Origin of the sequence: Methylobacillus methanolivorans, assembly GCF_044751345.1 — a bacterium.
GTDB classification, from domain to species: Bacteria; Pseudomonadota; Gammaproteobacteria; order Burkholderiales; family Methylophilaceae; genus Methylobacillus; species Methylobacillus methanolivorans.
In genome coordinates this window covers 401,250-516,592 of record NZ_JBIWXY010000002.1, presented here as the reverse complement: position 1 = coordinate 516,592, position 115,343 = coordinate 401,250, and the positions used below count along the sequence as shown (strand labels likewise).

Annotated in this window: 87 protein-coding genes (2 of these 87 cut by a window edge); 27 read left to right on the top strand and 60 right to left on the bottom strand. The window is 54.0% G+C overall.

Going from position 1 to position 115,343, the window contains the following annotated elements; all coding sequences use genetic code 11:
* The 3 genes in view from aspS to ACIKP9_RS11850 are tightly spaced (at most 38 nt apart) and all read right to left on the bottom strand, a layout consistent with a single transcriptional unit that may run on beyond the window.
* Positions 1-1,452, bottom strand: the 5' portion of a protein-coding gene (aspS, locus tag ACIKP9_RS11860; RefSeq protein ID WP_400883113.1) for an aspartate--tRNA ligase. It extends 333 nt beyond the left edge of the window; only the first 1,452 of its 1,785 coding nucleotides appear in the window; it begins with the start codon at positions 1,450-1,452; the stop codon falls past the left edge of the window.
* Positions 1,453-1,490: 38 nt separating this feature from the next.
* The gene (locus ACIKP9_RS11855) at positions 1,491-2,093 is read right to left on the bottom strand and encodes a DUF502 domain-containing protein (protein ID WP_400883110.1); all 603 of its coding nucleotides are present in this window, start codon (positions 2,091-2,093) and stop codon (positions 1,491-1,493) included.
* Between the two features lie 32 nt (positions 2,094-2,125).
* The gene (locus ACIKP9_RS11850) at positions 2,126-2,374 is read right to left on the bottom strand and encodes an FmdB family zinc ribbon protein (RefSeq protein ID WP_400883108.1); all 249 of its coding nucleotides are present in this window, start codon (positions 2,372-2,374) and stop codon (positions 2,126-2,128) included.
* 250 nt (positions 2,375-2,624) lie between these two features.
* Here ACIKP9_RS11850 and ACIKP9_RS11845 point away from each other — a divergent pair, with 250 nt between their 5' ends.
* Genes ACIKP9_RS11845 through ACIKP9_RS11825 form a run of 5 tightly spaced genes read left to right on the top strand, consistent with a single transcriptional unit; the run spans position 2,625 to position 9,604 of the window.
* On the top strand, positions 2,625-4,829 hold the full coding sequence (locus ACIKP9_RS11845) for a TonB-dependent siderophore receptor (protein WP_400883105.1): 2,205 nt from the start codon (positions 2,625-2,627) through the stop codon (positions 4,827-4,829).
* 8 nt (positions 4,830-4,837) lie between these two features.
* A complete protein-coding gene (locus ACIKP9_RS11840) occupies positions 4,838-6,427 on the top strand; it encodes an ABC transporter substrate-binding protein (RefSeq protein WP_400883102.1) in 1,590 nt (529 codons plus the stop codon).
* Complete coding sequence (locus tag ACIKP9_RS11835; RefSeq protein WP_400883100.1) at positions 6,424-7,395, top strand: ABC transporter permease; 972 nt, start codon at positions 6,424-6,426, stop codon at positions 7,393-7,395. Before ACIKP9_RS11840 ends, ACIKP9_RS11835 begins: the two co-directional genes overlap by 4 nt.
* The gene (locus ACIKP9_RS11830) at positions 7,392-8,192 is read left to right on the top strand and encodes an ABC transporter permease (protein ID WP_400883097.1); all 801 of its coding nucleotides are present in this window, start codon (positions 7,392-7,394) and stop codon (positions 8,190-8,192) included. Before ACIKP9_RS11835 ends, ACIKP9_RS11830 begins: the two co-directional genes overlap by 4 nt.
* A complete protein-coding gene (locus ACIKP9_RS11825) occupies positions 8,189-9,604 on the top strand; it encodes an ABC transporter ATP-binding protein (RefSeq protein ID WP_400883094.1) in 1,416 nt (471 codons plus the stop codon). Before ACIKP9_RS11830 ends, ACIKP9_RS11825 begins: the two co-directional genes overlap by 4 nt.
* Positions 9,605-9,667: 63 nt before the next feature.
* Here ACIKP9_RS11825 and ACIKP9_RS11820 read toward each other — a convergent pair whose 3' ends face one another.
* From ACIKP9_RS11820 to ACIKP9_RS11795, 6 genes are all read right to left on the bottom strand, one after another.
* Positions 9,668-10,630, bottom strand: coding sequence for an electron transfer flavoprotein subunit alpha/FixB family protein (locus ACIKP9_RS11820; RefSeq protein WP_400883091.1), 963 nt, complete (start codon positions 10,628-10,630; stop codon positions 9,668-9,670).
* Positions 10,627-11,427, bottom strand: a complete 801-nt coding sequence (locus tag ACIKP9_RS11815; protein WP_400883088.1) for an electron transfer flavoprotein subunit beta/FixA family protein — start codon at positions 11,425-11,427, stop codon at positions 10,627-10,629. Before ACIKP9_RS11815 ends, ACIKP9_RS11820 begins: the two co-directional genes overlap by 4 nt.
* Positions 11,427-12,872 (bottom strand): hypothetical protein, encoded by a 1,446-nt coding sequence (locus tag ACIKP9_RS11810; protein WP_400883085.1) that lies wholly within the window; start codon positions 12,870-12,872, stop codon positions 11,427-11,429. Before ACIKP9_RS11810 ends, ACIKP9_RS11815 begins: the two co-directional genes overlap by 1 nt.
* Positions 12,841-14,964, bottom strand: coding sequence for a heterodisulfide reductase-related iron-sulfur binding cluster (locus tag ACIKP9_RS11805; protein ID WP_400883082.1), 2,124 nt, complete (start codon positions 14,962-14,964; stop codon positions 12,841-12,843). Before ACIKP9_RS11805 ends, ACIKP9_RS11810 begins: the two co-directional genes overlap by 32 nt.
* Positions 14,965-15,031: 67 nt before the next feature.
* Positions 15,032-17,224 (bottom strand): oxidoreductase, encoded by a 2,193-nt coding sequence (locus ACIKP9_RS11800; protein WP_400883079.1) that lies wholly within the window; start codon positions 17,222-17,224, stop codon positions 15,032-15,034.
* Positions 17,225-17,417: 193 nt separating this feature from the next.
* Positions 17,418-19,115, bottom strand: coding sequence for an APC family permease (locus ACIKP9_RS11795; RefSeq protein ID WP_400883076.1), 1,698 nt, complete (start codon positions 19,113-19,115; stop codon positions 17,418-17,420).
* 292 nt (positions 19,116-19,407) lie between these two features.
* On the opposite strand from ACIKP9_RS11795, the gene ACIKP9_RS11790 reads away from it, so the two are divergent.
* Genes ACIKP9_RS11790 through ACIKP9_RS11780 form a run of 3 tightly spaced genes read left to right on the top strand, consistent with a single transcriptional unit; the run spans position 19,408 to position 20,915 of the window.
* Positions 19,408-20,460, top strand: a complete 1,053-nt coding sequence (locus ACIKP9_RS11790) for a DMT family transporter (protein WP_400883074.1) — start codon at positions 19,408-19,410, stop codon at positions 20,458-20,460.
* A gap of 30 nt (positions 20,461-20,490) precedes the next feature.
* A complete protein-coding gene (locus ACIKP9_RS11785) occupies positions 20,491-20,778 on the top strand; it encodes a hypothetical protein (protein WP_400883071.1) in 288 nt (95 codons plus the stop codon).
* 14 nt (positions 20,779-20,792) lie between these two features.
* The gene (locus tag ACIKP9_RS11780) at positions 20,793-20,915 is read left to right on the top strand and encodes a hypothetical protein (RefSeq protein ID WP_400883068.1); all 123 of its coding nucleotides are present in this window, start codon (positions 20,793-20,795) and stop codon (positions 20,913-20,915) included.
* Between the two features lie 54 nt (positions 20,916-20,969).
* Here the strand turns inward: ACIKP9_RS11780 and ACIKP9_RS11775 are convergent, their stop codons facing one another.
* From ACIKP9_RS11775 to ACIKP9_RS11760, 4 genes are all read right to left on the bottom strand, one after another.
* Positions 20,970-21,353 (bottom strand): hypothetical protein, encoded by a 384-nt coding sequence (locus ACIKP9_RS11775; RefSeq protein ID WP_400883065.1) that lies wholly within the window; start codon positions 21,351-21,353, stop codon positions 20,970-20,972.
* 9 nt (positions 21,354-21,362) lie between these two features.
* Complete coding sequence (locus tag ACIKP9_RS11770; RefSeq protein WP_400883062.1) at positions 21,363-25,574, bottom strand: OmpA family protein; 4,212 nt, start codon at positions 25,572-25,574, stop codon at positions 21,363-21,365.
* A complete protein-coding gene (locus tag ACIKP9_RS11765; protein ID WP_400883060.1) occupies positions 25,571-31,114 on the bottom strand; it encodes an SdrD B-like domain-containing protein in 5,544 nt (1,847 codons plus the stop codon). The genes ACIKP9_RS11770 and ACIKP9_RS11765 overlap by 4 nt, the downstream gene beginning before the upstream one ends.
* 372 nt (positions 31,115-31,486) lie before the next feature.
* Entirely contained in the window at positions 31,487-32,236 is a 750-nt protein-coding gene (locus ACIKP9_RS11760; RefSeq protein WP_400883057.1) for a response regulator transcription factor, read from the bottom strand.
* Positions 32,237-32,373: 137 nt separating this feature from the next.
* Here ACIKP9_RS11760 and ACIKP9_RS11755 point away from each other — a divergent pair, with 137 nt between their 5' ends.
* The gene (locus tag ACIKP9_RS11755) at positions 32,374-34,353 is read left to right on the top strand and encodes a sensor histidine kinase (protein WP_400883054.1); all 1,980 of its coding nucleotides are present in this window, start codon (positions 32,374-32,376) and stop codon (positions 34,351-34,353) included.
* Positions 34,354-34,419: 66 nt separating this feature from the next.
* Here ACIKP9_RS11755 and ACIKP9_RS11750 read toward each other — a convergent pair whose 3' ends face one another.
* The 15 genes from ACIKP9_RS11750 to epsA all read right to left on the bottom strand — a co-directional run bounded on the left by ACIKP9_RS11750 (position 34,420) and on the right by epsA (position 59,220).
* Positions 34,420-34,917, bottom strand: coding sequence for an FxDxF family PEP-CTERM protein (locus ACIKP9_RS11750; protein ID WP_400883051.1), 498 nt, complete (start codon positions 34,915-34,917; stop codon positions 34,420-34,422).
* Positions 34,918-35,101: 184 nt separating this feature from the next.
* Positions 35,102-35,626, bottom strand: a complete 525-nt coding sequence (locus ACIKP9_RS11745; RefSeq protein WP_400883048.1) for an FxDxF family PEP-CTERM protein — start codon at positions 35,624-35,626, stop codon at positions 35,102-35,104.
* A gap of 193 nt (positions 35,627-35,819) precedes the next feature.
* A complete protein-coding gene (locus ACIKP9_RS11740; RefSeq protein ID WP_400883045.1) occupies positions 35,820-36,308 on the bottom strand; it encodes an FxDxF family PEP-CTERM protein in 489 nt (162 codons plus the stop codon).
* 139 nt (positions 36,309-36,447) lie between these two features.
* On the bottom strand, positions 36,448-37,935 hold the full coding sequence (locus ACIKP9_RS11735; RefSeq protein ID WP_400883042.1) for a choice-of-anchor I family protein: 1,488 nt from the start codon (positions 37,933-37,935) through the stop codon (positions 36,448-36,450).
* 210 nt (positions 37,936-38,145) lie between these two features.
* On the bottom strand, positions 38,146-38,805 hold the full coding sequence (locus ACIKP9_RS11730; RefSeq protein ID WP_400883039.1) for a hypothetical protein: 660 nt from the start codon (positions 38,803-38,805) through the stop codon (positions 38,146-38,148).
* Positions 38,806-38,807: 2 nt separating this feature from the next.
* Positions 38,808-40,439 (bottom strand): putative porin, encoded by a 1,632-nt coding sequence (locus ACIKP9_RS11725; RefSeq protein WP_400883036.1) that lies wholly within the window; start codon positions 40,437-40,439, stop codon positions 38,808-38,810.
* 53 nt (positions 40,440-40,492) lie between these two features.
* Entirely contained in the window at positions 40,493-41,164 is a 672-nt protein-coding gene (locus ACIKP9_RS11720; RefSeq protein ID WP_400883033.1) for a TonB family protein, read from the bottom strand.
* The gene (locus tag ACIKP9_RS11715) at positions 41,164-41,568 is read right to left on the bottom strand and encodes an ExbD/TolR family protein (protein WP_230348680.1); all 405 of its coding nucleotides are present in this window, start codon (positions 41,566-41,568) and stop codon (positions 41,164-41,166) included. The genes ACIKP9_RS11720 and ACIKP9_RS11715 overlap by 1 nt, the downstream gene beginning before the upstream one ends.
* Before the next feature lie 2 nt (positions 41,569-41,570).
* Positions 41,571-41,978 carry an ExbD/TolR family protein gene (locus ACIKP9_RS11710; RefSeq protein ID WP_025870063.1) on the bottom strand — a complete coding sequence of 136 codons (408 nt, stop codon included), beginning with the start codon at positions 41,976-41,978 and terminating at the stop codon, positions 41,571-41,573.
* A gap of 11 nt (positions 41,979-41,989) precedes the next feature.
* Positions 41,990-43,660, bottom strand: coding sequence for a DUF2341 domain-containing protein (locus ACIKP9_RS11705; protein ID WP_400883028.1), 1,671 nt, complete (start codon positions 43,658-43,660; stop codon positions 41,990-41,992).
* 139 nt (positions 43,661-43,799) lie between these two features.
* Positions 43,800-53,825: a filamentous haemagglutinin family protein gene (locus tag ACIKP9_RS11700; protein WP_400883025.1), complete on the bottom strand. Its 10,026-nt coding sequence runs from the start codon at positions 53,823-53,825 to the stop codon at positions 43,800-43,802.
* Positions 53,826-53,841: 16 nt separating this feature from the next.
* Entirely contained in the window at positions 53,842-55,563 is a 1,722-nt protein-coding gene (locus ACIKP9_RS11695; protein ID WP_400883022.1) for a ShlB/FhaC/HecB family hemolysin secretion/activation protein, read from the bottom strand.
* Positions 55,564-55,805: 242 nt separating this feature from the next.
* Positions 55,806-57,221: a hypothetical protein gene (locus ACIKP9_RS11690; RefSeq protein ID WP_400883020.1), complete on the bottom strand. Its 1,416-nt coding sequence runs from the start codon at positions 57,219-57,221 to the stop codon at positions 55,806-55,808.
* A gap of 80 nt (positions 57,222-57,301) precedes the next feature.
* On the bottom strand, positions 57,302-58,084 hold the full coding sequence (locus ACIKP9_RS11685) for a PEPxxWA-CTERM sorting domain-containing protein (RefSeq protein WP_400883017.1): 783 nt from the start codon (positions 58,082-58,084) through the stop codon (positions 57,302-57,304).
* Between the two features lie 266 nt (positions 58,085-58,350).
* Positions 58,351-59,220, bottom strand: a complete 870-nt coding sequence (epsA, locus tag ACIKP9_RS11680; RefSeq protein ID WP_400883014.1) for an XrtB/PEP-CTERM-associated transcriptional regulator EpsA — start codon at positions 59,218-59,220, stop codon at positions 58,351-58,353.
* A gap of 186 nt (positions 59,221-59,406) precedes the next feature.
* Here epsA and ACIKP9_RS11675 point away from each other — a divergent pair, with 186 nt between their 5' ends.
* A complete protein-coding gene (locus ACIKP9_RS11675; protein WP_400883011.1) occupies positions 59,407-59,994 on the top strand; it encodes a lytic transglycosylase domain-containing protein in 588 nt (195 codons plus the stop codon).
* 354 nt (positions 59,995-60,348) lie between these two features.
* Here ACIKP9_RS11675 and ACIKP9_RS11670 read toward each other — a convergent pair whose 3' ends face one another.
* From ACIKP9_RS11670 to gspG, 11 genes are read right to left on the bottom strand one after another with little or no spacing between them, the layout of a single operon-like run.
* Positions 60,349-61,074: a type II secretion system protein gene (locus ACIKP9_RS11670; protein WP_400883008.1), complete on the bottom strand. Its 726-nt coding sequence runs from the start codon at positions 61,072-61,074 to the stop codon at positions 60,349-60,351.
* A complete protein-coding gene (locus tag ACIKP9_RS11665) occupies positions 61,061-61,441 on the bottom strand; it encodes a type II secretion system protein (RefSeq protein WP_400883005.1) in 381 nt (126 codons plus the stop codon). The genes ACIKP9_RS11670 and ACIKP9_RS11665 overlap by 14 nt, the downstream gene beginning before the upstream one ends.
* Complete coding sequence (locus tag ACIKP9_RS11660; RefSeq protein ID WP_400883002.1) at positions 61,441-61,917, bottom strand: type II secretion system protein; 477 nt, start codon at positions 61,915-61,917, stop codon at positions 61,441-61,443. The genes ACIKP9_RS11665 and ACIKP9_RS11660 overlap by 1 nt, the downstream gene beginning before the upstream one ends.
* 1 nt (position 61,918) lies before the next feature.
* Positions 61,919-63,868, bottom strand: coding sequence for a secretin N-terminal domain-containing protein (locus tag ACIKP9_RS11655; protein ID WP_400882999.1), 1,950 nt, complete (start codon positions 63,866-63,868; stop codon positions 61,919-61,921).
* On the bottom strand, positions 63,869-64,489 hold the full coding sequence (locus tag ACIKP9_RS11650; protein ID WP_400882996.1) for a hypothetical protein: 621 nt from the start codon (positions 64,487-64,489) through the stop codon (positions 63,869-63,871).
* A complete protein-coding gene (locus ACIKP9_RS11645; RefSeq protein WP_400882993.1) occupies positions 64,486-65,070 on the bottom strand; it encodes a hypothetical protein in 585 nt (194 codons plus the stop codon). Before ACIKP9_RS11645 ends, ACIKP9_RS11650 begins: the two co-directional genes overlap by 4 nt.
* 11 nt (positions 65,071-65,081) lie before the next feature.
* Complete coding sequence (locus ACIKP9_RS11640; protein ID WP_400882991.1) at positions 65,082-65,621, bottom strand: PilN domain-containing protein; 540 nt, start codon at positions 65,619-65,621, stop codon at positions 65,082-65,084.
* Positions 65,618-66,412, bottom strand: coding sequence for a hypothetical protein (locus ACIKP9_RS11635; RefSeq protein WP_400882988.1), 795 nt, complete (start codon positions 66,410-66,412; stop codon positions 65,618-65,620). The genes ACIKP9_RS11640 and ACIKP9_RS11635 overlap by 4 nt, the downstream gene beginning before the upstream one ends.
* Positions 66,393-68,069, bottom strand: coding sequence for a GspE/PulE family protein (locus ACIKP9_RS11630; RefSeq protein WP_400882985.1), 1,677 nt, complete (start codon positions 68,067-68,069; stop codon positions 66,393-66,395). The genes ACIKP9_RS11635 and ACIKP9_RS11630 overlap by 20 nt, the downstream gene beginning before the upstream one ends.
* The gene (locus tag ACIKP9_RS11625; protein ID WP_400882982.1) at positions 68,066-69,250 is read right to left on the bottom strand and encodes a type II secretion system F family protein; all 1,185 of its coding nucleotides are present in this window, start codon (positions 69,248-69,250) and stop codon (positions 68,066-68,068) included. Before ACIKP9_RS11625 ends, ACIKP9_RS11630 begins: the two co-directional genes overlap by 4 nt.
* A 1-nt stretch (position 69,251) precedes the next feature.
* Positions 69,252-69,680 carry a type II secretion system major pseudopilin GspG gene (gspG, locus tag ACIKP9_RS11620; protein ID WP_400882979.1) on the bottom strand — a complete coding sequence of 143 codons (429 nt, stop codon included), beginning with the start codon at positions 69,678-69,680 and terminating at the stop codon, positions 69,252-69,254.
* A gap of 228 nt (positions 69,681-69,908) precedes the next feature.
* On the opposite strand from gspG, the gene ACIKP9_RS11615 reads away from it, so the two are divergent.
* Complete coding sequence (locus tag ACIKP9_RS11615; RefSeq protein WP_400882976.1) at positions 69,909-71,687, top strand: EAL domain-containing protein; 1,779 nt, start codon at positions 69,909-69,911, stop codon at positions 71,685-71,687.
* Between the two features lie 16 nt (positions 71,688-71,703).
* Here ACIKP9_RS11615 and ACIKP9_RS11610 read toward each other — a convergent pair whose 3' ends face one another.
* The 9 genes from ACIKP9_RS11610 to ACIKP9_RS11570 all read right to left on the bottom strand — a co-directional run bounded on the left by ACIKP9_RS11610 (position 71,704) and on the right by ACIKP9_RS11570 (position 83,825).
* Complete coding sequence (locus ACIKP9_RS11610) at positions 71,704-72,681, bottom strand: PEP-CTERM sorting domain-containing protein (RefSeq protein ID WP_400882973.1); 978 nt, start codon at positions 72,679-72,681, stop codon at positions 71,704-71,706.
* A 103-nt stretch (positions 72,682-72,784) separates the two neighbouring features.
* Complete coding sequence (locus ACIKP9_RS11605) at positions 72,785-73,423, bottom strand: response regulator transcription factor (protein WP_400882971.1); 639 nt, start codon at positions 73,421-73,423, stop codon at positions 72,785-72,787.
* Positions 73,420-74,484 (bottom strand): sensor histidine kinase, encoded by a 1,065-nt coding sequence (locus ACIKP9_RS11600; RefSeq protein WP_400882968.1) that lies wholly within the window; start codon positions 74,482-74,484, stop codon positions 73,420-73,422. The genes ACIKP9_RS11605 and ACIKP9_RS11600 overlap by 4 nt, the downstream gene beginning before the upstream one ends.
* Positions 74,485-74,548: 64 nt before the next feature.
* A complete protein-coding gene (locus ACIKP9_RS11595) occupies positions 74,549-76,114 on the bottom strand; it encodes an efflux transporter outer membrane subunit (protein ID WP_400882965.1) in 1,566 nt (521 codons plus the stop codon).
* Entirely contained in the window at positions 76,107-79,226 is a 3,120-nt protein-coding gene (locus ACIKP9_RS11590) for an efflux RND transporter permease subunit (protein ID WP_400882962.1), read from the bottom strand. Before ACIKP9_RS11590 ends, ACIKP9_RS11595 begins: the two co-directional genes overlap by 8 nt.
* Positions 79,219-80,337, bottom strand: a complete 1,119-nt coding sequence (locus ACIKP9_RS11585) for an efflux RND transporter periplasmic adaptor subunit (protein ID WP_400882960.1) — start codon at positions 80,335-80,337, stop codon at positions 79,219-79,221. The genes ACIKP9_RS11590 and ACIKP9_RS11585 overlap by 8 nt, the downstream gene beginning before the upstream one ends.
* A 425-nt stretch (positions 80,338-80,762) precedes the next feature.
* On the bottom strand, positions 80,763-81,605 hold the full coding sequence (locus ACIKP9_RS11580) for a TorF family putative porin (protein ID WP_400882957.1): 843 nt from the start codon (positions 81,603-81,605) through the stop codon (positions 80,763-80,765).
* 325 nt (positions 81,606-81,930) lie between these two features.
* A complete protein-coding gene (gene ssb / locus ACIKP9_RS11575; RefSeq protein WP_400882954.1) occupies positions 81,931-82,443 on the bottom strand; it encodes a single-stranded DNA-binding protein in 513 nt (170 codons plus the stop codon).
* 5 nt (positions 82,444-82,448) lie between these two features.
* Entirely contained in the window at positions 82,449-83,825 is a 1,377-nt protein-coding gene (locus ACIKP9_RS11570; RefSeq protein WP_400882951.1) for an MFS transporter, read from the bottom strand.
* Positions 83,826-83,902: 77 nt separating this feature from the next.
* On the opposite strand from ACIKP9_RS11570, the gene uvrA reads away from it, so the two are divergent.
* A complete protein-coding gene (uvrA, locus tag ACIKP9_RS11565; protein ID WP_400882949.1) occupies positions 83,903-86,722 on the top strand; it encodes an excinuclease ABC subunit UvrA in 2,820 nt (939 codons plus the stop codon).
* 109 nt (positions 86,723-86,831) lie between these two features.
* Here uvrA and ACIKP9_RS11560 read toward each other — a convergent pair whose 3' ends face one another.
* Complete coding sequence (locus tag ACIKP9_RS11560; RefSeq protein ID WP_400882947.1) at positions 86,832-87,527, bottom strand: lamin tail domain-containing protein; 696 nt, start codon at positions 87,525-87,527, stop codon at positions 86,832-86,834.
* Between the two features lie 190 nt (positions 87,528-87,717).
* Positions 87,718-88,146, bottom strand: coding sequence for a GNAT family N-acetyltransferase (locus ACIKP9_RS11555; protein WP_400882944.1), 429 nt, complete (start codon positions 88,144-88,146; stop codon positions 87,718-87,720).
* Positions 88,147-88,326: 180 nt separating this feature from the next.
* Between ACIKP9_RS11555 and ACIKP9_RS11550 the strand changes: the two genes are divergently transcribed.
* Positions 88,327-88,716 carry a DoxX family protein gene (locus ACIKP9_RS11550; RefSeq protein WP_400882941.1) on the top strand — a complete coding sequence of 130 codons (390 nt, stop codon included), beginning with the start codon at positions 88,327-88,329 and terminating at the stop codon, positions 88,714-88,716.
* 67 nt (positions 88,717-88,783) lie between these two features.
* On the opposite strand, the gene ispH is transcribed toward ACIKP9_RS11550, so the two are convergent.
* The 3 genes from ispH to ACIKP9_RS11535 are packed head-to-tail and all read right to left on the bottom strand — an operon-like array spanning position 88,784 to position 91,203.
* Positions 88,784-89,710 carry a 4-hydroxy-3-methylbut-2-enyl diphosphate reductase gene (gene ispH / locus ACIKP9_RS11545; RefSeq protein ID WP_400882938.1) on the bottom strand — a complete coding sequence of 309 codons (927 nt, stop codon included), beginning with the start codon at positions 89,708-89,710 and terminating at the stop codon, positions 88,784-88,786.
* 33 nt (positions 89,711-89,743) lie between these two features.
* Positions 89,744-90,658, bottom strand: coding sequence for a CobD/CbiB family protein (locus ACIKP9_RS11540; protein ID WP_400882935.1), 915 nt, complete (start codon positions 90,656-90,658; stop codon positions 89,744-89,746).
* Positions 90,655-91,203 carry a GyrI-like domain-containing protein gene (locus tag ACIKP9_RS11535; protein WP_400882932.1) on the bottom strand — a complete coding sequence of 183 codons (549 nt, stop codon included), beginning with the start codon at positions 91,201-91,203 and terminating at the stop codon, positions 90,655-90,657. The genes ACIKP9_RS11540 and ACIKP9_RS11535 overlap by 4 nt, the downstream gene beginning before the upstream one ends.
* 212 nt (positions 91,204-91,415) lie before the next feature.
* Here ACIKP9_RS11535 and purU point away from each other — a divergent pair, with 212 nt between their 5' ends.
* The 10 genes from purU (at position 91,416) to ACIKP9_RS11485 (ending at position 106,116) form a co-directional block, all read left to right on the top strand.
* On the top strand, positions 91,416-92,270 hold the full coding sequence (gene purU / locus ACIKP9_RS11530; protein ID WP_400882930.1) for a formyltetrahydrofolate deformylase: 855 nt from the start codon (positions 91,416-91,418) through the stop codon (positions 92,268-92,270).
* Between the two features lie 402 nt (positions 92,271-92,672).
* Positions 92,673-94,559 carry a TolC family protein gene (locus ACIKP9_RS11525; RefSeq protein ID WP_400882928.1) on the top strand — a complete coding sequence of 629 codons (1,887 nt, stop codon included), beginning with the start codon at positions 92,673-92,675 and terminating at the stop codon, positions 94,557-94,559.
* 12 nt (positions 94,560-94,571) lie between these two features.
* Positions 94,572-95,333, top strand: a complete 762-nt coding sequence (locus ACIKP9_RS11520; RefSeq protein ID WP_400882925.1) for a hypothetical protein — start codon at positions 94,572-94,574, stop codon at positions 95,331-95,333.
* Between the two features lie 15 nt (positions 95,334-95,348).
* On the top strand, positions 95,349-96,635 hold the full coding sequence (locus ACIKP9_RS11515; protein ID WP_400882923.1) for an HlyD family type I secretion periplasmic adaptor subunit: 1,287 nt from the start codon (positions 95,349-95,351) through the stop codon (positions 96,633-96,635).
* A 27-nt stretch (positions 96,636-96,662) separates the two neighbouring features.
* Positions 96,663-98,000: a hypothetical protein gene (locus ACIKP9_RS11510; RefSeq protein ID WP_400882921.1), complete on the top strand. Its 1,338-nt coding sequence runs from the start codon at positions 96,663-96,665 to the stop codon at positions 97,998-98,000.
* A 66-nt stretch (positions 98,001-98,066) separates the two neighbouring features.
* On the top strand, positions 98,067-101,945 hold the full coding sequence (locus ACIKP9_RS11505; protein ID WP_400882918.1) for a beta strand repeat-containing protein: 3,879 nt from the start codon (positions 98,067-98,069) through the stop codon (positions 101,943-101,945).
* On the top strand, positions 101,945-103,660 hold the full coding sequence (locus tag ACIKP9_RS11500) for a peptidase domain-containing ABC transporter (protein WP_400882916.1): 1,716 nt from the start codon (positions 101,945-101,947) through the stop codon (positions 103,658-103,660). The genes ACIKP9_RS11505 and ACIKP9_RS11500 overlap by 1 nt, the downstream gene beginning before the upstream one ends.
* 72 nt (positions 103,661-103,732) lie before the next feature.
* A complete protein-coding gene (locus ACIKP9_RS11495; protein WP_400882913.1) occupies positions 103,733-104,332 on the top strand; it encodes a hypothetical protein in 600 nt (199 codons plus the stop codon).
* Between the two features lie 178 nt (positions 104,333-104,510).
* A complete protein-coding gene (locus tag ACIKP9_RS11490; protein ID WP_400882910.1) occupies positions 104,511-104,849 on the top strand; it encodes a helix-turn-helix domain-containing protein in 339 nt (112 codons plus the stop codon).
* Positions 104,839-106,116: a type II toxin-antitoxin system HipA family toxin gene (locus ACIKP9_RS11485; protein WP_400882907.1), complete on the top strand. Its 1,278-nt coding sequence runs from the start codon at positions 104,839-104,841 to the stop codon at positions 106,114-106,116. The genes ACIKP9_RS11490 and ACIKP9_RS11485 overlap by 11 nt, the downstream gene beginning before the upstream one ends.
* An 83-nt stretch (positions 106,117-106,199) precedes the next feature.
* On the opposite strand, the gene ACIKP9_RS11480 is transcribed toward ACIKP9_RS11485, so the two are convergent.
* From ACIKP9_RS11480 to ACIKP9_RS11455, 6 genes are read right to left on the bottom strand one after another with little or no spacing between them, the layout of a single operon-like run.
* Positions 106,200-106,388: a YqaE/Pmp3 family membrane protein gene (locus tag ACIKP9_RS11480; protein ID WP_230348638.1), complete on the bottom strand. Its 189-nt coding sequence runs from the start codon at positions 106,386-106,388 to the stop codon at positions 106,200-106,202.
* Positions 106,389-106,427: 39 nt separating this feature from the next.
* A complete protein-coding gene (gene lysA, locus ACIKP9_RS11475) occupies positions 106,428-107,678 on the bottom strand; it encodes a diaminopimelate decarboxylase (protein ID WP_400882904.1) in 1,251 nt (416 codons plus the stop codon).
* Positions 107,679-107,685: 7 nt separating this feature from the next.
* Positions 107,686-107,814 carry an LPS translocon maturation chaperone LptM gene (gene lptM, locus ACIKP9_RS11470; protein WP_230348636.1) on the bottom strand — a complete coding sequence of 43 codons (129 nt, stop codon included), beginning with the start codon at positions 107,812-107,814 and terminating at the stop codon, positions 107,686-107,688.
* A gap of 57 nt (positions 107,815-107,871) precedes the next feature.
* Positions 107,872-108,561 carry a monofunctional biosynthetic peptidoglycan transglycosylase gene (gene mtgA, locus ACIKP9_RS11465; RefSeq protein ID WP_400882900.1) on the bottom strand — a complete coding sequence of 230 codons (690 nt, stop codon included), beginning with the start codon at positions 108,559-108,561 and terminating at the stop codon, positions 107,872-107,874.
* A complete protein-coding gene (gene aroE, locus ACIKP9_RS11460; protein WP_400882898.1) occupies positions 108,558-109,370 on the bottom strand; it encodes a shikimate dehydrogenase in 813 nt (270 codons plus the stop codon). The genes mtgA and aroE overlap by 4 nt, the downstream gene beginning before the upstream one ends.
* An 8-nt stretch (positions 109,371-109,378) precedes the next feature.
* Positions 109,379-109,834, bottom strand: a complete 456-nt coding sequence (locus ACIKP9_RS11455; RefSeq protein WP_400882895.1) for a rhodanese-like domain-containing protein — start codon at positions 109,832-109,834, stop codon at positions 109,379-109,381.
* A 250-nt stretch (positions 109,835-110,084) separates the two neighbouring features.
* On the opposite strand from ACIKP9_RS11455, the gene glnA reads away from it, so the two are divergent.
* The 4 genes from glnA to ntrC all read left to right on the top strand — a co-directional run bounded on the left by glnA (position 110,085) and on the right by ntrC (position 114,663).
* Complete coding sequence (gene glnA / locus ACIKP9_RS11450; protein ID WP_400882893.1) at positions 110,085-111,494, top strand: type I glutamate--ammonia ligase; 1,410 nt, start codon at positions 110,085-110,087, stop codon at positions 111,492-111,494.
* A 104-nt stretch (positions 111,495-111,598) separates the two neighbouring features.
* On the top strand, positions 111,599-112,084 hold the full coding sequence (locus ACIKP9_RS11445) for a DUF4124 domain-containing protein (protein ID WP_400883387.1): 486 nt from the start codon (positions 111,599-111,601) through the stop codon (positions 112,082-112,084).
* A 39-nt stretch (positions 112,085-112,123) separates the two neighbouring features.
* Positions 112,124-113,221 carry a nitrogen regulation protein NR(II) gene (glnL, locus tag ACIKP9_RS11440; RefSeq protein WP_400882890.1) on the top strand — a complete coding sequence of 366 codons (1,098 nt, stop codon included), beginning with the start codon at positions 112,124-112,126 and terminating at the stop codon, positions 113,219-113,221.
* A 53-nt stretch (positions 113,222-113,274) separates the two neighbouring features.
* Complete coding sequence (gene ntrC / locus ACIKP9_RS11435) at positions 113,275-114,663, top strand: nitrogen regulation protein NR(I) (RefSeq protein ID WP_400882887.1); 1,389 nt, start codon at positions 113,275-113,277, stop codon at positions 114,661-114,663.
* 144 nt (positions 114,664-114,807) lie between these two features.
* Here the strand turns inward: ntrC and ACIKP9_RS11430 are convergent, their stop codons facing one another.
* A protein-coding gene (locus ACIKP9_RS11430; RefSeq protein ID WP_400882884.1) for a porin crosses the window boundary here: on the bottom strand, positions 114,808-115,343 show its end. It continues 637 nt past the right edge of the window; the window shows 536 of its 1,173 coding nt (coding positions 638-1,173); its start codon lies off the right edge, out of view; it ends in the stop codon at positions 114,808-114,810.

Genomic DNA, 115,343 nt, shown 5'->3' with positions numbered 1-115,343 from the left:
ACCGTTGAGCACCATGTCATAAGCCTTGGACAAGGCTGCGCCAGGGTTGCTGGTGAGCAGGTCTTCGTGGCCATCCTTGGGGCTGGTGAAGGGGTGATGCAAGGCGACCCAGCGGTCATTTTCCTCATCATGCTCAAACATGGGGAAATCCACCACCCACAATGGTGCCCAGGCGCGGCCATCGACATGGCCTTTCTCGTGGCCAACCTTGGTGCGCAATGCACCCAGCGCTTCGTTCACCACCTTGGCCTTGTCGGCACCAAAGAAAACGATATCGCCGTTTTGCGCACCAGTGCGCTCAATGACGGCCTTCAATGCATTTTCATGAATGTTCTTGACGATGGGGCTTTGCAGGCCTTCTTCATTCAGTTTGGTAATGTCGTTGATCTTGATGTACGCCAGGCCCTTGGCACCGTAAATCTTGACGAACTCGGTGTAAGTATCAATCTCGCTACGTGACAATGCCGCACCATTAGGCACGCGCATGGCGGCCACGCGACCACCGACAGCATTGGCTGCACCAGCAAACACCTTGAAATCGACATCCTTCATGACGTCGGTCAGCTCGGTGATTTCCAGGGTCACGCGCATATCCGGCTTGTCAGAGCCATATTTATTCATGGCCTCGGAGAATGGCATGCGTGGGAACTGTGCTGGCAAGTCAATGTCCTGCACACCCTTGAACATCTTGCGGATCATATCTTCCACAATGCTCATGATTTCTTCTTCGCCCAGGAAGGAAGTCTCGATATCAACCTGGGTAAATTCTGGCTGGCGGTCAGCACGCAAGTCTTCATCGCGGAAGCACTTGGTGATCTGGAAATAACGATCAAAGCCCGACACCATCAGCAACTGCTTGAACAACTGTGGCGACTGCGGCAATGCAAAAAACTGACCATGGTGCACACGCGATGGCACCAGATAATCACGCGCACCTTCAGGCGTGGAACGGGTCAGCATTGGGGTTTCCACCTCAATGAAGCCATTGCTATCCAGATGATCACGCAAGGTCTTGGCTACGCGATAGCGCAACATCATGTTCTTTTGCATGGCAGGACGGCGCAGGTCGATGTAGCGATGCTCTAGGCGCACCATCTCGCTCAAGTTGTCGTCATCCAGCATGAATGGAGGCGTCAGCGATGGATTGAGAATCTCAATCTCAGTCGCCAACATTTCCACTTCCCCAGTCGGGATGTTGGTATTCACAGTACCTTCAGGACGCGCACGCACCTTACAGACCACTTTCAGCACGAACTCACTGCGCACGGTTTCAGCCAAGGCAAATGCCGCAGGCGTATCAGGATCGATCACGATCTGAGCCATGCCTTCACGATCACGCAGGTCAATGAAAATCACGCCACCATGGTCGCGACGGCGATGTGCCCAGCCACAGAGGGTAACGGTCTGGCCAATATGTTCACGGTTCAGGTGACCGCAGTAATGAGTACGCATAACTATTTTCTTGTAGGCTATAACTTAAGGTTAAAAGGTCAAGGCTTGGCTTTGCCGGCTGGCGCAACCACTCCCATGGAAATAATGTATTTCAAGGCTTCATCCACACTCATATCCAGCTCCACCACATCAGCCCTGGGCATCATGAGGAAAAAACCGGAAGTTGGGTTAGGTGTGGTCGGGATATAGACGCTCACGTATTCACCCTGAAGGTAATTCGCCACATCGCCACCTGGCTGTCCTGTCAGGAAGCCGATCGTCCAGCTACCTTGACGTGGATACTGCACCAGCAATGCCTTGCGGAAGGCTTGGCCAGAATCAGAGAACAGGGTATCCGACACTTGCTTGACGCTGTAGTAAATAGACTTAACCACCGGCACACGTGCCAGCAATGCTTCCCAGAACTGGATAATGCGCTTGCCAAAGAAGTTGGTCGCGATGACACCAGTGCCAAACACGATCAGCAGGGTCAAGATTGCGCCGATACCGGGGATCGCGCGGCCAAACTGGGCCTCAGGGCGCCAAGCAACGGGTAGCAACAACAGGCTCTGGTCCATCAGCCCAATCAATGTGCTTAACACCCAGATGGTGATGCACAACGGCACCAGTACCAGTAGTCCAGTAATAAAGTAACTTTTCATGGCAGCTCTAACGTCAAGGCAAATGGACTACATTAATGGCAGGCACATCCTGTGCCACAGGCAGCAGGAGCTGTTTCCTCGGATTTCTTCGCTGGGCTTCCACCCTTGAAGTCGGTTGCATACCAGCCCGAGCCACTTAGTTGGAAATTCGGTGCAGAGACCTGCTTCTCGAAGGTTTCTTTTGCACATGCCGGACATACGGTCGTGCCAGCCTCGCTGACCTTACGCATCAGCTCCGCTTTATGACCACAACTGCTACATTGATAATCGTAAATAGGCATCGTCACACCCCCGAAAAAACGAAATTATACCCGAATGCATGCTGGCTAAGATATGGGGCCAACCATGCCTGATTAAAACCATGCTCAGCTAATTAAATGAATTCGCAATAGAAACCCCTGGCAAAGGGTGTGCCCGAACCAAATCGCAACACTGTTGCAAATATACAATTCAGAACATTATAATGCTGCAAAAAATAATCGTTCTTACGTTGCGACCCAACCCATTCTACTTAAAGAAAAATCTGCGGCCATGCCCACCAAACCACGTCTCCACTACTTATTGCCCGTACTGATGTCTGCTGCTTATCCCAGCTATGCCGCAGAGCCTGCCGAGAACCCCGGCGTGCTGGAAGAAGTCACCGTCAAAGCATCAAGCACGAGCAAGACAAACAACTACTACCAAAGAGATGCTGGTGCTTCGACCAGAACTGACACACCACTGCAAGAAACCTCGCAGGCAGTCAAAATCATTTCGCGCCAGGCGCTGGATGACATCCAGGCAACACGTGTCGCCGACACATACGACTTGGTGAGTGGTGTCAGCCGTCAAAACAATTTTGGTGGCTTATGGGATAACTTTGCCATCCGTGGCTTTGCCGGGCATGAAAACACCGGCCCCGCCATGCTGCGCAATGGCTTCTCAGGCAACCGTGGCTACAATCCGCCGCGCGATACCGCCAATACAGAACGTGTGGAATTTCTCAAGGGGCCTGCGGCTGCGCTGTATGGTAACAGTGAGCCTGGAGGCACGCTCAACGTGGTCACCAAGAAACCGCAATTCAAAGCCAGCAATGTGGCAGAAATCTATGCAGGCAGCTATGACAGCTACCGTAGCTCCATCGACTCCACTGGGCCTATCACGGAAAACCTGGCTTATCGCATGATCGTCGCAGCAGAAGACAATGGCGGTTTTCGTGATTATGTCGATAGCAAGCGCCTGCTGATTGCCCCGTCATTCACCTGGTTGCTCGGCCCTACCACCTCGCTCACCTATGAGCTGGAATACCTGAAGCACCAACTGCCCATGGATCGCGGCATTCCATTGCGCGACATCAATGGCAACCGCCTGCATAACATCAAGCGCGAGCGCTTCCTGGGGGAGCCGAATGCAGGCGACTTCAAGATGGAGGCCTATACCCACCAATTAACCCTGGATCATGAATTTTCCGACCAGTGGCGTGGTCGTGCTGGTATCGTTTACAAAGATAACTCTACCGATGGCGGATCGCTGGAAACCATCCCGGCACTCAACCGCATCAGCACGAATGGTGACGTGCAGCGTCAATGGCGCATCCGCGACTATCAATCCACCGATTTATCTGTCCAGGCCGACCTGAATGGCAAATTTAACACGGGCAGCATCGGGCACGACTTCCTGGTGGGCATGGAAGCCTATCGTTTCCACAATGATCAATATATGCTTTCACGCCGACAAACACCTGAGAGCGCATGGAACACCAATGTCTATGCACCTGTGTATGGCTTCACCCAACCAGCATTGAACCAGTTCGGCATCGCCACCAACTTTTACGAGAAACAAACTGACGTTGCGCTGTTTGTACAAGACCAACTCAGCCTGACAGAGAAATGGAAGCTGATGGGTGGTTTGCGCTTTGAATCTTATCGGCAAAACCTCAACGACAAGCGCACCGACAGTATCTCCAAACAGGATCACTTCGTTACCTCGCCACGTGCTGGCCTTACCTACATCGTCAATCCAGAAATCTCGCTCTATACCTCATGGAGCCGCTCATTCCGCCCCAATGCGGGTGTGGCAGGTGGAAGCAGTTTTGGTGTTGATGCCGCAGGCAATGGTTTTGATCCAGAACGTGGCCGTGCGTTTGAAGTTGGCATGAAATACCAATCCGCTGACCAGCGCCTGGGCGGAAGCATTGCCGCTTTTGATATAACAAAGCAGAACGTACTGACGACAGACCCAGGTGACCAACTAGGCAGGTCAATTGCCGCAGGGGAAGTGCGTAGCCGTGGCCTGGAAATTGACCTGAGCGGTCAAATTACTGATCACCTGCGTGCAATTGCCAGCTATGCTTACATCGATGCCTATCTTGGCAAAGACCTCAAAGTCACCCCGATTACCACATTACTGCCAGATGGTATTGTGCAGGCAGGCTCCCGCCTATCCAACATTCCCAAACACTCCGCCAATGCCTTGCTCATGCATGAGCAAACCCTGGCCAATGGCAGCAAGCTAGGCCTGGGTGGCGGCTTAACTTATGTTGGCAAGCGTGCCGATAGTACCGAAGACATCTTTGAATTACCTTCCTACGTGACAGTACGGCTAACAACGTATTGGCAAATCGACCCAAAACTACGACTATCGTTTGACGTCACCAACTTGTTTGACCGTGAATACTATGCCAGCTCCTACAACAGCACCTGGGTATTACCCGGGGCACCACGCATGATGACACTTGGCCTGCAAGCCAAGTTTTAAGCCCGACGATGAAGTTATCTATTTTCCGCGCCTTGCTGCGCAAAACGTGGTTGCCTGGCGCATTGATCCTGGCCAGCGTGACTATCCACAACACAGCTTGGTCAGCAGGCACCACTCCTGCCAAGACCAGCCTCAGCATGGTAGGGCCATGGGAGCTCAGTTCACTGGAGCCTTCGCGCACAGGCTATATGTTCCAGCGCATGCAAGTGGCTGAAACGCTCGTGGGTGTGAATGTGAACGGTCGCGCTGTTTCTGGGCTTGCCCAGCAATGGGAAGTATCTGCTGACCAGCTACGCTGGCGCTTTGTTCTGCGCCCAGACGCAAAGTTTCATGATGGCACCATGGTCACACCAGCCAGCGTAGCGCAGAATATGCAACGTGCCTGGAAGCAGGCCGGTGGTGTGCTTTACATGGCTCCGATTACAGCCATCAGCGAAACAGCCGATGGCATCAGCATCACGCTGGCAAAGCCTTATGCCCGGCTGCCCATGTTGCTGGCGCATAGCACCACCATTATCCTGGCGCCTGCTGCCTATGGCAGCAATGGCAGGGTCGCGCACATGATAGGCAGCGGCCCCTATCAGTTGGTGCACCATGTCTTGCCACAGCAACTGGATTTCGCGCTTTCGCCTTATTGGAATGGCAAGCAACCTCATATCCGCACGGTGCGCTATCTTTCTGTCAGCAGATCAGAAACGCGTGCCCTCATGGCGGAATCACACCAGGCAGACCTGGTGTTTGGCTTTGACCCTGCCAGCCTGCAACGCCTACGCCATAACCCAAAAGTAGTTTTGCAAGAGGCCGATGTCGCCCGCACCATCGTACTCAAGCTCAATAGTGGCCATCGCTGGCTCAACACGCCAGCCTCCAGGCAGGCACTAAGCCTTGCCATCAATCGCACCGGGATCGCCAAGGGCATCTTGCGCACGCCTGGATTAGCGGCAGAGCAGTTCATGCCGCCCAGCATGCATGGCTGGTATCAGGCTGATGCGGATTTCCCCAAGCTGGGCACCGATCTTGAAAAAGCCCGCGGATTACTCACGGCACAAGGCTGGAAACCAGGGAAAGACGGTATTCTGCAAAAAGATGGCGAGCGCTTTGCGCTGACATTGACTGCCTTCCCAGACCGCCCGGAGCTGCCGATTGTTGCCACGGCCTTGCAGGATCAATTCCGCCAGCTCGGCATAGACGTCAAGGTCGTGGTGACCAACTCCAGCGAGATTCCCCTCGGGCATCGCCGCGGTACGCTGGACATGGGGCTATTGGCACTGAATTTCACAGTGGTACCAGACCCATTCATTGCCATGAACCAGAACTTCAACCTGCATGGCGGCGACTGGGGCGCGATGCAGTGGGAAAACACCACCGTGCCAGCCCTGCTGGATAAGCTAGCCACCAGCACCGACGAGCAGGCCAACCAACGCTATCAGCACGATATTATGCTCACCTTGCAGCAAGAGCTACCCGCCATTCCTATCACATGGTATCGCCTGCCTGTTGCCGTGCACCCCGAGTTGCGTGGTGTCAAGGTGGACCCACTCGAACAATCCTATTACCTCACCGATATGTACTGGCCTGCCAGCGCTCCCCAGCCATGATCCATACCATTAGCCTATTATTACTGCGCCGCTCCATGCAGGCCTTATTGGTCGCCCTGCTGGTCAGCACGCTATCGTTTTTCCTGATGCATCACCTATCAGGTGATCTCGCCTTCCGCATTGCCGCCGGTCGGTATGGTTACGACATGGTCACGGCTGCCGCTGCTGATGCCGTGCGTATCGAACTAGGATTGGACAAGCCGATATGGCAAGGCCTGCTCATGCACTGGCAAGCATTGCTGCACCTTGATCTGGGCAATTCCTACATCACCAGTGCACCAGTCATCGAGGAAATCCGCGTGCAATTTGGTCATACGCTAGTCCTGGCCCTTGCTGCGCTGGTGCTCTCAGTGCTGATTGCATTACCCATCGGGCTGTTGTCCGGCCTCCATCCAGGTGGTTGGCTAGACAGGATCACCATGGGATGCTCACTCGCCCTGCGCGCATTGCCGCCTTTCCTGCTTGGTATTCTGCTGATCTTGCTGATGTCCAGCCAGCTTGGGCTCACCAACGCCGCCAGTGCCAGCCATGAACATGGCGGGCTGCTATTACCGGCCCTGACGCTAGCGCTGAGCCTGGCCGCCGTTTCCTCCCGTGTGGCACGCGATGCCATGGCCGCCGTGCGCGGCTCGGCCTATTTCCAGTTTGCACGCAGCAAAGGGCTCACCGACCTGCAAGCCCTGCTACGCCACGGCATCCGCAATGCTGCCGTGCCGGTGATTGCCTATCTTGGCGTACAGCTGATCTTCCTGATGGAAGGCGTAATCGTGATTGAAAGCCTGTTTGCCTGGCCTGGTATCGGCCATGCCCTCGCCCACGCCGTCTTCGGGCGCGATATTCCCATGATCCAGGGCACAGCGATTGTGATGGGCTTGCTGTTTGTGCTCTGCAACACCCTGGTGGATATGGCCTGCATGCTGGCAGACCCACGTCAGCGTTACCTGGCAAAGCACAAGGTGGCTGCATGATGCACAATTGGCAATCTCTCCCACTCTCTCGGCGCGCAGGCATCAGCTTGCTATCCCTGATCATACTGGCTGCCATCCTGGGCCCTTTACTCATGCCGGACGCCATCTCGCAAAACCTGGACCAGGTGCTGCTAGCACCCAGTTGGCAGCAATGGCTGGGTACAGATCACCTGGGGCGCAGCATGCTGGCACGCCTGCTGCATGCTCTGCAGCTCTCATTTGGCCTGGCACTGGTTTCCGTGATTTCCGCTGCACTCATCGGCATCAGCCTGGGTCTGCTCGCAGCCTGGCGTGGCGGGCTGGTGGAAGCAGCTCTCACCAGTATTGCAGATGCAGTCATGACCCTGCCTGTGCTTCTGGTCGTATTGTTGTTTGCCGCGTTTGCCCAGGGAGAATTCTGGTCGCTTTATCTCGGGCTTTCATTTGCTCTGTGGGTGGAATATTTCCGTGTCAGCCGAGCCAGCATCAAAACCACGCTGCTGAGCGGCCCGGTGGAATCTGCCCGCATGCTGGGATTTGGCAATGGCTATATCGTGCGCAAGCACTTGCTGCCTGAATTGGCACCGATGATTGCCACCCTCATGCTATTCGGCATTTCCAGCGCCATTCTCGCGCTGGCAGCGCTGGGATTTGTTGGCGTTGGCCTGCGCCCGCCGACGCCTGAACTCGGTGTCATGATGATAGAACTATTCCCATATTACCAAGAGGCACCATGGCTGATTGCTGCACCAGTCATCACACTCGCGCTCATTATGCTGTCACTGGCACTGCTATCCGGCAAGAAGGAGGCGATATGAGCCAGTATGAATTACAGGTGACAGACCTCGCCGTCACAGACCGCCATGGCAATAGCCTGGTTCAGCCATGCAGCTTTAGGTTAGCACCGGGCACCGCACTCACGATCATTGGTGAAAGCGGTTCAGGCAAGTCGCTGCTGGTGCAGGCCATCATGGGCACACTAGCCCCAGCACTCATCTCCACAGGCACAATCAAGCTGGGTGATACATCCACGGCAGCCGCCAACGGCGAGCTACGACGCCCTTGGTGGGGACACTCCCTGGCGCTACTGCCGCAGGAACCCTGGCTGGCGCTCGACCCCACCATGCCTGCAGACCGGCAAGTGGCTGAATCCTATCAATTGATCGCCCGGCCTGGCCTAAGTCGTACCCAAGCCATGACCAATGCTCGTGCAGACTTGCAGGCGCTGGGCGTCAATACCGGTGCGCAGCGTTATCCCTTTATGTTGTCTGGCGGCATGGCGCAACGCGTTGCCTTTGCCGCTACGAGGGCAGGCGGTGCTCCCGTGGTGATACTGGATGAGCCAACCAAAGGCCTGGACGAAGAGGCACGTGCCAGCCTGCTTGATATCCTGCACACCTTCATTGCCCAAGGCGGCAGCGTGCTCACCATCACGCATGATCTGCACGTAGCCCGCAGCCTGGGCGGCGAAGTGATGGTGATGAAGGAAAGTGCGGTACTGGAGCAGGGCGCTGCCACTAACGTGCTGCAAACACCACAACATGCCTACACACAGGCATTGCTGGCGGCAGACCCAGAACACTGGCAGTTACCGCATTCCGTCCCTATCACCGGCCCGGCCATCCTCTCAGCACAAGGTTTGAGTAAACGCTTTGGCGATCACACGTTGTTCAAAGGACTAGACATCACCATCCATGCTGGTGAGCGTATTGCCATCAATGGCCCGAGTGGAGCTGGTAAAACCACGCTGGGCAATATGCTGCTGGGATTGGTCAAACCGGATAGCGGCCTGGTGAAGCGCGCCAGCGGCCTAGCACCGCTCAAGCTGCAAAAATTGTATCAAGACCCGGTATCGGCCTTTGCCCCACGGCTACCACTCAAGCAGGCTTTTGCCGACCTGATCAAGCGGCAACAATTGAACCCGGCCGAATTACCTGTACTGCTTGAACGCCTTGGTCTCGATAGCGCATTGCTGGAGCGCCTGCCTAGCCAGGTATCGGGCGGCGAGCTGCAACGACTGGCGCTGACACGTGTGCTGTTGTTGTCACCCGCGCTGATCTTTGCTGATGAACCGACCTCCAGGCTAGACCCGATCAGCCAGCAAATCACCATGGAGTTGCTGCTTGAATCAGCTGCTGAACGTGATTGCGCCATTTTGCTGGTGACGCATGACCACGCCCTGGCTCAACACACCATGCAGCGCCAATTGCAGATTGCACCCGCGGTATAAAATCTGTGACATAAAGGCACACTTGAGTCGTTGCGATGATCGCCGCCACGACTCATCCCTGCATTAGGCCAGTTGTTCCATCAGCGCCTCGTGAATATCGAAAATATCACCCACAATGCCGTACTTGGCGATGGTGAAAATCGAAGCGCCAGGGTCGGTATTCACCGCAACGATGCTACCGACATGCTTCATGCCTGCCATATGCTGAATGGAACCAGAAATCCCCATTGCCACATACAGTTTGCAAGCACTTACCACCTTGCCTGATTGCCCGACTTGACGTGATTTTGGCAACCAGCCAGCATCAGCGATAGGCCTTGAACAACAAAGGGTGGCATCTAATTCCTCTGCCAATTCGCGGAAATCTTCCACGTTGACCTCTTCGCCAATACCGCGGCCGATCGAGACGATGAAATCGGAAGTAGTGATATCTACATCCCCATCATTGGCAGGCTCGATAAAGCCCAATGGACGGCTGCGTGCTGTCAAGGCAGTGCAATTTTCTACGCTCAACTTGGGAGCCGCAGCATCTTCCACTGGCTTGAACACACCGCTGCGCAGTGTAAGCAACACACAGACCTTGCCAGGGAAATCTACCTCTACATTCACTTTCTGGTTATAGCCGCCACGCGTTGCCAGCAAGGCACCATTGTCATACGCCAACTTGAACACATCGGTGGCATAGCCAAAGCCTCCTTTCACGGCCAATGCAGTGGCATAACCAAGTGAGTCCACACTATGCGGCAATAAGATCACAGCAGGCTGATGGGCCTGCATCACCTGACTGATGGCTTGCTCGGCAAGCTCAGGCTCGAATTCCTCGGCACTGGTCTGGCAAGCGATGATTTCATCTACCCCAGCCCACTGCAACTGAGCAGCCAGTGACTCGGCCTTGGCACCCACCACAGCGACCAGCACACGATCATCTGCCGAGGTTTTCAATTGCTGTGCCGCAGTGATCAATTCCAGCGTCACCGCTCGTACTTCCCCGCGCCTATGTTCCGCCACTACCAATATCGTGCTCATGCTGCCACCCCTTTGTACTCATTGATGATCTCAATCAACCTGGCTGCCTGTTCGGCCACCGTGCCTTCTATCATTTGCGCCCGGCCCTTGATAGGTACTTCCATTCGCAGCACGCGTGACAAGGCTGCGCCCTCACCTACCGCATCGCTAGTCAAGCCCACATCGCTCAGCGATAGCGTTTCGATCGGCTTGGCTGCCGCCTGCTTGATACCACGCAAGGAAGCATAGCGTGGCTTGTTGATGCCCAATTGCAAGGTCATGACCGCTGGCAAATCGATTTCCACTTCTTGCAACATCCCGGCTTCCAGCTCGCGCTTGACGCGCGCCACGCTGGCACCCGGCTGGTATGCCAAGTCAGCCACCACGGCTGCATGCGGCCAATCCAGCGCTGCTGCCAGCGCCATGCCTGTGGCAGCGTGGGATTGATCTGATGACTGCACCCCGGCAAACACCAGGGCTGGCGACTCCTGCTTCACCACCTGCGCCAGCAAGCGGCCTATGGCCATCGAGTCTGATCCCTCAATCGCTTCATCCCAGATACGGATAGCACGATCCGCACCCTTGGCCAGGCATTTACGCAGGCTTTCATCGACTCGCTCGGGGCCAACGGAAACTGCAATCACCTCGACGGGCTCACTGGAGGCCTCCTTGATTTTCATGGCCTCTTCCAGTGTGTAATCGTCCCACTCATTGAGGTCATAGGTCAGGAAATCCTCATCAACATCCAGGCCATCGTCACGGATTTCAAAATCATCCTCCAGAGCGGCCACTTGCTTCACTGCTACTACGATCTTCATTACAACCTCCTGTCAAAATAGGATGGATGGGTGGCACTGCTTAACCTTGTAGCCAGCCATTGATACAACGTAAACCGCACCCGGTAATCCGGGTCATCACGCAAGCCCCATTTGTCCTGAGCGCTGAGTTGCGGGCAGGACACCAGCATCAAGCGGTGCAGGTAATAGGGGTCTTCCAGCAAAGGCAACAAGGTGTTGCGGGTTGCCTGGGAGTTAAGGATCACGCCACGCCGGATATCCATGTCGTCTGCATGCGCCAGCTTGCGTAATATGGGCTGCGGGGTGTGCATATTGACGGCAACGCCTGCCAGCACATCCACCGCACTATCGTGTGCTAGCCTGGCCAGCATGGTACTGGTAGCAGCAGCCTGATAAGCCACGGCTGATCGCACCCAACTGCGCGCGTCATGCGCCAGCTTTTTCAATAGCATCAGCGGACATCGCGGATTACGCGCCACCGCACGGCGCACGTCTTCATCAATATCCAATGCCAGCTTGTTCAGCAGGTCATGGCTGCTTGCCGGGTTACGTGCCAGCCATTGCCTGACCCAAGGGTCTTGATCCTGCGCCAGTTGCCACATGCAATCCGCGCTGAGATCGGGGCGGCTGGCAATGGTACGGCGCACAGCATCCGAGGCATCTTGCGCCAACTTCATTGTCAGCATGGGTGGCAAGGATGGATGAGCAGCAATCGCTGCACGCACAGCATTGTCTGGATAGCTTGCCAGCTTGCGTATACGGGCCACAGATAACGCCGGATGCTTGGCCACCGCACGCAACAGCGCTCGCTCATGGGCATGTTCCGCCTGCTGCACACAAGCCTGTGGGCAATGGGGGTTGGCAATAATCGCCGCACGTATCAGTGCGCCACCCGCAGTATCGCTATGGGCGGCATAAATCGCCGCCAACATCTCGGGAGAAGTGGCTGGGTGCATCGCCAGCTCCTTATCGAAGCTGCCAGGAAAGCGCTGGTGCAATAATTCCAGCGCCGCAGTTGGTGCCTGCTGGTTACGCACTAGGCACTTGAGCACCACATGGTCCTGCTCCTCGCTTGCCATGCGCAGTAATAATGCCTGCGGCGCATGCGGATGCTGGGCAAGCAAGCTGGGTAAGGCTGGGTCTTGATGCGATGCGTAATGCTGGGACAGGGTTTCACCTGCCGTATTGCGATGCCTGACCACACGCCGTGCCATGGGCATATGCGGTAATTGCGACAAAACCTCCAGCACTGCGGCTGGCGTATGCTCCCAACGTGCCAGCATCAATACATCGCGCCGGGTAGAGAAGATACGTGTCCCTAGGCTGGCCCTGTCGGCCGAATTGACCACGGGATACAGTGCCACCGCCGCATGAAAATCATCACCCGCCAGCACATGCTGCACCAGCTCCGGCAACGTGGCAGGCACCATGGCCTCAGGCTTGCAAAGATAATGCAGCTGGCTCATCGTACTCCACACATTCTTCAATCAACTCGATCAGCTCACGCACAACAAACTTGCCTTCATACCCAGCGGTTTTCAGCGCATCCTCGTACATCGTGAGATCCTTGGGGCAAGACACCACAAACACTTGTAAGCCCTCAATGCGTGCTGCCTCATGCATGCGGTTCTGCGAAGGCTTTTCCGTACCTGGCGGATCAGGAATCCAGATCCGGCCACCGCCAGCACCACAACAGAAGGAGTTGTCACGATTGCGCTCCATCTCCACCAATTCGCAGCCCAGCATCTGCAAGATATCGCGCGGGGCATCAAAACCACGGTTGTAACGCCCAAGGTGACAAGGGTCGTGGAAGGTAACTCGGCAATCCAGCGTCTTGCGCAAACGCAAGCGGCCTTGTTGCAATAGCTCGCGTACCAGCGTGGTGTAATGCTGGATCTCAAACTCGCCACCAAAATCCGGGTATTCATTGCGGATAGTGTTGTAAGAATGCGGGTCGGTCGTCACTACGGAGTTAAATGCGCAATCAGAGAGCGAGGTGATATTGGCCGTGGCAAGAAACTCATACAACCCTTCCTCGCCAACACGGCGCACATCATTGCCTGCATTAAGTTCACCCTCGAACAGCAGGCCAAAATCAACACCAGCTTGATTCATCAGCTTGGCAAAGCCGCGCGTGACTTTCTGGTTACGCGGGTCAAACGAGGCGTAATCACCGACGAACCACAACAGGTCAACCGGCTCCTTGCGCGCATCCTTGATGGTGAAAGGCAAATCCTTGGCCCAGGAGGCGCGCTTACGCTTGGATTCGCCAAATGAGTTGCCGGTCTTATGAATGGTTTGCAGGGTTTTCTCCAGCAACGGCTCCATATTGCCGTCTTCCACCAGCTTGCGGCGCATCTGCACGATGATAGGCACATGCTCCACCGCCACTGGGCAGATTTCGACGCAAGCCAGGCAGGTGCGGCATGACCATAATGTTTCCATGAACACCTGGCCCGGCCCCTTGCCATGCACGTCCAGCTCAGCCTCCGCAGGCAAGGTCTTGGCTTCTAAGGCATGATTGGCAAACTCACGCAGCGACAAAATCACGTCGCGTGGTGAAAGCGGTGCGCCCACAGCATTGGCCGGGCAAGCCTCATGACATCGACCACACTTGGTACAGGCATCGAGGTGCAGCAGCTCCTTCCACTTGAAATCGGTGATGTATTGGTAGCCCGCGCTCTTTTGCTCCTCCGGTACCTTGGGTAGGCGGCGACCAGCCAGCGGGTCACGCAACATCAGCGAAGTCGGCGCAGTGAAGATATGCTTGACCTTGCTGTAGGGGATCAAGGCGATAAAGGTCAGTGCCAACAGGCCATGAAACCACCATAAGCCGCTGCGCAGCATGGCGGCAGCATCAGCATCCAAGCCCAACCCTTGCATGCCATGGGCCAGCACGGCCCCCACGGGCGACCAGAAACGCACTGACCAGACCTCAGGCTGATCCCCCAGCCACACCAGCCGCGCGGCTTCCAGCACATAGCCGGTGATGCCTATGATGATCAGGGTCCAGAGAAAGGCCCAATCCTCGCGCTTATAGTCGCTTCGATTGTAATCCGGGTCTTCCGGGCTGCGGTCGGGGCGGGCATAGTCCAGCTTGGGTGGCTTGATCCAGCCACGGCGCACCATCATGTAAAGCAGGCCCGCAATCAGGCCAACACCAGCCACATCCAGCACCAGCGAAAACCAGAGGTAAAAATCACCACGCCAGAAGCGCCAGCCGAACAAAGGCTCCAGGATGTCGTACTCTAGGGTGATGGTGGCAGTGCCAATGAACAACAGCACAAAACCAAAGAAAATCAGGGCATGAGCGCGCCCGGCAGAGCGATCACGGCGCACCAGGGTGCGATGGCTCGCGAGGTCTTGCAGCATGCGTTGTATGCCAGCCTTGAGGCCAGCAATCGCAAATGGCTTGCCGCGCCTGTATTTGCGCACCTGCACATAAACACCGTGAATGAACACGCCGATGGCGGTATAGCCCAAGAGGTAAAACAGCGTAATCGACCAGGAGGCAAAGTCCTGAAACAAAATACGGGTGACGAGAGAAGAATCCAGCATAGCAGTCTCGATAAAGAAAAAGGTGATGTGGCAAGTGCCGGGGAGGGTGACCTCCCCGGCGTGCTTATCAGACCTTGTACTCGATCTTGAACTCACCGCCCGGCATGTGGGCAGTGCCCCACACCGCTACCTCACGCTTGTAAGGCAATGGATATTGCGGATTGGCTTCTTCAATTTCACGCGCCAGGCGGTGGCCTGTGAACGTGGCATCCGCGATCAGGCGTGGTGCTTCGGCATCACCAATCAGGTAAACAGATTTGACACCGTTTTCCTCCCACTCGGATTCGCGTGCTTTCAGCTCATTGAACAACGTGCAATCCGAATGACGGCCAGTCACCAAAATCAGTGAATCAAACTCCAGCCAGCGATGGGTTTTGTTGGCATCCCGTGGGGAAACACCAGGGCCGCGATAGGTGCGGCGTGATCCATCACCCCAGATGTTGTAGATTTCCAGGCGGCCCGGCTCGATGCGTGAGCAGAAGTGGTCTCCCAACTCTTCCACACCCAGCTCATGCAGGCGACGCATCATGTTGGGATATTCCAGCGTGAAGTGCATGTAGTTAGCCAAGTGCACACCTGAAACGAGAGTTACTTCATGCCCGGCCACTGCGAGCTTTTCTGCCAGACTGGGGGCCATGAAGTAAGTATCTGCATTCAAGATCACCACGCGCTTGCCAATAGGCTTTTTACCTTCCATCACCTGCTCTGGCGTCAATTGATCAGCACGCGAGGCATCTGCACCAGGAATCGGCTCGTGGCTCAGGCAATTGGTGCCATCGGTGTTCCAGGAAGCGCCCGTGGCAATCACTACCTTGTCTGCGCCATATTGCAGAATGTCATCGGCAGTCAGGCGTTTCTGCCCCAGGGCAATCACCGAGTCCTTGTTTTTCTTCACCAGTTTGTTGAGCTGGGTTTCGCGATAATCCCGGTGGTAGCTCCACTCGCCCAGGCCTGGCAAGGTGGCAATAGTGTTCAAGTGCCCGCCTATTTTCTCGGCACTGTCGTACAAGTGCACGGTATAACCGCTTTCCATCAGCACGCGTGCGCACTCTGAGCCAGAAGGCCCAGCGCCCACTACCAGCACAGCATCGCTGGATTTGGTCTTGCGGAATTTCTCCGGGTGCCAGCCACGACGGTATTCTTCACCCGCCGTCGCGTTCTGGGTGCAAATCATGGGCGGCCCACCGATTTCCCAACGTGAAATACAGACGTTGCAGCCTATGCAAACGCGAATATCGTCGTAGCGACCTTCTTCAATCTTTTGTGGCAGGAAGGGGTCGGCAATTGAGGGACGTGCTGCGCCGATAATGTCGGCATAGCCCTTGGTGACAATTTCGGTCATTTTTTCCGGGTCGGTAAAGCGGCCCACACCGAGCACAGGCTTCTTCGACACTTGCTTGACGAACTTGGTCCATGGCACCTGGTGGCCCTGCTGGTAAAAGCGTGATGGGCCAGCATCCTCACCCCACTCGGCAATATCGCCGACATCCACGTCCCACAGATCCACCAGTGGGTCAGCCAGTTCGATGAATTTCATGCCATCGACTTCCACCTCGATCTGGCCCGGGCCATACACGGTATCCACGGCAAAACGGGTGGCAATCGCACAATCCTGACCAACAGCACGGCGGACTTTTTCCAGGGTTTCCAACCAGAAACGTGCGCGGTTTTCCAGGGAGCCACCGTATTTATCGGTGCGCTTGTTGTAGTAAGGGTTGAGGAATTGCAGCGGCAGGTAAGAGTGGGCGCCATAGACGTAGACAATATCAAAGCCCGCATCACGGGCGCGCTGGGCAGCTTCTACATAATATTGCTGCACCATGTTGATGTCGGCCTGATCCATTTCCTTGCAGTAACTCAGGGTTTCAAACTCGGAGGCATATTGGCTGGGGCCGCGCGGCGTCGCTCGGGACTCCATACACGGCGCATGTGCACCGCCGTACCACATCTCGATACCAGCCAAGGCACCATATTTATGCACCTCGTCGGTCATCGCGCGCAGGTTGCGTACATCGCCTTCATCCCAGATACGGGCAGATAAGCGGTGCGTATCATCGGATTCAGGGTGGATGGAACAGTATTCGGTATTCATCGCCGCCCAGCCACCTTCCGCCTTCACGGAACGATGGGCAGCCTGGAACCCGGGTTTGTCAGAACCAGCACCTATACAGTGTGGCACTTGATAAAAACGGTTACGCAGGGTTTTAGGGCCGATCTGGATCGGCTCAAACAGGATATTGTGTTTAGGATCTCGTGCCATTCTGACTTCCTCTCTTTAAACATGGGTTATGTCTTGTTGTAGGTTGAATTCTTCATGAGCGGCAGGATGGCTACAATTCTCCTTAGGGCTTACCACCTACGGAGTACCAAAACAAATTAAGCTATTGAATTAAATAAAAAACGGGCCGCAATGTTGCGGCCCGCACTGGTCAAGTAATCAGTAAGATTGTGGTTTAGAGGCTATGGAAGAATGCCACCACCAGCACACCAGCAATCAATGCCAGGTAAGGCAGCACACCTGCACGCTTACCACCACCATCGTCATTGGCGATATACATATCCTCCAACATGGCTTTGGGGAACTGTCCCTTATCCTGGAAGTAATGCCGGAAGATAAAGACCGGGATAATGAGTGAGGCAAAGAACAAGCCTGTCTTCAATGTGCCATCACCCCAGATATCAGCCCCCAGGCCCATCAACGCCAGGTTGACGAAACTCAGCACGGTGCCCAGCGCTAACAGGATGGTCGGTGCCTTGTAGGGGCGCAGCCAGTCTGGGCGATCCAGGCGGTGTATCCAGCCAGCGTTGAGGTTGAGGAAGTTGAACATGATATAACCCACATTGGATGCCGCCAGCACGAACACATAGTCTGACATCAGCAGTAATACCAGGTTAAAGCACAGGTCTGTCCACATGGCTGGCGTTGGTGCGCCATGCTCGTTAACCCGGGACAGATACTTGGGTAACCAGCCATCGACAGAAGCCTGATACAAGGTACGTGAAGAGCCCGCCATGGACGTCATGATGGAAAGCATCAGCGCCAGCACCAGCATGATCATGAGGATATTGCCGATGATCTTGCCGCCACCGATCATGTCAGACAGCGCAGCGGCAACACCCATGCCGCTGTAGATTTCCGGGGCCAGCATGCCATCATAGACAGCGGGCGTCACCACATTACCTGCTGCATCCAACACAGCGGGCGTCACTAGGTGGCCCAACCCAAGATGAGCCTGGAAGGCGATCGGCACCAGCGTGAAGACGGCGATACAGAGCAAACCAGAATAAAAGATAGCTTTGAAGGTATCGCTCTTGGGGTTCTTGAATTCGCGGGTATAGCACACCGAAGTCTCAAAGCCGTAAGTGGACCAGGCTGCAATGAACAAGCCACCGGCCATCAGCTTCCAGCCTTCTATACCCCACAAGCCATCTATCACATTGCCTGCATCGTCATAGGACAAGGGTGCGATAGGCAGGAAATTCAGCTGGGCCACATCGCCAGTGATGATGGGGATCAAGCCGATCAACATCAACGGGATCAGCGCGGTAATACCCAAGACCATGGTCACACGCGCCGAACGCAGAATGCCACCGTGCTGTATCCCAAACACTGACAGCAACACCGCGGCCCCCACAATGAAAGTCGCATTGATGCGCAAGGCCAGGTCAGACTTGATAAAGCTGAGATCAAGCAGCGTGATTTGCCAGGTATTGATCACGGCATCTGGTGGGAACATGGCATTGAGGATATAACCCGCCGCCAGCCCCGAGCCTATCGCCAGCACCGGAGACCAGGCAAACCAGTTACACCACACTGATACCGGTGCAATAAACTTGCTGTAACGTACCCAGGCCACGGCACCATACACCGATGCACCACCAGACTTGTGCGGAAACAGACCGGCAATCTCCGCATAGGTAAACGCCTGGATAAAGCCAAAGCTGATCGACAACATCCACACCAGCCATGATGGCTTGCCCACAGTGGCCGCAATCGCCCCGATGGAAAACAACACCAGGGCAGGCACCCCACTCGCCACCCAGAACGCACCTTGCCAGCCGATCTTGCGCAGCAGGGTGGAATTCTGGGCGGCTACCACATCGCCGGATAGATCGGCGGAAATAGCATCTACAGACGGATTACTGTTCACTTGGATTCCCCTTAGTCAAATGTCCTGTCGCTTGCCCATGCGATTCCAGCATGGCATACCAAGCCACAATGGAATGCATTTCATCCTGTTGAGTCATTGCCCACAATTCTCCCTACGGATTACTCCATAGTGGGTAGTCACTCACCCTTGCCTGCTTCCACCTGATTTACCGGTATCTTCCTGATACATCAGCAACTTGGAGTACTCCACAAGGAGTATGGAAATTCACCCACATGGCTGATTACCATGGGCAATATCTGTCATCGCCACCCTGGATACTGGACATCCACTCATGCAATACACCGCATCACGCCTGCCCGCTGCCCTGCACCGGCATTACGCGCGCAACCAGCGCTGGGGATTTATGTGGGCCTTGTGGACAGCCATCCTCTGGGGCGCATGGTATGTGCCGGGCACTGCGCTATGGTATGAAACTCCATATGCCGACATTGGTGAACATCAGCTTGCCCTCAGGCTGGCAGCCACATCGGTCATGACCTGGATACACGCTATCGCCGTCTTCATCTTCCTGCTTGTGTGGAATCTGGTGTTGGGCAAGGTGCGTGATTATGGACGCACCATCGTGCGCTTTCGCAAGATTTCCAAATGGTATGCGTTGGCTTCGCTGTGCGGCGGCCCCATGGCCATTTTTGGGTCTTATATGGCGATGGGCTTTGTCGGGCCAGTATTTGCCGCTGTCAGCTCTTTGTTTTACCCCGTCATTGGCGCCGTAGTCGCACGCTTGTGGTACCGCGAAAAGATTTCTGGTCGCACGGCACTGGGCATGGCCATCATTATGATGGGTGGCCTGGTGGTCTACGGCCCTGGTTTGTTCACTGAAGTGGGAGCGGATAACAGCCAACTGTGGTTGGGCTATCTGGGGGGCGTGATGTCGGCCATAGGCTGGGGCACGGAAGGCGCAGTCGCCGCCAGGGCGATGGACGTCACCGACCCGGACGTAGGCATACACTGCCGTTTCACCTTTGAAATCCTGTTCTGGGGAGCGTTGATATTGCCAGCGCTGGCGCTTTTTACCTCGTTGCCCATCATGGGCCTGTTGCACGATACGCTCACCAACCCAGCAGCCCTATTGTGGATTACCCTGGCCTCGGCCTGCCATGCTTATTGCTACACGGCGTTTTATAAGAGTTTTAGCCTGATTGGCGTTGGGCGAGGCGAGGCCGTTGGCAACCTCTATGCCGTGTTTGCGCTGATATTCATTGCCATGTTTACCTTGCAGATGCCGCCCTGGTATTTCCTGCTGGGGCTAGTGCTCACGGTTGGAGGCAGCTTTGTGATGTTCAGCGAATCGGCAGAAAGCGTGGCAAAACTGCGTGATCATTAAACAAATCTCCATACCCAGCAGAACCAAGCCATGAAACTACATCTCAAGGGATTTCTCCTCACGCAACTGCATCAACTCGGCGGCATGCGTGATACCCACTTGCTGGCACTCACCATGCAAAGCTATTCGCTCAGCGACCAGTTCGCCCGCAATAGCCTGCGTATTGCTCTGGATGAACTATCATCGGCAGGCTTGGTACAACGCCAAGACCCCGAGTTAATGAGCGAACACGGGCAGGAGATATTATCGTTTCACTATCAGCTCAGCCATTTTGGGCTGGAACGCATGCACGATACCGGCTTGATCACCACGGCTTGAAACAAGGACAAGCAATGCAGATTTTTTGGGGATACGCAGGCGCAGACCTATTAGCGGTGGTGATTATCGGGTTGGCTAGCCTGGCATGCCTGGTGTCTGCCAGGATATTTGTCAGCCATATGTTCAAGCAACGCTGAATACCTGACCAGCACACACCTCGCGGCTCATGAGGCATCAAGACATTAACCTACCTAGTAAAGCTCGCGATCAATAAACCAGAGCAAAGCTGCCGGATAGCGTGTAAACAGCTTATGGTCATAGCCACGGTGTGCCGCCAAGATTTCATATAGCCGCACACCATTGACTTTGGGATTGGCCTCCGTGATCACGATAGCTACCTTGTACTCCAGAGAAACTCCCAGTGCCTGATTAATCTCCGGCAGACTGGCCGTCTCTTGCATACTCATGCCAAGGCTGGCATGACGCAGATCCATCACCAGACAAGAAGTATGGTGAGCTTGCATATCGGCCAATGTCGCCACGATCATGGGCCGATATGCCTCTAAACGCAAAACACCATACACCTGTAGCCGGGTAACACCATGCTCCTGGAGATACTCCAGTTCAAACCGCATGCATCACCCTTACATCGTGCCAATCACGTTGATGAAGAACCCACGGCTGCGGTAAGACAGGTTGGTCAGGTCATCAGAGTAGTTGGTGAAGTTGTAACCTACACCCGCCTTGACACCTTCTGCCATGTGCCGATACACCGCCAGTAATGCACCAGCTCGCGAATCCTTGGCCTCGGTCGCACGCAGGTTGCGCAGCTCGACCACCGCATCCCACTCTTTGACGAAGTGCCAATCGGCACGCAAGATCATGAGGTCAGCACGACTGGAGAACCATTGGCCATCTACCTTGCTATCCTTCAACTCACCAATGCGGAACGCATACTTGGCACCCAGGGATAACCATGGCTTGACGTCGTAGATAGTATCCACCGACAACACCTGGCTACGCTGCGCGTAATCTGCAGTAAAACCAGAAGGCGACACTTGACCAGGAGACGGCAGGTTGTAGAAGTTGGTGTACTTGAACAAGGTGTTCCAGCGGTCATTGTCGATCGGACGATAGGCCGCGCCTGTCACGACTTCATGGTAATCGCCGTCATAGAATGCCCCACGGCTGTTATTGGACACCGACCAGTTAAGCTTACCCAGCAAACGCCACTCTGGCGTGGCCTGGTGGCCAAAGGTATTGCGGATCAGCCAGGTATCGCGATCACCTGTAATGTTGCTGGTTTCATCGCGGAACTCCAAGTTACCGCTGTACTTGGTGTTGTCGCGCTTGTAGGCCACCGAGAAACTCACCGCCTTGCGCTTGATGTCGCCTGATAATGGATGTGACACCTTGCCAGCCTCGCCCTTGACACCAAAGTTCCAGAAATCATTCGCGGCATAATCCAGGCCAAAGGCATTGACCAGGCTTTGCACGCCGGAACCATCCATGGTGCGGGTTTCGCCAAACACGCGCATTTCATCGGTCACACGGTACGAAGTCCCCGTGACCCAGCTGCCCTGGCGACCACGCCAGGCATTGTCTGGACGCTCGTTTTCCACCAGGTAATTGCTATAGGCGTTGCTGCGATCAGACAAGCGGTAATCAGCGCCTATCTTCACGCCCGGCCCGAGGTTACCCTGCGAGCCTTCGGCGATCAGCTTGAGGCGGTCATTCACGCGCCAGCTCATGCCCATCCCGGCACGGTTGTTGTCTTCTCGCTCACCATCCCGCGCTACAGTGCCCTGCACATAGCCATAGGCCGCCCAATCCTTCTTCGGCAATGGCTGACCGTCTTCCACCTCGGCATCGCGATCCACCGGGGTGTAATCCATACGCACTTGCACATCGGTACGGTTGCCATTGCGCGAGAGCAGGCTGCTGGCATTGGTCACATGCACATTGCGGTCATCCTGGCGCACAGCAACACCGGCTTGCCATTCGAGGTCGATTTGCTGGCGCACACCCACTTCAACCGCGGTGCTATCAATCGTGTCAGCCTTGCGCACATCGCCCTTGGCATCAACAAAAGTCGTGTCTGTGACTTGCACATTGGCCTTGAAACCATGCTGCTTTACTGCCTCACCTGTGGTCGTGATCTGGCCGGGGCCAGAGAAACCACGCTCACGGTTTTGCACATACGCAGTCACTTTGCCCTTGGCCTTATCGGTTACATCGGCAAGATCCACCGAGCCTTCGACACGATACGCCTTGGCGGGCGCACCGCTGGTCGTGAGACCATTGAAGGCAAAACCACCATCGAGCGAGGTATTAGAACCAGCGCCCGCACCTTCAGAATGCGCAGCTTCCAGCTTGATGAAAGTGCCTGGGGTGTAGCGCACGGTTGCATCCAGGCCATTGAGCTTCTGTTCCAGCAGGCCCTGGCCTTGCTTAAAGCCAGTAATGCCGATTTGCAGGTAATCATTCACCCAGTGCGAGACACGGCCACCCGTGGAGAAATTGTCCACACGGGTGAGGCCAGGCACATATTCATAATTGGCGACCAGGTAAATCTCGCTACCGTTGATCGACGAGGTGCTGATCATGCTAGGCGCAGCGCCAGTGGAGTTCAGCGCCTCGCGCAGCGTGACGCGGCCTTGCAGGTAGTTGATTTCATAATCCTGCGCTGGCGTCAGCAATTTACGCTCGATCACCAGGCCGGAATCACGGTCACGCACTTCCACCCAGAGACGCTCCGAGCCCATGGTCAGGGCCTGGTTACGCAAGTAGTACAGCGAACCGCCCGTGCCGCGGAACTCGTCACGCGCGCCCAGTGTGCCTGGGTCAGCCGCGAACGCATCTACCGTGGTGGCCTTCTCGCCATATTTGGTGGTGCTGTCAGAACGATACTTGGCATTAGCACCATAGAGGCCACGCGAGTATTGCAGCAGCTCGGTGCCGCTCCAGCTGGTCTTGAAGTTACCCCACATCACGTGCGAGTCACCACGTGCCAGCTTGACGTAGAACTTGCCTTGCGTTGGCGCATCATCCACCGTCGTGCTGTCATCACCATACACCGGGTAATACAGATCAGGGTTGATGTTGCGCAACAGGTAGCGCGGATCCTTGGACGAGAAGTTGGAGAACAAGTGCTCCAGTGGCTGCTCGCGCGTATCCGCTGCTGCGGTCAGCAGGTATTCGCCCTTGACCTTACCCTTGACGTAAAACGCACCGCGGCCATCCACATGGCTGGAGCCATCGTAATGCTGGGTATCGCCAGTCACCAGTTGCGCTGGGCCACGCACGTTGTTCTTACCTGCGGTGATGTCACCCACAGCAATATAGAACCAGTCGTCATCGGCAATATTGAGGTTGCGGCGGAAGCTGGTGAACTCGCCATCCGCTTCTACCAGCTTGACCTCGACGCTGTTCGGGCCAGGCGGCATGATCTGCTTGATGGCAAAGCGGCCATTGGCATCCACCGGCACATTCAGGCCCAAGGTTTCGATACGTTGCCCTGGCTGAATGAAGCGACCATTGACTGTCACCGTGCCACCCTTGACCGGGATATTACGCAAGCTCAGGCTGTTTTCGCCGTAGCCGATCAACTCTTCCTTGCCGGGTTGCAGATCGTTCTCGATGCGCGGCGTAGCATGGGAAAGAATTTCCAGCGGCTTGAGTACGGTTTCATCGTATCTATCCTGCGCATCATAAACGCGCAGCAGATACATGACCTGATCGGTATTCTCAACCTTGGCCTGCCATTTGGTCACGCCATTCCAATCCACCGGCAACACTGCCAGCGGTTTTTCCTGAGGCTGCTGGCCCGGCATGAACACGCGGATTTCTGCATGCTTGATCCATGGCAAGTAATTGGCCCAGGTACGGAATTGCGCTTCGTCTCCGCGTACCACGCCACGGGTGGTGTTCCACACATTCATCTGCGGCAGGGTAGCCAGGTTGTCGTAGCGCACCTGGATATCGGCCTTTTCCAGCGCCACATCGGTACAACGCTGGCGATCAGCCTCCAGCGCGCCATCTTCCAGGCTCACTGGCTCGCCATCAATGCTGATGCGGAACGGTGCACCTGGCTTGGCAACAGTGGTCGCCTCACACGCACTGCGCACCGGCGGCGCAACAGCGACTGGCGCAGCCGGGATGATCTCCTGCTCGTCAAACCAGACGCGGATAATCACGCGGCGGTTTTGTGCCATGCCTGCCAGATTGTCATTGCTGGCAATCGGTTGGCTTTCGCCATAGCCGCGAATACTGAACTGGCTATCATCCAGCCCGAGTTTTTGCTTGAGGAATGCCGCAACTGCCAACGAGCGCGCCTCAGACAAACCCTGGTTATCAACAAAAATCTTCTTGGCATTGGGCGATAAACGCTGGCTGTCGGTATGCCCGGCAATGTCGATGCGCACATTCTGCTTGCCTTGCAATTGTCCGGCCAATTGCTCCAACTCGCTCACCGAGCTGCTGGTGAGATCTGCCTTGCCGGATTCAAACCGCGCGGCACCATTATCTTCCACCAGGCGGCTAAACACTTGTGGCTCGGCCTGCGGCACATTGGCCGCCGCAGCCCGCATGCGCTCCAGCGCACTGCTGCTAATGCCAGAAGGTAACGGGTAAGACGTTGGCCCCTGACGCTCGCCTGGTGCAGGCATACCATGAACATCCACACGGCTGTTATCGACACGCTTGCCGGTTTCCTGCTCAAAGTCAGGCGTAGGCCTATCCTTGGTTGCCAGCATACTGGCAGCATAGCCGCGATCACTGATCAATAAAGACTCTGCATACGACCCACCGCTCATCATCACGCTTACAGCGATAGCAATTGCTCGCTTCTTCATCATGGCTGACCCTCCACTGCTGTCTCGATGATCAGCGGGAAGGCTGCTTCATCCTTATTGTTGTTATGTGTGTCTTTCCACAGCTTGCGTGCAGCCTTGGCAACACTATCCAAGCGCTTCTTGGCAAGGTCTGCCCCACCGCCGCCCGGGTCATATGCCACCCTCAGCACAGAAGGTCGACCATCCAGCTGCTTGACCATGTCGGCGAATGCCTGCTGCCATTGCGCTTGCAGGTCAGTAGCGCCGGGCACGAATGCCTCGTCATTCAGGTCCAGCCGCACGACGCGATGCACGGTGGCGCCGAAGTTGAGCTTGACCATCTTGCCTCGCGTGACACGCACATCGCGCGGGTTTTCAGTGGTAACGCGATAACCGGATGGCAGGGTGCGCTCGTCCAGCTTCATGACGAAGTTGGCACCTCTATCCATATTGGGAATATCCGCACACGTCACGTGGAAGCGACCTTCGGCATCGGTGGTGACCAGCAAGCCACGCGCTGTTACTACACGTACATTGGCAATGCCCGGCTCGCCTTGATCCTGGTAGCCATTGGCGTTCTTGTCGTCAAACACCTTGCCGATGATGTCGGAGCAATCAAAGGTTGGGTCTGGCGTCACCTTGACGGTGGCAGAGCCGATGTTGGAAAGAATCCCACCACTGTTCTGCGCCCAGGCCTGGTTAACGTACTGCCCTTCGCCCACACCGGTACCCACGACCAGGATCAGCTTGTAAGTTTTGGTTTCATTTGCCGTAAACGCTTGCGACCTCCAGGTAATGTCGCGTCCATTAACTTCTGGCTCGATACGCACACCATTGGATGATGCAGAACCGCTGCGGTACTTGAAGCCAGGTGGCAGACGATCCGTGACATCGACGCTATTAATATCCACGGTACTGGTCGCAGTAATGGTGTAAGGCACCAGGTCGCCACGCACTACATTCACCAGTGGTGTCACCTTAACGATACGGATCAGGCCACTGGTGCCGGGATCCAATGGGATATGGTTGTTAATAACATTGGCTGAACCACCATTCAGGTTAAAACTGAAGTAATAGCGCGTCGCTGCCGCAGCCAGGGTTCCGCTGCCATTGGCAAATGAGCCATCGGCTGACGTCGTGGCACAACTTGCCGGGTCGTGCGGCTGGATAGCAACACCAGGCGCCAGGTCATTCTGCTGTACCAGGGCCGGGTCTGGCGTGCCAGCGACCAGCAAGGTGGCATTACATACCGGAATGATATTGGACGGCTGTGGCAGGTATCCGCTCGGATAGCTGCTGATCGCCAGGGTATAAATGCCAGCCGGGAAACCTGGGTTGAGCAGGAACTGATAGCCACCATCGCTGCCTGTGGTTTGCGATGCATTGCCACTCACCAGATGCGTTGTCGGGTTAAAGCCGGCCGGGCCGCTGATCGTGACTACGGCACCCGCAACAGGCTGGCGTGTTACCGCGTCATAGACCACACCTGCTGGGTCGAGCGGCAAGCTATGCTCGGTGACGTTATCGCCTGCGACAAGTGTGATACTACCCAAGCCACCTTCGGTGCGTGTTGCACCCTTGGGGTTGGCACTCGCATCAACAATTTCATCGCTAAATGTCAGACCACGCTCATTAGGACGAGCCTGGCCCCACAACAGCCCACTTGCTGGATCGCGAAAACGTACTTGGTAACCAGACCCTGGCTGCAAGCCCGTAAAGCTGTAGGCACCATTATTACCGGTGGTGATTTCTGCCACTTTATCGCCATTGCGTAATAGCTCGACTGTCCAGCCAGCTTTAGGCACATCTGCGGAAGCAGGGCTGGCGCTATTGAATTGCCGATCATGGTCGCCATCAAGCCAGACGTGCCCACTGATGCTGGCAGTGCCTGAGCTAGTCGCAATTTCACCGAAGTTGTAGCCAGTGCCACTTGAAGTCAATATGACATTAAAGCTATCAGTACCTGGATTTAGTATAAAGCCTGAATTCAGGTTAATACCTGGATTCGAGATAGTGCCTGGATTCAGGTTAGCGTCTATAACACTTGCAATCGCTCCCTGGCTACCAACCTGATCCTTGCCATCGTTATAGCCAGCCGGCTGGGTTTCAGTAATGGTATAACCGGCCCCGTTTGAAGGCGGCAGGCTACTGAAGAAATAGCGGCCATCAGCATCCGTTGTGACTACACAGCTTGGCAAGTCACCACCACCATTTTGGGTGCGGATATTCGCAAATACCGTACACACATCTTCACCAGCCGCTGTCGTGCCTGATAAGGTAATGGTCACACCACCGATGCCTGTCTCAACATTGCCTGCACTACGATCAAATCGACCATCATCATTACGGTCAACAAATACGTTGCCAGACAATGAGAGGTTATTCGGTGCAGAGAGGTTGACCGTCGTGGTTTCACTCTCACTATTATTACTGCTGTTGTTGTCGTTCTCATTCGCAATCACCCGCGCGACGCTGTCGTACACATCTCCAGAGGATGGAGGCGCAGTCAACATACGCACGGTCAAGTAGCGGTTACGACTTTCAGCATTGTCAAACGTCGCCTCAGTATCAGTAAACCTGCATGTCACGGTCAGCGTGCTAGGGCCAGTGACCGTGTTGCCGATGTTGTTACAAATGCTGTTAGTCAGGCTGCCACCCATGACGGCACTATCACCGAGGAAACGAATCGTCTTGCCCGATGGCGGCGTGATGGAATAAGTGAAATGCACACCTGTTGCCACTGACGGACCATTGTTCACCGTATTGATGGTGTAGATCACGTCATTCTGCGGATTATCTCCACCATTGGAACTGTCGTAACCCAGCGGATCGACGTTGTCGATGTTGTTCACCAGCAAATCCACCGATGCTGCCTGGATAGTCAGTGTGACATTCCGGCTGTTATTGCCATTATCAGTACCACTCGTACTCTCAGGGGTGGAAGTGCTAATGCGCGCAGTGTTATTGATTTGCCAGGCTTGCCCCTCTGCTTGACCGGTCTTCCAGTTCGGGCGTACCAGCACCTCAATCGTGCGCTGCTCATCATCATTTAAGTTTCCGCCCTGGCACGACAACACGGGGTTGGATCCAGCGCCATAACTTTCCCCAACAACCAGGCCACTACATATCGGTGTACCCGAAGACCAACCAGTTGGCTTGATGCGCAACACGGTAAAGCCAGGGTCGCCAGCAGCGATCGTGAAACTATCTGTCACCAATACATTGGCCGCCGTGGAAGGGCCATTGTTCTTGAAGGTCAACACATAGCTGACCTCTGTACCCGCACGCGCATCATCGGGCGTCACGATCTTGGAGGTCATCTCCACATCGGCAATCGGATCAATCACCACATCGACACTTGCCGTATTGTTGCTGGTGTTCGTGTCACCCTGAGTAGAAGAAGACACAGTAGCAATATTCGTAAAACTACCCGCATCCAACGGACGGCTAACCGGAATGACAAACCTGGCCACATCACCTTGCTTGAGCACACCACCATTCTGTGTACATTTCACACCAGGCTTATTCACTTGCGCCTGTACCAGTTGTACCTGCACACAACTGAATGTTGCGTTCGAGCCATTGGGGCCGCTGATGGTCGCCATCGACGCAAGAGAGGCAGCTGTGTCCGCACCCAACGTGGTACCTGAACGCCATCCAGGAATGATATCCTCGACCACAATGTCGACTGCATCCACTGCATTGTTGTTGCGCACCTCCAAGGTGTAAGTCAACGTGGACTCATCAAACTCCAGTCTGGTATTGGCATTTGTAGTATTTGCAGCCTTGGTAATGGCCAAGTCCACGGAGTTGCCTGGTGCTGTTACAGTGACATCCACAGGTAGCAATACAGTAGGAAAACACTTGCTTCCAGGCGTACAAGCAACCTCAGCCTGGTTAGTAGTGGTGCCACTAGCCTTAGCCCGCGTGATGATCACCAAAGGCTGGCTCGTCGCATTCACGGCCAACCCGGGCGCATAAGTACAAGATACCGAAGTCACTGCACTATTCAGTGCTGGGCTAGAGGCCGTACCACCTGCAGTTGTGTTGTCACAGCTCCAGGCGCCATTGTTTGTTTCATAGCGCACAAACTCTTCATTCGCGGGAGTCTGTAGTGTGTCGGTTGCCAGTATCGTGCCAGCGGCGGCGGCCAACGGCCCATCATTCATGACACGAATCAGGTTCCTGATCTCCATTCCTTGCGCCACAGGCCTAGGAGATCTTTCCTTGCTAATACGGAGTACAGAACCATCTGGCCCGACACGGACATTCACGACAGATTGATTGTTACTGGTATCAGGATCGTTAGGCATGCCACCAATGGCAGCTACTGTAGCAGTCGATGGCAGATCACCACTAATCGCGGCGTTCTCTACTGGCGCCTTTGCGACAATCGCCAAAGTACTGGATGCACCTGATGCATAGCTGCCGGCATAATTACATGTCACCGTGCCAGAGGCTTGGCTGCAACTCCAACCTGCGGGCACTGTCTCTGACACATAAATGAACCCAGTAGGTAATTGATGTGTCACTGTCACCCCGCCACTAGCGGGGCTAGGACCTGCATTACGCACCTGTAGGTTAAAGGTCACATCCTGTTGAGAACTGGCGAGTATGGTATTGGCCAGCTGGGTAATTTGCAGATCAGCACCCGCACTGATCGTAATCGGAGGAATAACAGATTGTTGGTTGTTGTTCGGATTGGGATCAGCAGTAGACGATGAAATACGTGGCGTGATCTGCACGTTACCCAATGAAACGTCCACTACCTTGGTCACAAGGTTCAAGTCGCTGAATGTGGTGCCAGCCGCCATATTGGGGGGATAACGACAAGTCACTACCTGGCCACTGATGGTACACGGATTGAAACCGCCCCCCCCTCCGGAAACAAACTGTAACGAAGGTGGCAAAGTCACGGTCACAACTGGGTTGGACGCATCATTCGGCCCGTTGTTATCGCCCGCGATGCTCCATGTCAGGTTACCGCCACCGACCACAGGATTGGGGGCACCTGTCACCGAAGTGATCCTGACATCAGCCCCGTTATTGATCGTAGTATTTTGGGTAGAAATGTTATTGCTTGTACTGCTCGCTGCACTTTCGTTGCTTGCAGTAATATTGGCCGTCAGTTCGATCGTATTGGGTGTTGCTGCACCTGTTTCAACGAACAACTCCACATCTGAGGAGCCACCTGCGGGGAAATTGCCACTATTACTTGTGTAGCGACATTCCATGTCGCTTCCACTCAATGCACAACTACCGCCGACCATCGTGGCGCTCGACATCACTACACCATTGGCGGACGGGAAGCTCATCCTCACCATCACATCCGTCGCAGGATCGCTGCCGTTATTGCTCACCTGGATTTTGTATCGCACTTGTGCGCCGCGAGGTGACGGGTCGTATGCCGAATCATCAATACTGGATACGAGCACATCAACATTAGCCAATGCTGGTAGCGCCATCATGGCTAGTGCAATAAACAGCACTTTACGAAATAAAGAGGTATGCACTACAGGCTGCTGTCTCCCCATCCGACTATTCAAGCCGAACTTGGTTGACATACTTATCCACCACGAAACGATCACTCGCAGTGGAGCCAATAGCCATTGATGATTGCTTTGCACAGATTTCTCCCAAACTCTTGCAGTTTCTGTTTTTTTGCAGGTGTCTTTGCGACACCTTTTAAGGCTGGGAGAATTTATCCCTAATTGAATTAGGGTTCATTGACATTTACTCACAAAAATTCACATACGCTCGCTTTTTAAGGCATGGCTAAAAAACATAGCCTTCAGCCGAACTGAGTAGTGACAAGGCAAATGAGCAAAGAGAGGTATTACTAGTACAGGGCGAGGAGAGATTGTCAACAATAGTCAACTCACCAAATGGGCGTAATTATCCGCCTGGACTGGCGGATGGCAGGCAATAGAAAAGGATTAGGTCAGCGTGCAGTCTGCGGTAAAAGAAAAACCGAACCCGGGCAAAGCCTTGATAGGCAACAACTCACCGGTAATAGCCTTGCCTTTGCGGCGCAGGCGCGAAATCATGACCTCAACTCGATGAAAGTCAAAGTCATCTAGGTCACCGCCAAATGCATGAATGATATGCGCCTTGGGCACCGGTTGACCGCATTTTTCTACCAACCTACTTAAAAAAGCATATTCCTTTGGGGTGAGCGGAATAGAAGCATTGTCAGGAGACACCAGTGTCCAATGAGTTTTACACAACTTCCACGTAGATAAAGGTGCTTGCTGTGCTGTTGCGTCTACAGTTGATGGTTGTGGTTGCCTTCTACGCTCCACCATCCTGGCCTGCATACGTCGAGCCAAAGAATTCACGACAGAAGCCAACTCTTTCAGGTTTACAGGCTTCACCATATAGGCATCCGCGCCATCGTTCAGACCTTGCACCCTGTCATCCACAGCACCACGTGCCGTCACCATCACAATGCCAATCTGCACTGAACTACGTAAATGCTTGAGGATAGAAAAACCATCCTCACCAGGCAAACCGACATCCAGAATCACAATATCGTATTTTTTATTAATTAATTCACGATAAAGCGCTGTCGCATCTGCGACGCCGGTGACATCTATACCGAGAGAACGTAATCCTAGCTCTGTCTCCTCCCGGAGATCAAGATCATCTTCTACAATAATGACGCGTAAATGGCTAGAGTAAGTCAATTGCGTATAAAATCCATCAATATGCCTGTGGGCAAACCAGAGTATCTAGACTCTTGATCAAGCTGTTATTACGACTGTTCATCACCCTAATACTGATGCACTCATCAGTAAGCCTTGCCCTTCAGGTGCCATACCCCATGCAAAAAGGTATCAACCTGGATACAGCGGGAACGATATCTTATTTCAGTGACGCCTCTGGCAATGATACGTTGCAGGACATCATTGTCAAAGACAAAGCGGGCGCCTTCAGGCCTTTACCTCAGCATTGGAATGCAGGGTATACCTCAGACACCATCTGGATGAAGTTTACCCTGGATTTTCCTGCCGCCGATAATAAATACTGGCTGGAGATTTCCCCTGCTACCCTTGATGACGTTGTGCTATATATCCCACAGCAGAATCAAAGCTACTCCCGCATCCAAATGGGTGATCACCACCCAGCAACTGAACGACCCATTCTGCACCACAATTTCATTTTTCCACTGTCGCCAGATACTGCACATCCATCTCACACCTATTACGTACGGCTTCAATCCACCAACACCATGACGTTTCAAGCCACATTGTGGCAACCGCACATTTTCATTAGCGATCATAGTCGACCTGACAGCCTAGTCGGTGCCTATTACGGCGTTCGCCTTTTCTTGGCACTTTTTGCTTTCATTTTGTGGCTCTGGCTGCGGCACAATAATATTTTCATACTCTATGCGCTGTATCAATGCATTGTCTGCTCTGCACAAGCATTTATTGGAGGGATGGCACAAATCACGCTACCAATAGCGCCTTTAACCATTGATGCGTTACAGAAATCCATGAACTTCCTGCTCATGGCCACTGTATTGTTTTTTTATGCTTCGTTGTTTCAGCTTAAACAGTTGCTCCCGGGCATATTTCGCTTGATACAAGGGCTCACGATTCTAGAGCTACTGATCTTTACAGGCGTCGCGACACAAATCCTACCCTTCAGTGGGCTCATGACTAATGTCCTCGCGCTGCTCAATATCTTCGTTCTTATGTATTGCAGTATATGGCTGATCTACCATAAACACTTCGACCTGCTCATGTATGTCCTGGCCTTATGGGCAGGATTTGGTGGCTATATTTTCATCATATTGCAAAATCTCGGCATCGACATCGGCCCTCCCACCACGATGGTCAATCTGCCAATTCTTTGGTCTCTCCTATCACTGATATTGCTTACACTCGGTATTGTTAACATCGCAAAAAAAGAGGCCGAGAAAAAGCTAAAAGCAAAAGAACTGGCATTGGAACTATCGCAAGAAAGCGAACGCTTACTTGATCAGCGCGTACATGAAAGAACCCAGGAATTAGCGCTGATCAACAGCAAGCTGAACGAAGAGATCACGGAAAGACAAGCCTTGCAAACGATGCTCGAAGACTCCTTACAGAAAAAAAAGGAGTTGATGCAAGCACAACGCGATTTTTTTGCCATGGCATCTCATGAATTCCGCACGCCCCTGGCAATTATTGACACCACATCGCAGCGACTTGCACTACTGCAATCTCAACCTAACTTAGATACATCAAGCATGTTGACACCAGCATTGCGAAAAATCCGGCGCTCCAGTCAACGCATGAGCCGTATCATTGATAACTTTCTCAGCGTAGATAAAATTGAAGCAATCCAGACCAATCTTAGTTTTAGCCAGAAAATACTTAACCTGGCGCAGCTGGCTAAAAGCTCAGTAGATCATTATCAAGACTTTAGTGACCGTGATATCACGTTGGAACTCATCTCAGACCCTGCTAATGTGCTGGGTGATCAATACCTGATCAATCTAGTCATTTCTAACCTAATTGATAATGCGCTTAAATACTCCCCCAACAATAGCAATGTGATTGTGCGAGTGTTTCAAGGCCAACATTACTGCCACCTTGAAGTGCAAGATTTTGGCGATGGCATTGCGCCAGAATTACAAAACAAGATTTTTGAAAAATATGTCAGGATTAATGACAATACAACCGTTCATGGTACAGGCCTAGGCTTGCACGTTGCACGCAATATTGCAGAACATCATCGCGGACAACTGATAGTACGCAGCACAATCGGACAAGGCTCCTGCTTCCGATTGACATTGCCACGCCACAACGACTGAAGCAATCATTGAAAGAAAAACGGCGCTCAATGAGCGCCGTTTAAAACCACTTCAAACTACTAGCAATTACAGCTTAGTCTTGCGACGACGTGCCACAGCACCCAACGCAGCAAAACCAATCATCAGCATAGCAACGCTGCTTGGCTCAGGTACTGCAGCCACAGCGATAGAACCACTATAAAGACCGCCGACAGCACCATTAGCGACACCACTGACAGTCAGGTAGTAATTACCAGCGGCCAAGCTCGCAAAAGAGAACTCGCCACCAGCAACAGCTCCAGCCAACCAATTGTTCGATGCATCATACAACTGATAATTCAGATTGCTGATATTGAACACGGAAACACCACTGTTGCTGAGTGGAGAATTGGTCAACGAGAAATTCGCGCTGCTCAAATCAGCCAAAGAGAAAGTGTAGGTGTTGGAGAAAGAACCAACAACAACACTGTCTACATAGGTGTTAAGGCCATTGTTCAACTCACCAAGGTCGACCGTTGCTGCATAAGAACTAGAAGCCGCAACTAAGAACGCTGCAGGAACCAGGACGTTTTTGAGAATATTCATACAAACTCCTTTTTATGATTCATGTTGATGATATTCCCCCCAAGGCCAATTATACATTGATTAAGCTAATTCGAAAGAATTTATAGTTATTTCCATATGTACTATACATATGATTCATAAAATAAAAATGGCGCCAATGGCGCCATTTTTACTATTCAGAACTGTAAGGAACTGATCTATAGAATTACAGAGTCTTGCGACGACGTGCAACAGCACCCAGAGCAGCAAAACCGATCAGCAACATTGCAGCACTGCTTGGTTCTGGTACTGGAGTAACATTAACAGCAAAACTGTAGCTTCCGCCAAAATTACCAGCAGTAGTTCCAGTAACTTTCAAGCTATAAGAACCAGCAGCTAACGCAGCCAAAGAGAAAGTTTCACCAGCATTAGCACTAGCCAACTCACCTGAAGTATTCCAAAGGCTAAACTTTGCATCTTTGATATCCAATACAACAGCGTAAGGGAATGCCAAGAAAATATTATTGAGTGTTACATCGGTATCACTCAGACTTGGTAATGTGAAATTGAAAACGTGATTAAACACACCAACATCATTCACACCAACATTGTACAGATTGACACCTTCTGTAATGATAATATCTGTAGCGTTGTTAGCACCTACGCCCTGAAAATTACCCGTAGCAGCATTTGCACTGGAAGCCGCAACTATGAGCGCTACGGAAGCCAGAAAGGTTTTGATAAACTTCATGGTAAATCCCCTAAAGTGGATAAATAAAATTATTGTTCTACAACGTGCTCGAATTATAACAAGCTGGATTTTTTTGTCTTGGGTCCGAATGGACTAATGCAAGCAACTTTATAGAGTAACTGATGCAGTCCAAAACACATGCCAAACAAAAACGGCACCCAATAGGTGCCGTTTTGTATTCATGAAGAGTGAATTACAGGCTCTTGCGGCGACGTGCAGCAACGCCCAGAGCAGCAAAACCAACCAGCAGCATGGCTACGCTGCTTGGCTCTGGTACCGCAGCAATGGTGATACCGCCTGCATACTGACCACCAAAGTCACCATCAACAACACCAGAAATACGAATTTGATAAGTACCGGCAGTCAGTGAGCTGAAATTGAACTTATTTCCAGAACCGATCACAGTACCTTCTTGCAACAACTCGTGCTTGAACTCACTGATATGCAGGAAGTTATCAACATCCACGCTGTAATTCAGCACGCCAGCACCCAAAGCAGCGCGGTAGTCGCCATCAAGGGTAAATGTCACGATATCAGTGAAGAAACCTGAAGTTTCAATAATACCCGAGTGGTACGCTGTCTTGCCTACGGCCAGAGTGCCGAGATCTTGATCAGCAGCATTTGCACTGGAAGCCGCAACTATGAGCGCCACGGAAGCCAGTAAAGTCTTAATGAACTTCATAAAATCCCCTAAAGAGTGAAGAATTAAATTATTGCTTTAAAACTATGATCATTATAAGTGATCAACATACGCAAAAGCACCGTGTAACGGTGCTTTTGCGATAGTCCGTTAGGACTAATCCTGTCACTTTCCTGACAGCTTAGAGCTTGAACTTATCCCGACGACGGCGATAACTGACAAAGCCCATCAGGATAAAGCCTGCCATGAGCATGGCATAAGTGGATGGCTCAGGCACGGCCGCAGCAATCGCCAAACGATACAGTGACGTTGTCGCAGTACCTTCATTCGCAATTGCCAAGTAATAATGCCCATCGTGGAAATATCCCTTGAGCCCTTCTGGTGCACGATCACCATCGGTGACAATCATGTCGATATAGCTGACATTGAGTGGGTCGGTAATGTCATAGACAGCGACCGCTGATTTGAGTGTGCGCTCCAATCCAATAAAGGCGATGGTACGGCCATTGATCTCGAGCAATTCTACGCCTTCGGGTTCTACCCCTTTGTCATCGCTACGCCCATCGTCATACAAGCCAAGCTCAATTGCCTTGGCATCCAACTGGTTACCACTATCAAATACCAAATTGCCATATTGGTCACGAATCGAGAACGAACGGGCACCAAAGGTAACAACATCACCTGACTTGGTATCGGGAACCGCGATGTTCAGGCGGCTAGCATCTGTTGCTCCCCCTAGACGTTTTTTATCGGCTTCATCCTCGCGCGTATCGCCTTCATTGGCGAGCACCACAAAAGTTTTCCCACTTACATCGTAGGTAGCAATGCCATCAGGCTGATATAAGCCACGTGCATTGACTGGACGTAATTCAATCCGTCCATCACGATCTGATGGATCAATGTAATTTCCGGGCGCGCTAAAATCTTTGGTTCCCAGGCCAATCACATGCTCAGCCTGATTGGTATTGAGGTTAATCACGCCCAGGCCATTCGCCTCCTGCAGGGAGACAAATGCCTTGCTACCATCACGACTCACCGCAATATACTCAGGCTCATAATCCATACCGGCGATGGACTTGGGCCGCAAATCGCTGCCTGACACTGGGGCGGTATTAAAATTAACCGTCGCGGTGACACTGCGACTTCCCACATCAATAATGCTGACACTGCCAACAGGATCATAACCAGCATAATTAGTTGGCGTGCCCTCGTTTGCGACTAGCAGGCGACGACCATCAGGGGTGAAGGTCAGCATGTCGGGCAATGCACCGACCGTAATGGAATTCACACCACTGCTCAATGCAAGTGTGGTGGTATCAAACAGCTTCACCGTGCCTGGCTGGGTACGGTCACTGGTGTTTTCAATGGCAAAGGCAGCAAGACCATTGTGGATTGCCACACTATTGATACCGCCGTAAATGCTGGTATTGATGTGTTGCAACAGGCTACCTGTACTCGCGTTGAGCACATCCACACCCTGCACGCCTGCCACCCATAGCGAATTGGTCAAATGATCAAAGGCGACAATTTCGGACGACTGCCCAGTGACACCAGTAGCGGCATGATTGTATGTCCAGAGCTTTTCCAGTCCACTCAATGGACTCGCGGCGCTGCTAATGGATGGCAACAATGCCAGCGCAATCGCAACGGATATCATGTTTTTTTTCATGTTGGTTCCCTGTCATTGACGTGAATAGCTGCACAGGCAGCACCGATTTCTCATCAAGCATTCTAGAAACTCAATATGACAGTTGAATGTGATCACATAGTCCGATTGGCAGGATAGATCATCATTGTTCAGACAACCCTCCATGCTGACGACCCATAAAAAAGTCCCGGTCAATGCCGGGACAACGCGCTTGCTCTAAAGTCGTGCTGATTATGGCGCTAAATCAGTCTTGCCCAATTTGGCTTCATCAATTTTATCTTTGTAGTCTTGCAGGATATTTTCAATTTCCACGCGCTTTAGCTGGGTAAAAGGCTCATCGCGCATCACTTTTTGGTAGAGGCTGGGCTTTTCATAAATCTTGATTAATTGCAGCCCAAAGTCATATAGCTTGTCGTTTTTCTCACGGCTAGCATTCAATTGCTGCTGCTTTTTCACAATCACGCCCTGCATATTGCTACGCTCGGCTTCTCCCTTGCGGATCATGTCCTGCGCATTGGCAAGTTGCTGCTGCATATCCTCAAGTTTTGCCTGCAAAGCCTGGTTGTGTGATTGTGCATCCGCCTTTTCCTTGCGCAGCGTCTCGAGTTCGCTCGTCAATTGTGAATTGCGTCGGTTGGCACTCGCCACACTGCTTTTCAACTCATTGCTTTTAGCTTGCTCAGCTTCAGCTTCTTGCTTAAGCGTGGCCTTTTCCTGCTCAAACTGAGTTTGCAATTGCTCTTTTTCCGCCTGTACCTGCTGCATCATCTGCCGCATGCGACGCTCTTGCTGCTTAGCAGCCTTATCCTTGTCGGCTGCCATCACAGGTAAAGCCATAAGCGCCAATAGGAACAAGGCAAGCCAGCGGGTATATGGGATTAAACTAAGCATGATCAGAACCTAGCTGTCAGGTCAAAGAGGAACACATCAATGGACAGCGGCAAACCGCTTACCTCACGGGTGCTGTACCAGCGCGCTGTAAACGAAGTGTTCTTGTCCAGGCCATAGCTGCCACCCAGAATAGTACCCTTGGCATTGGTACCGCCCAGGTTAAAGTCGGAGTCGTTGAAGGAGTCCATCACTGCATCAGCCTCGATGCGCTTATACGCACCAAACACTTGCCAATCGTGACGGTTAGCCACATCTGGCATACCCACCGTCAGCTTGACTTGGTAAGCATCGGTTTCCTTGTCATACAGCCTGCCGGTACGGTTGTAGATCTCCTGACGGTCAAACGCGATGTTGCGAGCATAGTCACCCTGCAGGATGACATGCACAGGATCAAAGGTTGCAAGGTCAACCTGACCAGTCAGGTTAAGCACCTTGAACTTGGATGCCAGGCCGCAACCACTACCACTGTAGCCTTGACCGCCATTGGCAAGATCTACCAGGCCGCAACTGGCATCGCCATTCTGCAGCACATCAAAGGTATTGTTACCCTTCTGGCGCCACGGCATCACGCTAGCGTTGTAGCGCGTATCCACACCATCCTGGTTATTGCGTATGCCCTGTACCTCCTTAAAGTCATACAGTGCCAAGCCAGCCTTGACGCTGGACTTGTTAGGGCTGATCCACTCCAGACCAGCCTGGGCACCCATGAACCATTTATCCTTGGCCTTATTGAAGGAATTCTTGTGCACCTGGTCAATCGGGAAAGCACCAATAGTACCGAAGCCTGTCACACTGTCATTCAGCTTGGGCGTAAAAGTCACGGCCGCACCATCAAACGCCAGCGAGCGATCCCACACCATATCGGTTGAGAAGAAAGGATTGGCAAAACGGCCAGCGGTAGCCGTCAACCAGGAATATGGCTTGGCCGTGACGAATACCCGATCCAGGCCCCAATCGAGCTTGGCCTGACGAATCTCGATGGACTGGTTGGGAGATAGCGGGTTATCCATGTGACCAGTCGTCATGCGGATACCGGCCGTAAACGTATCACTTAGCTTGGCATTGATGCCAAAACGCGCACGCACACGGTAGCGGTTCTGGTCGTCCGTACTGTTGGCAATCATGGCCTGGCGACCCGTATTAAGGCCATACTGAAACTCCGGCAGGTTACGTTCAGAGAACCTGTCAGGCTCGTAACGCAGGCGCACATCACCCTCGAAAGAAATACGATCAAGCCAGCTTGGCAGTGCCAGGCGCTCGCTTTCTACATGATAGTTGAGCTTGGCCATCACATCCTTCTCAATATCGGCGCGCAACTGCTGTTTTACAAACTCCGGCACATACTGCACACGCACTACGCTGCCATCCTGCGCCGTGGCATCAGCCACCCCTGCCACGACTGGCTGAGCGTTCGACTCTGCCGGAGCCTGCTTGGCTGCCTCAGCCTTGCGGATTAGCTCATTCGCTTTTTCCTTGGAAAGTATACCTTCCTGTACCAACGCCTCAATCAGCCCTACCGTGGTACTACGCAACTGCTCCAGCGATTCGCGCTCCCCCGCGCCTGCATTCGATACCAGTAGCATCAAGCTCAAGGCCATCGCTACCGGCTTCATCATACGTACTTCAGTTTTCATTTTGTTTGCCTCAATCTAAGCCTGTAAGGCTTGTCAATTCCCTAGTTGCTGCCTCAACCCATGTTCTTGGCAGTAATCCGCAACTTCACTGGCTGCGGCATATCTTCCGGCGGTGCCTCTGGCATGCGCTTGATCGACTGCAAGGCTTTGCGCAACAATCCATCCTTCTTTTCCTCGCCACTGCCGTTCAGCAACTCGATCTTTTCCACGCGACCATCCTTGGCCAGCCATAGCTCGACCACAATGCGGTACTGCTCCTTGGCCAGCTCAGGCTGTTCGGCAATGGCATTCTCGATGCTCGACTTGATCTGGTTGGTATACCAGGCATAGGCCGACAATCCCTTGCTGCCGCCGATCTTCACACCCACATCGCCACCGCTGTAATCACTGGTGACCTTGCCCGCACCGAAGGCGCTGGGCGCATCACCCGCCTCCCCCTCCATCTTCAAATTTTGCGGCTCAGGTGGTGCTTCCACTGGCTTGGGCTGCTCCACCTTGATTTCCTTAGGCTCCTCCTTGGGTTGCTCCTTCGGTGGTTCCTTGGGCGGTGGTGGCGGTGGCGGAGGGGTATCCGGCAATAACTTCACCGTGGTAACAGGTGGCTTCTTCGGGCCAGGCTTGCTCGATAACAGGCTGTAAATCCCGTAACCCAAGGCCGACACCACCATCACCCCAACAACGATCCACACCCAATTGGCCTTGCCCTGCTTTTTCATCTCAGCCATCAGGTACCTATCCTCGAGGTCACCAGGCCTACATTCTGGATTTCCATACGCGTCACCAAATCCACCACCGAGACAATGCCGGCATAAGGTGCACGTGCATCGCCCTTGATCATCACCGAGAACTTGGGGTCACGGGCACGTGCAGCATTGAGCTGGCTTTCCAGCTCAGTCAGGTTGACACCTATGCCATTAAGCAACAGCGTGCCACCCTCCTGCACTTGCACTATCTTGACCTCGTGCTGCTCGGTACTCGGCTTGTTCGAGGGCTTGGGCAGGTTCATGGTCAGGCCCTGCACCGAGGCCGTGGTCATCAAAATAAAGATCACCAGCAGTACATAAGCCAAGTCCAGCATCGGCGTGATATTGATGGAGTCGTAGGGTTTGCTGTCGTCTTGAACCTGCATGACTAACCCTCGGCTTTCTTGGTCACCAGGCCCACTTCCGTGATACCCAGCTTCTTGCATATTTCCAGCACTGCAGACACCTTTTCGTAATGTGCGGCGGCATCGCCCTTGAGTACAACGGGCAATTCCGGGTTATTGGCCTTGTACTCACCCAGGCGCTGCTCCAGCGTGGCGAGATCTACCGGATAAGCATCCAGATAGACATCACCCTCGCCAGTGATGGTAATGCCGCGTATATCCGGCTTGGCCAGGTTGCCAGTGGCGCTGGTCTGCGGAATTTCCACCTTGACGCCCTGTACCGAAGCTGTAGTCATGATGATGAAGATCACCAGCAGCACATAGGCGAGATCAAGCATGGGCGTGATGTTGATCTCGTCATAGGGCTGGTTGTCTTCCTTGATATCGGCCATGTGCGCTCCGCTTATTTGCCGTAGAGCTCAGCCACGCGGGTGATGTACTCATCCACGAAAATCTGCATGTCGGTATTGATATTCTTGATGCGGCTGGAGAGATAGTTGTAGCCAAACAGCGCTGGAATCGCCACGGCCAGACCAGCAACCGTTGCCATCAACGCTGCAGCAATACCCGGGGCAATGGCGTTGACGTTCACGTCACCCGCTGCTGCAATCTCCGCAAAGGTGATCATGACGCCGATTACGGTACCGAGCAGGCCCAAGAAAGGACCGCCGGAAATCGCGATGGTCAGCAGCACGATATTGCTGTTGAGTTTTTTGTTCTCGCGGATCAGGTCAGCATCCACCGCAGCCTTGATCGCATCGAGCGAAGCACCGCTCAGGGACAACTGACCGGCTGCATCATAACGCTTGCGGATCTCACGCAGGCCAGCTAGATAGAGCCGCACTACCGTAGAATTTTGTGTATCGGCGCCCTGATCAAGCTGCAGCAATTCAGCATGGCTCGCATCATTGAAACGCTCAATAAAGGCACGGTTGGCTTTGTCATTGCGCGTAACCTGGCGTGCCTTGGCTACCATAACCGCAGCACTAATCGCAAACATGACCGCAAGGATAATGATCACCACCCATGCATCGACAGTGAGGCTGTGGAACAGCACCATGAAGTGGGAGCTGCCACCCTCTTCTTCCTCATCACCTTCGGCGGCACTGACCTTGATCAGCTGACCATCCATGCTCTGGCCGCTGGCAGCCGCTTTGATCCAGGCGGCGCTACGTGCAGCCGAGGCCAGCTCCAACTCGTCCAGCTCACCCTGATAGCCATTGCCTATCTGCACAGCATCCTGCACTGCTGGCAGGGCAGCCGCACCATTGGCAACTTCAGTACCATCGATATACAGGACAACCTTGCCACCAGCCACCGTCACGGCAACATGCTGCCAGACCGCAGTCTTGAGTTCGCCACCCGCCACCACCGCGCTACCGTTGTTGAACTGCAGCTTGCCAGCCACCAGGCTGATGGTCACAGCACCTTGTTGATACAACGTGCCTTCAGCCTCACCAGGCTTGAGCCAGGCGCTAAAGGTAAATCCTTGTGCATCATTGAGTGCCAGCGCGGGATTGGCAGCCAGCACCAGCGGCTCGCCATTCAATACGGCTGCTTCACCGATCAGGGCAGCCTTCTGCACCGTCACATTGCCTGTCGCCAACAGCGCATGCTTGCTATCCTGCAGCAAAGCGCTTTCGGCAAAATGGAATACGGCAGCGGTCGCAGCATCGAAACTACCCGCCGCATCAGCAGCCGAAGTTGCAGTTTCGTTACCGGAGTAAAGCCAGATATGCGCATCCTTGGCGGCTGGATCAAGCTTGGGCAGTAAGACCCAGATCACGGCCAGTTCATTCACTGAATCGAACTTCTCGATATGGAATTTCAGTTCGGTTTTGTCATCACCTGCCACTACACGCAGGTCGGAACCATCAAGATTGGCACTGGAAAAGTCAAAATTGCCCGAGTGCAGGCGCAAAACCACAGGTACTTCGGATTCGGCCGTAGGGATGCCTGTAGCATTGATCGTAACTTTGGCGCGGCTACTCCATGCTTCATTCCCGCCTTCATTCCAGGCGGCATAGACCATGCCGGGCAGCAACATCAGCAGAACTACTAACTTTCTCAACATCGAACCGCGCTCCAGGACAAAGCGCGTAATATAAATTTCATGTGTGACTTGCTAGTGACTTGTACGTTAAATTGTTGTGTCACAAGAATGTCAAAAGGACTAGGAAAACCTAGTCCTTTTGACTTGCTCCATCGCTTAACTACTTTACGATATTGCCAAGGCCGAGCACTTCAACCGATACAAAGGATGGCAATATATTCTTTGGCGAGAAGTCCTGGTTTTGCGGCAGATTTACCATATCTCCCAAGGAGGCGGTTGTAGCAGAGGCCACATTAGAAGTACCAGTCAGCGAGCCTGCCAGCGTTCCCATCGAAGCCAACGGCACACCTACAGTCGTGGTACCGACGATATTGCCGGCATTCAGCACACGATCAGCCACCGCTAGGATACGACCGCCGGCAATACCCGCTTCACCGGCATCCAGCGTACCGCGCGGTGTAATCAGCGCAGTGGTGACATTCTCAAGGCTAGGCGCTTCCAGCGGGCCGCTTGGGCCATCCGGGTCATAAGATTGCACCTGGATACCGCTACCGGCAGACGCCCCCTTCATGCGGCGCGTCATGTTGCCCCAGGCATCGGTGAAGATTTCCTGCTCCGGCACCGCCACCGCACTACGTGAGCCCTTCCCGGCATCGATATTGCCGTTGTTGACCCATATCGTCATGTCGTTGGCAAACTGGGTGACCACGCGCGACTGGTTGACCTGGAAATTGGTCTCGGCGAAGGCGCGTATCTCGCCACCATTCTCGGTGACAATACCGTTGCCCGCACGCACGGCGCGACCCGGGATACCCACGTTGACCATGCCACCCGGCACCAGGATGTCGATGCTGCCATCGCGCAGGGTGTTGATCTTGCTATCGAACAGCGTGAGGTCACCCTGGTATTCAATATCGCGCGGGAACAGCATGGCCACCGCATCGTCCCCACGCTTGTGGCGCACCAAGCCAGCCAGGCTCTCGCCTGATGCCTTCAGTGCCGCATCGGCCTCACCGGATGCCAGCAATTCCGAGGAGTAATGGCGGTAGGCAAAGATGGCCTGCTTGTCGTGATCTAGCGCCAGGTATTTCGTCATGGCCTGCTCATCGGTCATGCCAGGGGCATTGTCACCCAGATCGCGTACATACTTGGCCACGGCCTTCAATGTGGCTTCACGATAGGCTGCCATGCCTTCAGCATTACCTGCCAGCACCGCAGGGCCATCCCCATTCGGGTTAATGTAGGCATTGATATAGTCTGCCAGTTTCGGCCCACTGCCCACGCCAGCCAATACAGTGATAGAAGCACCAGTGTCAGGCAGATAGCTATTGATGGTATTAGCCACACTATTGAGACCACCACTTGCACCCAGATTGAAATGACGCCCGGCCTGGAACAGGAAGTTACCCGGCCCAGCCAGGTTGTAGCTGGAATCTACCGCCGAGGTTTGCAATATGTCACGCCCTGCCTTGACGATCGTCAGGTTATTCGCTGACAGATTCTGCAGTTGCCCCTGGTAAGTCAGGCTGGCACCAGTATTCGTCGTAATCTCACCAGCGTTAAGGTTGAGTATATCCAGCCCAGCAATGATGGAAGCTGCCTTGGGCAGGCTGATGTGGGTAGCCACATCCTCCTTGCCGATGGTGCCATCCCTGGCCACGATGACAACTTCCTGCGGATTATTGATATGCAAGGGTGTGGTCGCGTGGTTGAGTTGCACATAATCAGCCAGCTTGCCGAAACTGTTGCTCGCTTCATTCAACGACCTGACAGGGCTGAACACGCCAGGCAACTTCGCAGGGTCGGCATCCGACATGATGATCCAGGGGGACTGGATATCAGCGCCTGCAAGCAGGCTAAGATTGCCCAGGCTAGAAGGCATGAGGATCAAGCCAGCATCAGAATGCGCCGTAATACTGCCGTTGTAGGCAGTGACTTCAAGGGTACCCGGCATCAGGCCGAGTGAAGCGCGCGTGATCGCAATACTCTGGGTACTCAGCAGACCCTGGGCTGCGGTCGCCATTTTGTTGGTGATCGCATTCCTGTAAAAATCACCAAACGACACGTTACCGGTCAAAGAAGACACTTCCAGCCCCGCACGCTCGGAATAGGTATTGAACGAGGAGTGCAGGCCGTTAGCCGTTAGCGACTGTGCGCCTGGTGCATTGACGTTCGATTGCGCAAACAGCGTCGGATTGATGACAGCCTCAATTAACACATCGCCAACGGCTGACAGGCTCGCGGTTGCATCCTGCAAGGCAATCACGGTACCGAAGGTGTTGCCGGCATTGGCAATATCACCACCAGCAGACAAGGCAATGTCGCCACGCCCGGCATAATAGACACCATTATTGATGTCACCCGCGGCCTGCACTTTGATGTTGCCTCCTCCATCCGTGCGGTTGCTGCTGGTGCTGACGAAACGCCCGGTAGTCGGTACAGACACTGACAGGTTAGTGACACTGCCGCCTGAAGTGACATTCACGTCGCCACCGCCAAACGCGGCTACACCTTGCCTGAACTGGTCGGTACGTAACCACCAGCTCACTGGCAAATTGCTGTTGCCGCCACCCTGGCGGAACAACCAGTTATTGATGAGTTGCTGCCTGCCGGTTGTATCAAGTAACGCACCCGTAATATCACTACCGGTCTCAATGGTGATATCACCACCATTGGTCAGATAGGCTGTGCCGACAGAGCCTATACCCGTGGCACCCGTAGGGCTGGTGTAGCCAGCGAGGTCATCGGCCTTCCGGCCTGCGGTATAGATAACCGAGTTGCCATTCCCCAGAGTGAACTTGCCTGCCGCTGCGAGATGAATATCACCAGTCCCGGTGCGTATCATCTTGTCGTTGGCGAGCGTCATGTTGCCTATGGTGTTGTCGGAAAGTGTTGCCATGTAATTGGCGGCACTCATGTCGGCACCCGCCACCAGATTGATACTCCAGGATTGCCCGGTTCCCAGTGTGCTGGTTGTTGCCACACCATTGAAGCCATCGCTGATGGTGCCATTCACGTTCAAGTCACCAGTACTGCGTATGGTTAGGCTGCCATCGCGCCCTTGCGACAATGTAGCCAGGTTCAGGTCACTGCCTATCGTCGTGGTGCCCGTGGTACGAATCTCGGTATGCGGCGCGACAATGACCGCCAGCCCATCGCTGGTCGCCTGGTAGGTATCTGCGATAGTGCCTGCCCCACTGTAGAATGCCGTGGTGTCCGCATTCACTGTAGCCAACGTGGCAGCATTGATAGTGCTGCCGCTATTGATAACCTTGAATGACTCCAGCACCACCTTGCTGGCACCAGTAATGGCCGCAGGAGCGTCAGTCGCCACCTTGAGGCCTGATGCCCCAACCCGCTCGGCGCGCATGGTGACTTCACCCTTGGTATTGCCGCTGACATCAATCACGGCAGCATCCGCCAGGCGCTGGCCGCCGGAGAAGACTTCAGCATTGATGGTGCCGGTATCGGATGAGAGCAGCACATCGCCGCCCTTGCCATCACTGGCTTCAGCCTTCGCCAGTAACTTGCTGCCTGCTTTCAGGTTGAGGTCATCGCGCGCAAACACCTTGACCTTGCCACCCTGCTGTCCGCTGGCATCCAGTGTGCCGTGCAGGTTGAAGCTGCCATTGTCGGCGCTGAGGATAATGTTCTGCGCTTTCACCACATCAGCGGCGGCAATATTGAAATCACCATCGCGCAGGCGCAGGTTGCGGGTGGCATCAAAGCCACCAGCATTCAGTGCTGCATTGAGGGTGGAGAAATCGGTCATGGTCTTGCTATCCAGCAGGAAGCTGCCGCCGGTATTGCCTTCGGCCGCCTGGCCCTTGAGGCTGTTGGCTGCCACTTCCACGCTGCCATTCCTGGCAGTCATGGAGATCGTGCCCGCATTGCCGCCGCTACCACCGCCCACATTCACGACCGCACCATCCATGACACGAATATTGCCCTGGTCGGATTGCAGTGCCACCAGCCCGCCCGGTGTATGCGCAGTGTACTTGTCAAAGGCCACGGCCTTGGAACCGGCATTGATATTGGCACCTGCCACTACATCCAGGTTACCCTGCGTGGCCTTGGCCTTCAGCTGGCCTGCCAGCAGCTCGATATTGCCGCCCAGTTCCATCTCGCGCGCCGTGAGGTCCAGCTTGGCACCTATGCCGTTGCTGGTCTGGGTAGGCTGGCTGCCGTTACCCGTAAGGCTGAGGCTACCCTGGCTGGCATTGACAGCATAGTTCGCTCCGGTTGCCGCTGTTACACGCTGGCTGGACAGGCTGACTTGTTGTGCCGAGATCGCCAGTGCGCCGTTACCGGAAAACACGGTATCGCCCCCGCTATTCATCGCCACCTGCTCGAAGCCACCGATATTGAAGTTACCTGCCCCGGCTGGCGAGGCTGCACCCTTGCCCTCGATGGCAATGCTCTCTGCATTGATGTTGAGCTTGCTACCCGCGACATCGCTGACTGGCGTATAGACCGCACCCGTGGAGTTTTTCAGGGTCAGCTGACCGGTGGTCAGGGTGACATCGGCGTTGCCTGCCACTGCATGGCCGCTGATGCCGGCGGCATTGATGGTGATATCCAGGTCTGCGTTACCCAGGCTGACATCACCATAGAAGTTGAGGTTCTGGCGGCTGTTGAGCGTCACGCGCCTGAGGTTGCCGAAGCTGGACAGTAGGCTGTCATCCACACGCAAACCATCGAGGGCGGGATCAGCATCCCCTAACAGGATATTGTTGGCACCCAGTGTCAGGCTGCCATGCGGCACTGGCTGGCCATTCACTTCCTGTGCGAAGAAGCCCAGGTTGCCGTCCACATGGGCAATGCCTGTGGCATCCAGCACCAGCGATTCATGCGCAGTGATCTGGCTGCCTGCGGCAATGTCCAGCGTACCGCCCAGCGTAGAGCCGGAAGTCGCTACGCGGTCATACACGAGGTTATGCTTGCCCGAGATGCCCAGCAAGGCACCATCGCCATTCACGCGTACCACGCTATCGGTCACCTGCCCCGAGGACTTGGTGCTGAGGCGTACATCACTGGCAACACTGACCTTGTCGGTGGCGGTTGCCAGCAGTTCTTCCACCTTGAGTTCGTGCTCTGCACCCGTGTTGGCAAAATTCACCTCACTCGCCACAGTGGTGATCTCCAGGCCTTCCTGGCCCTGGTTGCGTCGGCCACCGAGCAGCAGGCTTTCGGCATTGAGCTTGTTCAGTGCATCCGCAGTCACCTGCAGGGTACCGTTATCCGGCCCCACGCTGGAGACCACATTGATACGGCTGGAGACAATATCCACCAGTGCACCGCGTCCATTCAGGCCTACATCGGTCTTCACCGTGCTGCCCAGGCTCAGGCGCTCACTGGCCGCCAGCACCAGTTGCCCTGCATCCACTGCCAGGCGCGGTACTGCGGTGCCATTTTTCTTGGCCTCATTTGTAAAGAATTCATTACCGCTGGACAGTAGGTATTCAGCGGGAACCTTGATGCCGGAGTTTTCCGGATCGCGGAATACTGCGCCACTGGTCAGGCGGAAGGTGCTCCAGTTGGTAGCGCGGCTGCTCTGGTTGACGTTGCTGAAGAAGCCGCTGCTGAGGATGGAACCATCAAACGTGGTGGTCGATACCCCAGGCAACAGGCCCTTGCCGGATTGCAGTTCCACCATGTATGCCCCTTCCAGCAGGGCATAACGTGCTGGCATCAGGGTGTAGTAACCAGCAGCAATACCATTGCCGCCAGAGATATAGATGCTGGAACCAACAGCCGGGGCTGCTCCACCGCGCTCCACGTAGTTGTAGTAATTGTAGTCATACGGGGCATAGTCGCCCTGCAATGACGGCAGGATGGCATAGGTATTCGGGTTATCAATCAGGATATCCTTGGAGCCACCTAGACCATTGATGAATTCATAGGCGAAGGTATCGCCGCTGCCGGAAATATCCACCACGGCATTCGAGGCCGACATATCCACATTCGGTGCACTCAGGGTAATGCGCTTCTCCATGGGCTTGCCGCCTATGGTGGCACCACCCGGCAAGTCCCACAGCGAACCGCCATCGCGTGTCACGCCATAGGGGATCAGCAAGCCTGCTGCCGAGGTGGACGTCAGGCTGCCTGCACCCAGGGTCAGGGTATCAGTGGCTTCCAGCGCCAGTTCACCCAGTGGGGCCAGCACCACGCCATCCTGCTCGATATCCTCAGCCTGGATGGTGAGCTTGCCACCTGCACTGAATACCGGCTTGTACTTCTCGCCACTGGATTTCACCGTGACGGTGCTGCCTGCACCATCGGCCTTGATCGTGTATTCACTGTTGGTGACGGGATACAGCTGCCTGCCGGTCATCACCAGCGAACCGGGGGTAACCAGTGAGCCCTTGTTATCATCAACCTGTCCGCGCATGCGGATATCCAGGCGGCTGGTCAGCTCGGCACGGTTGATACCGGAGAAATTGAGGTGGCCGCTGAGGTCTATCCAATCAGCTGTCGCGCGCAGCAGGCCATTGCCAGCCACGATATCGTTACTGATGCTGGGCGAACTCATCATGATGTGCGAGGCCTGCAGGTCAACAGTGCCATCGTTCATCACGCTGAGACGCGGGGTTTCCAGATGCAGGGTTTCGCCAGCCTTGAGCCTGACACCATCCTCGAACTGGATGCGGTCATGCTGTGAGGAGCTGGGGTCGCGGCTCTCACTCTTGCTGGCCAGGCTGACATGGTCAAACTGCGCCTTGTCGATCTGCTCAGTGGAAATCTGTGCCTTGCCCTCGAACGCAGCCAGGCTGTCGCCCGCATTGAGGCTGCCAGCCTGTACCTGTTTCTGGCTGGTCACCGTCAGTACACGTTCGCCAGTCGGTGGTGCAGGGTTGATCGCGATGGGAGTAGCATTGGATTCCAGGCTGAGGCTAAACGAGCCACGCTGGCCCGTGCCCTGTACATCGGCAATGAAGTCACCATCCAGCAGCGCACCTTCGCGCGCCTTGATGATGATGTCACCTGCCGCGCCGTATAGCGTGGAGCTGATATAGCGACCCTGTGCATTGGCACCCAGATCAACCTGGCCGGAAGTGCCGGAGACATTGATCTTGCTACCCTCCTTGGCCACCACGAAACCGAGGTTGGCATTGAGGGTGACGGTGCCCGCATCATAGACACGCGCCATCAGCAGGTTATTGGTTTGCAACGGTGGGCGCAGGTAATAGCCGGAAACATCAATCACCGAGCGTTCACCCAGCCAGATGGCCTGGGTGTTGTCGTAACCCACTGCACCCGGGTTGCCGTTGAGGTTGAACGCCACATCACCTGCCGGGGTGATGATGCTGCCCAGCATGTGCAGGCCCTTGCCTGCGGTCAGCGTCACCTTGCCCACATTGCCAACCACATCAGGAATGTCGGTGCGTATCGTCGTGTTCTCCAGCACCGTTAGGGTGCCGAAGCTGAATTCATTGTTGTAGGCCGCGAATGCCAGGGTAGCCGGGGCGCGCAGGCCCGCGGCCTTCATGACCGGGGCCGCGACCGTACCAGTCAGGTTATTGGCAGAAGCCTGTGCGGCATAACCCGGCGTAATCTGCAGTGTCTGCATCTTGGGATGAATCACGCTGGCCTTGCCCGAGGTATCACCCACCACGAACTCGCTATTGCTGCCCGTCGAGGTAATGGCATAGTGCGAGAAGCCGCCCTGCTCAAAGAAATCGGCACCCAGCCAGAAGCCGGTACCGCTATCCTGCCCACCGATATGGACATTCTTCAGGGTACTGATCGCGAGTTGGCCACCCTTGTTGAAGCCATACGCCTGCATCTGCGTCGGCAATACAATCTCGGTACCACTATGTAGGGTGATATTGCCGCCATCCCCGGTAGCCAGTTCACCCTTGCTGTTGAGCCATGCGCCTGCACTGGTATCCAGCTTCGTGTTCTGGCCAAAGGTCAGCTGATTGCCGTCCAGGGTGATATTGCCGCCATCGAGGGCAACCGGCATCTGCTGTGCGCCCTGCATGCCACGCGTGTCATTGGCCCAGGTTCCTGCGGTGCTGAGTGTCACGTTATCTGCTACGTGCACGTTCCCGTTGGCAGTCTGTGTGGTTGCGGTGATGTCACCACCCGGTGTGGTGATGTTCTTGTTGATGCTGACATTATCGCCCTTGAGGCCCACAGAGCCATTGGCCGCGGTGGAGATGGCCTTGTCGACAATGACATCGCCCATGCTGGTGAGCTGGATATGGTTGAAACCATTGTCCAGCATCTTCGTATCAACCACTGCCTCGGTAGCGGCATTGTTGCTGCCGAGCTGGAAGCTGGCATCCAGGGTATTGGCACGATCTGCCACACGCAGTGTCTGGGAACCTACCTTCAGGTTGAACTTGCCACCGTCCGGCAACTGGCTGCGCTGGGTAATGTCATGGCGCGTATTCGCCACCATGCTGCCTTCCAGCACGGGTGCGCCACCATTGCTGGTGATGTTGACGGTGCCGGCATCCTTGCCCTGGCGATAAGCCTGCTGGTACTTGCCGCCCATGCCCAGGTCGAAGCTCTCGCTCATGCCCGTCTTGGGGTCGGTAATGGTGAGTACATCAGCGATGGAGTGATACGGTGTATTACGGTCTGCCTTGGAGATCGCCACGATCTTGTTGTTGTAGACCAGGTTGCTCTCGCGGATCACGCCTGCGGCATAGTCGATCACGCCACCGGAGACATCAATCACCGAGCCACTCTTGGTAATGACATCACCAGCCGAGGTAATGTTTACTGTGCCACCCGCGCTCATGCGCTGGGCAATGGTCTGGGTCTGGCCTTTCAGGTAAGGGGTAATATCAAACAGGCTGGTACCCTTGCGTGCATCCACATACAGGGTCTGGCCCAACAACGGCGAACCCTTGAGCAGCGGGGTATCCTTGGCTTCCTCGGAATAGAAGCGGATCACCAACTGGTTCTGGTCCATGGTGCCTGTGGTGTCCACGCCGGAGACATCAATACGCGCGGTATCGCCCAGCAGCACGCGGATAGGCTGGCCGCCACCCACCGGCTTGCCATCGTCCAGTGCGTTGATGTTCACTACGCCGCCCTTGGCCAGCAGTTTGCCCTGCACGTCTATGCTACGGCCCTGCACCGTGATATTAGAGGCGGGCAAGGTCACCTTGTTGCTGATTTTTTCGGGGTTGTCGGTTTCCACCGCCACCTCGGTCACGCTGTTGGCACCGATGTTAACCGTGCCGAAACGTTCTGCCTGGAACACGGCGCGAGTACCACCGCCCTCAAGCGATTCCTGGCTGGTACGCACGGAATCACGCGCCAGCAGGTGGATGGAGCCATTGGCCCGTACCGAGGTAGTCGCCTTGATAGTGCCCATCTGGTTCACTGCCAGGCCGATCAGGGTGACATTGCCGCGCTGGGCCAGGATCTCGCCAAGGTTGGTTGCAGTGCCACCGCCATCCACTTCCACCAGCATGTTCGCCTGGTTGTCCTGCGATTTCAGATAAACCTTCTCGCCAGCAGCGAGAATGGTCTGGCCTTCGGGCGTGACGATAATGCCGTGGTTTTCCACATCCTTGGCCAGCAACACTACCTTGCCACCCGTGGCAGCCGTGAGCTTGGCACCAGCTTCCACCTTGATGAAACCACCAGTATTGCTGAAGGTCTCGCCTGCAAGGTTATTGATGAAACCCTGCGTGAACAGGGTATCGGTCATGCTGCTGGAGGTCATCGCCCAGACTGAGCCCAGGTTGACCTGGGCCGTGCCGGCAAAAATGATGCCGTTATTGTTCAGGAAGTAATTGTTACCCTTGCCTGTAATCGTACCGGCAATGATGCTGGGATCATTGTCATGAATGCGGTGCAGCATGCTCCAGCCAGCCTGCTGGTTGATATCCAGCGTATGGCCTGCCGCCAGGTTGAACTTGAGCCAGTTGGCAATCGCCTGTGGTGCGTTCTGCTGGATGGTGGTCAGGACCGGGGTTGCGCCGACAATCTCGGCGCCAACCCAGTTACCGCCGCCAACTACCAGGCCGGAAGATGGCAGGGGAATGATCTCGGCCATCACCTCGCCCGAGACCAGCATCGCCATGATCACGGCCAGTAGCGCCCGGCGCCGGCTGCGTGCGCTTGAGGCGCTACCTGCGGTTTGCGCAGTCGCCACTTCCGGTGCTGGCACGAACATGCCCAGATGCTTGCTGAAAACCAGACGGAACAGACCTTGATTCATTTTGATACCCCTTCAACTACCAGTCATAACCCAGGCGGAAATGCACCAGCGAATCGCCCTTGTCGATAAAGCCAGCCGAGCCTTCCTTGCCCTTGGTTTCCTTCAGTGCCCAGGCCAGGTCGAGGTTGGCATATACACCGCGCCATTTCTTCAATTGCAGCCCCATGCCCACCGAGGCGAGATCTAGTCGCTCGCGCTCACTCGGGCCGGGGTAATACACAGAGGTATAGCCCGCGCTGTAGAACAGCGAGGCATACAGTTCACCCGTGCTCATGCCCAGCCACGGTGCCAGTGAGGGAGTACGCACTTCGGCCACGCCATACAGGCCCTTGTCGCCCACTGCGGTGGCTTCGTAGTAGCCACGGACAGAATCGGCACCACCGAGGAAAAACTGCTCGTTCGAGATCAGCTGCCCCGTGGCAGCCTGTCCTGCCAGCTTGCCGAAGAGTTGCCAATCCTTGGGCAGGCGATAGGTATGCTTCAGCTCGCCGCGCAGGTAGGCAAAGCTACTTTCGGTATGCAGGCGATTCTTCTTGTTGAAGAAATCCTCTTCATCCGACATGACGCCGCGAATGGCAAAGGTCAGCCCCAGGTTCATCTGCGTAGTGGTTTTGGTGGTTTGCAGCGTGCTGTCATAGGCCACGCTGAATGGCATATAGCTGATCGGCATGCTGTCGACGTTGCTGCCATTGAGGCCAATCACCTCGTCGAAATCCTTGTAGTCGGCACCGACGCTGATATTGTGGAAGTAGCCGGAGAGCAAAGGGGCAGGCAGGGGATGGATATAGCGCACACCGAAGATATTGCCGTTACCCACCACATTGACACCACCCACACCGCTGACCACATTCACGTCACTGCGGGAAATCACTCCATACATGGCCCAGTAATCGCCTTCCTGCGTGGGGATCAGGTAATTGGCGGACAGCACGCGGGTTTCGTCCGTACTTTCCGGAGTGACCTGGAAACTTAGCGACAGACTATGGTCAAGCTGCCACAGGTTGTCATAGCGCACCGATCCCACCAGCCGTGACTTGGTGGTATTGGCCATGTAGCGGTTATTCACTTCGAGGTTGGCATGCAGTGGCAGCTTGTCCTCCACCTTGAGATCAATTTCCACCATGCCTGGCGTCTTGCCCGCGCGCATGACCGGGGCCACCTGCCTGTCCTGCTGTCCATTCAGGCTGGCCAGCTGGCGTTGCACATTAGGGAAGTAAGGCACCTTGCCCTCGGCCAGCTCGGGTGTGCGAGACTTGATGACGCCCAGCGAGTAGTACTTGGCACCCACCACACGCAGTTTCTCGATGCGGCCTTCCAGCACTTCCAGGCGCACAGTCTTGTTGAGGATTTCCTGTTCTGGCGTATTGACGAATACCGTGGGGTAACCCAGATCATGGAAGGCCTTTTCCAGTGCAGCACGTGCACCTTCTACATCATCCACGGTCTTGCCTTCGCCAAGGAAGGGATAGATCGCCTGCTCAATGCTGGCAGGTGGCAATACAGTATTCCCCGTTACCTGGAATTCCATGATGTCGAAGGCTTCGCCAGGCCCGGCATCCGCACCAGGCTCCGTCGCTGCATCTGCAGGCATGGCTGTTCCAGATTTGGCTGTCTCCGGTGTGGCATCGTCAGCAACGGTGCCTGCCTGTGGTTCAGCCGCCAGCAAAGGTGACAGGCAACTCACCGCCAGCCAGGTGAAAATCAGTAAAGAGGTTACACGCACGCTTGATACTTTCATGAACTCGAAATGCACATAAAAAAATGGCAAATAAAACAAGCGGAGCATCATTGATGACTTCCCCATGTTTTACTGGCCACTCTCGGTGAGGGTTCTTGGTGTTTAATTACCCCAACCGTAGTGGGGCATATCATAGAAATGACTTATGACATGTCCATGACGAATGAGAGTAAAAAGCACTTTCCTGCTTGAGCAGGAAAGTGCGAGTGCATCACAGGGTATTCACCCTTGTTATTGCTGTATTAGTTGAACAGTTGCTGTGCAGCGCAGTTGTTACCGAAGCGTGTACCCTTAGCAACAACAGCCAGCTCGCTAGAGCTACCTGTGCTGCAGCTGGAGCCGCCCAGTGGGTTCAGTGTCAGACCACGTGGTACGTCAGCGCAGTTATTAGGGTTACCCAGTGCGGAAGTGATCGCTGGGATCAGGTTGCGACCGAAGGTATCGGCAGTGTTAGCCACGAAAGAACGCATTTCGATGTGGAAACCGTAGTTGCCGTTGATGGCGGATTCGCGAGCGAATTCCAGGCCATCAGCAGTACCGTTGGCGTTAACGTCAACTGTACCGGCTTCTGGGTGAACACCATCCAGCTTCAGGTAACGGTAACCAGCGTTAGCAGCAGACTCAGAGCGCCAGTTGTTTTCCATGGACAGAACACCGATAGCGAACTGGTTGTTGGTACCACGAGTTGTCAAAGCAGTCTTCACGTTACCGGAACCGCTGTGCTCAGTGACGAAGAAGCTACCGCCGCTATCAACCGCTGCAGCTGGCTCCAGACCTGCTGTGGAGCATGGGTTCTTCAGGAAGTAAGCGTTGGAGCTAGCTTGTGTACCGGAGCTGGCAACACGACGCTCCAGGTAAACAGCCTTGCCTGCACCTGCATCACCAACCAGTGGGGACCAGTCGGACTGGTAGCCAGAGAACTGAGCCACGATGGATGTGTACTGAGAGGAAGAGATGTTAGGAGCATTAGCTGGGCTAAAAGCAGCATCAGCAGCGTTGGCAGCAGCTGTAGAAGCGTAGATGCCTTGTGCAACCTGCAGGGCACGGTACAGAGGAATAGTCACGGCCACACCGAAGGTTTGACCTACGTTGGCTTCAACTTCAGTACCAGCTGTAGAAACGTCAAAACCGAACAGGGAAGCTTCAACGTCGGAGAAACCACCAGCTGGCTTGGCAACAGCACCGTCAGGAGTAGCAGCTGGGTTTACCAGTGTGCAGCTCTTGTAGTTAACGTGACCAGGGAAAGCGCTGGTTGCAATTGCGCAGCTGGCGTTTTCCAGGCGGCGTAGACGTTGCAGTTGAGTGCCATTGATGTGTGGAGCGTAGGCATTCAGGGAACCGTCGAATACCGTGTGGTAAACCACGGAAACGCGGCCGCCACGTGTACAGGCGTAAGCAGCGTAGTTACCCAGGGAACCAGGGCGAACGCTGGTGTCGGAGCTGGAGTTAGAGAACAGGGATACGGAGTTAGCGTCGCAACCCAGTTCAAAACCACGGAAGATGTTGAAAGTAGGAGCAGAAGCCCCAGAGATCCATGTCTCTTGCAGGGTACCAGCTGTACGAGCAGCACCGATCTGCGCAGGGGTTACAGGGGCAGCCAGTACGGAACCAGCAGCCAGGGTGGCCGCAACAGCCAGAATCATTTGTTTTACTTGCATTTGAAACTCCCAGTGATCAATCTTTATTGGATATTTCCAAGGAATGGTTCCCACCCTTGTGGGATGGGAACCGACTGCTATTAAGCAGCCTTGCGACGACGTGCAGCGGCACCTACCAAGCCAAGACCTGCCAACAACAAGGCATAAGTTTCTGGCTCAGGTACAGCAGCAACGGCATAAGTTAGAACACCATTGGCATCCAGCTTGAATGAAGCATCGTATTCAGCGAATGTCAGCTTACCCAGGGAACCAACTGCGCTGTAGTACTGAACAACACCCAGTTCGTCACCGATAGCGCCAGTTACCAGAGGGCCAATGCCGTAGAACTTGTTACCAACGTAGAACTGACCACCGTAGGCATTGCCAGTGTTACCTGTGCTGGCACCATTCTCGACAGAGCCGTGGTTACCCAGAGCGTTGTTAGCGTTAACGTAACGGTCGAATTGAGCTTGAGGAGCGCCGAATTGAGCCATGCGCAGGCTATCAGGCAGTGTCTGACCTGCACGGAAAGTCGTAATAAAACCCATGGAACCAGCTTCATTGATGCTACCTACATAGTCAGTTGCAGCAACAGCCCAGGACAGTGTGCTACCAGCACCAGTGATAGCGCTCCATGCATCAGCGTAGTCACCGGTAGCTAGGTTCCAGCTAAAGCTGGAAGCGGAGGAAGCACCACCCACAGAGAAACCTGCGTAATCAAAGCCTAGGTCAAAAGTGGCTGAAACATTGTTAGTAGCATCAATAATGGTCAATACCAAACTACTGCTATTCGTCTTACCATCAGTCATCGCAGCGCTAGCCACACCAGAAACACTCATTGCAGCAACAGCAGCGGCAACCAAAGCCTTCATCTTGAAATTCATGGTTATTACTCCCGAAAAAATTTAAAAGCAGAACACTTACGAAACATCTTTGAGCCGCTACATTCGTCACGCTGCACACTACCGAACGTACCCAACTGCGCCTTCTCAAAATTCGCGACTGGGAGCATCTTAAAAATGGAATATGAAGTAGGTATGGTCTCGCTCTAGTTCTTTAGGACTAGGTTGAACTGGTATTGAATGAGCAAGGCTCACAGAGAGACAAGCAGGCAGGTACGCCGCTTGTCTAAGGTAAGGAAAACGCAGGCTTAGTGGCGAATCAGGCCGAGACGAGAAGCCTTGGCTGCCGCATGGCTGCGGTTTTGAACATCCAACTTGCGCAGGATGTTTTGCATGTGGTTTTTTACCGTCAATGGGCTGATTTCAAGGATAGTGGCAATTTCCCAATTACTCTTGCCGGTGTGCACCCATTGCAGGATTTCTTTCTCGCGAGCGGTGATCAAGCCTGCTGTCGCACCATCGCCCAGCACCTCATTGATATTGGTCACCCCTTCACTCACACGCATGAGCACGGAATGCAAATAAGGCACCAGTAACTCCAGCATGTAGGCATGATTGGCACCAAGCTCACCAGCCACGCGTGAAAAACAGAAGAAAGAGGAAATACTGCCATCGGCGGAAGATAAGCCGTAGGCCGCAAGATTACGCAACTCACTTTCCTGCAGGTTGCCAGCATCGATTTTCGGCACGGTAAAACTGCCAAAATGACCATCTTTAAGATAAGGATCAACTAACACTGGCTGCGAAGTATGCTGCCAAGACTGAATCGCCTTCATCAGCACGCCTGACTCTTCATCCATCGCGATGGTCACATGCGCATCGGTCACATAGCGCGTGCTACTGAATGTCTCCAGCGAAAATACGCGACCCGCGCCAATGGCAAAACCGCAGAGTAATACTTCATGCGGTAGCAAAAACTGAAAATGACCCTGCAACCAAGAAAAAAACTGTGCCTTTTTCTTGATCCGCAAGGATGCATCAACCACCTCCAGAAAAGCGCTAGCCTGATCTGGCGTGAGATCCTTGTTATAGTTATCCATAACCCCGAATGATTGTTGTAGCAGCAAATGACCGTCCTCCCCTATGCGCATTGTCTGGCACTCAGGTTTCAATCCCATGAAAACGGCGTGGCATTATCATTGCAATATCGAGCGATATCCTCTCTCATCGCAAGCCTCGTTTGTACCCATGGGGTTATAGCAACAACACATGACAAAAGATCGCCTTACCCTAGTCACAAAGAACTAGTCCTGCACTTTTCAGCCTTCATGCGCACGTCATACCCATGCGTCACGCTAATGGTCATGACGAAACTTGGTTTGATCTTCATCCTGGCCTTCTGGACCTGGCTTTCACTAATCCCGGAATCGCGTGCCGATATTTGCCTGCACGATGACGGCGAAGAAGTGCTGCATATTTCCAATACCAGCACAGCACCTGATTGCGCCTGGCGCATCACTGAAGCCGGGGGATCACCATCGTCTCCAGGCACCCGCACCTTGCCTTTCCATGAGGTCATCACCACCGCGGCACAAGCCAACCAGCTAGACCCCGCACTACTGCATGCCGTCATCAAGGCTGAATCTGGCTACCAAGTGCATGCGGTTTCCCCACGCGGTGCTGCCGGGTTGATGCAACTCATGCCTGCTACCGCACGCCAGCTAGGTGTGAGTGACGCTTACGACCCAGTGCAAAACATCATGGCGGGCGCACGTTACCTCGGCCAACTGCAACGCACTTTCGATGGCAACCTCAGCCTGACCCTCGCCGCCTATAACGCCGGGCCAGGTGCGGTAAAGCGTCATGGCAATGTTATCCCGCCATTTGCGGAAACCCAGGCTTACGTTCCCAAGGTATTACAGACATACCAACGCATCACTAGCACGAATTAACACACAATCAAGGGCGAGCGTAGCAATGCCCAGTTGCTGTGGCTGTTGACGTTATCTTCCCCGTCTGGCTGCGCCGAGTAGCGGAAATCTGTCTGGACAAAGAGCTTGCGTCTGTCTGAGCGCAGCGAGTTCAGCAAGCTCCCAGACAGATTGAGCAACGCAGGGTACCGGGAGCTTGCTCCCGGCGTAGACTCCGGGGTCGCCTTTTGTTTGGTTCCTTTATTTTGGCGAAACAAAATAAAGGAACTCGCTGGCAAGCGAAAGGCAACGGTGCAATAGTTTTCAATCATGGCAAGACCAACAATTTCAATTGAAAACTACAAGGCAGCATCGATCATCCTGCCTTGTGCCTTTTTAACGCAAGCACTGCCGATAACTATTGAATGCCGTCCCCAAACAACTCTGGCACGCTGGCGATGTCAACGCGCCACACCCGCTATGACAAGCCAGATTGGCAGCATCCAGCGTAGCACCACAACTGGCGTATTTCTCAGGACTACCTGCACTGCCATTGCCCGCAACAGCAGCCATGGTCGCTGACGAAGGAGATGCCGGTGATGCTGTTGCTGACTGGGAGTTGGCTGGGGTGCGAGCATTGGCGCTGCTGGCAGCGCTATCTGCCCCCTGCTTGGCTGAGAATTGCCAATCCTGATAGCTCTTAGCGCCTGCAAATCCCTGATAAGCTTCGCTGAAACCCTCCTGCTTGAATGGCCTAGCAGTAGAGCGGCTATACACACCGACAATACGTTCCTGCTCCTTGATCAAGCCCCACTCCTTGCTCTCCGTCATTGGGTCGATATAGATCCTGCGCAGGTGATGTTGTGGCTTGGGGCCGCGTTTATCTAGCAACAGGGCTTGCAGGGTAGCGGGGTATTCCTTGATCGGGCTGGGTGTCTGCTGGTAATACTGCTTGATGGCAGCCTGCATCTGCGCGCCAACGAAAAGTAGCTCTTGCTCTTTGTCGCGCTGCGAAGCCGTATGCCAGGCCTCCCCCAACGCCGCGAGGCCAATGCCGCTGATAGCCATCATCATCAACAAGCCTATGTAGGTAAAGCCGGCTTGTGCCTTACCACTCAGCATAGAGCGAACCATCCGCTGCCTGACCCTCTGCGCCACTATGCAGGTCATATAGCTCGCCTGGCATATCTTCCTCAGGCGCCACAATCTGCCAGCTATCACTACTTTCTGTGATCGGGTCCTGCGGCACAGTGCGGATATACTTGCGCTCGGCCAGCTCCTCCAACGATTCAGGATAGCGCGCGTTGTCGGCGTGGAATTTGTCGATGGCATCACGCACCACCGCCAGCGTCTGCTTCAGGGCCGATTCCTTGGCTCGCTCAACACCATTGAAATAACGTGGCGCAGCAACAGTGATCAGCAGCATGAGAATCGCCATGACCACCAGCAACTCCACCAGCGTGAATCCTCGCATCCATTTCCGCTGCATCACCACTCCCGGTAGGCAATGCCATTGAGGCCAGTGCCGTTGCTGAGGGAATACACATCAAATACATCTGCGCCTGCCTGCGGCGCATCGGGCGGGCTGGCATAGCTGCGCTTGCCCCAGGTATCCTGCGCGGCTACGTCTTTTTCCGGGAACATCGGGTCGCGTGGCAAGCGACGCATGAAGCGGATCAGGCGCTTCTTGTCACTGCTGGCATCCGGCACACCATTCGCCAGCACGCCAAGGTTAGGCGGGTAGCCCGACGCTTCAGCACTGACGATCACCTTGCCGTCTTCCACCGCTTTTTTGTAAGCATCAATCGCAGTGCGAATATCGCGCAAGGCCTGGCGTAACTCGGCTTCTTGCTGACGCTTGACGCTCCACTGCCCAAGTGGGATCAAGGCGCTGGCGAGGATGCTGACTATAGTCAACGTCACCACCAGTTCAATCAGCGTAAATCCGGCCTGGGATTGCCTCACGTTACTGACCTTGTTGCGTGCTGGTCTTAGGCACCACGACGGCTGGCGTCACCAATGGCACTACCGGCTTGGGCTGTGTGGACATGAAGTTATCCTGGGCAGGCTGGCTATCTTCGCTAGGCGCTACCGTAGGTTCTGGCTCGGGCGTGATCGCCTCAGCAGGCCGCAAACGCTGCATCATCATCTCGCGCATATTCATATTGCCTGCCACCCCAGTGCCTGGCACATTGATCTGCGGATGATCACTAATGCCGCTTTCGGTACCTGACCAATATTCCATGACTTCGGATTCAGGACGGCTGATGTTATTCACCACGCGCGGCGTAATCGCCAGCACGATTTCAGTTTTCTTGCGGTTATCAACCTGGTTGGAGAACAAGCGGCCCAGCAATGGAATATCGCCCAAGCCTGGCAAGCGGCTTGTGTTTTTGCGCTCTTCATCGTTGATCAAGCCCGCCAGTATTTGTGTCTCACCGTTCCGCAGCCGCAGCAGGGTACTCGCATTGCGGGTGCCGATCTGGTACACCACGCCACCGCCTTGCAATGTCGTGGAGGTGCCGAGCGAAGAAACTTCCAGCGCAATCTTGATATTGACGTAATCATCCAATGTAATGCGCGGTTCGGCTTCGAGCTTGAGGCCCACATCCAGATACTGCACTGTCTGCGAAGAGCCAACGCCAGCGGTGGCCACTGTCGTAATCACTGGCACCTTGTCGCCCACCAGCACTTGCGCCTTGTCGTTGTTGCGCACGCGTATGCGTGGATTGGCAAGGATATTAATGTCACCCGTTGTCTTCTTGAAATTCAGGCTGGGGTTGGCATCAAACAAATAAGTACTGGAATTGTTGCTCCTCATTGCGTCTATCGACAACCCTGCCGATGCCGTCAATGAAGTTGGATATTCAATCCCCAGCTCTTGCAGTCGCTCGCGCGTGACTTCCATCACTTCAATTTCCAGCATCACTTCCGGGTCGGCCAGGTCATTGGCCGCCACCAGTTTCTCAGCGATACGCACCACTTCCGGCGTATCGCGGATCACGATCATGTTGAGTCGCTCATCGGTGTGAATGTCCTTGGTCTTGAGCATGGTCTTCACCATCGCAGAGACATCCTTGGCCTTTGCATTCGTCAGGTAGAAGTTGCGGATCACCAAATCCTGGTAATCCTTGAGCTTGGCTGCCGTATTGGGGAACACCAGTGCGGTGTTCTCGGACAACACCTTTTTCTGCAAACCATTGGTCGCCAGCACCATTTCGATCGCTTCATCGATAGGCGATTTCTTGATAAATACCGTCGCCTTGGTCTCAGGCTTGATGTCTTTATCGAGGATAAAATTAATGCCGGTGGCACGCGACAAAGCCTCAAATACCATCTTGATATTGGCATCGCGCAACTCCAGGCTCACGGGTTTGCTAAACGCAGGCTTCAGCTTGGGCGGCTCCATACGCACATGACTGCGCTGCTGGCGAATTTCGCGTTGCAACCTGAGCGCATCCTCGTCCTGCGGTGCTTCCAGCAGCACTTGGTGCAATACATCGCGTGCAGCATCCGCATCGCCCTTTTCCAGCAACTGCCGGGCATACTCCACCTGCTCTGCATGTTTGCGTAGACTATCAATCAGCAATTGCCCGGATTGTGCCCGCGGATTATCAGGCTCGATCACCAATACGCGGCGAAACAGCTCGCCCGCATCCGCCATGCGCCTGTCGCGCAATGCGGCCTCGGCTTCGGTCAATAATTGGCTGACGCCCTGCTCGGTCGCGACGCGTGCACGCTGGCGTTCCTTCACGCCCTCAGGCTTGTTGGCGCGCTCCACCTGCGTATTGGCAATCTTTTCCTCCGGCGTATCGCCTGGAAATCCAGGCTTGGGCCAAGGAGTCAGTGCACATGAAGACAGCACCAGTAACGTCACAAGCAGGCTGCTCATGCGCCATGCAGAACTCAACAACATTTAGAGATTCCCCTGTAAATCATCCGGGTCTACCGGCAAATGGCTGGCAGGATTCACGGTCGCCGCCAGCTTGCTTTTCTTGAGCAAGGTTTTGGGCAAGTTAAGCGGTAAATAGGTCAGGTAGAGGTTTTGCTCATCTTCCTTATCCAGGCGCCAGGTGCGGTCCACATTGTCGCCAACGGCAATGGAATAAACCTGGCTGGCACTGGCAAGCAAGATCACGGTGCCCTGCGGCCCATCTTCCAGCTTGCCGATATAGGCAAAGCCAGGCGCTGGTGCCACTGGCGGCGGCGGTGCCAACTCTGCCGCGGTTTTCACGGGCGGCACGTACCAATGCTGTGGCTTGAACAGATCAGCTTGCGCAAGCTGAGCCTGGGCATCGACATGGCGGCCTTGTAGCAAGGCCCAATCCAGATAGTGTTGTCTTGCTTCCGCATCAGTAACAACATCCGTCACGGGTTTGCTGGCAGCAAGGGGGCGAGTACGTGCTGGATGTGAGGTGGCCAATAGCTCACCGTCCTCCTCATCCTCCATGCTGAATACCAGCGCCAGTGTCAGCAATAACCCCAGCACCAGCAACCATGGCCGTGTTTTCGCCGTAGATGTAGTGGACGCACTCATACAGCACGCTTCCTGATGAAGAACACCAAGCGCAAACGCGTCTTGATTTCTGCCTCCACGGCCTCGCCACGCTCAAAACCCAGCTCGGCCAGTGCTACGTTGGGCAAGGCATCCAGGATATCCAGCACCAATGCCTTTACCTCCTGGTAACTGCCGTTCACCGGCACACTGGCCTCAAAACGGCGTAAATTGCCTTGTCGCTTTTCAGTGAGTGAATACTCGCCTTTAACCACCGGCAAGCCATGCCCCTCTGCCAAGCGGAACAAAACGCCCAGCTCATCTGGCAAGCGCTGAATATCAGGAAAACGTGTATCAAATTCCGCCAACTCCTGCGCCAGTGTTTGTTCGGGTGAACTCTCAGGCTGCCGTTGCGGCTGCGGATTGAGGCTGAATGTAGCTTCCTGTGCTGCTACGTTCTGCCGCAGTTGCATCAGCTCATTTTGCAAGGGTAGTAGCCCAGCCACCAGCAGGTAAACCGTCGTCAACAACACAGCCACCAGGGCGATCCCTTGCCAACCCAAGCGGTATTGCACACGGCGCACAAGCCATTGCAGGTGCTGAAGATCAAGCGAGCGTTTCATTAGTGCCTGCATCAGCTAGCTCCCCAGCGGGTAGTGATGCCAAAGCGGATGAAATGCGCCATGCCGCCATCCTGCGGCTTTTCCATCATTTCGTGCTCATCCAGGGTGACATCCTGCATTTCTGGCACAGCTTCCAACCGCTGCATATACGCCAGCAGGGAAGGCATATCCTTGGCTTCTCCCTTGAGGCGTAGCCTGCCCTTGGCAGCATCTGGCCGTATCGCCAGCAAGGCGATTTCTGGCTGGGCGACTTGTTCCAGCCGATTGAGCAAGGCAGGCCAGGGGCGACCCAGCTCACCTAATATGGTGTTGGCCTCCTTGATCGCGGATTTTTGTGTGGCAGATAGTGCTTGCGGCTGGATAGCAGTGACTTGCACCGGCTTGCGGGCATCTTGCGCCTGTTGTAAGCGTTGCTCCAGGCTACTGCGCTCAGTGCGCATTTGCATAAGTTGCCAACCACACAGCGACGCCAGTGCTGCCGCTAACACCAAGCCAATCAGGAAACGGGCCCCCTGATCAGGCGCAGCCACATGATTGAGTGTTAGCTTCATGCCCCCGCTCCCGCCATTGTCCAGTGCGCTTGTGGTTGCCAGGACATCATGCGCGGCTGCATGGCATCGCCTGCCAGCTCACACACCTGTAATGGCGTGGCATCGGCCATGTCGAGTTGCAGGCGCAAACTACGCACGCCAGCTTCCAGCGCCGATTGCCAATCATCGGTGATAGGTTGCAACCTGACAGCCACCCAGCTATGGTTTTTCCAGGCCAACAGGCTTAGCCGCCCAGATTCTCGTAGCGCAAAAATGCCATCAGCGGACGACTTGGCAGCATACTGAAACGCATGAGCCAGCGCCGGCTGCACGCTGACCAGCTTGCCCTTTACCTCCGCCACCTCTTGCATCAAAGCCGTCAGCAATGCCTGATCTACTGCACTGGCCAGCCCATTACCACCCAGCCCAGCCAAGCTAAGCTGGATATCCCATTCTGTGACAATGTCGCCGTGCACACGCTGAAAAGCATGGCGGCACAACATGCCCAGTTCTTCACGATTAGTCGCACCATCCGGGTTGGGCACGATGGCATAACGCATGAAATCGCTGGACAACACCACTTCAAGCCTTGTTCGGGCCACACCGGCCTCCTGCATTGCTTGCGGTAATCGTGCAAGCAATGGGGCCAAGTCACGGCCCTCGTGTTCGATGTTTAGCCTGCCGTGGTCAAGCTGCGTGCGCTTGAACCCGGCACCCTGGCGCGACCAGCTGATATGCTGTGGATGAAGATACATCATGACGCGAGGCTGCCATGCTGCGGGCAGCAAGCGATCAAGCCACGAACGTGACACGATTGATCTCCTCTAATGTCGTCTCGCCACGCGCAACCGCTTCCAGGGCAGCTTCACGCAGACTCTTCATGCCACGGGCGCGGCCTGCTTCCTTGAGTTTGCGCAAAGGTTCACGCGCAATAATCATCTCGCGCAACTCATCGTCCAGCGCCAACAGTTCGGCAATCGCCTTGCGGCCTTTGTAGCCACTTCCGCGGCAATGGCCACAACCCTTGCCTTGCCTGAATTGGTAATGCGTTACCTCTGCGCGACTCAGGCGCGATTGTGCCAACAGCTCATCATCCACCTGCACGGCCTCGGCACAGTGCGGGCATACCAGGCGCACCAGGCGCTGCGCCATCACGCCATTCAGGGCTGCCACCAGGCTATAGGCCTCGACATTCATATGCAGGAAGCGGCTAATCACATCAAACACATTGTTTGCATGCAGTGTAGTGAACACCAAGTGACCCGTCAGCGCTGACTGCACGGCAATCTGCGCGGTTTCCGGGTCGCGGATTTCACCGACCATGATCTTGTCAGGATCGTGGCGCAAAATGGAACGCAGGCCACGCGCAAAGGTCAGGCCTTTCTTCTCGTTCACCGGGATTTGCAGCACGCCGGGCAATTGGTATTCCACCGGGTCTTCAATGGTGATGATCTTGTCGTGGCCATGATTGACCTCGGTGATTGCGGCATAGAGCGAGGTGGTCTTGCCGGAACCTGTCGGCCCGGTCACCAGCACCATGCCATAGGGCTCGCGCACCAGGCGGCGAAAATCCTCGATGATGTAATCGTCAAAACCGAGCTGCTTGAGCGACAAGCCCTTGGCCTGGTCGGAGAGTGACTTCCTGTCCAGCACCCGCAACACGGCGTCTTCACCATAAATGCTAGGCATGATGGAGACGCGGAAATCGACATCGCGCCCCTGCATCATCACCTTGAAGCGGCCATCCTGTGGCACACGGCGCTCAGCAATGTCGAGCTCTGCCAGAATCTTGACGCGCGAAACAGCCTGCTCGGCCATGTCTGCGCCCTGCATGCTACCCACATGCACCAGCACGCCATCGATGCGGTACTTGATCACCAGCCCGGCAGCTACGCTTTCCATATGAATGTCGCTCACTCCGGATTTCAAGGCATCGTACAAGGTAGAGTTCACCATCCGAATCACCGGGCTGCTATCGGCATGGATGCTTTGCAGGCTTAAGTGTTCAACATCGGCCTGATGGATGTCGCTCACTTCCCCGATATTGGCGAGGTTGCCATCCATGGCACGCAGGTCTTCCTCGTGCCGGCTTAAATAGGCCTGAATATCGCGGAAATGCGCCAAGCCAGTAGAAAAGCTGCCGGGCAGCCACTCTGCCGCCCAATCCAGCGCAGCCTGATCAAATGGGTTAGATAACACCAGCCAGAGCACATTGCCTTCGCGCAAAGGCAGGCATTGCCAGCGACTCGCCATGGTAAAACTCATGAGCTCGAATGCGGGCTGCATGGCATGCAGGGATTCCATGCTGAACAGGCGTAATTGCGTGGCAGCAGCCAACGCTTGCGCGTAGGCATCATCTTCCACACCAGCCATGCCCTGCAAGGCATCCATGATGCCGTGATTGCTACTGGCCGCAAGACGGCGCGCTTCCGTGATATGCGCCTGGCTGAACATCTCTGCCACGCTCATTGCAGGCTACCCGCAAGTTCAAAGATCGGCATGTACAACATCACCACGACAGCACCAATGATCAGGCCAATAAAAATCATGAGCAGCGGCTCGAACAAGCGCGTGAACCACTCCAGCCAACGGGCGATTTCCTCGTCATGCAGCGTGGCAATATGTTCCATCATCTTGCCCATCTCGCCGCTTTTTTCGCCTACACGCAGCATGCGCAACGATACTGGCGTCACCAGCCCAGCAACTTCCATCGCCTCAGAAATGGAGCGTCCCTCACGGATCAAGTTCGAGGCCTGGTCCAGACTTTGGTGCATGGAAGCAGTGAGCAGGCCGCGCGCCATTTCCAGCGCCTGCTTGATGGTGATACCCCCTTCCAGCAGCATGCCCAATGTGCGGTAAAAGCGCGCCAACTGAAACACACGCATCTGCTCGCCTATGGTCGGCAAGCGCCAGAGCATGGTCATGATGCGTCCTCGCACCTTGGGGCGCATCAATGCCGCGACAAGCAGGCCTAGTAACACGACACTGCCGAGCAACAGGCTCTGACCATGGGTTTCCATGATATTGGCCCAGCCCAGCACCAGGCTGAGCATCCACGCCTGATTCTCACCGGCATCGGCATAAATCTGCGAAAAACGCGGCACGACATATCCCAGCAGGAACAGCACCACCAGACCACCCACAGTGATGAGCAGGAAAGGATAAATAGATGAAGCAATCAGCTTCTTGCGCAATACCTCGACTTGTTGCTCATAGCCGATATAGCGCAACAGTGCCTCAGGCAAATCGCCGGTGCGCTCGCTAGCCTTGACCATCGAGGTATACAACCCAGGAAATGCAGTAGGATAAGCTGCCAGTGCCGCCGAGAATGTCTGGCCGCGATACAGTGCTTCCAGCACGCCTTTGAGCACCTGGGCAATGTCCGGGCGCTGCTCTTTTTCAGCAATGCCTTCGAGCGACTCTACCAGCCCCAGGCCGGCCTTGAGTAGCGAGAGCAACTCCTGACTGAACAACAGCAAAGGGAAACGTGTGCGCTTACTTCCAGCTAAGCGCTTAGACTCAGAAGATTTAGTCGCCAGGACTTCATACCCTTGGCTGCGCGCCTTGGCTACGGCCTCCTCGGCATGTTGCGCCTCAAGCTCTAGCGAGACCAGGCGGCCTGCACTGATTGCCCGTACCTGATAGCGCATATCACCAGTTCACGATATCGACATTGTCATCGCTACCGCCAGGCTGGCCATCCTTGCCCAGTGAATAGAGATCAACGTCGCCATGCTCGCCTGGCGACTTGAATTGATATGGCCGCCCCCAGGGATCGTTCGGTACACTTTTCTGCAAGTAAGGCCCCGCCCACTTGCTTTCGCCCGCAGGGGCGCTATTCAAGGCAGGCAAACCCTGCTCGGTGGTGGGGTAGTGCCCGACATCCAACCGATATTGATCGAGCGCCTTTTCCAGCGACGCAATCTGGGCACGCGCTGTCTTGACTTCAGATTTGCCAAGCTGGGCAAAATACTTGGGCGCAACATATCCCACCAGCAAGCCCAGGATAACGAGAACCACCAGCAACTCCAGCAGGGTAAAGCCTGCCTGAACGCGGTGTGTGGAATAAGGATTATTCATAGCGGCATGCCAGGCTGTCCCTGGCTTTCATACATAAGATTTGCCGCCCAGCATAGCCATGCTTTATGACGTTTTCATTAAACTCAACCCAGCCAACAAGCCTTGCTATCCCGGCCTTGCAACAAGGCTAGATGTCATCATTTTGCAATGTAGACATGCATAATCAGCGCGACATGTAGCGCTCAACGCAGCGCTTTATTTCACTCTAGAAGGCCTCGAATCTGCCTCATGAATACTGCTACTCACTTTCGCTTCATCCACAGCGACGACAATCCAACGGTCAAACGCTTATTGCGCACAGTTGCCCCCGTGTTCGACGATATGCCTTGCCTGCCAGTGCTGAATATTTTCCAGGAAAACCAGCATATTTTTGCCCTACCCGTCGTCAATGCACAGCACAAACCAGTAGGCATCGTCGAACGCCATGCCTTCATGGAAACCTTTATCAAGCCTTATACCCATGAAATTTATGGCAAGAAGCCTGTTGCCGAATTCATGAATCAGCATCCATTGATCGTGCCTAGCCATACCTCCATCGACGACATTTCACGCATCATTATTGATGCCGGCATGCAGCACATGGTGAGCGGCTTTATCGTCACAGAGCATGAGCGCTATGTCGGGATTGCCAATGGGCATGATCTGCTGGATGAAATCACGCAGCGCAAGCAAGCCAACCTGTTTTATCTTGCGCATTTTGACCAGCTGACCAAGCTACCCAACCGCGTGTTATTCATGGACAGGCTATCCATGGCCCTGGCAGAAGCTTGTCGCACCAACTCACAAATCGGCCTGCTATTTATTGACCTCGACAAGTTCAAGCACTTTAACGACTCCATGGGACACGCCTTTGGCGACCAGTTACTGATCGCGCTTGCGGGGATTCTCACTCGTTGCTCCCGTGAAATGGACACCGTGGCCCGCCTTTCAGGCGATGAATTCACCATCATCGTTGAGAATATTGGCAGCCAGAAAGACCTTGATACCTTGTGCTGGCGCATACTCGACACATTGAAACTGCCCCAGCAGATCATGGGACGCGAGGTATTCATTTCGGCCAGTATCGGCACGGCCATCTATCCGCGTGATGACGAGGATGCCAACAACCTGTTGGTGAAAGCCGATGCCGCCATGTATGAAGCCAAGCGTGGTGGCCGCAACACTTACCGGCATTACACTGCCGGCATGCAGCTCTACTCGCTGGATCGCATGTCACTAGAAACAGACTTGCGCCTCGCCATTGAACGCAACGAATTTGAACTGTATTACCAGCCGCAGATCGCGCTCGACAGCGGCAAGGTCGTCGGCAAGGAAGCCCTGATCCGCTGGCACCACCCACATCGCGGCCTACTCACGCCTATTCATTTCATTGAAATTGCCGAGGAAACCGGCTTGATCGTCGCGATCGGCCAATGGGTGATCCGGGAAGCCTGTCGCCAGCATCAACATTGGCTGCAAGCCGGGTTCCAGCCCATGCGCATCTCGGTCAATATTTCTGCCATGCAGTTCTACCAGAGCAATTTCTGCGACATGGTAGAAACCATCATCCACGATACCGGCATCAACCCTGGCTATCTCGAGTTTGAACTGACCGAGAGCATGTTCATGCAGGATGCTGATACCGTGGTAAAAACCTTGCGCAGGCTGCATGGGCTGGGCATCAAGCTCGCGATTGATGATTTCGGCACCGGCTACTCCAACCTCAGCTACCTGCGAAAATTCCCGATTGACCGGCTCAAGGTGGACCAATCTTTCATCAAGGGTATAGAACACGAGCCGATCAACGTAGAAATCGTTAAGACCATTGCTGCCTTGGCGCGCAGCATGTCGCTGGAACTGGTGGCAGAAGGAGTAGAAACCGATGTAGAGCTGCACTGGGCAGAAAGCAGCGGCTGCACCTTCGTGCAGGGCTATCACTTTTCACAACCACTACCAGCAGAAAAATTCACGCGCTGGGTGACGGAGTACAAATACCAGGCTGACCAGTATGCGCTGGTTGATATGTAAAGCTTGTTGCCAGGAGCTACTTCTTGGCAATGCTACGCGACTGTTTGCGGTGCCAGCGCGCAAACACGCCGACCAAGCCCAGCAAGAGCATCCAGAAGGTGGATGGCTCAGGCACGGCACTCACCTGCCAACCGATATCGGCAAGGGCCGCATAGTCCAGATCGCTGAAATATTCGCGATGACCAAACTGCGTCCCTGGGTCCATCAGGTTATCCACCTGTTCGCCATTGATCGAGCCCTGCACACCATAAGCCCAATGCGCACCTAAAGCATCCATCGGTACCGGGCCGCCATATAAAGCCATGGCATTTTCCCCGGTAAATACCCAACCTGTCTCTGTGGACATCAACAAAGCATTCCAAGCCGCGGAAGTGCCAAACCCGAGCAAATGCGCAATTTCATGCGTTGCTGTAGTGAACAAATCCGGCTGCCCTGCCGTCAGGCCACTTTCATCCAGACCGGCATACCAGGAAAACTGGCTATTAAACCAGATGGAACCGCCCCATGGACCATAGTCAGTCGCCAACTCATCTGCCGATGTCACCAAGGCACCTGCTTGACCACGTCCGGCCACGGTATCAATGAATGCCTGACTGCCTTCAGCATAGATGCTGCCAGCACCAGCCGCACCAAGCACTGAGCCTCTGAAGGAAGAAGCTCCCACAAACACCACCAGGCTGTTTTCCGGCACGTACAAATCCGTGACCGTGGCACTTTCAATCCAGCTGTTCCAGCTCGGATGCTGCAAACTGACGCTCCAACTATCCCCCGCTCCCGGCTGGATAGCAGACAGTCTATCGGTCAGGCCGCTGAACACGGAAGCGGCCTGTTGCAACACATCGCGTCGCATCAAACCAGCTTCACTCTCGGTACTAAACCAGCCATGGCGGTCAAAACGATAGTCAAAGACTATCTCGATCGCCTGCGCGGTGTTGGCAACCAAGGCGAGCACGATGAGTAATGCACATTGGCGGGCCTGCTGGACGATGGTCATATTGAGCCTCAAATATTGAGAATTGTTATCATTATATTATTTAATGATAACAATTCTCAATACATATTTAATCCTCAGGCACGCATGCCAGATCAGCCGCTACTCAAGCGATGTCAGGATTGGCAGGAATGACTTGCTGCACAATGCGCACCAAGTCCGCCAGGGTACGTACATTGAGTTTTTTCATGGCATTGGCCCGGCGTACTTTCACGGTAATTTCGCTCAGGTGGAGTCGGTCTGCCACTTGCTTGTTCAGCAGGCCTTCTACCACCAGCAAGGTCACATCGCGTTCACCCGTAGTCAGTGATTGCCAGCGCGATTGCAACTCTGCCGTGATCGCCGCTTGCTGTCGGCGCTTGCGATCCAGGGCAATGCCATGGTGGATCGCATCCAGCAGATCCTGGTCGCGGAATGGCTTGGTGAGAAACTCAATCGCGCCATTTTTCATGGCCTCCACGCCCATGGCGATATCGCCATGCCCGGTAATAAATACTACCGGTATCTTGATGCCGGATTGCAGCATCTGCCGATGAAAATCCATGCCGCTCTGGCCTGGCATGCGCACATCCAATACCAGGCAGGCCGGGTGCTCACCCTGGGCATACTCAAGGAATTCGCGTGTAGCGGCAAAAGCCTGTACGGTCAGGCCCACGGACTCAAGCAAATCACGCAAGGAGTCACGCACGGATTGATCGTCATCAATCACATATACAACGGGCGGCAATGTAGCGGCGGTCATCATCCGGCAGGCTCCTGTGCAGGCTTGGCGATAGGCAGGTTGAAAAGGAATAACGCGCCCTGGCTGGCATTGGACTCCGCCCATATCTGGCCATGATTAGCCTCGATGATGGTGCGGCTGATACTGAGACCAATGCCGATGCCGTCTTTTTTGGTTGTCCAGAAAGCATCGAACAAATGCTCATACAAACCAGCGGCAATGCCAACGCCAGTATCGGCAATCGCGAACAGGATGCGCCCGTCGCGCACTCCGCTCGTCAGGGTCATGCTGCGCCTAGGTTTCGATACCAGCGTCAGCGCATCAATCGCGTTCAACACCAGGTTGCCCACCACCTGCTGTATCTGCACACGGTCGGCCAGCGCCAGAGGCAATTGTTCATCCAGCTCAAGATTGAGTGCAATCTGGTGGGTTTGCATTAACTCTTGCGAAAGAGTGAGCACTTCCTGCACCGCTTCGTTGAAGTCGAATGCCATCTTGTGCGGCAGCTCACCCTTGGTCAGGCTGCGCACCCTGGCGATAATCTCGCTGGCACGCCCAGCATCGCGCACGATGCGCTCTAACGTCTGCCCAGCCTTTTCCAGGTTGGGCGGCTCCTGCGCCAACCAACGCTGGCAGGCATGCCCGCTAGTCGTGATCGCTGCCAGGGGCTGGTTGAGCTCATGCGCAATCGAGGTGGTCAGGCCTTCCAGGCTTTGGCCGCGCGCGATGCGCATCAATTGCTCCTGCATGGCCTGCGCCGCCATTCTCGCCGCTTCCATTTTCACCACCAGATAAGCGGTCACCACGATGGCGGCATTGCTGATCGCCAGGTTCACGAGGCCGATGTGGTACGTGCCGTGCGGTGTCATGGCAAAGCTGACCCAGGTCAGCAGCAGGCAAGTGACTGAGAGAACCAGCAAGGCATGTCGGCCCAAGACACGCGTCGCAGCAAGAATCACCACTGCATAGAACACCGCAATCGCCACTTCATAATGCGTCGTCGTATCGGCGACAAAAATCGCCGCCATGACGAGCGTCATTGCAATCAAAGCTATCGGATGACGCGGGTTTGCTGATGATGGCATGTGCATGGTCATGTAATGTGTTGCCAGATTCTACACCGCTATTCCCGGAGCCGCGCCATCACGCTCAAGGTTGGCCGCTCTCCTGGCTATCGGCCTCCCACCAGGCTCCGCCCAGCGCCTGGAACAAGGCCACTGTACCGTTATAACGCGCAGCCCGCGCCTGTACCAGGCTCATGACGGCCTGCTGGTATTGCTGTTGTGCGAGCAAGACCTCGGGCTGGCTCGCCGCCCCACGTTCACGCTGGCGTTGCACGATCAGCAGGTTTTTTTGCGCTGCCTGATAAGCCACATCGGCAAGACGCAAGGTCTCGGCATTGTAGTGAATCGCCTGCAAGGTATCGGCAGTATCCTGAAAGGCCGTCAGCACCGTGCTGCGATACTGCGCCGCGGCCTGCGCATAGGTAGCCTCGGCAGCGCACTGTTGATGCAGCAATTGCCCGCCAGCAAACACTGGCTGCAAGATATTTGCACCCACTGTCCAGAACGACCCTGCGCCTTTCAGCAAATCAGCAAACTGCAAGGTCGCACCGCCGATGTTGGCGCTGAGTGTCACGCTGGGCAAACGCGCTGCCGTTGCCACACCCACCATGGCACTGGCAGCCTGCAATTGCGCCTCTGCCGAGCGAATATCTGGTCGCTGCTCCAGCAATTGCGCAGGCAGGCTGACCGGCAAGGCAGCAGGCAGGTGCAGCTTATCGAGATCAAATGCTTGCGCAGGCAACTCGCTGGGGTAATGACCAGTCAGCACCGCGAGCAAGTTGTGCTGTTGATCGAGTTGCTGTTGCAAGGGCAAAAGCGCTGCCTGGGCTTGTGCCAACGCTGCCTCCTGTGCCGTGACATCGGCAAGGCTCACCTGACCAGCGGCATATTGGCGTTGTGACATTGCCAGCATTTGTGCCGAGAGTGCGACCAGCTCATGCGCGGCATTGATCTGCGCCCGCAACGAGGCTTCCTGAATGGCAGTGTTGACAATATTGCCCACCAAACTGGTGTAAGCCGCCTGGCGCGCATAACGCTGGAAATCAACCTGGGCCGCCAAGGCCTCGACCATGCGCCGGTTGGCCCCAAACACATCCGGCACATAGCCGATATTCAGCTGCGCAGTGTACAGCGAATACAGCATGATCTGCTCGGCATAAGCAGGCGTGGACAAGGAGCTGGCGATCTTCTGCCGTGTTGGGTTGAACTGGGCGCTGACCGATGGCCAATACAAGCCACGCTGGGCCGCCACATGCTCCCTCGCTGCAAGTAACGCAGCATTGGCGGCCTGTAAATCCGGGCTGGCGTTGATCGCATCTGCCACCAGCTTATCCAGCTCTCGCGAGCCAAATGCCTGCCACCATTGTTGCTGCACCGATTGCCCAGGCAACAGGGCTTGCACCTGACCAGCGGACCCCGCTGCCGATACCGTGCGCTCAGGCAGAGATGTCGCCGTGTAAGCCTGCGGCGTTTTCAGCGCAGGTCGATGATAATCAGGCCCAACAGCACAGCCGCTGCTCATGAGCAAAGCACACACTGGCAGTACTGAGGCACCCCAGCTCATCAACCTGGGCGACAACTGAATGGATGCATGCTTGGCTAACCGCGCCATCAATGTGTGACGCATCGCTATCTGTATCAGCTTATTCATGTGCCTGCTCCTGTTGCCACGTTGGGGTCGGCTTTTTCTGCGCCTTGCGCCGCTCTACCACCGCCTCCACCATGTAATACAAACCGGGTAGCAGCATGAGTGTGAGCACGGTGGCACTAACCAATCCACCCACCACCACGGTAGCCAGTGGCCGCTGTACATCACTACCCAGGCCAGTAGCCAGCATTGCGGGTGTCAGGCCCAAGGCGGCTACGGTCGCAGTCATCAACACCGGGCGCATGCGGCTGCGCGCACCTTCCAGCACGGCATCGCGCAAAAGCTTTCCTTCTTCGTGACGCAGGCGGTTGATCTGCGAAAGCATCAGTACGCCGTTAAGCACGGCCACGCCGAACAGGGCAATAAACCCGACCGCGCTGGAGACGTTCAGCGTCATACCGCGCACATGCAACGCCGCCAAGCCGCCCAGCATAGCCAATGGCACGGCAACCAGCACCAACATGGGTTGGCGCAGGTTGCGAAACTCGCCAAACAGCAGCAGGAACATCAGCATGAAGGCCATAGGCAAAATCAACGCCAGACGCGCCTCGGCCCGCTCCAGGTTTTCAAATTGCCCGCCCCATTCAATCTGGAGCTGATGTGGATCCACCTTGATCTCGTTGGCAACCTTGGCTTGGGCCTCGCTCAGGAAGCTGGCCAGATCGCGGTTGCGCACATTGAGCCGCACGAGGATATTGCGCTTGGCCATCTCGTGCACGATCACGCTTTCACCTGAAACCGTGCTGATATGCGCTACCTCAGCCAGGGGAATCTGCGCACCAGTGGCCGATGTCAGGGTGAGGTTACCGATGCTATCCAGGTTGTTGCGGGCAGCACGCGGGAAGCGCACCGTCATGTCATAACTCTTTTCGCCCACATACAACTGCCCGATAGGTGAACCACCAATGCCAGTAGCAATCAGGTCGGCGACATCGGCAGCATTGATACCGTAGCGGGCTGCCGCAGCGCAATCGAGCTCCACCCGCAGGTTAGGCAATGGCGGTTCTACGTCGACAGTCACATCGGCCGAGCCAGGCACCTGCCGGAGCAGGTCGGCAATCCGTTTCGCCACGATACGCACTGCTGCCAGGTCTTCGCCAAACACTTTGACCGTCAGGTCGCCATGCGCACCGGAAAGCTTGTCCTGCACGCCATCTATCATGGGCTGCATAAAACCCACGCTATAACCCGGCATCTGCGCATATTTGCCAGCCAGCCTGGCAATCAAGGCCTGCTTGTCCACACCGGCGGGCCATTCGCGATATGGCTTGAGCCCAACGCTGGCCTCAATATGCGAAGGCGTCCAGTAATCCGTACCTTCATCGTTGCGGCCAGTCTGCGTCACCATATACGCCACTTCTGGCTCTTGCAGGGTCACGCGCCGCAGTTCATCGGCCATGGCCGCAGCTTTATCCAGCGTGATGCCGGGCGGCATTTGTACCTGCAACCACAGCGAGCCTTCATCAAGGTAAGGCAGGAAATCCCGCCCTATGGTCATGAACAAGATAACAATCGCCAGCAGCGCCGCACCGCTCAAGGCCAGCAGCCAGCGGCCACGTAGCAATGCGAATTGCAGGAAGACGCCATATTGCCGCGTGAAGAACTCCAGCACCGGGTTGTGATACACCTTGGCTGGCCTGCGGAACGCAAGCCAGGCCAATGCAGGAATCAGCGTCAACGCCACGACCAAGGCACCGATCAAGGCTGCACCCACGGCAAAAGCCATGGGCGAGAACAATTTGTACTCGATGCGCTGCAAGGCAAACAGTGGCAAGTAAGCGCAGATAATCACTGCCATGCCGAAGAAGATAGGCCGCGCTACCTGCAAGGTCGCCGTAATGGTATCTTCTATCTGCAAGGGCCTATGCTCATCGGCCTCGCGCCGGCGCAGTATGTTTTCCACCAGCACCACTGCCCCATCGACCAGGATGCCGAAATCAATCGCCCCCAATGACAGCAGGTTGGCGGGTATTTTCAGGTGGTGCATGAAAATGAACACCATGAGCAGGGATAAGGGAATGGTCAGTGCCACAATCAAGGCTGCACGCACGCTGCCAAGGAACAGCAACAATACCAGTGCCACCAGCACCATGCCCTCGGTCAGCGTGCTACTCACGGTATGCAAGGTGGCCTCGATCAAGGAGGTACGATCAAGATAGGGCACTACCTTCACATCCTTGGGCAGCAGGTTGTCGTTCAAATCCTGCACTGCGGCATGCACGCCTGCCAGCGCGTCGGAAGGGTTGGAGTCCTTGAGCAGCAAGGCAATGCCCTGGATCGTATCTGAATGACTATCCTTGCCGAGGATGCCACGCCGCTCGACATTGCCGTAACTCAGTGCCCCCAGGTTTTTCACCAGCACAGGCACACCATCCTTGACCTTGACGACGACATTGCCCATATCCTCCAGCGAACGCAGCAAGCCAACACCGCGTACCACATAGCTCTGCTCACCACGATCAAGCACGCTGCCGCCGCCATTGGCATTATTGGCATTGATCGCCTCCTTCACCTCTTGTAACGACAAGCCATATTGCCGTAGGCGGCTCGGGTCAAGCTCCAGCATGAATTGCGTAGTAAGGCCGCCGAAATTGGCGACATCGACAATGCCGCGTACTTTCTTCAGCCGTGGAATCACCGTCCAGAATTGCAATTCGGATAGCTCGCGCAAGCTGCGCGTGGGTGACTCCAGGGTATAGCGGTAAATCTCGCCCGTAGGCGAGGTGTATGGGTCCAGCCCAGGCACGGCACCATAGGGCAGCGCCACTTCGTTCAAGCGCTCTTGCAAGCGCTGGCGCGCAAAATAACCCTCTGTGCCATCCTCAAACACTACGGTGATCAGCGACAAGGCAAACAGGCTGCGCGAGCGCAACACATGCATGCCCGGTGTACCCAGCAAAGCGCGCTCCAGCGGGATGGTGATCTGCTGCTCAACCTCCTCTGTCCCCAGCCCAGGGATCTGCGTCACGATCTGCGAAGTGACATCGGCAATATCGGGATAAGCCTCCACGGGCAATTGCTTCCAGCTCCACCAGCCATACAGGGCAACCATGCAGAACACCAGCCAGACGATGCCGCGACGGTGGAAGCAATGATTGACGATTGCGTTAATCATTGAGCATCACTCCATTGTGCGTGACCACACGTTCCCCAGCCTGCAAGCCATCCAGGATTTCCACCTGCTCGCCCACTGTCGAACTCACTGTTGCACCAATGGTCACCATCCGCGACTCAAACTGGAAAGGTGCATGCTCGACAAATACACGCGTATATAGCCCGCTTTGCACCAAGGCACTGGCAGGCACCAGAATGGCCTGGTGCGACTGCCCGGCAAACGTCGCACGAGCAAACATGCCGGGCTTGAACTGCCCCTGGCGATTATCCACCAGCACACGCACCTTGACCGTCCTCGTTTCTGGGTCCAGCAGGTCGCCTATATATTTCACCCGCCCGGAAAACACTTGCTCGCCATAGGCATTAAGCTTGATGTGCGCATCCTGGCCAACAAACATCTGCGCAATATCTTTCTCGGCGATGCTCGCTGAAACCCAGACACTAGAGAGGTCAGCCACCGTCATCAGGGGTGCCGTCACATCATTCCAATAGCCGCCCTGCGCGCCGCTCAACTCCACCACACGCCCGGCGATCGGCGAACGCAGGCCATACTCTCGATGCGATTGCGCCTGCACTGCCACACCAAGCTGCGCCAGCCGCTCGCTGCTCGCCCGAGCATCATTCTCCGCCGCTGCCAGCGCCAGCTGCGCCGCCTCAAATTCCTTACGTGCGGGAATATTGTCCTGCATTAAGCTCTCCTGACGCGCAAACTCACGCCTGGCCTGCTGCAACAACGCTTGCGCCTTGGCATTGTCGCTATAGGCTGCGGCAAGCTCGGCAGAATCGAGCGTGACCAACAGTTCTCCCGCATACACTGCATCACCCAGCCCATGTTGTAGCTTGACGATGCGTCCCACCAACGGCGGCGTGATTTTCACCACTCGTTCCGGCATCGCCTCAATTACTCCGGGGGCATCAATAGTCAAGGATAGCGCCTGCGTTTGCACTGCCTCAACCACCAGACTGCTACGCAAGGGAGAATCTGCCGCCACGCTCACCAGCCCACCTTCACGGCTCAGCTTAGGCTCGGCTGCCTGCGGTGCAGCCGCCTTGCCCCCACACCCTGCCAGCGCCAGCACGGCACATAGCCACCACACACCACAGCGCTTCATCTACAACCCCTATCAAATGCTATTGAACACTCGCCATCCAGCTCAAGGCGATGGCAGGCCTGCATTGTGCAAAAGCGCTTGCCAACGTGCCAGTATCAATAGGTAGGGGAATAATGACCGAGAGCTTATGCGGGATATACCAAGGTATAGCCGGGGAACTATCGTGGGTACAGCACGAATGAAAAGAATGGCAGTTCGCCACCTGAGGAATACTAACGGTGATAGGTGGATAGCCTGAGAAGGTTGAATAAGCACGGGGTACGCCCCGTTAAATCTGGTGCTTGAGCAAGCAGCGGTAAGGCAAACCGTCGTCTAGTCAGACGTACTTCTTCTCGGCCTGGACGATAAATGCGAGTCCATTTATACGCCCAGACCGAAGAGAAAAGAGAGCCTTAATATTCGACCATATCGAATGCGCAGTGAAATCAGAATGTGCGCTTGATATACGCAAAGAATTTGCTGTCGCCAGTCTTGTAACCAGTGCTGGTGACATACCAGTCATCATTGGCATCAGTGGCGATATAGCTGAGGCCCGCATTCCAGCCATCGCTATTGGCAATGGAGAAATCCTTGCTCACACCCACTTGTATATCGGTGTAATCCGCTACTGCATAGTTCTTCACGGATTGATGGCCAACATGCAACAACAGGCTTAAACCGTAGAAGGGCAATGCCGGGTTATAGTTAAGCTCAATGTAGTTGGTACCCTTGGAATCGCCGGTACCCGTCGTGTGGTGACCGATGGCAGTATTGCCATAAGACTTGGTGTTAACACCAAACCAGTCGGTGAGTGAGTAGGAATACTTGATCGCGAAGTCCTTGTAGTTCATCGCCACATTGACTTCCGTCACGTTAGGAGACTGATTGGCAATCTTCTCATTGTCAGGATAGTAAAACTGCAGGAATCCTGGAGTGATGGTCAGGTCATCCGTGATTGGGAAGCTGAAACCGCCGTAAAGATCGACTTCCAGCGTATTGCCATAAAGCGCATCCCTATGCACATTGGTGCCGCCTATGCCGAGAAACAGGCCACTGTCATGGGAGTAATCGACGAAGGCCTGGATAGCCCCGCGCCCGCGTGCATAGGAAATCCCGCGAAAAATGTAATCGCTGTAGAAACCAAAATTGGTGCTGATATGGTGCGGCGATGCTGGCTCTGCTGCGACATCGGCCTTGCCTTCGTCGGCTACAGTGTCAGCAGCCCATGCCGGGCTATGGACGATGGCGGCCAGACTACAGGCCAGAAAAACAGGACGTAAAGAAAACATGGCGACTCCCCTTGGTAGCGATGAATAAAGCTGGAGCCACGACAATAATGAATCACCACACCCCTTGAAATTCTCTTAAAGGAGTATGCAAAAGGGAGTACCCACTTCGGGGTAATCTTTCTGTTTTAATAACGAATTTTCCTGAAAAGATAAAAGAGTGGACATTAGGCCTACTGACCGCAGTCCATTAGACATATAGAACACAAGAAGCTGGGACAATGCACTGGGCAAGAAAGAGAGTTGCGCTAACAGAAAGTCATCTAGCGCGGCATGTCAAAAAAAATGGCCGCATTGCGGCCATTTTTCACTGTCGGGTAATACTGTTTTAGAAGGGGATATCATCCTCGAAATCATCAAAATTGCTGCCGCCTGCTGGCTTGGAAGCCGGAGCTGGGGACGGGCGCGGAGCCGCTTGTTGCCTTGGAGCTGCTGGGGCTGACTGGCCATAATCCTGGTTGAAGTCATCGCCACCGCCATCATAGCTAGCACCACCACTGCCAGCGCCATCGCGACCACCCAGCATCTGCATCTGGTCAGCGATAATTTCAGTAGTGTAGCGGTCCTGTCCTTCCTTGGTCTGCCACTTGCGGGTTTGCAAACGACCCTCGATATACACCGGGCGGCCCTTTTTCAGGTATTCGCCAGCAATCTCAGCCAGCCTGCGGTACATGACAATATTGTGCCATTCAGTACGTTCCTGGCGCTGGCCATTCTTGTCTTTCCAGTTGTCGGTAGTCGCAATGCTGAAATTGGCAACTGCCTCGCCATTGGGCATATAGCGCACTTCCGGATCGCGACCCAGGTTACCTACCAAGATTACTTTATTGACCGATGCCATTACTTTTAACCCCTTATCAATTGCAGCGCTGTAGAATCATCCCAGTCCGCCTGCATATCCACTTTCAATATCACCATGCCCTCTGCGGGCAAGACGACCGATTCCTTTACACCAGGCAATGCAGCCAGCCGATTCGATAGCTGTACGGCATCATGCGTGTGCCCTTCTGGCAAATGATACATTTTACTACGCACGGCGGCAGGTGACCTCATGGTGATCACACTCATCAGCCAGAGCAGCATGAGTATGCCACAGAAGCCAAACACCGCTGAATATCCATATTGGCTCGATAACCAGCCCCCAGCAACACCACCGACGAATATGCCCAGCGACTGCGCAGTGTTGAACACCCCGATCGCCGTACCCTTGGCGGCGGCAGGAGCCTGCTTGGAAATCGTGGAGGGCATGATGGCTTCCAGCACGTTGAAGGCAATAAAAAAGATAGTCAACGCCGCAATAATGCCCCAAAAGCTCTCAATCATGAGGCCAAAAGCCAGCTCAGCCAGCAACATCACGCTAACGCTGAGGATAAATATCTGCTTGAGCTTGGCTTTCTTCTCGCCAATGATAATCGCAGGCACCATCAACACAAGCGAAATCACCATGATAGGCAGGTAAATCATCCAATGATCGTTTTCGCTAAGGCCACTGGTTTGCTTGAGCGCAAATGGCACCACGACAAACATCGCCATGTGCGAAGCGTGTAGCGCAAAAATGCCAAAATTAAGCCGCAACAATTGAGTGTCGCGCAACACGTCTGCCAGCTTGGCAGGTGCGGCCTGGGTATCTGAGTGAAAACGACTGACCGTCGGGTTAGGCACCAGGTATTTGATATCCAGCAGTGCAAGCAAGGCCAGCACCCCAGTCAAGACAAAAATGCCAGGCACGCCTATCCACTGATTGAGCGTAGGCCCAAGCACCAAGGAGAGTGCGAAGGTGATGCCAATACTGCCGCCTATCATCGCCATCGCCTTGGTGCGATGTTCCTCGCGCGTCAGATCGGCCACCAAGGCCGTGACCACGGCAGATACTGCGCCTGCACCCTGGATGGCTCGCCCGATGATGATGGTATGGATGTCATCCGCCATGCCCGCAACAAAACTACCTATCGCAAAAATGACCAAGCCGACATAAATGACATTCTTGCGCCCGAAACGATCCGAGGCCATACCAAAAGGCAACTGCAGCAAGGCCTGCGTCAAGCCATAGGCACCCAGCGCCAAGCCGATGTAGAAATGATCATGACCAGAAGGCAGGGTCTCAGCATAGATGGCAAAAATCGGCAGGATGAGGAACATGCCCAGCATGCGCAAGCCATAGATAGAGGCCAGGCTCAGGGTGGATCGCAATTCGACCGGGGACATGCGTTCAGGCTGTGACATTAAAAATCATTGAATTCAACACGCGAAGTTGCGTATATTAACAGGTTGCCCCACCTAACCAAACCGACATCGAACACATGGATTACATACGCATACGTGGCGCCCGCACGCATAACCTGAAAAATGTATCGCTGGATCTCCCGCGCAACAAGCTGATCGTGATTACCGGCTTGTCCGGTTCCGGCAAGTCATCGTTGGCATTCGATACTTTGTACGCCGAAGGGCAACGCCGCTATGTCGAATCCCTTTCTGCCTATGCCCGCCAATTCCTGGCGCGCATGGACAAACCCGATGTCGACCTGATCGAGGGCTTGTCACCTGCGATTTCTATCGAGCAGAAATCCACCTCGCACAATCCGCGCTCCACCGTGGGCACGGTCACGGAAATCCACGATTACCTGCGCCTGCTCTATGCTCGCGCCGGAGATCCAGAATGCCCGGAACATGGCATCAAGCTGGAAGCACAAACGGTCTCGCAAATGGTGGATAGCGTCCTGCTGCTGCCGGAAGATACCAAGCTGATGATCCTGGCCCCGGTAGTAAGCAACCGCAAGGGTGAGCAACTGGATTTATTCGAGGAGCTGAAAGCCCAGGGTTTCGTGCGCGTCCGTGTCGATGGTGAAATTCATGAGCTCGACAGCGTGCCCAAGCTGGCCAAGACCGTGAAGCACAATGTCGATGTCGTCGTGGATCGCCTCAAGGTACGCGCCGACGTCAAGCAACGTATTGCCGAATCATTCGAGACCGCGCTACGCCTGGCCGATGGCAAGGCCGTTGCCCTGGAAATGGATACTGGCAAGGAGCACCTCTTCTCCGCCAAGTTCTCCTGCCCCGTGTGCGACTACTCACTCGCTGAACTTGAGCCACGCCTATTCTCGTTCAATAACCCGATGGGTGCCTGCCCCAAGTGCGACGGCCTAGGCCAGATCAGCTTCTTCGATCCCAAGCGTGTGGTTGCCTTTCCACACCTTTCGCTCGCCAGTGGCGCCATCAAGGGTTGGGACAAACGCAACCAGTTCTATTTCCAGATGCTACAAAGCCTGGCCTTGCACTATGGTTTCGACCTGGAACTAGCCTTTGAAGCCCTACCTGCGGAAGTGCAGGATGTCTTGCTTAATGGCAGTGGTAAGGAAGCGATCACTTTCCAGTATCTCAATGAGCGCGGCAAGCTGTATGAGAAATCGCATAGCTTTGAGGGCATCCTCAACAACCTGCAACGCCGCTATCATGAAACCGACTCCATCACGGTGCGCGAGGAGCTTTCCAAATACCTCAACTCGCAAGCCTGCCCCGATTGCGGCGGTACGCGTCTACGTCGCGAGGCTCGCCATGTGAAGGTAGGCGGCAAGAATATCCATGAAGTATGCGAAGCACCGCTGCGCCAGGCGTTGCACTTCTTCGATCATATCGAGCTGACTGGGCAAAAATTCGCGATTGCGGACAAGATCGTGCAGGAGATCAGCAGCCGCCTGAAGTTCCTCACCAATGTCGGCCTGGAATATTTATCGCTCTCCCGCTCTGCCGAAACCCTCTCCGGCGGCGAAGCTCAGCGCATTCGCTTGGCTTCGCAGATTGGTTCGGGCCTCACCGGCGTCATGTACGTGCTGGATGAGCCTTCCATCGGCCTGCATCAACGAGATAATGATCGTTTGTTGCAAACCCTGGTGCGCCTACGCGACATCGGCAATAGCGTCATTGTGGTCGAGCATGACCAGGATGCCATCATGGAGGCAGATTACGTCGTTGATATCGGCCCAGGTGCGGGTGAGCACGGCGGCAACATCGTAGCAGCAGGCACGCCAGCAGAAATCCAGAACAACCCGCAATCTCTCACTGGCCAATATCTTAGCGGTATCAAGGAAATTGCCGTTCCCAAGCAGCGCCATACTCCCGACCCAGCACGCTGGCTCAAGATGACGCAAGCCAGCGGCAACAATCTCAAGAATGTCGATCTCGCCCTGCCTGTCGGCCTGCTCACCTGCGTAACTGGCGTCTCAGGCTCCGGCAAATCTACCCTGATCAACGATACCCTGTACCGCGTGGTCGCACGCCATCTTTACGGTAGCTCTACGGAACCAGCACCTTTCGAGGAAATATCGGGGCTTGAGTTTTTTGACAAGGTCGTGGATGTTGATCAAAGCCCGATTGGGCGTACCCCACGCTCCAATCCAGCCACTTATACGGGGCTATTCACACCGATTCGCGACCTGTTTGCAGGCGTACCAGAAAGCCGCGCCCGTGGTTATGGCCCAGGCCGTTACTCATTCAACGTCAAGGGCGGGCGTTGCGAAGCCTGCCAGGGCGATGGCGTCATCCGTGTTGAGATGCACTTCCTGCCAGATGTCTACGTGCCATGCGATGTGTGCAAAGGCCACCGCTATAACCGCGAAACATTGGAAATTCAGTACAAAGGCAAGAACATTCACGAGGTGCTAGGCATGACAGTGGAGCAAGCGCGTGAATTCTTCGATGCAGTCCCCGTCGTAGCGCGCAAGTTGCAGACCCTGCTTGACGTTGGCCTAGGCTATATCACGCTAGGCCAATCCGCCACTACGCTTTCAGGTGGCGAGGCACAGCGCGTGAAACTGGCACTGGAGCTATCCAAGCGCGATACTGGCAGAACGCTCTACATCCTTGACGAGCCTACCACCGGCCTGCACTTTGCCGACATCCAGTTACTCCTCGATGTATTGCACCGCCTGCGTGATCACGGTAACACCATCGTCATCATTGAACACAACCTGGATGTGATCAAGACCGCAGATTGGCTTGTCGACATGGGGCCTGAAGGCGGTGATGGCGGCGGCACCATGATCGCCTGCGGTACGCCAGAAGAAGTGGCCGACACTCAGGCCAGCTATACCGGGAAATATCTGAAACCAATGCTCAAGCGCTGAACTGACACCATGTGCCGTGCCAAATAACGCTGCCCTGACACGTGACATAGGTGCTCTAGCCAAAGAAAAAGGCCCTTAAACAGGGCCTTTTCATATTATCCGAATAACATTAAGCAATGCTGCGTCGACGTGCAGCAACACCAAGCAACCCAAGACCAGCCAGCAGCAAAGCGTAAGTCTCTGGCTCAGGCACTGCAGCAATGCTCAGGTTAGTTTGGCCAGGGCTACCGATGTCGTCCACGGTAGAGCGCCATGAACCTTCTATATCGCCTACTTGCGATAATACCCACCCATGCACATTGTTTTCACCCAGCACATCTACACTGCCTGGAACACCACTATTGAAGCGAGCACGAATACCGCCAACGCTATTGTCGCCAAAGGTCAGGCGATCCACCAACTTGAGCTCATGATCAAAGATATTGATTTCATCTGAACGCCCAAGGTTAGGGCTCATATTCCCCAGTACCTTGATCGCAGCACTCAAGCCCCAGCGTGCGCGGAATTCATCAGCACTAACTTCTGTCAGGATGACCGACTCCCCAGCTTTCACAACGCCGAAGCCAGACAGCATGAATGTCAGGCTATTACGACTGTCATCGTCATAACTCCAGTTGGTGAAATCCACATCCCCCGCACCAAGGTTGGAAATCTCAATGTACTCACCCAACTCGCCAGCACCACGGCTTTGATAAGACCACTCAGTGATATAGACGTTATATGCATTGGCAGCAAACGCAGGCAAAGCCGTCAACGTACTGACAGCTAGAACACCGGCGGCGATGAATCGATTGATAATGCTCACGATGAACCTCTCTGATTAAATAAATGTAAAAGCACTCAACAGCAGAAAACACTGAGAGCCTACAAAAAAGAGAAGACAGTACAATGAAGGACTACATAGTCCTGATAGTAGTCAGGGCTATGTAGGGTAGAGAAATATCGCAGGAAGTGGCGTTAGATCTAAAAGCTAATGCAGTAAAACAATCTGACAATTAATGGCTGATGTGTAGCTTCATGGTTTGATGTGGGATGCCAGCATCCATATACTCATCGCCAATGCCACGAAACCCAGCCTGCTCATAAAAAGTGAGGGCATGGGTTTGCGCGGAGACATGAATATCAAACCAGCCATTTTGCCGGCACAACTCGATCGCCGCCTGTAATAACGCACGCCCAACACCCTGCTTACGCCAGCCTGGCACTACCGCCATGCGGCCTATGCTACCGTCACTGAGAATCCGTGCACACCCTATGGCACTGCCATCTTCGGCGATGGCGAGCAGGTGCAGCGCGGTATCATCTAGGCCATCCCATTCAAGTTCGACCGGCACATGTTGCTCATCAATAAATACTTGCTGGCGAATCGCTGCTATCGGCGCTTGATCACCCACCCAATCCGCCTGCCTTACATAAAAATTCATTTCAGGATGCTTTCTTGAAATCTAAATAAAAAAACACATGCCCGGAAACTATCATGATCGTCACAAGTATTGCGGTACATAGCGCTTACAGGCATCATCTATGCTCGCTTCGATTCACGAAATCGATATAAAAACTAACACGATCATCTTGATGGTGTACTTGGACGAGAAGGTAAGACGATGAAGAAGTTTTTAGGTTTCCTTGGGCGCATTCTACTAGCCCAGATTTTCCTGCTGGCCATCCTGATTCAGCTTTACATGATTCTGCAACACCCTGAAGGCTACCAAAGCTACCAGCTTTACCTAGCCCAATTTGGCCTGCTGCCATTCTTTGCTCCATTGATGATCTTGATCCAGCTGGTATTTGGCTTAGGGCTATTCCTTGGCTTCAAGACCAAGCTTTCAGCTTATGTATTGGCGGTATATGCTGTTTTCGTTGCCATCTTCCTCAAGCTCCCGGTCGACTTGATTGGTTTCATGCAATACCTCGCTATCGCAGGCGGCTATATCATCCTTGCCCTGAATGCGCCCACTGCATTCAGCCTGGACAATCTGCGCAAGAAAGCCTGATCAAGCACAGCAAAGCTAATTAAAAAGGGCGGTAATTCCGCCCTTTTTAATTTCATCCTTCTGATATTCAAGCCTCAGCCAGGTTGCGAGGTATCTTGAATACCACGTTTTCCACCACACCACTCAACTCCTGCACCTCGGCAGCGCCTAGCTCCTTGAGCTTATTGATCACCTCTTGCACCAAGACTTCTGGCGCAGATGCGCCAGCAGAGACACCAATACGCTTTTTACCGACAATCCAGGCAGGATCAAGGTAAGAGGCATTATCCACCATGTAGGACTCAATCCCCTGGTTCTGCGCCACCTCGCGCAAGCGGTTGGAATTGGAACTGTTGGGTGAACCCACCACAATGACCAAATCACAATCACGCGCCATGACTTTCACGGCATCCTGGCGGTTCTGCGTGGCGTAGCAAATCGAATCGCTGCGTGGCGGGGTGATCTCGGGAAAGCGCGCCTTGAGTGCACTCACTATCGAAGCCGCATCATCAATCGACAACGTCGTCTGCGTTACATAAGCCAATTGCGCCGGGTCTTTCACCTCTAACGTGGCAACATCTTCTGGTGACTCCACCAAGTACATGCCACCCTCGGATTGCCCCATGGTGCCTTCCACCTCAGGATGGCCCTTGTGGCCGATCATGATGATCTCCTTGCCAGAGGCACGCATCTTGGCCACCTCGATATGCACTTTGGTCACCAAAGGACAAGTCGCATCAAACACCTGCAGGCCACGCGCTTCCGCTTCAGCACGCACATCCTTTGAAACGCCATGCGCACTGAAGATCACCGTATTGCCCGCAGGTACTTCATCCAATTCCTCGACAAAAATCGCGCCCTTTTTCTTCAAGTCATCCACGACGAACTTGTTGTGCACCACTTCGTGACGCACATAGATAGGCGCGCCGAATTTCTCCAGCGCCTGCTCAACAATAATGATCGCGCGGTCTACACCTGCACAAAATCCACGCGGGTTGGCTAATACAATATCCATAAGCTCTCTACAATGTCGCTCGCTGCAACGCTCTTACTGGCCCAGCCAATGGGCAAACGTCAGCAGCAGCAATAATCCAATCAGCAATACCAGCACGCGCCAAACGAGGCCGACCGTGCTGCGCAAGTAGTCCGCATCAGCGGGATCACCCAAGCCAATTTCAGGACGGAATACCAAGATACCATTCATCGGCAATGGCTCGCCTATCTTCACGCCCAACGCACCGGCACCACTTGCCAATATCATGCCCATCGCCTTGTCAGACCAAGTTTGCGCCTGCGAACGCCAGCAATAGATGGCATCTTCAAAATCGCCCACGATCGCATAGCTACCTGCGGTCACAAAAGCGGGAGGCCAATTCAACCAGCGAAATACCTTGCGTGACCAATCATTAAAAGCGGTCGCCTCATGGGGTTGCCACTCCATGGTAACGATATGGGAAAGACGATAGAACAATGCACCCGCAGGGCCAAGGATGACAAACCAGAAAATTGGCGCAAACAAACCATAATGCGAACGTGACAACACCGTTTCTACACTCACCTGTGCAATCTGGGTAAGCGTAAAGCTATCCGTATCAACTTTTTCCCACTGCCCCAGTAACAAGCGGGCTTCATCGATATTACCGGTGCGCAATGCTGCAATGATCTCTTCTGCACGTGGGCCAAACTGGCTCAGGCGTAATGTGAAGTAAAGCAATGCCACGCCGAAAATAATGCCCAGAATCGCATTCACCTGGAGTAGCACGTAATAAACCACGCCCACTAATAAGCTAGGCAGTAGCACGACCAGTGCCCATGCCGTGATGCCTTGCAGGCGATTGCCGCCATTGAAATTTCGCTCAAGCAACTGAACGATCGGCGCGACGATCTCCTGCAACCAGTCCAGCTTGCGATGGGGTCGGTAATAGGTGAGCGCCAGTGCGCCGATCAGTGCAATGAAGTTCAAGGCGAGACTCCTGCTTTGTATTCAGGTTGGGCAACAGGTTCCAGCGGCATTTCGACGCTGAGGACACTATCATCGACAATTTCCACCGTAGGCAGGTTCAAGGTCGTGTTCTTGGCTTTGACGAAATCCAGCACCTTGGAGTAAGTCTTGCCATATGCAAGCAAAGGATGCGCCTTGATGCTGGAAACAAATACCTTGCGCACGGGTACGGTATCTACCTGAATAGGTGCCGCAGGCTTGGCATCGGCATCAATGATAAAGCCGGCACGTGCATGTAGCTCCTTGTAGGGCGTGGTGCGTGGATCACTAAAAATCAAGGTGATTTCAGGCCCCGGCTTGATTTTCTGTTGCACCAACTCATGTAGCACTTCCTCCTGCTTGCTGGAGAGCTTGGAATAAGGCCCTTCAGCTTCCAAGTAGGCATAGCGGTAATTGCCGCGCTCGGCGATCTCTACATCGGCAGACGAAAACAGGCCCCACCACCATAGCACCAGGGTGACGGGAATCAGGAAAATCAGCAGGAAATAAGGTAATTGTTTTTTCACGATATTGGTACCAGCAGGCAATTGTCCACAACCCGGCCTGGCAGGCCTGAACAACGGGCTGGGCGACTGTTATTTTTACTGGTAAACGATACCACAGACGCGGCTTGTCTTCATCATAACTTTGAATCCAGCCCTATTGGAGAGGATTGCCTGCATGAGCGGCAAATCCCAGTATAATGGCGGCTTTTGCGTTTACTACGTCCAGAACCACGATGAAAAACACTGCAACCCTTCTTGTGACCTGCCCTGACCGCAAAGGCATCGTTGCATCGATTGCCGATTTTCTCTATCGTCACGATGCCAACATCCTGCACGCAGACCAGCATCAGGATGCCGAGAACAACCTGTTCCTGATGCGCGTGGAATTCGATCTGGAGGGCGCATCCGTCAACCTGGACAACTTTACGGAAAACTTCTCGCCAATTGCGACCCAATTCAGCATGGATTGGGAACTCAAGGCATCCCAGCGCCGTGCGCGCATGGCCATCATGGTGTCACAATATGACCATTGCCTCGTCGACCTGCTGCACCGACACCAAAGTGGCGAGCTGGATTGCGACATCCCGCTCATCATCAGCAATCATCGTGATACAGAGAAACTGGCCCAATTTTATGGCATCCCGTTTTTCCATATTGAAGTATCCAAGGAAAACAAGGCCGAAGCAGAAGCAAGACAATTCGCCTTGTTTGATGAATACCAGATTGACCTCATCGTCCTGGCGCGCTACATGCAGATTCTCTCGCCAGAGTTCGTCAAACGCTATCCACATCGCGTGATCAACATCCACCATTCCTTCTTGCCTGCCTTTATTGGTGCTCGCCCCTATCACCGAGCCTTCGAGCGTGGGGTCAAGCTGATTGGCGCCACCAGCCATTACGTAACAGAAGTCTTGGATGAAGGCCCCATCATTGAACAAGACATCGCACGCATTTCACATCGTGACCAAGTCGAAGACCTCATCCAGAAGGGCCGCGATCTTGAGCGAGTCGTGTTATCCCGCGCTGTACGCTGGCATATCGAAAACCGCATCCTGCTTTACGCAAACAAAACTGTGATTTTTGACTAAACACCCGCGTGCCGAAAAACTGACGCCTGTGACGGGATACGAACGCATCCTCAGTATATTTTTGTGGCCAGCGCTACAAAACATCCGCTAAAACAAAAAAGAGGGGCATAGTCCAATAGGACTAAAAACCCCATAAAAACAATGACATTTAAAAAAACCCCCATTAGACTAGCCCGCAACTCATCATGAGTGGCGCAATAAATGCTGGGTGATGAGTGTTTGTTAACCACAGCATTACATCGCAATGTGTGCGATTCACAATGGTTGACAATGATGTAATGGGTTTTGAGGTAGATTGAAGCGACATGGCGGATAACATCCCGCCTCGTTATCCATAAAAATGACTAAGGGTTGATCGTGCTAAACAACCGCAAACACTTCATGTTTAAATGTACATGGCCTATGTTAGTGGTGACAGCAGCCTGGGCTGCCGAACCGCAAGGGGAAATCACCAATGCTCCCGCCAGCGCATTGCAAGCTGCATCCAGTGCTGCACATGCGGCCGTTGAAGCAGCCAATGCCGCCGCCGCTGCAGCAACAGCCGCTGCCAGCGCAGCCAATGCTGCAGCAAGCGCGGCAAGCGAAGCTGTCAAGGCAACCGAGCAGAGCTTGAAGCAACCCCAACTGGTTGTTGCACCCACGACTCCCGAGCAATTAGCCAAACCGCCTGCAGCTACTGTAGTAGCAGCGCCAGTTGTTGCCACCACGCCAGTACAGCCTCAAGTAGCCGCGCCGATTGGCCTGCAATCATTGAATCTGGACTTGCCGACACAAGCGCAATCTGTAGCAGCAGTCGATGAATTGCACCTATCGCGTTTATTTGGCATCACCAGCATCCCTGTTGCAGTGGCCAATGAAATTCACAACGAATACCTCAGCAGCGAATACGCAGAGCAGGCGCACTCATCGCAGTTGCCCGCTACGGTGACTGACACCATGGACATTCGCTCAGCCACTGTTGCTGCCGTGGATTTCAGTCGGGATGTGCATATTGCTGACGAACGCCTGAGCCAGGCAGATGCGCAATCCAAGCAGGCACGTGGCCTGTTGTTGCCCAACCTGTCTGTGCGTTATGGCAAGGGCCGGGAAATCTCCTCCCCTTCATCCGCGATTGATGCCCGCACTGGCTCGCGCATGGAAGAATCTCATCACACCCGCACCGATCGCGTCATCACGCTGCGCCAGCCATTGTTGGATATGCCCAGCATCTATGACTGGAAGCGCCGCCAGGCCGTCATCAACTCGCGTGAGGAAAGCCTACGCGGCACCCAGGGTGATGCCTGGCTAGCTACTGTTAACGCCTACCTTGGCCTGACCACCAGCCGCCTGAATGCAGATCTATCACTAGGTTATGAAAACCAGCTCAACGAACTTTTCGCCTACGTAGACAAACGTGCCACCGCAGGGGCCTCCAGCGATGCAGACCGTGAGCGTGTACGCGCCCGCAGCCTTTCAGCGCGTGCTGCACGTACCCAGCAGGAAGCGGCTCACTCCGCTGCCAGCGTCGAATTTCTACGCCTGACTAACATCGCGCCGCAAAATATCCGCTTGCCCGAGCGCGAAGATATGGGCGTCATCCCAGCAACCGCTGCCGATGCGATCAAGATCGCGATGAACAACAGCCCGGATATCGCTTCCATACGCGAAGAGTTACGCGCCTCGCAGATTGACCAGAACGTCGCACGCTCCCGCTATGCGCCACGCCTGGATCTGGAGCTATCCAGATGGACCACCGACAATGCAGGCGGGCCTGTAGGCGAGCAGGATGACAAACGCTTCATGGTCGTCATGAACTGGAACCTGTTCAACGGCGGCACCGATTATTACCTGACCAAGGAAAAACTCTCCCGTATTGAGGAGTCCCGCTATCGCCTGGATGACCTGCAACGCCGCATCAGTCAGGCCATGATCTCGCAATATGCCATCCTGGAATCTTCCCGCGAGCAATTGGTTGCTGGTTATCGCGAGCTTAACGCAATTACTTCAGCCGCGAATGCCATGTCCGAGAAGATGTTTGCCGGCAATCAATCCCTGCTTGATCTGCTGGATGTGTATGACCGCCAGTATCAGGCACGCACTCGCCTCGTGACTCTGCATGCACAGGAAATTGATGCCTTGTCGCAAATCAATCGCTTGCTCGGCCAATCGCAACCAATGACAGTAGCTGCGGCCAACAAGATGCCTGGTTTCGGCCCGGCAGCTAATGCCACGGACAATGGTAAAGATGCCGTGACCACGCCACTTAGCCCGCTAGAAGCAGGCATGGCTACACCACTGCCCAAGGAATAGTGAGACAACACCATGCAGCTTGATAACGAACAGGAAGACTCAGGCATTTTCTGGCCCGGCTATGTGGATGCAGTCAGCAATCTTGTGCTGAACCTGCTGTTTGTCGTGGTGATTCTCACGATTGCCGTGTTCATCTTTGCCATGGAGTTGGGCCGCCGCCAAATCAGCAGTGAAACACCCGTTGCCCCCGCAACAGAAGCACAGCAACAGGTTTCGCAGCTCACGCCCTCCGACATGGAAGCGGTAGAACCGACTTCGTATCAATCCGACGATGATGCCGCCCGCCTGCGTCTACAAGTCGCCGCCTTGCAAAAGCAACTGGCTGCACTCAAGGGCAAGGATGAAGAAGCCCGCAAACTGAAGGAAGAACTGGCCGCCCTGCAGCATGAAAAATCTGCGGGCCGCAACAGTCCGCGCCGCGTGGTCTCTGCCACCATCCGTGCTGAAGAACCCGATATGACAGTGGCTGGAGCACAAGGTGGCCTAGTTGTCGACTTTGTTGACGATGCCATCACCATCTCCAGCAATGAGGCTGACGAATTACGTGGCCCGCTGCAAGCTATCGTAGAAAGTGGTGGAGCTACGCTTGAAGTCAGCGTTCCGCCTGGGTTTACCGAAGCACGACGCCTGGCTTTCTACCGTGCCATGGCTGTACGCAACCTGTTGATCGACATGAAGCTACCCGCTGACCGTATCCGTGTTTCCATCATTGATGGCAACGCCAGGTCAGATAGTTCGCTGGTCTCGGTCGTCCCAGCGAGCAAGAAGCCTTAACCGGCCAGCAAACGGATGAATTGGCTGCAAAAACAGTGGAACGCCATGACGCCATCCCGGGCTTTTGTCCTGATCAGCGTAGCGGCGGTGATAGCACTGGTGGGCTGGGCAGCATTGGCGCAAGTTGACCTGATCGTGCGTACGGTGGGCCGTGTGGTACCGGCAGGCAAGGCGCAGATCGTGCAACACCTTGAAGGCGGGATTGTGAGAACCATCCTGGTGCAGGAGGGCGAAGTCGTCAAGGCAGGTCAACCACTGATCGAGCTTTCAGACATCAAGGCGCGCTCTGACCTCGGGCAGGAGCGTACCAAGCGTGATGCATTGCGTGGGCGTGAAGCGAGGCTACTGGCCGAAGCACGTGGCAAGTCCAGCATTGAGTTTCCTGCTGATTTGCATGATGCAGAAGTAAAGCAAGTGGAATCCGCAGCCTTGCAGGCTCGTGTTTCCAGCGTCAATGAAGAGTCTCGTGTATTGCGCGATCAAAGCGCACAACGCCGCGGTGAAATTGCCGAGATCGAAACACGACGCAGGAACCTGGTTTCAGAGATAGAGCTGGCACGCCAGCAGCACAAACTGATTGAAGGCTTAAACAAAAATGGCGCTGCTTCCAAGATGGAGCTGCTGGATGCGGAAAGCCGCTTGCAACGCATGGAATCGCAATTGCGTGAAGCTGAAGCTGCATTGCCGCGTTTAAGGGCTGCACAAGCGGAAATCGAGTCCAAGATCGGCGAATTATGGGCACGCTTCCGCGCCGATGCCACAGCGCAATTAACCGATGTGCGGGCAGAACTGCAACGCTCGACACTAGAGTTCGAGACCAATGCCGACCGGCTGGATCGAAACATTGTCAGGGCACCCATGGCGGGCTTCATCAACCGCATGATGCTATCCACTGTGGGCGGGGTGATCAGGCCCGGTGAGCCATTGCTGGAAATCACGCCGGAAGACGAGCACATCGTCGTGGAAACGCGTTCAAGGCCTGATGACCGCGCTAACTTGCGCAATGGCCTGCCAGCGCGGGTGCGTATCGGCGCATTTGACTATGCAACTTACGGTGCCTTGCCAGGCAAGGTGACCGAAGTAAGTGCAGACACGCTGTTTGATGAGCGTGAAGGGTATTACTACCGGGTGAGGGTAGACGTTGGGAGCATCAGCGAAATCAAGCTGGCAAAAACCGCTGGCCCGATTTCGCCGGGGATGTCAGTCACAGCGGATATTGTGGTAGGCAAGCGCACCGTGCTTTCCTACCTGCTGTCGCCGATGATGCGTTTTGGGGATCGCGTATTCCGCGATCCAAGATAAAGATTATTTGTTAAAGGTAAGCTCCACATGCTAAAGCGACTAAGAATTTACTACTTTTACGCGGCTTTGCCATTTGTACTGCTATTGCTGGGGGCTGCCGTTTATCATGAGGCCATCGTCAAAACCTTGGTCGAAAACCCGCATCCGCAGATCAATTACGCCATCTTCTTCATCACCATCCTTGGCGGCATACTGATCCTGTTTAATGTGCGCCGCCTGTTGCGTGAAGCCAGCAAACTGGAAGATTTCACCAATGCCATACAATCCGGCGAAGGCCCTGCCCAACTGCAAGACAGGGCACAAGCTTACGATGGTGATATCGCCTATGTTATGCGCATGATGGCTGCATCCAGTGGCCGTGGCATTGCTCACCAGGAACAAGTCGCAATTGATGCAGAACTCAATAGCGCAGGCCGCCGCCTGACCAACCGCAATGCCCTGCCACAATTCCTGACCAGCCTCTTGGTCGGCCTGGGCCTGCTGGGTACGTTCATCGGCTTGCTGGCAACACTGGACGACATTGCTGTGCTGATTTCCAGCTTTGCCACGATCAATGTTGGTGTCGATAGCCCGGTTGAAGTCTTCCGTGACATGGTTTCCCGCATGCGCGCCCCAATGCGCTCCATGGGGATCGCCTTCTCGGCTTCGCTGTTTGGCTTGCTCGGCTCCATCATCCTCGGCTTCATGATGGTCGCTGTGCGCCGCTGTACGCAAGAAGTGCTTTCCATCCTGGGTTCAGAAGTTGCCCAGCATATCGAACAAGCCATTGCACGCCTTGCCAACAACGGCCAGGCAGGCAATGTCGCCACCACAACCACTGGCGAGACTGTCGTCATCGAATCTGACGCTGCGGGTAGCGCTGGCTACCTCGCCAATATGGACCCGGCAGAGCTCAAATTCCGCCGTGAAGTGGCCACTGAAGAAGTCCGCGTACTGCGTCGCATCGAGGAGCGCCTAAGCGAATCCTCACGCTTGCAGGATCGCGCCTTGCAAGCTGAGCTGGATAACTTCAACAAGCAGCGTAGTGAAATGATGCGCGCCATGGCAGACCACAACGAATCCGTTTCCCAGTTCCGTGGCGAGTTGCAACGCGTAGGCCGTCAGCTTGGCACCATCTTGAGCATGATGGAGCGTGGCAATGCCGACATGCTCTCCCAGCTCAATGATCACTTCTCTGAACTGATCCAGACCACGGCACGCCAGGGCACCGATCTTTCACGCATGAGCGACATGATGACGCGTATGACCGATGACTCAATGGAGCTGCGCACCAACATCACCAACATGATGGATAGATTCTCGCCAGCGGAACAACGCGCCCTGTTAGCGACGTTGTTAGAAGAGGCAAACAAGCAACGTCGTTGATCGACCGAGTATGACATGTTGAAGCCTGGCGCATGCCAGGCCACCAATTGAAAAAGGAGTACCACCATGGCAATTACCCAACCCGCAGTCACTGAACAGCGTAACGGCCCAAGCACCAAGCAAAACCACGTGACCAACGTCACGCGTGTAGAGGCTGATGCAAACGGCGTCATCCGTCTGACGGAAAGCCATGGTGCACTCAAATCGGTAGACGTCGCTGACGTTGACCTCGTGTTGGGCTTTGCCGATGGCAGCTTCATCATCATCCCAAATGGCGCACTGGATGCACTCGAACCCAATGCGGCTAAGGTCGCATTTGATGGCGACAAATACAATACCAGCCTGACCGAACTGTTTCAGCAAGTCGGTACCGTCGATGCAGCTGATGCCGGCAACCTGCGCATCATCAGCGAAAACATCGACACCCGCCTGACCGAGCTCCAGCCAGACGAGATCGACTACACCTCATTGTTCATGGCAATGAACAATCACACCTCCGCGCCATCAGCCCCTGCCGCCCCACTACCACAAGCCCAAACACTGCCTGCCGCAGCCCAAGTACAACGCGGCAGCCTCAATGGCCGTGGCAATAATAGTGGTGAAGCAATGGATGCGATCATTCCTCCGCGCGTGGATCAACCGTCGACTTATCGGTTGGGGAATCGGGTGGAAACAGCAGAAGGCTTAAATATTGCCAGGCCTGTAATCAGTGGTAATTTGTATAATTCTTCGCAGTACAAGACTGGCGCAGAATTTGCGAGCGACCCACTTCCGACAGGTGCATACAATCCAAATGCAACTGCAGAAGACAATGCCCTGGCACGGAGTGCTGCCAGTCAATCTTACAATGAAAGAATTAGTGGTGACAGCGGCGATAACCACCTTGCACTAAATAACCCTTTATTTTCTCCAGATGCCAATCAAGTATGGAGTAAGAATTTCCATTTTTCTACTAATGGGTTTAACAACATTGACGTAATTACCCTGGAGTTTAAAGGTTCAAGTTTACCTCCTGGATTCAGTTTGAGTGGGGCCGGAGTCACTTCAGCGACCTTTACTGATACAAATGGCATTACTACTACTCAATGGAACATCCCAGCCAGTGCATTACAACTCCAACCGGATGGAAAGACATATGGCATAGACCTGAAAATTCTCTATAACATCGGTGGTACCGCCAGCGACTTCACTATATATGCCTATATTAAAGGACAAGTCGGCGCAGTGACTTTTGAAGAAGGCAAAGATTTCTACTTTAGCTATCGTGATGCAACTACCGTAGAAGATTTCACTGCGACGAAAAATGGTGAATCAGTCTTAATCCTGCCATCTAATGGCATTGGCTATGTGCTGGATGGTGGAGGTGGCAATGACACGATTGATGGCGGTGCTGGCAACGACACATTAATTGGTGGCACAGGCATGAATGTGCTGAACGGTGGTGCCGGTAACAATACTGCCAGCTATCAGAATATGATAGCTGGACAAGATGTTGACGCTTCGCTGCTTCGCAATGATGGTACGGTAAGCGGTGGTATAGCCGCGGATACCTACACCAATATCCAGAACCTGACTGGCGGCGCTGGTAACGACTTACTGGCAGGAAACTCCAACGCAAACCATTTAATTGGCGGAGATGGAAATGACACCTTAGTTGGCAATGGTGGAGCAGATACGCTAGATGGTGGCAATGGTGTCGATACTGCCAGTTTTGCCGGCCTGGATGCCGTCAATGTTGTATTGGATGCCCAAGGCAATGGCACAGCAACAAGCAATAGTGGTGACGTAACGTTACGCGGCATCGAAAGTCTAATCGGTACCGATCACAATGACACATTCAGCGTTTCCGCCATCCCTAATGAAGTTGCCGGTGTGAAAAGCGGTGTGATTCAAGGCGGTTCTGGTACTGATACTGTTATTTACAATGTATCAGCACATCTCACTGTAGATCTGCAAACCGGCACAGTAAACAACGGCACCACAGACATTACCGGCATTCTCAACGGCATAGAAAACATCACGACGGGCAGCGGCAACGACACGATTGTTGCTTCTGCTGATGTAAATTACATTGATGGGGGCGCTGGTAATAATACAGTTGATTTCAAGCATGCTACATCCGGTATCAACGTTGATATTCAGAATAGTGCTGGAGAAACTACAATTAGTGGCGGCAGTGGTGCGGACGTATTAAGAAATATCCATAACGTCAATGGCTCCGATCATACCGATACTATTAAAGTCGGAGACTTCAATAGTGAAATCAACGCCCGTGGCGGCAATAACACTATCACTGCGGGAACCAGTGCCAGCAATACTAATTCCTATGTGATTACTGCTTTGGCGGGCAATGACGTCATTACTGCAATCGGGAGTGGCAATAAAACTATCGATGCCGGAGATGGCAATAATATTGTTACTGTAGGTAACGGCATTAATCAGATTATTACCGGTACAGGTAATGACACGATCAAAGCGGGTTCTGGTAATAATACGATTACCAGTGGAGCCGGCGACGACAATATAGAAGTCGGCAGTGTGACCAGTACAATTGACGGTGGGACAGGTATTGATAGCGTTTATTACAATATCGGTTCTGCAAATATCAGCGTCAATCTTGATAGTGGTGTAGTAAATGGGGTTGGCGACCGTATTAGCAATGTCGAGAATTTGCGTACATCGAGGGGGGATGATTCGCTAGTAGGCAATAGTGCAAACAATGTATTAGAAGGGGGAGGGGGCAAAGATACATTGGATGGTGCCGGTGGTATAGACACTGCAAGTTATGAGAATTCCGGTGCAGGAGTAGTAGTCAAATTGACAACCGCTGCACTTGCAGGTGTGGGAGCTGCAGGGGAGCAAGGCATTAATGGGGATGCTACTGGCGATGTATTATTGAATATCGAAAATTTGCGTGGCTCCAATAGTGATGATCGCTTATATGGCGATAATAGTGACAACTTGATTGAGGGCCTGGGCGGAAATGATACGCTTGAAGGTTTAGGCGGAAATGACACATTAATAGGTGGCAATGGCACTAATACAGCAACTTTTGCACATGCCTCAAATGGCGTTACTGTTGACCTCTCAAACACAACAACTGTAACAGTTACAAATACGATCAATGGAACGCAAACCTTCACCGCAAGCATTGCAACTGATGCTACTTCTAGTCAAGATGGTATTGGTGGCAATTCAATTGGCACAGATACTCTTATTCAGATTCAGAATCTGATTGGTACTAACTATAATGATCGTCTCATTGGAGACAGCAGCAACAACCGTCTGGAAGGTGGTGCAGGTGATGACTATCTGAATGGCGGTGGAGGCAATGACTCGCTTTATGGGGGTGATGGTGATGACACACTTATTGGCGGGGCAGGCAATGACTATCTAGATGGTGGCTCAGGTAATGACTGGATTGATGCACGACAAGGCAAAGACACTGTATTAGCTGGCTCTGGTAACGATACCATTCTAGGCTCCGTGGATGCATCCGGTGGTACAGCATTTAACAACCGATTTAATAGTATAGACGGTGGCACAGGGACAGATACGTTGATTCTTAGCGGCTTCAATGGCTCAGGATACGCACTCTCCACACTGAGTAGCCTGGTCAAAAATATTGATATTCTTAACATCCAAGGCGATAACATACCAGGCAATAGTAGCTCTGCAATTTCCACCACGTTGACGGTTGACTCATCAAGCATCAAAAGTATCGTCACAGGAAATGCAAACGCTCCTGGGAATACGGTACTGAGGCTAGAGCATGGCGGGGAAGACAACCTGAACTTTGCATTGAACACTGGTGAATACGTACGTTCAGGTACAGCACCAACTGACCCAATGGTCACCAATTTCAATAATCTCTCAGATGGTGTTTATACCATTTACAACAGTGCAAATGTAGCTATAGCACAGGTTACTTGGCACACTGTGTAATGACAGTACCAAGCACACAACGCCCACTTAATTCACTTTGGCAGTTGCTTAAATCGCAATGGCTTGAAGTCGGCATCTCCAGCCTATTGATCAACAGCGGCCAGATTCTGCTGCCGCTGTTTTCCATGCTGGTGTACGACAAGATCGTCAGCAACGGTGTTTTCGAAACATTGTGGGCGCTGGTAATTGGCATGTTGATCTTCATCGCGCTCGATGTAGGCATGCGCGTGACCCGCAACTGGACGGTGGAACGGGTTGCGGCGGATATGGCGCGTAAGACGGATGAAGGGCTGTGGCATAAGTTGTTGGCAGACCGTGACATGCCAGCAGGTGGTGTTGCCACGTTTCTCGCGCACTATCGCGACCTGACGAATGCGCTGAATTTCGTCTCTTCCACTTATCTGCTGGCGATTGCCGATCTGCCGTTTTATCTGCTCTACATGCTGGTGATTGGCTTTATTGCCTGGCCTATCATGATCTTGGTCGGCATACTCACGCTGATTTACGCAGGTATTGGCTATCTCGTACAACGCCAAACGCTGCGCCTGAATCGTGATGCAGAAAAAACCTCCACCCAGCGCATGGCTTACATCGGCGAGATATTGCAGGGTATGGAAATCGTGCGCACCATCCCCGGTGTCACTGCTCTCTTACAAGGCTGGCGCACGCAATCAGATAAAGTGAGTGAACTAGAAGCCGCACGCAGGCTTTCTGCCAGCCATAGCAACACCCTCTCAGCAGGCATGATGACCTTCACCACGGTGGCCGTGCTCACATTAGGCGCCTACCTGATTGAAGCACGCATGCTGTCTGTCGGTGGCCTCATTGCCTGCTCACTGCTGGCAGCGCGCGCCATGATGTTGGTAACTTCGCTATATCTGGTACTCGGCAAATGGGAAGACTTTGCCCGCTCTGCAACACGGATGGACGACCTGCTGGAATCCGGCAAAGCTGCGCACAGCGTCAGCCAAGACATTGCACAATCCGCACCACATGCCTCCTTCAAGGTGAGCAAGCCAGAAGCCAAGGGTGACATCACTCTGTTACGCCTGACCAAGCGCTACCCTGATCGCCCTGCTGCACTGGATAATGTCAGCCTCAACATTATCGCGGGCGAAAAAATCGGCCTGCTAGGCCGCCCAGGTGCAGGCAAGAGCACGCTGCTCAAGCTGATCGCAGGATTAAGTATTGCCGATGAAGGCGAAATCTTGATTGATGGCTACGAGTTACATGCCATTTCTCCCGCAGACCGTGCGCGCTGGATGGCGTATAAGCCACAAGAGCCAGTGTTGTTTGCAGGCACACTGGAAGCTAATTTATTGTTGGCAGGCAGCAAGCCACAAAGCGAACACCTGCAACGCGCCCTATGGGCATCTGGCCTGGAGGATGAGCTCAAGCAAGGCAGGCTGACGCTCACTATGGCCATTGCTGATCGCGGCAGCAACCTCTCCGGTGGCCAACGCCAGAAAGTTGCCCTGGCAAGAGCCTTTGCCCAACAAAGCAACATCCTGCTGCTTGACGAGCCTAGCTTAGGCCTGGATCCCGAAGGCGAACAACTCCTGGCCCAGCGCCTGCCGCAAGTGATCGGCAATGGCAACCTGATCATGATCAGCCATAGCGCCGCCATGATGACAGCCGTACAACGCATCATTGCCATGGATGGCGGCAAGATCGCCGCGGATGGGCCGAAAGAGAAACTGCTACGCCCGGCATAAATCAAAATCAAGCCATTGTTGATACGAAGTAAAACGTAGCTATTCAACAGTAAAAATTGAATCGGAGTATGTATGAAAACACCATTCCGGCATCAAGTGACTGAATTAGATTGCACGCCCACTAGCATCATCAATGCGTTGAGTTATTTATTTGAGCGCAAGGAGATTCCTCCTGCAGTCATCCAGAGAATTTATCTTTATTGTTTGGATTGCATATCTCCAGGCAATGAACACGGATATGGCACATCCTATGAATCAGCGAAGCTGATCGCCCACTGGCTATCGGAATTTAGCTCCAATCAATACAAACAATTCCACATCGATGCTCAATACCTTGAACAAGATCAAGCTCATCTCGGTCCAAGAAACAAGCTGACAAAATGCCTCAATCAAGGTGGCGTTGCAGTGATAGGCATCACACTTGGTAACGATGCTCACGACATATTGGCACTTGAGATCAAAGATAACTGGCTATATGCATTTGACCCCTATCATCGAACCAAACAAGCTAACAAAACTGGAAATTACGAATACCTGTTACCTCAATCAGGGCAATCACCTAATCTAAGAATCCATATTGATTGGTTAAATACCCAGTCAAACAAGAAAAACTTCCGCCTAGGAAGCAAAAACGAAAGATTCTATATTTTACTCAATCGCATCCAGTCCTGAATATTTGATCAAAAATCACTCCTGATCATGCCCAAAAATCTCATTAATAAACCATAACCAATAGATATGATTTATTAATGGAACAAAAACCTTGCATCCATGCAAATGCACCCCCATACTGCTCCATGAATAGGTATTGATGTTAATTAAACCCGATTAATGAAACAGGTGTGCTGTTATGGTCAAACCCTCCTCCCGCACATATTCTCGTTATAGCCACGAGGCCGCACAGCTGCTCGGGTTAATGATTCGCAACGCACGGATTGAGCGTGGCCTAACAATAGAAGAGCTGGCAGAGCGCGCCGATGTCTCTCGCGGGCTTGTGTACCGGGCCGAGCAAGGTGATATGGGATGCGGAATTGGCAGTGTTTTTGAACTTGCCACCATCGTTGGCGTTCCGCTTTTCACCGCAGACCCATCTACAATCGCGCTACATATTGCCAACGCTGAGAAAACGCTCTCCCTATTGCCACGCGCCGTGCACCCTGCCAACAAGGTGGTGAAGGATGACTTCTAAACTACCCGCGCAAGAAGCTTATGTTTGGATATGGTTACCTGATGCTACAGAGCCAGTGGTAGCAGGCATGCTCAGTCGGCATAGAGACCAGTTGCTTTTTAACTATGGTCGCAGCTATCTGGAAAATCACGATGCCATTCCCATCTACGAACCCGAACTGCCGCTGATACGCGGCATTATCTCACCGGGAACAGGGCTTAAACTAGCGAGTGCATTGCGTGATGCAGCCCCTGATGCGTGGGGGCGACGCGTCATCCTCAATCGTTTGTTAGGCACCAAGGGCAAAGATGCAGATATTGCTACACTAGATGAACTGACTTATCTGCTCGAATCCGGCTCAGACAGAATTGGCGCACTCGACTTCCAGACATCGCCAACAGAGTATGTACCGCGTATCAGCCAATCCGCATCACTAACAGAGCTGATGAACGCAGCCGCAATGGTAGAAAATGGCGTGCCATTGACGCCGGAGCTTGATCAGGCGCTATTTCACGGCAGCTCGCTCGGCGGTGCGCGCCCCAAAGCGATGCTTGAAGATGATGAGGGCAAATTTATTGCCAAGTTTTCATCTTCAACAGATACGTACAATGTAGTAAAAGCTGAATATATCGCCATGCGCCTCGCCGCAGAGGCAGGCTTGAACGTAGCTCCGGTACGCATTGCCCATACAGCAGGCAAGGACGTTATCCTGATTGAACGATTTGATCGCTTGAAAACTGGCAAAGGATGGCAACGTAAACTCATGGTCTCAGCACTGACACTGTTCGGCCTTGATGAAATGATGGCGCGCTATGCGAGCTATGAAGAACTCTCGGACATCATCCGGCATCGCTTTAGTACACCTAGGGCAACGCTACGCGAGCTATTTTCACGCCTGGTATTCAACATTATCTGCGGCAACACTGACGATCATGCCAGAAACCATGCCGCATTCTGGAACGGCGAGGTACTGACACTAACACCCGCCTACGACATCTGCCCACAATACCGGGCGGGCAATGAAGCCACACAGGCAATGCTGATCATCGGTGATAATCGCCTGAGCAATCTTGCCGTCTGCCTAAGGTCAGCACCAAAATTTCAGCTAGACGATACTGATGCCATCAATATCATCAGACATCAACTCAACATCGTCAGAACACGCTGGGAAGACATTTGCGATGAGGCAGCATTGAGCGAGGTAGATCGCAGATTATTCTGGGGAAGAATGTTTCTCAACCCGTTTATTTTTGAAGGTGCTCCAGAAGAAATATCCCAACTTGCCTAAGTTCACCTCGGCGCTTTGCAGAACAAGAGAAACAAAAAAGCCAGCAAATTGCTGGCTTTTTTATTTTAGGGAAACCTCCCAGGTTACTTCTGCAAGGCTCGCTGGATTTTCTGGTCAGTCTTGTATTCGCTCAACGCATATACGGACCAGATCGCAGCAGGTAGCCAACCAATAATGGTAATTTGCAAGATCAGGCAAATGATGCCTGCAATCGGGCGACCTATGGTAAAGAACTGCAACCAGGGCAGGAAAATGGCAAGTATCAGGCGCATTTCAATCTCCTTTTATCTTTTTCAACTTGTCGCAACAGTTTAGCCGAGAATCTTTTCCAGGGCGAACAGTTGCTCAATGGTTTCACGCTGGCGAATCTGGTGAACCTGATCACCATCCACCATAATTTCAGCCGCTCTTGGGCGCGTGTTGTAGTTTGAGCTCATGCTCATGCCATAAGCGCCAGCAGACAACACTGCCAGCAGGTCACCTTGCTGCAATGCCAGTGTGCGATCATGTCCGAGGAAGTCACCGCTCTCACATACTGGGCCGACAATTTCATAGACCTGGGCCGCAGATTGATCGGCTGCCGGAGTAACGGCAGCGATCTCATGATAGGCGTCATACAGCGCTGGACGCATGAGATCGTTCATCGCGGCATCGACAATGGCAAAATTCTTGGCTTCGGTATGCTTGAGATATTCCACCTTGGTGATCAAGGCTCCAGCGTTGCCGACCAGGGCACGCCCTGGCTCAAACACCAACTTGACCTGACGATCACCTAGCTTCTCAAGCATAGCCGCTGCGTATACTGCGAAATCTGGCGGGGTTTCATCTGCATAGCAAATACCAATGCCGCCACCCAGATCAATATGCTCGATATGAATGCCATCTGCTTCAAGTTGATCCACCAGCACCAATACACGATCAAACGCATCCAGAAAAGGAGATAGCTCCGTCAATTGCGAGCCAATGTGGCAATCCACCCCATGCACAGCAATGTGCGGCAAACCTGATGCGCGCTTATAAAGGCTAAAGGCATCTTCGTAAGCCACGCCAAACTTGTTGTTCTTGAGGCCTGTTGAAATATAGGGATGCGTCTTGGCATCAACATTCGGGTTGACACGCAATGACACCGGAGCCACTTTGCCTAAACGAGCAGCCACTTCATTGAGCCTATCCAGTTCGCTCGCAGACTCAACGTTGAAGCAGAAAATCCCGGCGTTTAATGCCGCCTCCATTTCACTCTCGGTCTTACCCACGCCTGAGAACACCACCTTGGCAGGGTCGCCACCAGCAGCCAACACACGGGCCAGCTCACCGCCGGAAACAATATCAAAACCAGCACCCAAACGTGCAAACAGGTTAAGTACCGCCAAACTAGGGTTGGATTTCACCGCGAAGCACACCAAGTGATCAGCTTGTTCAAACCCTGCAGCGAAGCGGGTATAGGCCGATTCCAACGCGGCACGGGAATAAACGTAAGTGGGCGTACCGAACTCTTCGGCAATACGGTTCAACGGTACATTTTCGGCATGCAGGATGCCATTTTTCAACTGAAATGGATTCACGGACAACTCATCGAGAAGGTTCTTGTTGCGGCAGGGGATCCTGCGGGTACTGCTTTTCCGGGATATAAAGATCGCCCTTGGTGCCACAGGCCGCCAGGGTCAGGCTTGCAATCAGGATCAGGAAGCAGAGGCGCATGATGTTTAAATTCAAAAGGTTTATTTTAACACAAGCCTATCTCGGCTTTATCACCCATCATGGCACGGCAGCATAGCGCATACGTGACTCAATAATGCCCGCTTTGCGCACCAGCCCTCGCGCTTCACGGTGCTTGTCATAATACTTAGGATTGGGAATCATCGCCGCCAGTTTTGCCGCCTGCCCTGCGCTAAGATTGGCAGCGCTGGTTTTGTAGTAATGCCGTGCCGCCGCTTCGGCACCAAATACGCCATTACCCCATTCAATGATATTGAGATAAATCTCGAAAATACGGCGCTTGCTCATCATGCGTTCCAGCATCCAGGTAATTGCCGCCTCTTCCAGCTTGCGCCATGGCGTGCGCCCGGTGGAAAGAAACAGGTTCTTGGCAAGCTGCTGGCTGATAGTAGAGCCACCTGCGACAATTTTGCCTTTTTGCCAGTTTTTTTCGTATGCCTTCTGGATACCATCCCAGTCAAAACCCTCATGGCCAACAAACTTGGCATCTTCTGACGCAATCACTGCGCGTTTGAGGTTGCGGGAAATTTTTTGGTATTCCACCCATTGATGCTTGAGCGTGGCATCGGGATTCTCCTCTTGCAAGGTGCTTAAGCTGGTACGCATGAATGCGCTACTCGAAGGGTTATGCTCTACCCACCAAAGGATATGCATGAATATCCATAATTGATACAGCACCACCAGCACGATTGCCAGCAGCAAGCCCCGCCAAAACCATCGTTTGATCATGATGCACGCATTGCGGCAATGACAGAGGCAGTATCAGGACGCACCTGCCGCCAGATATAAAACGCTTCCGCTGCCTGCTCCACCAGCATACCTAAGCCATCTGCAATTCTCGCCACGCCTTCTTCGCGGGCATATTGCATAAAAGGCGTTTCGCGCCCATACATCATGTCATAGGCCAGCGCATCAGTGGCAAATAAGCCAGAGGGCAATGGCAGCCGCTCGTTGCTCAAGCCACTGGAGGTCGCGTTGATTACCACATCAAACACTTGTCCTGGCAATGCATCAAAACTGTGCGCCACCAGCGGCACAGCAACAGCACTTGCTCGCGCTACCATTGCTTGCGCCTTACCCACACTCCGATTGACAACAGACAGGGTTGCTAGAGATGCATCCAGCAGTGGCCCCAATACGCCTTCAGCTGCCCCGCCCGCACCGATCAGCAATACGCGCTGGCCTTGCAGGGGAAATTGCAGATTATGCAAAATGTCACGCACCAAACCCACGCCATCCGTATTGTCACCACGAATGACTTGGCCAACAAAACTCAAGGTATTCACAGCACCAGCCTGACGTGCGCGCGGCGTTAACTCTGTTGCCAGCTCATAAGCCTCAAACTTAAAAGGCACTGTGACATTAGCTCCGGAATATCCCTGGGCTTGCATCTCCGCGACAGTAGCAGCAAAGCCATCCAGTGGCGCAAGCACCTTGCCATATTCAAGTTGTTGCCCTGTTTGCTGCGCAAATGCAGCATGAATGAGCGGCGATTTGCTATGCTCAACCGGATGGCCGATGACTGCGTAACGATCCATACTCACCCTCAAGCGTTGGTCCAGGGCAGGCCAGCCGCTTTCCAGCCATTGATCTGGCCACGCTGCTTGTTATCCGGGGTAGACTCCCCTTCAAAACCTTCCAGCACATTGTAGGCCTCGGCATACCCAGCCTGGGCTGCCACAACAGCAGCGTTGTGAGAACGCCCACCGGTGCGGCAGAGGAACATCACCAATACCTCATGATCCACTTGCTTATCTAGTTGGGACAAGAAGTCAGGATTAGCCACCATGCCAGGGTAGAACGCCCACTCAATGTGGGTAGCACCGGGAACACGCCCCACCAGCTCAAGCTCCGCTTTGGTGCGTACATCAACCAGCTTAGCGGCAGGTGCCAAGTCCAGTACTTTGTGCGCCTCCTGCGGCGTCAAAGCACCCGCATAAGGAAGCCCATGCTGTTCGGCACGTTGTTTTGCATTTTGCAAAATAGTACTCAAGGTTTCCATCGTCATCTCCTTGCCTTCTCAGAAATGCGGAGTATAGCGCCAAATCAATCAGCTAGATTCAACGCACAAATATGGTGCACAAAACCAGCATGTCGCAACATTTTGGTGCACAACATGGAGTTCTCTTTTATAACCTTATGTGTAAAAATGAGAAATTGCACAAATTCAATGGCACAGTTCATGCTTCATGCTAGTGTCAAGCGTAGTGCTTCAATAACCTTCTTAATTCAAAAAGAGCTAGGAGAATCAAATGGCGGTGGCCGACGTATTAAAGCTTGTGAAGGAAAACGACATCAAGTTTGTCGATTTTCGCTTTACTGACACCAAGGGCAAGGAACAGCACGTAACTGTGCCTATTTCCGCATTCGACGAAGACAAATTCACCGAAGGCCACGCTTTCGACGGGTCTTCCATTGCTGGCTGGAAGGGTATTCAAGCATCCGACATGCTGCTGATCCCAGATCCAGACACTGCAAACATCGATCCATTCATGGACGAACCCACTCTATTCTTGACCTGTGACGTTATCGATCCTACCGATGGCAAGGGCTATGACCGTGACCCACGCTCCATCGCCAAGCGCGCCGAAGCTTACTTGAAGTCCAGCGGTATTGGTGATGCAGCCTACTTCGGCCCAGAGCCAGAATTCTTCATTTTCGACTCCATCAACTGGTCTGTCGACATGAGCGGCAGCTCCGTCAAGATCAACTCCGAAGAAGCTGCATGGGCTTCCAACGAGAAGTTTGAAGGTGGCAACACCGGTCACCGTCCTGGCGTTAAGGGTGGCTACTTCCCTGTTCCACCAACCGACTCCCTGCATGACCTCCGCTCTGCCATGGTCATGACTCTGGAAGAGCTGGGCGTACCTGTAGAAGTACACCACCACGAAGTGGCAACTGCTGGTCAATGTGAAATTGGCACCAAATTCAGCACCCTGGTACAGCGCGCTGACTGGACACAAATCCTCAAGTACGTTGTATTGAATACAGCGCACGCATATGGCAAGACTGCCACCTTCATGCCTAAGCCTATCTTCGGCGATAACGGTTCCGGCATGCACGTTCACCAATCCGTATGGAAAGATGGCAAGAACCTGTTTGCAGGTAACGGCTACGCTGGCCTGAGCGAATTCGCCCTTTACTACATCGGCGGCATCATCAAGCATGCGCGCGCACTGAATGCTATCACCAACCCTGGCACCAACTCCTACAAGCGTCTGGTTCCTGGCTTTGAGGCACCTGTGAAGCTGGCTTACTCCGCGAAGAACCGCTCCGCTTCTATCCGTGTTCCTTTCGTACAATCCGACAAGGCACGCCGTATCGAAGCTCGCTTCCCAGACCCAACTGCCAACCCATACCTGGCATTCAGCGCATTGCTGATGGCTGGCCTGGACGGCGTACAAAACAAGATTCATCCAGGTGAGCCTGCAACCAAGGATCTCTACCACTTGCCACCAGAAGAAGATGCAGCAATCCCAACAGTTGCTTCATCCCTGGAACAAGCTCTGGAAGCCCTGGACAAGGATCGCGAGTTCCTGACCCGTGGTGGCGTGTTCTCCGAAGACTGGATCAACTCCTACATCGATCTGAAGATGGAAGAAGTGACCAAGCTGCGTCAGACTCCTCACCCAATCGAGTTCAGCATGTACTACAGCATCTAATCAATGCGATGAGTCAAAAAAGCGGGGAAACCCGCTTTTTTTATGCCCAAAATCCGCCATATCAGCAATTGCCTGTACCAGGCTTCTGCTCTACACTCAATCTCATGAGAATAATTCACCTGTCTTTTCTTGCTTGGCTTGCATACGCAATCACCCCTATAAGCGCCCAGGCCGGAATTTATAAAAGTGTGGATGAAAATGGCCATGTCACCTATTCCAATGTCCCTAGCAAAGGCGCGACCAAACTAGAGATAGATCCACCACAGCCAAGCACAGCACCACCAAAACCCAAGCCCCAGGCCACTCCCAGCAACTTTCCGCGCGTGGATAGCCAAACCCAGAAAAAGCGCGACGATCAGCGCAAAAAAATATTGCTAGAAGAGCTAGAAGCTGAAAAGGCAGCCCTGGAAGATGCTAAAAAAGCTTATACCGAGGGCGAATCAAAACCAGAGGTATACCGTGGTGCCAATGGTAAAACGTATCGCAATGTCGCAAAATTTGAGGAAAAAATGCAACAATTGCAGGCTGATGTAGATGCGCACGAACGAAATGTGCAGCTTCTGCAAAAAGAGTTGGAGGCGTTTAAATAAGCCGAGTCCAACTGGCCTGGCTTTTGCTTAAGACTAGCCATGGAACATAAAATCCCCCCCTCATTCGCAGGCCTGGAACATTTATCAACGGCTATCCTCCTGCTTGATCAAGAACGTCATGTCGTTTATGCCAACCCAGGTGCCGAGGTGCTATTCGCCATCAGCGCTAAGCAAATTGCAGGTTTACCTGTCTCACAGGTTTTTCCCGGCTGCGACATTCTTGATTCGGCCATGGAACATGCGATTAAGCATCACAGTCCATTCCGCGAGCATGAATTCCCCATTACCACGTTACGGCAACAATCTTTTGCTGTCACCTGTACCGTCACCCCGGTAGAGCTTGATCCCGCGTGCCTAGTACTGGAATTCCAGCATATGGATCAACAGCTACGCATCGCGCGTGAAGAACGCATGCTAATCCAGCAACAAGCCAATGCCGAGCTATTGCGCAATCTGGCTCACGAAATCCGCAACCCGCTCGGTGGGCTTCGTGGCGCAGCGCAATTGCTGGAGCATGAGCTGCCACAGGTCAGTCTTCGCGAATACACCCAGGTCATCATCAAGGAGGCAGACCGCCTACAATTGCTGATGGACAGACTCTTGGTGCCACACCGTGTACCCAAGTACGAGCCAACCAATATCCATGAAGTACTCGAACGTGTGCGCAGCCTGCTATTGGCAGAATCGCCGCGAGGTATACAAATCCGCCGTGACTATGACACTAGCCTGCCAGAGCTAATCGGTGACCGCGAGAAACTCATTCAGGCCGTATTGAACATTGCCCGTAACGCGGTGCAAGCCATGCAGAACAAACCTGGTACGGAGTCACCTGAAATCATCTTGCGTACAAGAGCAGCACGCCAAGTCACATTGGCGAAAAAGCGCTACCGAGTCGCTATCAAGCTGCAAATCATTGATAACGGCCCCGGTATCCCGCCAGAAATTCGCGAGCGAATTTTTTACCCGCTGGTATCAGGGCGCGAGGGTGGCACCGGCCTAGGCCTGACACTGGCGCAAACATTCATCACCCAGCATCACGGTATGATCGAATGCGAAAGCGCGCCTGGACACACCAGCTTCACCATACTGCTGCCAATTGAAAGCACAGCGATGAAAGCTTACATTGCAAGACAATAATCTATAAAAACAACGCCTTTTTAATAAAAGACAGACTACAACAGGTAACCATCATGAAACCGATCTGGATAATAGACGACGACAAATCCATACGCTGGGTATTTGAAAAAGCCCTGGGCCGCACCGACATGGATTTCAAGACTTTCGCATCGGTACCCGAAGCCTTGAACGCCCTGACCCGGGAAGAACCACAAGTCATTGTCAGCGACATTCGCATGCCCAATGGTTCTGGCCTCGATTTCCTGCACGAGGTAAAACAACGCCATCCAGATATTCCCGTCATCATCATGACAGCCTATTCCGATCTGGAAAGTGCAGTTGCCGCATTCCAGGGGGGAGCTTTTGAATACTTGGCCAAGCCTTTCGATGTTGACCAGGCGATTGAAATCATCCGTCGCGCAGTAGATGAAAGCATGCGCCAGGCAATTGAAGTGGTGATGCAAGAAGAAACACCGGAAATCATCGGTCAGGCCCCCGCCATGCAGGAAGTGTTTCGTGCAATTGGCCGCCTGAGCCGCTCGCATTCAACCGTGCTGATTAACGGTGAATCCGGCACCGGCAAAGAACTTGTAGCGAGCGCACTGCATCGCCATAGCCCGCGTTTCGACAAGCCTTTCATCGCCATCAATACTGCTGCAATCCCCAAGGATCTGCTCGAATCCGAGCTATTCGGCCACGAACGCGGCGCATTTACCGGGGCGCAAGCTGCTCGGCGCGGACGCTTCGAGCAGGCTGACGGCGGCACCTTGTTCCTTGATGAAATCGGTGACATGCCCTCCGACCTGCAAACTCGCTTGTTGCGCGTTCTGTGTGATGGACAGTTCTACCGTGTTGGCGGACACCAACCAGTCAAGGTCAATGTGCGCATCATTGCTGCAACACATCAGGACCTAGAAGAAAGAGTGAAACTAGGGTTGTTCCGTGAGGATTTGTTCCATCGCCTCAACGTCATCCGCCTGCGCCTGCCACCACTGCGCGAACGGCGCGAAGATATCCCCTTGCTGGTTAAGCACTTCCTGCAACACAGTGCCCGCGAACTAGGTGTAGAAGCCAAGCAGCCATCCACCGCTGCCTTGCGCTACCTCGGCACGTTGAGTTGGAGTGGCAATGTGCGCCAATTAGAGAATGTCTGCCACTGGCTCACCGTGATGGCCCCCGGTCAAAATATCGACATCGCTGACTTGCCACCGGAGCTAAAAGAAGACGCGGCCAAGCCTGCTAGTGCCACCTCATGGCAAACGGCACTGGCCTCGGAGATCACTGACGCACTCAATCGCGGGGAACATGACATCCTCGATAGCCGCACCCAGCAATTCGAGCGTATTCTCATCACCAAAGCCCTGCAACATACGGGTGGACGCCGCATCGAAGCAGCCACACAGCTAGGCATGGGCCGCAACACCTTGACGCGTAAAATACAGGAATTAGGCATCGACGAATAAACATCAATAGGTTGCGAACAAACTAAAATGCCGGGCTAGCTGCGGCATTTTTATTGCATCATATATAGCGCCACAATAAAAAAACGGCACCCGAAGGTGCCGTTTTTACGATTGCTTTCTAAGCTAAATCTTACGATTTAAATCCTAGAAGAACAGGATCGCGCCCAGGCTGATAGTCTTAGCCTTGCCATCTGTATTAGCAGCAGCTTGGTCAACTTCAATCTTCTGGTGAGCATATTCAGCAACCAGATTCAGGCTCTTGGTCAGAGGGTGGTAAGCACCAACGATCCAGGACTTGTTCTCGAAGTCAGCTGCATTTCCAGCATAGATACCATCATCAGACTTGGAAATACCGTAGGAAACACCCAGCTTGGTACCAACGCCTGGCAACTTGTAGGTAGCTTGTACGTAACCACCCTTGTCATCAGTCTTGGTTGGGCTACGGAATTGCAGACCACCCAGTTGACCACCAGTCTGACCATCCAGACCCTTACCATCGTAGTAGTAACCAACCAAGCCAAAGTCAGCTACATTAAGCTTACCGCCAACCTCGTAACCACGTGAACGATACTCACCACCAGCGGCCGCACTATTGTGCTTCTGGCTAATAAAACCAGCCCAAACCTTACCAGCTACATCACCAGTCCACTCGTAGCTTACTTTACCGTCGTAACCAAGAT

Coding starts and splice junctions, on each gene's coding strand:
- ACIKP9_RS11700 (WP_400883025.1), bottom strand. CDS start 53,825: ATGAATCAAGGTCTGTTCCGTCTGGTTTTCAGCAAGCATCTGGGCATG.
- ACIKP9_RS11630 (WP_400882985.1), bottom strand. CDS start 68,069: ATGAGCGTGGCAGAGATGTTCAGCCAGGCGCATATCACGGAAGCGCGC.
- ACIKP9_RS11735 (WP_400883042.1), bottom strand. CDS start 37,935: ATGAAAAAAAACATGATATCCGTTGCGATTGCGCTGGCATTGTTGCCA.
- ACIKP9_RS11785 (WP_400883071.1), top strand. CDS start 20,491: ATGAAACTACATCTCAAGGGATTTCTCCTCACGCAACTGCATCAACTC.
- ACIKP9_RS11505 (WP_400882918.1), top strand. CDS start 98,067: ATGGCAATTACCCAACCCGCAGTCACTGAACAGCGTAACGGCCCAAGC.
- ACIKP9_RS11855 (WP_400883110.1), bottom strand. CDS start 2,093: ATGAAAAGTTACTTTATTACTGGACTACTGGTACTGGTGCCGTTGTGC.
- ACIKP9_RS11625 (WP_400882982.1), bottom strand. CDS start 69,250: ATGCGCTATCAGGTACGGGCAATCAGTGCAGGCCGCCTGGTCTCGCTA.
- ACIKP9_RS11455 (WP_400882895.1), bottom strand. CDS start 109,834: ATGGAAACCTTGAGTACTATTTTGCAAAATGCAAAACAACGTGCCGAA.
- gspG (WP_400882979.1), bottom strand. CDS start 69,680: ATGAATAATCCTTATTCCACACACCGCGTTCAGGCAGGCTTTACCCTG.
- ACIKP9_RS11685 (WP_400883017.1), bottom strand. CDS start 58,084: ATGAATTTCAAGATGAAGGCTTTGGTTGCCGCTGCTGTTGCTGCAATG.
- ACIKP9_RS11515 (WP_400882923.1), top strand. CDS start 95,349: ATGAATTGGCTGCAAAAACAGTGGAACGCCATGACGCCATCCCGGGCT.
- ACIKP9_RS11810 (WP_400883085.1), bottom strand. CDS start 12,872: ATGAGCCAGCTGCATTATCTTTGCAAGCCTGAGGCCATGGTGCCTGCC.
- ACIKP9_RS11650 (WP_400882996.1), bottom strand. CDS start 64,489: ATGAGTGCGTCCACTACATCTACGGCGAAAACACGGCCATGGTTGCTG.
- ACIKP9_RS11590 (WP_400882962.1), bottom strand. CDS start 79,226: ATGATTAACGCAATCGTCAATCATTGCTTCCACCGTCGCGGCATCGTC.
- ACIKP9_RS11775 (WP_400883065.1), bottom strand. CDS start 21,353: ATGCGGTTTGAACTGGAGTATCTCCAGGAGCATGGTGTTACCCGGCTA.
- ACIKP9_RS11725 (WP_400883036.1), bottom strand. CDS start 40,439: ATGAAAACTGAAGTACGTATGATGAAGCCGGTAGCGATGGCCTTGAGC.
- ACIKP9_RS11550 (WP_400882941.1), top strand. CDS start 88,327: ATGAAGAAGTTTTTAGGTTTCCTTGGGCGCATTCTACTAGCCCAGATT.
- ispH (WP_400882938.1), bottom strand. CDS start 89,710: ATGGATATTGTATTAGCCAACCCGCGTGGATTTTGTGCAGGTGTAGAC.
- glnA (WP_400882893.1), top strand. CDS start 110,085: ATGGCGGTGGCCGACGTATTAAAGCTTGTGAAGGAAAACGACATCAAG.
- ACIKP9_RS11710 (WP_025870063.1), bottom strand. CDS start 41,978: ATGGCCGATATCAAGGAAGACAACCAGCCCTATGACGAGATCAACATC.
- lptM (WP_230348636.1), bottom strand. CDS start 107,814: ATGCGCCTCTGCTTCCTGATCCTGATTGCAAGCCTGACCCTGGCGGCC.
- ACIKP9_RS11705 (WP_400883028.1), bottom strand. CDS start 43,660: ATGTTGAGAAAGTTAGTAGTTCTGCTGATGTTGCTGCCCGGCATGGTC.
- ACIKP9_RS11495 (WP_400882913.1), top strand. CDS start 103,733: ATGAAAACACCATTCCGGCATCAAGTGACTGAATTAGATTGCACGCCC.
- ACIKP9_RS11595 (WP_400882965.1), bottom strand. CDS start 76,114: ATGAATAAGCTGATACAGATAGCGATGCGTCACACATTGATGGCGCGG.
- ACIKP9_RS11445 (WP_400883387.1), top strand. CDS start 111,599: ATGAGAATAATTCACCTGTCTTTTCTTGCTTGGCTTGCATACGCAATC.
- ACIKP9_RS11730 (WP_400883039.1), bottom strand. CDS start 38,805: ATGCTTAGTTTAATCCCATATACCCGCTGGCTTGCCTTGTTCCTATTG.
- ACIKP9_RS11645 (WP_400882993.1), bottom strand. CDS start 65,070: ATGAAACGCTCGCTTGATCTTCAGCACCTGCAATGGCTTGTGCGCCGT.
- ACIKP9_RS11600 (WP_400882968.1), bottom strand. CDS start 74,484: ATGCCATCATCAGCAAACCCGCGTCATCCGATAGCTTTGATTGCAATG.
- ACIKP9_RS11615 (WP_400882976.1), top strand. CDS start 69,909: ATGAATACTGCTACTCACTTTCGCTTCATCCACAGCGACGACAATCCA.
- ACIKP9_RS11720 (WP_400883033.1), bottom strand. CDS start 41,164: ATGGCTGAGATGAAAAAGCAGGGCAAGGCCAATTGGGTGTGGATCGTT.
- ACIKP9_RS11525 (WP_400882928.1), top strand. CDS start 92,673: ATGTTAGTGGTGACAGCAGCCTGGGCTGCCGAACCGCAAGGGGAAATC.
- ACIKP9_RS11780 (WP_400883068.1), top strand. CDS start 20,793: ATGCAGATTTTTTGGGGATACGCAGGCGCAGACCTATTAGCGGTGGTG.
- ACIKP9_RS11690 (WP_400883020.1), bottom strand. CDS start 57,221: ATGCAAGTAAAACAAATGATTCTGGCTGTTGCGGCCACCCTGGCTGCT.
- ACIKP9_RS11770 (WP_400883062.1), bottom strand. CDS start 25,574: ATGATGAAGAAGCGAGCAATTGCTATCGCTGTAAGCGTGATGATGAGC.
- ACIKP9_RS11840 (WP_400883102.1), top strand. CDS start 4,838: ATGAAGTTATCTATTTTCCGCGCCTTGCTGCGCAAAACGTGGTTGCCT.
- ACIKP9_RS11555 (WP_400882944.1), bottom strand. CDS start 88,146: ATGAATTTTTATGTAAGGCAGGCGGATTGGGTGGGTGATCAAGCGCCG.
- ACIKP9_RS11640 (WP_400882991.1), bottom strand. CDS start 65,621: ATGAAGCTAACACTCAATCATGTGGCTGCGCCTGATCAGGGGGCCCGT.
- ACIKP9_RS11740 (WP_400883045.1), bottom strand. CDS start 36,308: ATGAAGTTCATTAAGACTTTACTGGCTTCCGTGGCGCTCATAGTTGCG.
- ACIKP9_RS11750 (WP_400883051.1), bottom strand. CDS start 34,917: ATGAATATTCTCAAAAACGTCCTGGTTCCTGCAGCGTTCTTAGTTGCG.
- ntrC (WP_400882887.1), top strand. CDS start 113,275: ATGAAACCGATCTGGATAATAGACGACGACAAATCCATACGCTGGGTA.
- ACIKP9_RS11520 (WP_400882925.1), top strand. CDS start 94,572: ATGCAGCTTGATAACGAACAGGAAGACTCAGGCATTTTCTGGCCCGGC.
- ACIKP9_RS11825 (WP_400883094.1), top strand. CDS start 8,189: ATGAGCCAGTATGAATTACAGGTGACAGACCTCGCCGTCACAGACCGC.
- ACIKP9_RS11850 (WP_400883108.1), bottom strand. CDS start 2,374: ATGCCTATTTACGATTATCAATGTAGCAGTTGTGGTCATAAAGCGGAG.
- ACIKP9_RS11715 (WP_230348680.1), bottom strand. CDS start 41,568: ATGCAGGTTCAAGACGACAGCAAACCCTACGACTCCATCAATATCACG.
- epsA (WP_400883014.1), bottom strand. CDS start 59,220: ATGGGATTGAAACCTGAGTGCCAGACAATGCGCATAGGGGAGGACGGT.
- ACIKP9_RS11675 (WP_400883011.1), top strand. CDS start 59,407: ATGACGAAACTTGGTTTGATCTTCATCCTGGCCTTCTGGACCTGGCTT.
- ACIKP9_RS11585 (WP_400882960.1), bottom strand. CDS start 80,337: ATGAAGCGCTGTGGTGTGTGGTGGCTATGTGCCGTGCTGGCGCTGGCA.
- ACIKP9_RS11790 (WP_400883074.1), top strand. CDS start 19,408: ATGCAATACACCGCATCACGCCTGCCCGCTGCCCTGCACCGGCATTAC.
- ACIKP9_RS11655 (WP_400882999.1), bottom strand. CDS start 63,868: ATGTTGTTGAGTTCTGCATGGCGCATGAGCAGCCTGCTTGTGACGTTA.
- ACIKP9_RS11845 (WP_400883105.1), top strand. CDS start 2,625: ATGCCCACCAAACCACGTCTCCACTACTTATTGCCCGTACTGATGTCT.
- mtgA (WP_400882900.1), bottom strand. CDS start 108,561: ATGATCAAACGATGGTTTTGGCGGGGCTTGCTGCTGGCAATCGTGCTG.
- ACIKP9_RS11490 (WP_400882910.1), top strand. CDS start 104,511: ATGGTCAAACCCTCCTCCCGCACATATTCTCGTTATAGCCACGAGGCC.
- ACIKP9_RS11695 (WP_400883022.1), bottom strand. CDS start 55,563: ATGAAAGTATCAAGCGTGCGTGTAACCTCTTTACTGATTTTCACCTGG.
- ACIKP9_RS11765 (WP_400883060.1), bottom strand. CDS start 31,114: ATGTCAACCAAGTTCGGCTTGAATAGTCGGATGGGGAGACAGCAGCCT.
- ACIKP9_RS11830 (WP_400883097.1), top strand. CDS start 7,392: ATGATGCACAATTGGCAATCTCTCCCACTCTCTCGGCGCGCAGGCATC.
- ACIKP9_RS11605 (WP_400882971.1), bottom strand. CDS start 73,423: ATGATGACCGCCGCTACATTGCCGCCCGTTGTATATGTGATTGATGAC.
- ACIKP9_RS11570 (WP_400882951.1), bottom strand. CDS start 83,825: ATGTCACAGCCTGAACGCATGTCCCCGGTCGAATTGCGATCCACCCTG.
- ACIKP9_RS11665 (WP_400883005.1), bottom strand. CDS start 61,441: ATGCAGCGGAAATGGATGCGAGGATTCACGCTGGTGGAGTTGCTGGTG.
- ACIKP9_RS11755 (WP_400883054.1), top strand. CDS start 32,374: ATGCAAAAAGGTATCAACCTGGATACAGCGGGAACGATATCTTATTTC.
- glnL (WP_400882890.1), top strand. CDS start 112,124: ATGGAACATAAAATCCCCCCCTCATTCGCAGGCCTGGAACATTTATCA.
- ACIKP9_RS11670 (WP_400883008.1), bottom strand. CDS start 61,074: ATGCTGAGTGGTAAGGCACAAGCCGGCTTTACCTACATAGGCTTGTTG.
- ACIKP9_RS11745 (WP_400883048.1), bottom strand. CDS start 35,626: ATGAAGTTTATCAAAACCTTTCTGGCTTCCGTAGCGCTCATAGTTGCG.
- ACIKP9_RS11815 (WP_400883088.1), bottom strand. CDS start 11,427: ATGAAGATCGTAGTAGCAGTGAAGCAAGTGGCCGCTCTGGAGGATGAT.
- purU (WP_400882930.1), top strand. CDS start 91,416: ATGAAAAACACTGCAACCCTTCTTGTGACCTGCCCTGACCGCAAAGGC.
- aroE (WP_400882898.1), bottom strand. CDS start 109,370: ATGGATCGTTACGCAGTCATCGGCCATCCGGTTGAGCATAGCAAATCG.
- ACIKP9_RS11580 (WP_400882957.1), bottom strand. CDS start 81,605: ATGTTTTCTTTACGTCCTGTTTTTCTGGCCTGTAGTCTGGCCGCCATC.
- ACIKP9_RS11485 (WP_400882907.1), top strand. CDS start 104,839: ATGACTTCTAAACTACCCGCGCAAGAAGCTTATGTTTGGATATGGTTA.
- ssb (WP_400882954.1), bottom strand. CDS start 82,443: ATGGCATCGGTCAATAAAGTAATCTTGGTAGGTAACCTGGGTCGCGAT.
- ACIKP9_RS11835 (WP_400883100.1), top strand. CDS start 6,424: ATGATCCATACCATTAGCCTATTATTACTGCGCCGCTCCATGCAGGCC.
- ACIKP9_RS11800 (WP_400883079.1), bottom strand. CDS start 17,224: ATGGCACGAGATCCTAAACACAATATCCTGTTTGAGCCGATCCAGATC.
- ACIKP9_RS11510 (WP_400882921.1), top strand. CDS start 96,663: ATGCTAAAGCGACTAAGAATTTACTACTTTTACGCGGCTTTGCCATTT.
- ACIKP9_RS11805 (WP_400883082.1), bottom strand. CDS start 14,964: ATGCTGGATTCTTCTCTCGTCACCCGTATTTTGTTTCAGGACTTTGCC.
- ACIKP9_RS11820 (WP_400883091.1), bottom strand. CDS start 10,630: ATGAGCACGATATTGGTAGTGGCGGAACATAGGCGCGGGGAAGTACGA.
- ACIKP9_RS11480 (WP_230348638.1), bottom strand. CDS start 106,388: ATGCGCCTGATACTTGCCATTTTCCTGCCCTGGTTGCAGTTCTTTACC.
- ACIKP9_RS11610 (WP_400882973.1), bottom strand. CDS start 72,681: ATGACCATCGTCCAGCAGGCCCGCCAATGTGCATTACTCATCGTGCTC.
- ACIKP9_RS11500 (WP_400882916.1), top strand. CDS start 101,945: ATGACAGTACCAAGCACACAACGCCCACTTAATTCACTTTGGCAGTTG.
- uvrA (WP_400882949.1), top strand. CDS start 83,903: ATGGATTACATACGCATACGTGGCGCCCGCACGCATAACCTGAAAAAT.